The sequence below is a fragment of the Klebsiella sp. GL120222-02 genome (assembly GCF_003097195.1).
Classification (GTDB): domain Bacteria; phylum Pseudomonadota; class Gammaproteobacteria; order Enterobacterales; family Enterobacteriaceae; genus Klebsiella; species Klebsiella variicola.
This window is the reverse complement of the sequence record NZ_QEQO01000002.1, coordinates 716,044-828,876: the sequence shown is the minus strand read 5'-3', so window position 1 is coordinate 828,876 and position 112,833 is coordinate 716,044. Positions and strand designations below refer to the sequence as shown.

111 protein-coding genes and 1 pseudogene are annotated in these 112,833 nt (G+C 58.3%); 65 read left to right on the top strand and 47 right to left on the bottom strand.

The genetic code is table 11. The features are described 5' to 3' along the window. The first annotated feature begins 273 nt into the window (after window positions 1–273). Both N438_RS09350 and ybiX read left to right on the top strand, forming a co-directional pair. Complete coding sequence (locus N438_RS09350) at window positions 274–2,559, top strand: catecholate siderophore receptor Fiu (RefSeq protein WP_044612734.1); 2,286 nt, start codon at window positions 274–276, stop codon at window positions 2,557–2,559. 48 nt (window positions 2,560–2,607) lie between these two features. Then, window positions 2,608–3,285, top strand: a complete 678-nt coding sequence (gene ybiX / locus N438_RS09345; protein WP_008807765.1) for a PKHD-type hydroxylase YbiX — start codon at window positions 2,608–2,610, stop codon at window positions 3,283–3,285. Between the two features lie 89 nt (window positions 3,286–3,374). Here ybiX and ompW read toward each other — a convergent pair whose 3' ends face one another. Further along, window positions 3,375–4,013, bottom strand: coding sequence for an outer membrane protein OmpW (gene ompW, locus N438_RS09340; RefSeq protein ID WP_012542066.1), 639 nt, complete (start codon window positions 4,011–4,013; stop codon window positions 3,375–3,377). Window positions 4,014–4,281: 268 nt separating this feature from the next. Between ompW and N438_RS09335 the strand changes: the two genes are divergently transcribed. The 5 genes from N438_RS09335 (at window position 4,282) to yciA (ending at window position 9,011) form a co-directional block, all read left to right on the top strand. Next, window positions 4,282–4,695 (top strand): YkgJ family cysteine cluster protein, encoded by a 414-nt coding sequence (locus tag N438_RS09335; protein ID WP_032732835.1) that lies wholly within the window; start codon window positions 4,282–4,284, stop codon window positions 4,693–4,695. A gap of 25 nt (window positions 4,696–4,720) precedes the next feature. Further along, complete coding sequence (locus N438_RS09330; protein ID WP_008807762.1) at window positions 4,721–5,464, top strand: YciC family protein; 744 nt, start codon at window positions 4,721–4,723, stop codon at window positions 5,462–5,464. A gap of 54 nt (window positions 5,465–5,518) precedes the next feature. Then, window positions 5,519–6,058: a septation protein A gene (locus N438_RS09325; protein WP_008807761.1), complete on the top strand. Its 540-nt coding sequence runs from the start codon at window positions 5,519–5,521 to the stop codon at window positions 6,056–6,058. Between the two features lie 271 nt (window positions 6,059–6,329). Then, on the top strand, window positions 6,330–8,513 hold the full coding sequence (locus N438_RS09320) for a TonB-dependent siderophore receptor (RefSeq protein ID WP_032730986.1): 2,184 nt from the start codon (window positions 6,330–6,332) through the stop codon (window positions 8,511–8,513). A gap of 99 nt (window positions 8,514–8,612) precedes the next feature. Further along, entirely contained in the window at window positions 8,613–9,011 is a 399-nt protein-coding gene (gene yciA / locus N438_RS09315; protein WP_008807759.1) for an acyl-CoA thioester hydrolase YciA, read from the top strand. Window positions 9,012–9,040: 29 nt separating this feature from the next. Here the strand turns inward: yciA and N438_RS09310 are convergent, their stop codons facing one another. Next, complete coding sequence (locus tag N438_RS09310; protein WP_008807758.1) at window positions 9,041–9,577, bottom strand: YniB family protein; 537 nt, start codon at window positions 9,575–9,577, stop codon at window positions 9,041–9,043. Window positions 9,578–9,765: 188 nt separating this feature from the next. On the opposite strand from N438_RS09310, the gene hxpB reads away from it, so the two are divergent. From hxpB to N438_RS09290, 4 genes are all read left to right on the top strand, one after another. After that, complete coding sequence (hxpB, locus tag N438_RS09305) at window positions 9,766–10,434, top strand: hexitol phosphatase HxpB (protein ID WP_012968454.1); 669 nt, start codon at window positions 9,766–9,768, stop codon at window positions 10,432–10,434. A gap of 149 nt (window positions 10,435–10,583) precedes the next feature. Then, a complete protein-coding gene (gene kduD / locus N438_RS09300) occupies window positions 10,584–11,345 on the top strand; it encodes a 2-dehydro-3-deoxy-D-gluconate 5-dehydrogenase KduD (RefSeq protein WP_044613321.1) in 762 nt (253 codons plus the stop codon). 91 nt (window positions 11,346–11,436) lie between these two features. Beyond that, window positions 11,437–12,027 (top strand): metal-dependent hydrolase, encoded by a 591-nt coding sequence (locus N438_RS09295; protein ID WP_002901611.1) that lies wholly within the window; start codon window positions 11,437–11,439, stop codon window positions 12,025–12,027. Between the two features lie 135 nt (window positions 12,028–12,162). After that, window positions 12,163–13,554, top strand: a complete 1,392-nt coding sequence (locus N438_RS09290; protein ID WP_008807755.1) for an L-cystine transporter — start codon at window positions 12,163–12,165, stop codon at window positions 13,552–13,554. Between the two features lie 57 nt (window positions 13,555–13,611). Here the strand turns inward: N438_RS09290 and cedA are convergent, their stop codons facing one another. Then, entirely contained in the window at window positions 13,612–13,851 is a 240-nt protein-coding gene (gene cedA, locus N438_RS09285; protein WP_004151919.1) for a cell division activator CedA, read from the bottom strand. A gap of 205 nt (window positions 13,852–14,056) precedes the next feature. On the opposite strand from cedA, the gene katE reads away from it, so the two are divergent. Continuing rightward, a complete protein-coding gene (gene katE, locus N438_RS09280; RefSeq protein ID WP_116696248.1) occupies window positions 14,057–16,315 on the top strand; it encodes a catalase HPII in 2,259 nt (752 codons plus the stop codon). A 57-nt stretch (window positions 16,316–16,372) separates the two neighbouring features. Here the strand turns inward: katE and chbG are convergent, their stop codons facing one another. From chbG to osmE, 8 genes are all read right to left on the bottom strand, one after another. Further along, window positions 16,373–17,131 (bottom strand): chitin disaccharide deacetylase, encoded by a 759-nt coding sequence (gene chbG, locus N438_RS09275; RefSeq protein ID WP_039103133.1) that lies wholly within the window; start codon window positions 17,129–17,131, stop codon window positions 16,373–16,375. Window positions 17,132–17,143: 12 nt separating this feature from the next. Further along, window positions 17,144–18,490 carry a 6-phospho-beta-glucosidase gene (locus tag N438_RS09270; protein ID WP_008807751.1) on the bottom strand — a complete coding sequence of 449 codons (1,347 nt, stop codon included), beginning with the start codon at window positions 18,488–18,490 and terminating at the stop codon, window positions 17,144–17,146. A 110-nt stretch (window positions 18,491–18,600) separates the two neighbouring features. Next, window positions 18,601–19,425 (bottom strand): transcriptional regulator ChbR, encoded by an 825-nt coding sequence (chbR, locus tag N438_RS09265; RefSeq protein ID WP_012968458.1) that lies wholly within the window; start codon window positions 19,423–19,425, stop codon window positions 18,601–18,603. Between the two features lie 27 nt (window positions 19,426–19,452). Further along, entirely contained in the window at window positions 19,453–19,800 is a 348-nt protein-coding gene (chbA, locus tag N438_RS09260; RefSeq protein ID WP_004140356.1) for a PTS N,N'-diacetylchitobiose transporter subunit IIA, read from the bottom strand. A gap of 53 nt (window positions 19,801–19,853) precedes the next feature. Beyond that, window positions 19,854–21,212 (bottom strand): PTS N,N'-diacetylchitobiose transporter subunit IIC, encoded by a 1,359-nt coding sequence (gene chbC, locus N438_RS09255; protein ID WP_008807749.1) that lies wholly within the window; start codon window positions 21,210–21,212, stop codon window positions 19,854–19,856. An 11-nt stretch (window positions 21,213–21,223) separates the two neighbouring features. Continuing rightward, the gene (locus N438_RS27920) at window positions 21,224–21,340 is read right to left on the bottom strand and encodes a hypothetical protein (RefSeq protein ID WP_012542074.1); all 117 of its coding nucleotides are present in this window, start codon (window positions 21,338–21,340) and stop codon (window positions 21,224–21,226) included. Window positions 21,341–21,359: 19 nt separating this feature from the next. Next, window positions 21,360–21,680, bottom strand: a complete 321-nt coding sequence (gene chbB / locus N438_RS09250; protein WP_002901547.1) for a PTS N,N'-diacetylchitobiose transporter subunit IIB — start codon at window positions 21,678–21,680, stop codon at window positions 21,360–21,362. A 278-nt stretch (window positions 21,681–21,958) separates the two neighbouring features. After that, the gene (gene osmE / locus N438_RS09245; RefSeq protein ID WP_008807747.1) at window positions 21,959–22,297 is read right to left on the bottom strand and encodes an osmotically-inducible lipoprotein OsmE; all 339 of its coding nucleotides are present in this window, start codon (window positions 22,295–22,297) and stop codon (window positions 21,959–21,961) included. Between the two features lie 282 nt (window positions 22,298–22,579). Between osmE and nadE the strand changes: the two genes are divergently transcribed. Then, entirely contained in the window at window positions 22,580–23,407 is an 828-nt protein-coding gene (gene nadE, locus N438_RS09240; RefSeq protein ID WP_008807746.1) for an ammonia-dependent NAD(+) synthetase, read from the top strand. 98 nt (window positions 23,408–23,505) lie between these two features. After that, window positions 23,506–24,369, top strand: a complete 864-nt coding sequence (cho, locus tag N438_RS09235) for an excinuclease Cho (protein WP_116696247.1) — start codon at window positions 23,506–23,508, stop codon at window positions 24,367–24,369. Window positions 24,370–24,457: 88 nt separating this feature from the next. Here cho and spy read toward each other — a convergent pair whose 3' ends face one another. The 6 genes from spy to N438_RS09205 form a co-directional block, all read right to left on the bottom strand. Then, complete coding sequence (spy, locus tag N438_RS09230) at window positions 24,458–24,943, bottom strand: ATP-independent periplasmic protein-refolding chaperone Spy (RefSeq protein WP_008807744.1); 486 nt, start codon at window positions 24,941–24,943, stop codon at window positions 24,458–24,460. A gap of 343 nt (window positions 24,944–25,286) precedes the next feature. Then, complete coding sequence (gene astE / locus N438_RS09225; protein WP_032735341.1) at window positions 25,287–26,252, bottom strand: succinylglutamate desuccinylase; 966 nt, start codon at window positions 26,250–26,252, stop codon at window positions 25,287–25,289. A gap of 9 nt (window positions 26,253–26,261) precedes the next feature. Next, entirely contained in the window at window positions 26,262–27,587 is a 1,326-nt protein-coding gene (gene astB, locus N438_RS09220; RefSeq protein ID WP_049008981.1) for an N-succinylarginine dihydrolase, read from the bottom strand. Continuing rightward, window positions 27,584–29,062, bottom strand: coding sequence for a succinylglutamate-semialdehyde dehydrogenase (astD, locus tag N438_RS09215; RefSeq protein WP_116696246.1), 1,479 nt, complete (start codon window positions 29,060–29,062; stop codon window positions 27,584–27,586). Before astD ends, astB begins: the two co-directional genes overlap by 4 nt. Further along, window positions 29,059–30,093, bottom strand: a complete 1,035-nt coding sequence (gene astA, locus N438_RS09210) for an arginine N-succinyltransferase (RefSeq protein ID WP_002901491.1) — start codon at window positions 30,091–30,093, stop codon at window positions 29,059–29,061. The genes astD and astA overlap by 4 nt, the downstream gene beginning before the upstream one ends. Next, window positions 30,090–31,310, bottom strand: coding sequence for an aspartate aminotransferase family protein (locus N438_RS09205; RefSeq protein ID WP_008807740.1), 1,221 nt, complete (start codon window positions 31,308–31,310; stop codon window positions 30,090–30,092). The genes astA and N438_RS09205 overlap by 4 nt, the downstream gene beginning before the upstream one ends. Window positions 31,311–31,748: 438 nt before the next feature. On the opposite strand from N438_RS09205, the gene xthA reads away from it, so the two are divergent. The 8 genes from xthA to N438_RS09165 all read left to right on the top strand — a co-directional run bounded on the left by xthA (window position 31,749) and on the right by N438_RS09165 (window position 39,401). After that, complete coding sequence (xthA, locus tag N438_RS09200) at window positions 31,749–32,555, top strand: exodeoxyribonuclease III (protein ID WP_012542081.1); 807 nt, start codon at window positions 31,749–31,751, stop codon at window positions 32,553–32,555. Between the two features lie 213 nt (window positions 32,556–32,768). Further along, window positions 32,769–33,425 (top strand): TVP38/TMEM64 family protein, encoded by a 657-nt coding sequence (locus N438_RS09195; RefSeq protein ID WP_012542082.1) that lies wholly within the window; start codon window positions 32,769–32,771, stop codon window positions 33,423–33,425. Further along, window positions 33,412–34,122 (top strand): TVP38/TMEM64 family protein, encoded by a 711-nt coding sequence (locus N438_RS09190; RefSeq protein WP_116696245.1) that lies wholly within the window; start codon window positions 33,412–33,414, stop codon window positions 34,120–34,122. Before N438_RS09195 ends, N438_RS09190 begins: the two co-directional genes overlap by 14 nt. Beyond that, complete coding sequence (locus tag N438_RS09185) at window positions 34,119–34,679, top strand: carboxymuconolactone decarboxylase family protein (protein ID WP_008807736.1); 561 nt, start codon at window positions 34,119–34,121, stop codon at window positions 34,677–34,679. The genes N438_RS09190 and N438_RS09185 overlap by 4 nt, the downstream gene beginning before the upstream one ends. Before the next feature lie 2 nt (window positions 34,680–34,681). Then, entirely contained in the window at window positions 34,682–35,860 is a 1,179-nt protein-coding gene (locus N438_RS09180; protein ID WP_110242518.1) for an ABC transporter substrate-binding protein, read from the top strand. Then, window positions 35,833–37,368 carry an ABC transporter permease subunit gene (locus tag N438_RS09175; RefSeq protein WP_060619114.1) on the top strand — a complete coding sequence of 512 codons (1,536 nt, stop codon included), beginning with the start codon at window positions 35,833–35,835 and terminating at the stop codon, window positions 37,366–37,368. The genes N438_RS09180 and N438_RS09175 overlap by 28 nt, the downstream gene beginning before the upstream one ends. Beyond that, on the top strand, window positions 37,368–38,000 hold the full coding sequence (locus tag N438_RS09170; RefSeq protein ID WP_060619115.1) for an ATP-binding cassette domain-containing protein: 633 nt from the start codon (window positions 37,368–37,370) through the stop codon (window positions 37,998–38,000). Before N438_RS09175 ends, N438_RS09170 begins: the two co-directional genes overlap by 1 nt. 93 nt (window positions 38,001–38,093) lie before the next feature. Beyond that, complete coding sequence (locus N438_RS09165; protein WP_116696244.1) at window positions 38,094–39,401, top strand: sulfurtransferase; 1,308 nt, start codon at window positions 38,094–38,096, stop codon at window positions 39,399–39,401. Window positions 39,402–39,452: 51 nt separating this feature from the next. Here the strand turns inward: N438_RS09165 and N438_RS09160 are convergent, their stop codons facing one another. After that, window positions 39,453–40,076: a CDP-alcohol phosphatidyltransferase family protein gene (locus N438_RS09160; protein ID WP_060619117.1), complete on the bottom strand. Its 624-nt coding sequence runs from the start codon at window positions 40,074–40,076 to the stop codon at window positions 39,453–39,455. A gap of 86 nt (window positions 40,077–40,162) precedes the next feature. Between N438_RS09160 and N438_RS09155 the strand changes: the two genes are divergently transcribed. After that, entirely contained in the window at window positions 40,163–40,573 is a 411-nt protein-coding gene (locus tag N438_RS09155) for a pyrimidine (deoxy)nucleoside triphosphate diphosphatase (RefSeq protein ID WP_060619153.1), read from the top strand. 182 nt (window positions 40,574–40,755) lie between these two features. Then, on the top strand, window positions 40,756–42,099 hold the full coding sequence (gene gdhA / locus N438_RS09150; RefSeq protein WP_060619118.1) for an NADP-specific glutamate dehydrogenase: 1,344 nt from the start codon (window positions 40,756–40,758) through the stop codon (window positions 42,097–42,099). A 42-nt stretch (window positions 42,100–42,141) separates the two neighbouring features. Here gdhA and N438_RS09145 read toward each other — a convergent pair whose 3' ends face one another. The 3 genes from N438_RS09145 to selD all read right to left on the bottom strand — a co-directional run bounded on the left by N438_RS09145 (window position 42,142) and on the right by selD (window position 46,288). Next, complete coding sequence (locus tag N438_RS09145) at window positions 42,142–43,122, bottom strand: NAD(P)H-quinone oxidoreductase (RefSeq protein WP_116696243.1); 981 nt, start codon at window positions 43,120–43,122, stop codon at window positions 42,142–42,144. Window positions 43,123–43,293: 171 nt separating this feature from the next. Then, window positions 43,294–45,240: a DNA topoisomerase III gene (locus tag N438_RS28520; RefSeq protein ID WP_023297427.1), complete on the bottom strand. Its 1,947-nt coding sequence runs from the start codon at window positions 45,238–45,240 to the stop codon at window positions 43,294–43,296. Window positions 45,241–45,244: 4 nt separating this feature from the next. Next, entirely contained in the window at window positions 45,245–46,288 is a 1,044-nt protein-coding gene (gene selD / locus N438_RS09135) for a selenide, water dikinase SelD (RefSeq protein WP_008807620.1), read from the bottom strand. 225 nt (window positions 46,289–46,513) lie between these two features. Here selD and phoC point away from each other — a divergent pair, with 225 nt between their 5' ends. Further along, window positions 46,514–47,260 (top strand): acid phosphatase PhoC, encoded by a 747-nt coding sequence (gene phoC / locus N438_RS09130; protein ID WP_008807621.1) that lies wholly within the window; start codon window positions 46,514–46,516, stop codon window positions 47,258–47,260. 735 nt (window positions 47,261–47,995) lie between these two features. Here phoC and N438_RS09120 read toward each other — a convergent pair. Then, the gene (locus tag N438_RS09120) at window positions 47,996–48,547 is read right to left on the bottom strand and encodes an NAD(P)H nitroreductase (RefSeq protein ID WP_008807622.1); all 552 of its coding nucleotides are present in this window, start codon (window positions 48,545–48,547) and stop codon (window positions 47,996–47,998) included. A gap of 165 nt (window positions 48,548–48,712) precedes the next feature. On the opposite strand from N438_RS09120, the gene sppA reads away from it, so the two are divergent. The 5 genes from sppA to yajD all read left to right on the top strand — a co-directional run bounded on the left by sppA (window position 48,713) and on the right by yajD (window position 54,291). Then, window positions 48,713–50,566: a signal peptide peptidase SppA gene (gene sppA, locus N438_RS09115; RefSeq protein WP_008807623.1), complete on the top strand. Its 1,854-nt coding sequence runs from the start codon at window positions 48,713–48,715 to the stop codon at window positions 50,564–50,566. A 138-nt stretch (window positions 50,567–50,704) separates the two neighbouring features. Next, window positions 50,705–51,724 (top strand): asparaginase, encoded by a 1,020-nt coding sequence (ansA, locus tag N438_RS09110; RefSeq protein ID WP_008807624.1) that lies wholly within the window; start codon window positions 50,705–50,707, stop codon window positions 51,722–51,724. 9 nt (window positions 51,725–51,733) lie between these two features. Next, on the top strand, window positions 51,734–52,375 hold the full coding sequence (pncA, locus tag N438_RS09105) for a bifunctional nicotinamidase/pyrazinamidase (RefSeq protein WP_012542094.1): 642 nt from the start codon (window positions 51,734–51,736) through the stop codon (window positions 52,373–52,375). A gap of 170 nt (window positions 52,376–52,545) precedes the next feature. Continuing rightward, entirely contained in the window at window positions 52,546–53,799 is a 1,254-nt protein-coding gene (locus N438_RS09100; protein ID WP_012968474.1) for a glycoside hydrolase family 18 protein, read from the top strand. 147 nt (window positions 53,800–53,946) lie between these two features. After that, window positions 53,947–54,291, top strand: coding sequence for an HNH nuclease YajD (gene yajD / locus N438_RS09095; protein WP_002901254.1), 345 nt, complete (start codon window positions 53,947–53,949; stop codon window positions 54,289–54,291). A 96-nt stretch (window positions 54,292–54,387) separates the two neighbouring features. Here the strand turns inward: yajD and N438_RS09090 are convergent, their stop codons facing one another. Further along, window positions 54,388–54,666: a YeaC family protein gene (locus tag N438_RS09090; RefSeq protein WP_004203787.1), complete on the bottom strand. Its 279-nt coding sequence runs from the start codon at window positions 54,664–54,666 to the stop codon at window positions 54,388–54,390. Between the two features lie 43 nt (window positions 54,667–54,709). Further along, on the bottom strand, window positions 54,710–55,123 hold the full coding sequence (msrB, locus tag N438_RS09085) for a peptide-methionine (R)-S-oxide reductase MsrB (protein ID WP_008807627.1): 414 nt from the start codon (window positions 55,121–55,123) through the stop codon (window positions 54,710–54,712). 337 nt (window positions 55,124–55,460) lie between these two features. Here msrB and gapA point away from each other — a divergent pair, with 337 nt between their 5' ends. After that, the gene (gene gapA / locus N438_RS09080; protein ID WP_008807628.1) at window positions 55,461–56,456 is read left to right on the top strand and encodes a glyceraldehyde-3-phosphate dehydrogenase; all 996 of its coding nucleotides are present in this window, start codon (window positions 55,461–55,463) and stop codon (window positions 56,454–56,456) included. 74 nt (window positions 56,457–56,530) lie between these two features. Beyond that, on the top strand, window positions 56,531–57,415 hold the full coding sequence (locus tag N438_RS09075) for a D-hexose-6-phosphate mutarotase (protein WP_008807629.1): 885 nt from the start codon (window positions 56,531–56,533) through the stop codon (window positions 57,413–57,415). 55 nt (window positions 57,416–57,470) lie between these two features. Here the strand turns inward: N438_RS09075 and N438_RS09070 are convergent, their stop codons facing one another. Both N438_RS09070 and N438_RS09065 read right to left on the bottom strand, forming a co-directional pair. Further along, a complete protein-coding gene (locus N438_RS09070; protein ID WP_049010421.1) occupies window positions 57,471–58,355 on the bottom strand; it encodes an aldo/keto reductase in 885 nt (294 codons plus the stop codon). Window positions 58,356–58,416: 61 nt separating this feature from the next. Then, the gene (locus N438_RS09065) at window positions 58,417–59,163 is read right to left on the bottom strand and encodes a MipA/OmpV family protein (protein ID WP_008807631.1); all 747 of its coding nucleotides are present in this window, start codon (window positions 59,161–59,163) and stop codon (window positions 58,417–58,419) included. Between the two features lie 416 nt (window positions 59,164–59,579). Here N438_RS09065 and yeaG point away from each other — a divergent pair, with 416 nt between their 5' ends. Both yeaG and N438_RS09055 read left to right on the top strand, forming a co-directional pair. Continuing rightward, window positions 59,580–61,514, top strand: coding sequence for a protein kinase YeaG (gene yeaG / locus N438_RS09060; protein ID WP_008807632.1), 1,935 nt, complete (start codon window positions 59,580–59,582; stop codon window positions 61,512–61,514). An 85-nt stretch (window positions 61,515–61,599) separates the two neighbouring features. Continuing rightward, entirely contained in the window at window positions 61,600–62,883 is a 1,284-nt protein-coding gene (locus N438_RS09055; RefSeq protein ID WP_012968476.1) for a YeaH/YhbH family protein, read from the top strand. A 45-nt stretch (window positions 62,884–62,928) separates the two neighbouring features. On the opposite strand, the gene N438_RS09050 is transcribed toward N438_RS09055, so the two are convergent. Next, window positions 62,929–63,492: a hypothetical protein gene (locus tag N438_RS09050; RefSeq protein ID WP_008807634.1), complete on the bottom strand. Its 564-nt coding sequence runs from the start codon at window positions 63,490–63,492 to the stop codon at window positions 62,929–62,931. Between the two features lie 158 nt (window positions 63,493–63,650). On the opposite strand from N438_RS09050, the gene N438_RS09045 reads away from it, so the two are divergent. Next, complete coding sequence (locus N438_RS09045) at window positions 63,651–64,133, top strand: glutathione peroxidase (protein ID WP_012968477.1); 483 nt, start codon at window positions 63,651–63,653, stop codon at window positions 64,131–64,133. Between the two features lie 121 nt (window positions 64,134–64,254). Here N438_RS09045 and N438_RS09040 read toward each other — a convergent pair whose 3' ends face one another. Together N438_RS09040 and N438_RS09035 are read right to left on the bottom strand one after the other, a co-directional pair. Continuing rightward, on the bottom strand, window positions 64,255–64,566 hold the full coding sequence (locus tag N438_RS09040; RefSeq protein ID WP_012968478.1) for a hypothetical protein: 312 nt from the start codon (window positions 64,564–64,566) through the stop codon (window positions 64,255–64,257). Between the two features lie 105 nt (window positions 64,567–64,671). After that, complete coding sequence (locus N438_RS09035; protein WP_110242521.1) at window positions 64,672–65,559, bottom strand: LysR family transcriptional regulator; 888 nt, start codon at window positions 65,557–65,559, stop codon at window positions 64,672–64,674. 97 nt (window positions 65,560–65,656) lie between these two features. On the opposite strand from N438_RS09035, the gene N438_RS09030 reads away from it, so the two are divergent. Continuing rightward, window positions 65,657–66,709 carry an SDR family oxidoreductase gene (locus tag N438_RS09030; protein ID WP_110242522.1) on the top strand — a complete coding sequence of 351 codons (1,053 nt, stop codon included), beginning with the start codon at window positions 65,657–65,659 and terminating at the stop codon, window positions 66,707–66,709. Between the two features lie 9 nt (window positions 66,710–66,718). Here N438_RS09030 and N438_RS09025 read toward each other — a convergent pair whose 3' ends face one another. Beyond that, a complete protein-coding gene (locus N438_RS09025; RefSeq protein ID WP_008807639.1) occupies window positions 66,719–67,600 on the bottom strand; it encodes a LysR family transcriptional regulator in 882 nt (293 codons plus the stop codon). Window positions 67,601–67,775: 175 nt separating this feature from the next. On the opposite strand from N438_RS09025, the gene N438_RS09020 reads away from it, so the two are divergent. Further along, window positions 67,776–68,966 carry an MFS transporter gene (locus N438_RS09020; protein WP_016160732.1) on the top strand — a complete coding sequence of 397 codons (1,191 nt, stop codon included), beginning with the start codon at window positions 67,776–67,778 and terminating at the stop codon, window positions 68,964–68,966. Here N438_RS09020 and N438_RS09015 read toward each other — a convergent pair. The 7 genes from N438_RS09015 to N438_RS08985 form a co-directional block, all read right to left on the bottom strand. Then, the gene (locus N438_RS09015; RefSeq protein WP_016160731.1) at window positions 68,963–69,979 is read right to left on the bottom strand and encodes a C45 family peptidase; all 1,017 of its coding nucleotides are present in this window, start codon (window positions 69,977–69,979) and stop codon (window positions 68,963–68,965) included. The genes N438_RS09020 and N438_RS09015 overlap by 4 nt on opposite strands. Before the next feature lie 21 nt (window positions 69,980–70,000). Then, a complete protein-coding gene (gene glnQ, locus N438_RS09010) occupies window positions 70,001–70,723 on the bottom strand; it encodes a glutamine ABC transporter ATP-binding protein GlnQ (protein ID WP_012542105.1) in 723 nt (240 codons plus the stop codon). A gap of 2 nt (window positions 70,724–70,725) precedes the next feature. Further along, window positions 70,726–71,382, bottom strand: a complete 657-nt coding sequence (gene glnP / locus N438_RS09005; RefSeq protein WP_012542106.1) for a glutamine ABC transporter permease GlnP — start codon at window positions 71,380–71,382, stop codon at window positions 70,726–70,728. 51 nt (window positions 71,383–71,433) lie between these two features. Continuing rightward, complete coding sequence (gene glnH / locus N438_RS09000; protein WP_008807644.1) at window positions 71,434–72,186, bottom strand: glutamine ABC transporter substrate-binding protein GlnH; 753 nt, start codon at window positions 72,184–72,186, stop codon at window positions 71,434–71,436. A gap of 127 nt (window positions 72,187–72,313) precedes the next feature. After that, window positions 72,314–72,868 (bottom strand): hypothetical protein, encoded by a 555-nt coding sequence (locus N438_RS08995; protein WP_008807645.1) that lies wholly within the window; start codon window positions 72,866–72,868, stop codon window positions 72,314–72,316. Then, complete coding sequence (locus N438_RS08990) at window positions 72,865–74,193, bottom strand: aspartate aminotransferase family protein (protein WP_016160729.1); 1,329 nt, start codon at window positions 74,191–74,193, stop codon at window positions 72,865–72,867. Before N438_RS08990 ends, N438_RS08995 begins: the two co-directional genes overlap by 4 nt. A gap of 128 nt (window positions 74,194–74,321) precedes the next feature. Beyond that, window positions 74,322–75,179, bottom strand: coding sequence for a MurR/RpiR family transcriptional regulator (locus N438_RS08985; RefSeq protein WP_008807647.1), 858 nt, complete (start codon window positions 75,177–75,179; stop codon window positions 74,322–74,324). 226 nt (window positions 75,180–75,405) lie between these two features. Here N438_RS08985 and N438_RS08980 point away from each other — a divergent pair, with 226 nt between their 5' ends. Together N438_RS08980 and N438_RS08975 are read left to right on the top strand one after the other, a co-directional pair. Further along, entirely contained in the window at window positions 75,406–76,413 is a 1,008-nt protein-coding gene (locus N438_RS08980; RefSeq protein WP_016160728.1) for an AraC family transcriptional regulator, read from the top strand. Window positions 76,414–76,515: 102 nt separating this feature from the next. Next, complete coding sequence (locus N438_RS08975) at window positions 76,516–77,346, top strand: oxidoreductase (RefSeq protein WP_032739978.1); 831 nt, start codon at window positions 76,516–76,518, stop codon at window positions 77,344–77,346. A 13-nt stretch (window positions 77,347–77,359) separates the two neighbouring features. Here N438_RS08975 and N438_RS08970 read toward each other — a convergent pair whose 3' ends face one another. Beyond that, the gene (locus N438_RS08970; protein ID WP_032739602.1) at window positions 77,360–78,295 is read right to left on the bottom strand and encodes a LysR family transcriptional regulator; all 936 of its coding nucleotides are present in this window, start codon (window positions 78,293–78,295) and stop codon (window positions 77,360–77,362) included. Between the two features lie 100 nt (window positions 78,296–78,395). Here N438_RS08970 and N438_RS08965 point away from each other — a divergent pair, with 100 nt between their 5' ends. Both N438_RS08965 and N438_RS08960 read left to right on the top strand, forming a co-directional pair. After that, window positions 78,396–79,505 (top strand): alkene reductase, encoded by a 1,110-nt coding sequence (locus N438_RS08965; RefSeq protein WP_110242524.1) that lies wholly within the window; start codon window positions 78,396–78,398, stop codon window positions 79,503–79,505. A gap of 2 nt (window positions 79,506–79,507) precedes the next feature. Continuing rightward, entirely contained in the window at window positions 79,508–80,101 is a 594-nt protein-coding gene (locus N438_RS08960; protein WP_032755618.1) for an ester cyclase, read from the top strand. Window positions 80,102–80,190: 89 nt separating this feature from the next. Here the strand turns inward: N438_RS08960 and N438_RS08955 are convergent, their stop codons facing one another. Next, the gene (locus N438_RS08955; RefSeq protein WP_012968491.1) at window positions 80,191–80,940 is read right to left on the bottom strand and encodes an SDR family oxidoreductase; all 750 of its coding nucleotides are present in this window, start codon (window positions 80,938–80,940) and stop codon (window positions 80,191–80,193) included. A 167-nt stretch (window positions 80,941–81,107) separates the two neighbouring features. On the opposite strand from N438_RS08955, the gene N438_RS08950 reads away from it, so the two are divergent. The 7 genes from N438_RS08950 to N438_RS08920 all read left to right on the top strand — a co-directional run bounded on the left by N438_RS08950 (window position 81,108) and on the right by N438_RS08920 (window position 89,504). Next, the gene (locus N438_RS08950; protein ID WP_012542113.1) at window positions 81,108–82,013 is read left to right on the top strand and encodes a LysR family transcriptional regulator; all 906 of its coding nucleotides are present in this window, start codon (window positions 81,108–81,110) and stop codon (window positions 82,011–82,013) included. A gap of 400 nt (window positions 82,014–82,413) precedes the next feature. Continuing rightward, on the top strand, window positions 82,414–82,659 hold the full coding sequence (locus N438_RS08945) for a hypothetical protein (protein ID WP_071983285.1): 246 nt from the start codon (window positions 82,414–82,416) through the stop codon (window positions 82,657–82,659). A gap of 315 nt (window positions 82,660–82,974) precedes the next feature. Next, a complete protein-coding gene (mgtA, locus tag N438_RS08940; RefSeq protein ID WP_116696242.1) occupies window positions 82,975–85,668 on the top strand; it encodes a magnesium-translocating P-type ATPase in 2,694 nt (897 codons plus the stop codon). A gap of 75 nt (window positions 85,669–85,743) precedes the next feature. Then, window positions 85,744–85,968, top strand: a complete 225-nt coding sequence (locus N438_RS08935) for a hypothetical protein (RefSeq protein WP_016160720.1) — start codon at window positions 85,744–85,746, stop codon at window positions 85,966–85,968. A 14-nt stretch (window positions 85,969–85,982) separates the two neighbouring features. Next, window positions 85,983–87,635, top strand: a complete 1,653-nt coding sequence (locus N438_RS08930) for a Na/Pi cotransporter family protein (protein ID WP_032739599.1) — start codon at window positions 85,983–85,985, stop codon at window positions 87,633–87,635. Window positions 87,636–87,700: 65 nt separating this feature from the next. After that, window positions 87,701–88,045: an SLOG family protein gene (locus N438_RS08925; RefSeq protein WP_022065847.1), complete on the top strand. Its 345-nt coding sequence runs from the start codon at window positions 87,701–87,703 to the stop codon at window positions 88,043–88,045. A 325-nt stretch (window positions 88,046–88,370) separates the two neighbouring features. Beyond that, complete coding sequence (locus N438_RS08920; RefSeq protein WP_042948246.1) at window positions 88,371–89,504, top strand: NAD(P)/FAD-dependent oxidoreductase; 1,134 nt, start codon at window positions 88,371–88,373, stop codon at window positions 89,502–89,504. A 142-nt stretch (window positions 89,505–89,646) separates the two neighbouring features. Here the strand turns inward: N438_RS08920 and N438_RS08915 are convergent, their stop codons facing one another. Continuing rightward, a complete protein-coding gene (locus N438_RS08915; protein ID WP_110242525.1) occupies window positions 89,647–90,234 on the bottom strand; it encodes a TetR/AcrR family transcriptional regulator C-terminal domain-containing protein in 588 nt (195 codons plus the stop codon). Between the two features lie 165 nt (window positions 90,235–90,399). Between N438_RS08915 and N438_RS08910 the strand changes: the two genes are divergently transcribed. After that, window positions 90,400–91,842, top strand: coding sequence for a DHA2 family efflux MFS transporter permease subunit (locus tag N438_RS08910; RefSeq protein WP_023339967.1), 1,443 nt, complete (start codon window positions 90,400–90,402; stop codon window positions 91,840–91,842). 122 nt (window positions 91,843–91,964) lie between these two features. Here N438_RS08910 and N438_RS08905 read toward each other — a convergent pair whose 3' ends face one another. Both N438_RS08905 and N438_RS08900 read right to left on the bottom strand, forming a co-directional pair. After that, a complete protein-coding gene (locus tag N438_RS08905) occupies window positions 91,965–92,750 on the bottom strand; it encodes an SDR family oxidoreductase (protein WP_012542123.1) in 786 nt (261 codons plus the stop codon). Between the two features lie 51 nt (window positions 92,751–92,801). Then, complete coding sequence (locus tag N438_RS08900; protein ID WP_012542124.1) at window positions 92,802–93,698, bottom strand: GntR family transcriptional regulator; 897 nt, start codon at window positions 93,696–93,698, stop codon at window positions 92,802–92,804. A 192-nt stretch (window positions 93,699–93,890) separates the two neighbouring features. Here N438_RS08900 and N438_RS08895 point away from each other — a divergent pair, with 192 nt between their 5' ends. From N438_RS08895 to N438_RS08865, 7 genes are read left to right on the top strand one after another with little or no spacing between them, the layout of a single operon-like run. Further along, window positions 93,891–94,703, top strand: a complete 813-nt coding sequence (locus N438_RS08895; RefSeq protein ID WP_012968501.1) for an ABC transporter substrate-binding protein — start codon at window positions 93,891–93,893, stop codon at window positions 94,701–94,703. Window positions 94,704–94,730: 27 nt separating this feature from the next. After that, entirely contained in the window at window positions 94,731–95,456 is a 726-nt protein-coding gene (locus tag N438_RS08890) for an amino acid ABC transporter permease (RefSeq protein WP_008807665.1), read from the top strand. After that, window positions 95,453–96,193, top strand: a complete 741-nt coding sequence (locus tag N438_RS08885) for an amino acid ABC transporter ATP-binding protein (RefSeq protein WP_012968502.1) — start codon at window positions 95,453–95,455, stop codon at window positions 96,191–96,193. The genes N438_RS08890 and N438_RS08885 overlap by 4 nt, the downstream gene beginning before the upstream one ends. Window positions 96,194–96,206: 13 nt before the next feature. Continuing rightward, complete coding sequence (locus N438_RS08880) at window positions 96,207–97,382, top strand: M20 family metallopeptidase (RefSeq protein WP_008807667.1); 1,176 nt, start codon at window positions 96,207–96,209, stop codon at window positions 97,380–97,382. Beyond that, window positions 97,379–98,479, top strand: coding sequence for a mandelate racemase/muconate lactonizing enzyme family protein (locus N438_RS08875; protein ID WP_023297412.1), 1,101 nt, complete (start codon window positions 97,379–97,381; stop codon window positions 98,477–98,479). Before N438_RS08880 ends, N438_RS08875 begins: the two co-directional genes overlap by 4 nt. Further along, window positions 98,466–99,635 (top strand): Xaa-Pro peptidase family protein, encoded by a 1,170-nt coding sequence (locus N438_RS08870; RefSeq protein ID WP_023339964.1) that lies wholly within the window; start codon window positions 98,466–98,468, stop codon window positions 99,633–99,635. Before N438_RS08875 ends, N438_RS08870 begins: the two co-directional genes overlap by 14 nt. A gap of 10 nt (window positions 99,636–99,645) precedes the next feature. Next, window positions 99,646–100,569, top strand: coding sequence for a dihydrodipicolinate synthase family protein (locus tag N438_RS08865; protein WP_023297410.1), 924 nt, complete (start codon window positions 99,646–99,648; stop codon window positions 100,567–100,569). Here N438_RS08865 and N438_RS08860 read toward each other — a convergent pair. Then, complete coding sequence (locus tag N438_RS08860) at window positions 100,553–101,650, bottom strand: hypothetical protein (protein ID WP_049010402.1); 1,098 nt, start codon at window positions 101,648–101,650, stop codon at window positions 100,553–100,555. The genes N438_RS08865 and N438_RS08860 overlap by 17 nt on opposite strands. A gap of 68 nt (window positions 101,651–101,718) precedes the next feature. Here N438_RS08860 and N438_RS08855 point away from each other — a divergent pair, with 68 nt between their 5' ends. Together N438_RS08855 and N438_RS08845 are read left to right on the top strand one after the other, a co-directional pair. Continuing rightward, a complete protein-coding gene (locus tag N438_RS08855; protein WP_049010400.1) occupies window positions 101,719–102,927 on the top strand; it encodes a pyridoxal phosphate-dependent aminotransferase in 1,209 nt (402 codons plus the stop codon). Between the two features lie 386 nt (window positions 102,928–103,313). Beyond that, window positions 103,314–103,901 (top strand): TetR family transcriptional regulator C-terminal domain-containing protein, encoded by a 588-nt coding sequence (locus N438_RS08845; protein ID WP_022065835.1) that lies wholly within the window; start codon window positions 103,314–103,316, stop codon window positions 103,899–103,901. A gap of 26 nt (window positions 103,902–103,927) precedes the next feature. Here the strand turns inward: N438_RS08845 and N438_RS08840 are convergent, their stop codons facing one another. Then, on the bottom strand, window positions 103,928–104,704 hold the full coding sequence (locus tag N438_RS08840) for a BPL-N domain-containing protein (protein ID WP_016160704.1): 777 nt from the start codon (window positions 104,702–104,704) through the stop codon (window positions 103,928–103,930). A gap of 494 nt (window positions 104,705–105,198) precedes the next feature. Here N438_RS08840 and umuD point away from each other — a divergent pair, with 494 nt between their 5' ends. From umuD to N438_RS08825, 3 genes are all read left to right on the top strand, one after another. Beyond that, a complete protein-coding gene (gene umuD, locus N438_RS08835; protein ID WP_008807676.1) occupies window positions 105,199–105,618 on the top strand; it encodes a translesion error-prone DNA polymerase V autoproteolytic subunit in 420 nt (139 codons plus the stop codon). 2 nt (window positions 105,619–105,620) lie between these two features. After that, a complete protein-coding gene (umuC, locus tag N438_RS08830) occupies window positions 105,621–106,883 on the top strand; it encodes a translesion error-prone DNA polymerase V subunit UmuC (protein ID WP_012968510.1) in 1,263 nt (420 codons plus the stop codon). A 262-nt stretch (window positions 106,884–107,145) separates the two neighbouring features. Beyond that, window positions 107,146–107,388: a DinI family protein gene (locus N438_RS08825; RefSeq protein WP_002901096.1), complete on the top strand. Its 243-nt coding sequence runs from the start codon at window positions 107,146–107,148 to the stop codon at window positions 107,386–107,388. Between the two features lie 171 nt (window positions 107,389–107,559). Here the strand turns inward: N438_RS08825 and N438_RS08820 are convergent, their stop codons facing one another. After that, window positions 107,560–108,696, bottom strand: coding sequence for a glycosyltransferase family 9 protein (locus tag N438_RS08820; RefSeq protein WP_162822960.1), 1,137 nt, complete (start codon window positions 108,694–108,696; stop codon window positions 107,560–107,562). Between N438_RS08820 and N438_RS28750 the strand changes: the two are divergent. The 3 genes and pseudogenes from N438_RS28750 to N438_RS08810 all read left to right on the top strand — a co-directional run bounded on the left by N438_RS28750 (window position 108,691) and on the right by N438_RS08810 (window position 110,007). After that, window positions 108,691–108,847 (top strand): annotated as a pseudogene (locus tag N438_RS28750) (hypothetical protein). The gene N438_RS08820 and the pseudogene N438_RS28750 sit on opposite strands and share 6 nt — an antisense overlap. A 95-nt stretch (window positions 108,848–108,942) precedes the next feature. After that, a complete protein-coding gene (locus N438_RS08815) occupies window positions 108,943–109,443 on the top strand; it encodes a YbaK/prolyl-tRNA synthetase associated domain-containing protein (protein WP_008807680.1) in 501 nt (166 codons plus the stop codon). A 117-nt stretch (window positions 109,444–109,560) separates the two neighbouring features. Further along, window positions 109,561–110,007: a DUF441 domain-containing protein gene (locus N438_RS08810; RefSeq protein ID WP_012542127.1), complete on the top strand. Its 447-nt coding sequence runs from the start codon at window positions 109,561–109,563 to the stop codon at window positions 110,005–110,007. Here N438_RS08810 and N438_RS08805 read toward each other — a convergent pair. After that, the gene (locus tag N438_RS08805; protein ID WP_008807682.1) at window positions 109,991–110,785 is read right to left on the bottom strand and encodes a helix-turn-helix transcriptional regulator; all 795 of its coding nucleotides are present in this window, start codon (window positions 110,783–110,785) and stop codon (window positions 109,991–109,993) included. The two genes, N438_RS08810 and N438_RS08805, sit on opposite strands and share 17 nt — an antisense overlap. A gap of 106 nt (window positions 110,786–110,891) precedes the next feature. On the opposite strand from N438_RS08805, the gene N438_RS08800 reads away from it, so the two are divergent. Beyond that, window positions 110,892–112,067 (top strand): CynX/NimT family MFS transporter, encoded by a 1,176-nt coding sequence (locus tag N438_RS08800; protein WP_162494479.1) that lies wholly within the window; start codon window positions 110,892–110,894, stop codon window positions 112,065–112,067. Between the two features lie 31 nt (window positions 112,068–112,098). Here the strand turns inward: N438_RS08800 and N438_RS08795 are convergent, their stop codons facing one another. Continuing rightward, complete coding sequence (locus N438_RS08795) at window positions 112,099–112,791, bottom strand: CTP synthase (RefSeq protein ID WP_012968515.1); 693 nt, start codon at window positions 112,789–112,791, stop codon at window positions 112,099–112,101. Between the last annotated feature and the right edge of the window lie 42 nt (window positions 112,792–112,833).

Sequence of the window (112,833 nt, the reverse complement as noted above, 5' to 3'; positions counted from 1 at the left end):
CTGTCACCTCGCGGAGCGGCCTGTCACCGGCCTCTTCCAGCCGCTCTTTTGCTTCATCCCCGCCCTTTTCGTTCAAAATTTATGAACTATGTAAATCGCGATGAAGAAATATGTTTAAACGTCAACATTTCTATGTAAATATTAAGGCGAATGATAACTATTCTTTTTATCATTTATAGAATCACACCGGGTCAGCGCAAGCCAGACGACGAAAAATGTCGCTTTTGCGCGGTGTGGTATGTGCTCATAACAAAAAATAAGCCTGCATTTATCATGGAAAAAAACGCTTCTCTGCCGTTTGGCAGTTTCAACTCATTGGCATTGTTTACGGGTCTGTGTCTGGGGGCCTCACCGGCAACGGGCATCGCAGCGGAAAAATCAGTCAAAAATAGTGAAGAGACGCTGGTGGTGGAAGCCACTCCGCCCTCACTCTACTCTCCCGGCGCCTCCGCCGATCCCAAGTTCAATAAACCGCTGGTCGATACCACCCGCACCATCACCGTGATCCCGGAACAGGTGATTAAAGATCAGGGCGTCACCAACCTGACTGACGCCCTCAAAAACGTCCCCGGCGTCGGGGCGTTTTATGCCGGCGAGAATGGCAGTTCAACCACCGGGGATGCCATCTACATGCGCGGCGTGGATACCTCTAACAGCATCTATGTGGACGGCATTCGCGACATCGGCAGTGTGACGCGCGATACCTTCAATACCCAGCAGGTGGAAGTCATCAAAGGACCCGCCGGCACGGACTATGGCCGCAGCGCGCCCTCCGGATCGATCAATATGATCAGCAAGCAGCCGCGCCTTGACTCCGGGATCGACGGTTCGGCCAGCATCGGCAGCGCCTGGTCGCGTCGGGGAACGCTCGACCTGAACCAGGCGTTTAGCGACAACGCCGCGTTCCGTCTGAACCTGATGGGGGAAAAAACTCATGACGCCGGTCGGGACTACATTGAAAACGAACGCTATGGCATCGCGCCATCGCTGGCCTTCGGACTCGATACCCCAACTCGTCTGTATCTGAACTATCTGCATGTCCGGCAGAACAACACCCCGGATGGCGGGATCCCCACCGTCGGCCTGCCGGGCTATTCGGCGCCTTCGCCGAAATATGCCGCGCTCAATTCCGCCGGGAAGGTGGATACCAACAATTTCTATGGCACCGACTCCGATTATGATAAATCCACCACCGACAGCGGCACCCTGCGCTTCGAACACGATCTGACGGACAATACCACCGTGCGCAATACCACCCGTTGGTCGCGGGTGAAACAGGAGTATCTTTTGACCGCGGTGATGGGCGGCGCGAGCAATATCACCGCCCCCGATATCAATGACGTCAACACCTGGAGCTGGTCGCGTCTGGTTAATACCAAAGATGTCAGCAACCGCATTCTGACCAACCAGACCAATATCACCTCGACCTTCAATACCGGCTCGATAGGCCATGACGTCAGCGCCGGCGTGGAGTTTACCCGGGAAAACCAGACCAACTATGGCGTTAACGCCATGACCGCGCCGGCGGTGAATCTCTACCATCCGGTGAGCAACCTGTCGATTGGCGGGCTGGACAGAAACGGAGCGAATGCCAACGGCCAGACTGATACCTTCGGGATTTATGCCTTCGATACGCTGACGCTGACCGAACGGATTGAGGTCAACGGCGGGCTACGTCTCGACAATTATCATACTAAATATGACAGCGCCACCGCCTGCGGCGGCAGCGGACGCGGGGCTATCGCCTGCCCGCCCGGCCAGTCGACGGGCAGCCCGGTCACCACCGTGGATACCGCCAAATCCGGCAATCTGGTTAACTGGAAAGCCGGGGCGCTGTACCGCTTAACCGAGCAGGGCAATATCTACGTCAACTACGCCATCTCACAGCAGCCGCCGGGGGGCAGCAGTTTCGCCCTGGCCGCCAGCGGCAGCGGCAACAGCGCCAACCGAACCGACTTTAAGCCGCAGAAGGCGAAATCCAGCGAGCTGGGCACCAAGTGGCAAATCTTCGACAACCGTCTGCTGCTCAGCGCGGCGTTATTCCGTACCGATATTGAAAACGAAGTGGCCGCCAACGATGACGGAACCTGGTCGCAGTACGGCAAAAAGCGCGTGGAGGGGTATGAGCTCTCCGCGACCGGAAACCTGACCCCGGACTGGACGATCATCGCCGGCTACACGCAGCAGCATGCGACGGTGACGGAGGGGCAGAATGTGGCGCAGGATGGTTCTTCCGCGCTGGCCTACACTCCGAAACATGCCTTTACGCTGTGGACGCAGTATCAGGCCACCAGCGATTTGTCCGTCGGCGGCGGTGTGCGCTATGTCGGAAGCCTGCGCCGGGGCAGCGATGGCGCGGTCGGTACCCCGGATCACACCGAGGGCTACTGGGTCGCCGACGCCAAACTGGGCTATCGGGTCAACAGCAACCTCGATCTGCAGCTCAATATGTACAACCTGTTTGATACCGATTACGTGGCCTCCATCAACAAGAGCGGCTATCGCTATCATCCGGGCGAACCCCGTACCTTTATGCTGACGGCGAACGTCCACTTCTGAGTCTGTGCGTGGGGCCGTTGCGCCCCACCTTTTAGAGAGAACACCGCGATGATGTATCACATTCCTGACGTGCTATCGGCAGACCAGGTGGCGGAATTTACCCGGCAGCTGGCGCAAGCCGAGTGGGTCGACGGACGGGTTACGGTGGGCAGCCAGGGGGCGGCCGTCAAACAGAACCAGCAGATCGATACCCGTACGCCGCTGTATGCCCGCCTGCAAGCCGCCGTGCTCGACGCGCTGCGCGGCCACCCGCAGTTTTTTTCCGCCGCGCTGCCGCGGACGATTTCCGCACCGTTGTTTAACCGCTATGGGCCAGGGGAGACCTACGGTTTTCATGTCGATGGCGCCGTTCGCCAGAACGGCGAGGCGGGCTGGATGCGCACTGACCTGTCAGCGACGCTGTTTCTTTGCGAGCCGGAGAGCTATGAGGGCGGTGAACTGGTGATTGAAGACACCTATGGCCAGCACCGGGTGAAGCTCCCGGCCGGGCATCTGGTGCTCTATCCCGCCAGCAGCCTGCACTGCGTCACCCCGGTCACCCGCGGCGTACGTCAGGCCTCTTTCCTGTGGATCCAGTCGATGGTCCGCGACGATAAGCAGCGCGCAATGCTTTACGACCTGGACCGTACCATCCAGTCTCTGAAGGCCCGCTTTGGCGACGGAGAAGAGGTCCTCTCCCTGCTCAACATGTATCACAACCTGCTGCGCCAGTGGACGGAAGTGTGATCCACTATCGATGGCGAAGGCTTGCGGCAGACAGGTGTGACGTGACGTGACAATGAACTGGCCATCCGTTGGCCAGTTTTCAGCAGGATTTAAAACCGATAACCCGCAGAGAACATAAACACCCACGGATCCAGACGGGTGCTGACTTTCTGGTCCACGCCGCCGGCTTTGAATTTCACATCGGTATCGATATCCATGTACCACACCGACATATTCAGCAGCCAGTCACGGTTAATCAGATAATCGAGGCCGACCTGCCCTGCCGCGCCCCAGGAGTCCTTCAGGCTCAGATCGGAAAGCCCGGCCGCCTTGCCGGTATCGTTAAAGTCTTCATTAAAGAAGGTGGTGTAGTTAATACCCGCCCCCACGTACGGGCGCACCTTGCTTTGCGCATCGCCAAAATACCACTGCGCCATCAGGGTGGGTGGCAACTGATGGACGGTGGCGATAGTCCCGGTTGGCCCGGTGCCGACCTTATGGCGGAACGGCGTTGCCGCCAGCAGCTCCACGCCGATGTTATCGGTGGCCATATAGGTAAAGGTTAAACCCAGTTGGGTGTTGTTACTGACGTTGAAACTGCCAAGGCTGCCTAACACATTGTCAGAGCCCTCCGTCGGTCGGACGGTGGCGGTCCCGGCACGAATGAAAAATTCACCCGCTTCATGCGCCCAGACGCTGCCGGTGGAAAGCGTGCTAAGAATTAATGCCGCCGCTGCTAACTTCTTCATATCCACTTCCTCATTATGGTTTTTCAGCGCGGCCAAATATACCTATAACGAGTTACGTTTGATCTGTTTTAGATCACACTAAAACCTTAGATTTAACATTTATTGATCCAGATTAATTTTTGCTACCGATCGAAACACCCTGAATCCTTCTCACATCAATTTTCACTTTCCGTGAAAAAAATATTTCTCCCCCTCTTGCCGCCGCAAAAGCGGCTGGATAAGTTAACTGCCGACAATCTGTGTTGATGCGTTTTTTTCAGGTGTAATTATGAGTGAAATCAACCCGTGCATGACGTGCGGTGCCTGTTGTGCGTATTTTCGTGTCTCTTTCTACTGGGCGGAAGCCGACGACGCGGGTGGCCTGGTGCCCTCCGCGCTGACCGAGCCGCTGACCCCTTTCCTGCGCTGCATGAGCGGCACCAACCAGCGCCAGAGCCGCTGCGCGGCGCTGTCAGGCGACATCGGTGACGCCGTCCACTGCACTATTTATGAAAACCGTCCCTCACCGTGCCGCGAATTCGCCATGTCCGGTGAGAATGGTGAGGAAAATGACGCCTGCAACCGGGCGCGGGCGCGCTATGGCCTACCGCCATTGATTCCTCTTTACAAAGATATACCTGCCCTGAATGGTGCAGAGAGTGCTACGACGGAACGATTTGCGGTACAATCGCCGGCTAGTTAACACCTGCGACACTCAAGGAGAATGCATGTCTATCACGGCGAAGTCCGTCTACCGTGACACCGGGAATTTTTTTCGTAATCAGTTCATTACCATTTTGCTGATTGCGCTGTTGTGCGCGTTTATTACGGTAGTACTTGGCCATGCCTTTTCACCCAGTGACGAGCAGCTGTCGATACTCAGCGAAGGCGATAACCTCGCCGGTAGCGCCGGGCTGTTTGAGCTGGTGCAGAACATGACGCCGGAGCAGCAGCAGGTTCTGCTGCGCGCCTCGGCGGCATCAACCTTCTCGGGTCTGGTGGGCAATGCGATCCTCGCTGGCGGCGTTCTGCTGCTGATCCAGCTGGTCTCCGCCGGTCATCGCGTTAGCGCCCTGCGTGCCATCGGCGCCTCAGCCCCGGTGCTGCCGAAGCTGCTGCTGTTGATCCTCTTCACTACCTTCCTGGTGCAGATGGGGATGATGCTGGTCCTGGTGCCCGGCGTGCTGCTGGCCATCGTGCTGGCCTTTGCGCCGATCATGCTGGTGCAGGACAAAATGGGTATCCTCAGCGCCATGCGCAGCAGCATGCGTCTGGCGTGGGCCAATCTGCGGCTGGTGGCGCCGGCTATCATTGGCTGGCTGGTGGCAAAAACCCTACTGTTACTGTTCGCTTCCAGCTTTGCTGTCCTGACGCCAAACGTCGGCGCGGTGGTCATCAATACCATCAGCAACCTGATATCCGCCCTGTTGCTGATCTATTTATTCCGCGTGTATATGCTTATCCGCAACTAATCTTAACCAGGATCGGGGTCTTCCCCGGTCCGTCCTGAAAGACGGGATCGATGTATGAAGCAGTTTCTGGATTTTTTACCGCTGGTGGTCTTCTTTGCCTTCTATAAGCTTTACGATATCTACGCCGCCACCACCGCGCTGATCGTCGCGACCGCTATCGTGCTGATCTACAGCTGGGTACGCTATCGTAAAGTCGAAAAAATGGCGCTGATCACCTTTGTGCTGGTGGCCGTCTTCGGCGGGTTAACTCTCTTCTTCCACAATGATGAGTTTATTAAATGGAAGGTGACGGTGATCTATGCCCTGTTCGCTGGCGCGCTGCTGTTCAGCCAGTGGGTGATGAAAAAGCCGTTGATCCAGCGCATGCTGGGCAAAGAGCTGGCCCTGCCGCAGCAGGTCTGGTCGCGGCTTAACCTGGCCTGGGCGGTGTTCTTTATCCTTTGCGGGCTGGCCAATATCTATATCGCCTTCTGGCTGCCGCAGAATATCTGGGTGAACTTCAAGGTCTTTGGCTTAACCGCCCTCACGCTGGTCTTTACCCTGCTGAGCGGGATCTACATCTACCGCCATATGCCGCAGGACGACCACCACTAACTCCTCCGCCGGCGCGCCATCGCGCGCCGCGCTCGCCCCCTATAATCTCACTGCGCTGGCAAACATTCCCTGCAGCCACACAACCTCAGCGCATACGCTGACAGCTTTCCGGTCACACTGTGCAGGCTCTCTTCACGATTTCTCTCAACTGCATAAAAAGTTGCGGTAATTGTGAGGATTTTATGGAGATTCATCTCGTTACATTGTAATGATAATGGTTATCATTAATATTCTCGATCTCATTTTGCATTGCTTTGAAAAGGATATTTACATGAGATCGCCGCAATATTCTGTCCCCACGACCCTGGCGCTGGTCATATCCAGTCTCCTCGCCCCTAACGCCTTTGCTGAAGAATCAGAACAAGATACCGAAACGATGATTGTGCGCAGTACGGCGGAAGAGGTGCTTAAGCAACAGCCCGGGGTGTCGATTATCACGGCAGATGATATTGCTAAGCAGCCGCCGGTCAACGATCTCTCAGACATCATCCGTAAAATGCCCGGGGTGAACTTGACCGGCAACAGCGCCAGCGGCAGTCGGGGCAACAACCGCCAGATTGATATCCGTGGCATGGGGCCGGAGAACACCCTGATCCTGATAGATGGGGTACCGGTCACGTCACGTAACGCGGTTCGCTATAGCTGGCGCGGTGAACGCGATACCCGGGGCGACAGCAACTGGGTACCTGCAGAGATGGTCGAACGGATTGAAGTTCTCCGCGGTCCGGCAGCCGCGCGCTATGGTTCCGGCGCGGCGGGCGGAGTGGTCAATATCATTACCAAACGCCCGACCAACAACTGGCACGGTTCGCTGTCTTTCTTTACCAACCAGCCGGAAAACAACAAGGAAGGCACGACCAATCGCGCTAACTTCAATCTCAGCGGCCCACTGGCCGGCGAAGCGCTGACGATGCGCCTGTATGGCAATATCAATAAAACGGAACCCGACGCCTGGGATATTAACCATGCGCAAAACGGCTCTTACGCTGCAGGGCGCGAAGGGGTACGCAATAAAGATATTAACGCCTTGCTGTCATGGAAAATGACCCCGCAACAGATCCTCGATTTCAGCTATGCCTATAGTCGTCAGGGGAATATCTATGCTGGTGATACCCAGTACAGCAACGGCAATCTTAGCCCGAACGGGCTGGTGGACTCCCTGTACGGCCACGAAACTAATCGCCTCTATCGCCAGTCCTGGGGACTGACCTACAACGGTCTATGGGATTGGGGCCAGTCCAAAGCCGGTGTTTACTACGAGAAAACCAACAATACCCGCCTGCAGGAAGGCTCCACCGGCCGCGTCGAGGGCATGATCAACAGTGAGGATTATGCCACCAGCCGTCTGGAATCCTGGCGTACTACCTCGGAATTCAATGTGCCTTTCTTCTGGCTGGCGGACCAGACGCTGACGCTGGGAATGGAATGGAACCATGATCAGCTCGACGACCCGGCATCAATGCAGGCCACTAACAGCAACGGCGAGACTATCCCTGGGACCTCGGGCGACCCTACGCAACGTAGTACCAAAAACAGCGCCACCCTCACCGGTATCTATCTGGAAGATAATATCGAAGCCGTGCCTGGCACCAACCTGATCCCCGGCATCCGCTTCGATTATCATAATCAGTTTGGCAGCAACTGGAGCCCAAGCCTCAATCTGTCTCAGGCGCTGAGCGATATGTTCACGCTGAAGGCCGGTATCGCGCGCGTGTTTAAAGCGCCTAACCTCTATCAATCCAGTGAAGGCTATTTGCTCTCCACCCGCGGCAACGGTTGTCCGAACACTATCGCTGAAGGCAGCTGCTATCTGCTGGGCAACCCTGACCTCGATCCGGAGATCAGTATTAACAAAGAGATCGGTATCGAATTCAACCTTAATGGTTACGCTGCCGGGGTTACCTGGTTCCGCAACGATTACAAAAACAAAATCGTCTCCGGAACCGAGGTGCTGGGCTATACCTCCAGCGGCAATAATATTCTGCAGTGGCAGAACGGCGGCAAAGCCGTGGTCGAGGGGCTGGAAGGAAATCTGCTGATCCCGGTGCTGAGAGATGTCCTCAGCTGGCGGACCAATGCCACCTGGATGCTCAAATCAGAAAGTAAAGAGACAGGCAATCCGCTGTCGGTTATCCCGAAATATACCGTTAACACGATGCTCGACTGGCAGGTAAACGACGCCCTGTCTGCGAATGTGAACTGGACGCTTTATGGCCGTCAGAAGCCGCGTCAGTATGCGGAGATCCGCAACGAAACCGGGACCCTTGCCACCACCGAGGTTGGCGCCTATTCCATCGTGGGTATTGGTACTCAGTATCAGCTAAACCGGGATATTCGCCTGAATGCCGGAATAAGTAATCTGTTTGATAAACAACTGTATCGCGAAAATGCCGGCGCCTCGACCTACAATGAGCCTGGCCGCGCGTATTACGCCGGCGTTACCCTCTCCTTCTGAAGTGCCGCGCCCGCCTCTGCGGGCGCTTTCCCCTATTCTCTCCGCCCCGTTTTCATAGTAGCATCCCGCTGATCGTCTTTGACCACAACAGAGTAGAGCATGACAACTACAGATCTTGCCCCGAAGGGCGAAATGGTTTTACGCACCCTGGCGATGCCGGCGGATACCAATGCCAACGGGGATATTTTTGGCGGCTGGCTGATGTCGCAGATGGATATCGGGGGCGCCATCATGGCCAAAGAGATCGCTCAGGGTCGCGTGGTGACCGTGCGCGTGGATGGGATGACCTTTTTACGCCCGGTCGCCGTCGGCGACGTGGTGTGCTGCTACGCCCGCTGCGTGAAGCGCGGCAACACCTCGGTGACGATTAACATCGAAGTGTGGGTGAAAAAAGTCTCTTCTGAACCGATTGGCCAGCGCTATAAGGCGACGGAAGCGCTGTTTATCTACGTTGCTGTCGATAATCAGGGTAAACCGCGGGCTCTGCCGGCAGAATAAGATGGCGCCCGGCTAACCGGGCACCTGGCTTACAGAAAGCCCAGTAGCGAGAAGAAGAAGTAGCCGATAATAATCACGATCACCGGCAGCACATACAGCGGGAAATATTGCACCAGGATGGTATGGCGCGGTACCACGATCCGCTCAGCGAGCTGCTCACGGGATAACCCTTCTGCGCCTTTGGCCTGCTCGAGGATCAGCTGATCCTCAATCCCCTCGCGAAGAAATTTCGCCTGCCTCGCCATCCGCGCGCCGGAGGCCTGCAGCGCCATGCCAACAAACACCAGAATGAAGATGATCCAGAAGCCGATGTTCAGGCTGTGGTGGAAATCCGGCAGCGGCGAGTTGTACCAGAAAAAGTTCAGGAACGGCGTGTTAAAGCGCATCATCTCAATCATGACATGCGCAAAATCCATCATTACCGCGTCAATGCCGGGTTTCTTTTCACTGTGCTCATACATAAATTTGAGCACAGAAATCAGCGTCGACAGCACGGCGGGAATAAAGATGACCCATCCCAAAATGCGTTTGATAACCGCTATGCGTCCAGCTTGTTGGTACGTCATGAGTTCCCCTTGTTAAAGACGCGTTGGTGATTCGCCTGCCGCCTGTTGCGTGGCGCAGGCGCTCCTCGCTGACCCGAATGTGTCGGGTATAAGTCTATCTTCCACGGCGAATTTCGCCCAATAACGCGCGGTATGATATACCATGAATGCCGATTCGTTTATCTGATTACGCAACAGGAGAAGGACATATGTCAGCGAAGCGCCGCATTGAGGCCGCGATTTTTGATATGGACGGGTTGCTGATTGACTCTGAGCCGCTCTGGGATCAGGCGGAGGTCGAGGTCATGGAAAGCCTGGGGGTGGATACCCGCCGCCGCGATGAACTGCCCGACCTGCTTGGTCTGCGAATCGACCTGGTGGTGGATCTGTGGTATGCGCAGCAGCCGTGGCACGGCGTCGATCGCGCAGAAGCCACCGCGCGCATTATCCGCCGGGCCATCGAGCTGGTGGAAGCCTCACGCCCGCTGCTACCGGGCGTACGCGAGGCAGTGGCCCTGTGTAAAGCTCAGGGCTTAAAGGTGGGCCTGGCCTCGGCCTCGCCGCTGGTGATGCTGGAGAAAGTGCTCAACATGTTCGAACTGCGTGACCAGTTTGATGCGCTCGCCTCCGCGGAACATCTGCCCTGGAGCAAACCGCACCCGCAGGTATACCTCAACTGCGCCGCTGCCCTGGGAGTCGACCCGCAGCGCTGCGTCGCGCTGGAGGATTCGGTCAACGGCATGATCGCCAGCAAAGCCGCGCGCATGCGCGCTATCGTGGTACCGGAAGCGGAGAACAGCCGCGACCCGCGCTTCGTGCTGGCGGACGTCAAGCTCCCGTCACTGCAGGCCCTGACAGCCGAAGCCCTGCTCGGGTAAGGCCGCTGGCGGGTGACGCGATCGCTGTCACGCCGCCAGCAATAAAATCAAAACGACGTTTCATTTTTATTGTAATTTTGTTTTCCTGCCTCTATGCTGGTCACAGGTGGCGTCATCGTACGCCTGAAGATCAGCTGACAGAGGTGAATATGGTACTGAACGCCTTCAACCTGACGGGTAAGGTCGCCATCGTGACCGGTTGCGATACCGGCCTGGGACAGGGAATGACGCTGGGCCTGGCGCAGGCCGGGTGCGATATCGTCGGCATCAACCGTAAAATTCCCCATGACACGGCAGCACAGGTTCAGGCGCTGGGTCGCCGCTTTCATGCCATTCAGGCGGATCTCAGCCGTCAGGATGAGATGAGCGTGCTGGTCGACCAGGCGGTCGCGGCGATGGGTCGGGTCGATATTCTGGTCAATAACGCCGGGATTATCCGCCGCCATGATGCCCTGACCTTCACGGAAAGCGACTGGGACGCGGTGATCGATCTGAATCTCAAAGCGGTTTTCTTTCTCAGCCAGGCGGTCGCCAGGCAGTTCATTCGCCAGGGCGATGGCGGCAAAATCATTAACATCGCCTCGATGCTCTCGTTTCAGGGCGGGATCCGCGTCCCCTCCTATACCGCCTCGAAAAGCGGCGTGCTGGGTTTGACCCGCCTGCTGGCCAACGAATGGGCCGGACAGCGCATCAACGTCAACGCCATTGCGCCGGGATATATGGCCACCAATAACACCCAGGCGCTGCGTGAAGATGAAGAACGTAACCAGGCGATCCTCGAGCGCATTCCCGCCGGTCGCTGGGGAGACCCCAAAGACCTGCAGGGGCCGGTGGTGTTTCTCGCCTCGGCTGCCGCCGACTATATTAACGGCTATACGCTGGCCGTTGATGGCGGATGGCTGGCGCGCTGAGAATTTGTGACAAAGAGTTACACCGTCACCTCTTCCGTACACTGTATAAAAACCCTATACTGTATGAATCGACAGTTTAGGGTGTGTTATCATGACGGCGGAAGGCCATCTCTTCTTTTCAATCGCCTGCGCAGTATTTGCCAAAAACGCAGAGTTAACGCCGGTGCTGGCGCAGGGCGACTGGTGGCATATTGTGCCCTCTGCGGTATTGACCTGCCTGCTGCCGGACATCGATCACCCTAAGTCATTTCTCGGCCAACGACTGAGCTGGATCTCAAAGCCCGTGGCGCGGGCCTTTGGCCACCGCGGCTTCACCCACAGCCTGCTGGCCGTCTTTGGCGCGCTGACGCTATTCTACCTCAAGGTGCCTGACAGCTGGATTGTCCCGGCGGACGCCCTCCAGGGCCTGGTGCTGGGCTATCTCAGCCACATCCTCGCCGATATGCTCACCCCCGCCGGGGTGCCGTTGCTGTGGCCCTGCCGCTGGCGCTTCCGGCTGCCGATCCTCGCGCCGCGCAAGGGTAACCAACTGGAGCGCGCTTTATGCATGGCGCTGTTCGTCTATGCCGTCTGGATGCCGCAGACGCTGGCGGACAACAGCGCAATACGCTGGTCTTCCGGAGTGATCAATTCCCTGCAAATCACCTTCAATCGCTTCATTAGTCATCAGAGTGGCCGATAAACCGCCGGAAAACACCATTTGGTTATAACCCATTCCATTTGAATATAAGTCCTTGATAACGCCTTCTGCTAACCTTGCCGTCATAAGAGCTGGTTATCCACCAGCCCAGGTTATAAAAATATCAGGAGAACGGGGATGAACTTTCCATTAATAGCGAACGTAGTCGTGTTCGCCGTATTACTGTTTGCGCTGGGGCAAACTCGCCATAAACAGTGGAGCCTGGCCAGGAAAGTGCTGGTTGGTCTGGCCATTGGTGTGGTCTTTGGTCTGGCGCTGCAGCTGATCTACGGGTCTGACAGCCAGGTGCTGAAGGATTCCATCCAGTGGTTCAATATCGTCGGTAATGGCTATGTCCAGCTGCTGCAAATGATTGTGATGCCGCTGGTCTTCGCCTCGATCCTGAGCGCGGTGGCCAGGCTGCATAATGCCTCTCAGCTGGGAAAAATCAGCTTCCTGAGCATCGGCACTCTGCTGTTCACCACGCTTATCGCCGCGCTGGTTGGCGTGCTGGTGACCAATATGTTCGGCCTCACCGCCGAGGGTCTGGTCCAGGGCAGCGCAGAAACCGCCCGTCTGAACGCCATCCAGAGCAACTATGTGGGGAAAGTGGCCGATCTTAGCGTACCGCAGCTGATCCTTTCCTTTGTGCCGAAGAACCCGTTTGCTGACCTGACCGGGGCTAACCCGACCTCCATCATCAGTATCGTCATTTTCTCGGCATTCCTCGGCGTGGCAGCGCTTAAGCTGCTGAAAGAGGATGTGGAAAAAGGCCAGCGCGTGCTGACGGCCATCGATACCCTGCAGGGTTGGGTGATGAAGCTGGTTCGTCTGGTGATGCAGTTGACCCCTTACGGCGTACTGGCCCTGATGACCAAAGTGGTTGCCGGGTCGAATCTGCAGGACATCATCAAACTTGGCGGCTTCGTGGTAGCTTCGTACATTGCGCTGGGCATTATGTTTGTCGTCCACGGCCTGCTGCTGGCGATTAACGGCATCAGCCCGCTGAAGTACTTCCGTAAAGTCTGGCCGGTGATCACCTTCGCCTTCACCAGCCGCTCCAGCGCCGCGTCGATTCCGCTGAACGTGGAAGCGCAGACCCGACGCCTGGGCGTACCGGAGTCAATTGCCAGCTTCTCCGCCTCCTTTGGCGCCACCATCGGCCAGAACGGCTGCGCCGGTATCTACCCGGCCATGCTGGCAGTCATGGTCGCGCCGACCGTGGGCATTAACCCGCTGGATCCGATGTGGATTGCCACCCTCGTGGGCATCGTCACCGTCAGCTCGGCGGGCGTCGCCGGGGTGGGCGGCGGGGCCACCTTCGCCGCGCTAATCGTTCTGCCGGCGATGGGCCTGCCGGTGACCCTGGTAGCGCTGCTGATCTCCGTCGAACCGCTGATCGACATGGGGCGTACCGCGCTGAACGTTAACGGCTCAATGACCGCCGGGACCCTGACCAGCCAGTGGCTGCGCCAGACCGACAAGTCGATTTTCGATAGCGAAGAAGAGGCCGAGCTGGCGCATCGCTAAACGGTAAGCACAAAAAAACCGCTGATTATCAGCGGTTTTTTTATTTCTGCAGCAGACTCAGGCTTCAATCTCACCTTCCTGACGCACCTGGTTAGCCCAGCGCTGGGCCGACTCCGGCACGCTGAACGCTGGCGAGCGGCGAAAATGCTCCCCCATCAGCAGAAAGGCGACATACTTCCCGCGCAAAATCCAGACATCGCGAAAATGGTCCATTTTCACGGCATGTTCCGGAGGCGCAGGCTCCACGCGCGGCACGTAGCTAATGACAGGGCGATTTTGTTGGCGCAATGGTTTCATAACAAATGGATTCACTAAACAGAGCGGGAAACAGAAACCTCTATCATAGCCGATTGTGGGCCCGTTCGTCGCCCCCCTGCCGCCGATGCGCATTTTAGGATAACTCCCTGCCCCTGCGCCGAGCGCAGGCAGCGTAATGTTCTATAGTTAGAAGGGTTTTGGTTTATCAACGACCACTTTTAGCAATGAAAGCAGGAGACGAGTAATGTCTGATAAGCACCCAAACCCTCACCACCAGCAGGCACCGGTCCACGACAGCGAGGAAGCGAAACCGGGGCTCGACTCGCTGGCGCCGGATGACCAGGAGTGGCGCCCCACGCCGAAACCCACCGCCCCGGGCGCCGAACCGACCGCCCCTGGTAGCCTGAAAGCGCCTGATACCCACAGCAGCAAACTTGACGCCCTGGAGCCGCAGCGTAAAGGCGGAGAAGACTATCCGCTGACCACCAACCAGGGCGTACGTATTGCCGACGATCAGAATTCGCTACGCGCCGGCGCCCGCGGCCCAACGCTGCTGGAAGATTTCATTCTGCGGGAGAAGATTACCCACTTTGACCATGAGCGAATTCCGGAGCGTATCGTTCATGCCCGCGGCTCTGCCGCCCACGGTTACTTCCAGCCCTACAAAAGCCTGACAGCGTTGACCAAAGCCGATTTTCTCTCGGCAGCCGATAAGATCACCCCGGTCTTTGTGCGCTTCTCCACCGTGCAGGGCGGCGCGGGGTCGGCGGACACCGTCCGCGATATTCGCGGCTTCGCTACCAAGTTTTACACTGACGAAGGGATTTTTGACCTGGTCGGCAACAACACACCGGTCTTCTTCATCCAGGACGCGATAAAGTTCCCCGATTTTGTCCACGCCGTGAAGCCTGAGCCCCACTGGGCCATCCCGCAGGGACAGAGCGCCCACGATACTTTCTGGGACTATGTCTCCCTGCAACCGGAAACGCTGCACAATGTGATGTGGGCGATGTCGGATCGCGGCATCCCGCGCAGCTATCGCACCATGGAAGGCTTTGGGATCCACACTTTCCGTCTGATCAACGCCGAGGGCAAAGCCACCTTCGTTCGCTTCCACTGGAAACCCGTCGCCGGCAAGGCGTCGCTGGTGTGGGATGAAGCGCAGAAGCTGACCGGTCGCGACCCCGATTTTCATCGCCGCGACCTGTGGGAGGCCATCGAAGCCGGGGACTACCCGGAATTTGAGCTTGGCCTGCAGCTCATCCCCGAGGAGAACGAGTTTGATTTTGACTTCGATCTGCTCGATCCCACCAAGCTGATCCCCGAGGCGCTGGTGCCGGTCTTACGGGTTGGCAAGATGGTCCTCAACCGCAATCCGGACAACTTCTTTGCCGAAAACGAACAGGCGGCCTTTCATCCCGGGCATATCGTACCGGGCATTGATTTCAGCAACGATCCGCTGCTGCAGGGGCGCCTCTTCTCTTACACCGACACGCAAATTAGCCGCCTGGGTGGGCCGAACTTCCATGAAATCCCCATCAACCGTCCAACCTGCCCGTATCACAATTTCCAGCGCGACGGGATGCACCGGATGGACATTGACACCAATCCGGCCAACTATGAGCCCAACTCCATTAACGACAACTGGCCGCGCGAAACGCCGCCAGCGGCCAAACGCGGCGGCTTTGAGTCCCTCGCCGAGCGCGTCGACGGCGAAAAAATCCGCCAGCGCAGCCCTTCGTTCGGCGAATATTACGCCCAGCCGCGTCTGTTCTGGCTGAGCCAGACGCCGATTGAGCAGCAGCATATTATCGATGGTTTCAGCTTCGAACTCAGCAAAGTGGTCCGCACCTGGATCCGCGAGCGGGTGGTCGATCATCTGGCCCACATTGATACTAAGCTGGCGGAAGCAGTCGGGGCGAACTTAGGTATCGAACTGAGCGACGATCAGTGTAACATTACCCTGCCTTCCCCGGTCAACGGCGTGGAGAAAGATCCCAGCCTCAGCCTCTACGCCGACGCCGAAGGGGATGTGAAAGGCCGTGTAGTGGCCGTCCTGCTCAACGAACGCACCTCGGCGCAGGATCTGGTCCATCTCCTGCAGGCGCTGCAGGCCCAGGGCGTGCACAGCAAGCTGCTCTACTCGCGGATGGGCGAAGTCATCGCCGACGATGGCTCTCCCCTGCCGATCGCCGGCACCTTAGCCGGTTCCCCATCGCTGACGGTGGATGCGGTAGTGGTGCCTGGCGGCGACCTCAGCGCCCTGAGCCAGAGCGGCGACGCGCGCTATTACCTGCTGGAAGCCTATAAGCATCTGAAGCCGATTCTGTTGGCAGGGGATGCGCGGCAGCTGACGTCCGTTCTGCAGGTCCCAGCCCAGGGTGAAGAGGGGGTCATCGTCACCGATGCTCTCGACACGCCAGCGGCGGACACACTGCTCGCCCTGATGACGGCGCATCGCGTGTGGTCGAGAAGTCCAAAAATCGCCGCTATTCCGGCGTAGTAAAAAGCCCGGCACACGGTGCCGGGCTTGATTCACTTTCCCTTTCCCCCATCGGGCTTACACGTCGCGGTAGGTTCCCAGACGATAACCCCGGTCGGCTACCGCCGCTTTCAGCGCGGCAGACGTCAGCACATCAAGCTCACCCAGCCGCGGGTAGCAGTAGGCGCTGCCCATAATGGTCTGATCGACAAAAGCCGGATGACACATCACCTCCAGGGAACGCTCCCCGCGGGCGATTGAGGCATCCAGCGTCTGCAGAAACAGTTCCTCAGAGACAGCTTCGCCGTAAAACTCGCTGCTGAAGCCTGCGCTGCTGCGCGCCGCGTGTTGATCGAGCCCACTCTGCGCCGCCACCTGGCGGTCAATACGTAACGCGATACCCTTCTCGCGGGCAAAGGCCGCCACGATGGGATAGATCGGGGAGATCATATGCACATGGTGGTGGCTGTCGAGATGCGTCGGCTCATGACCGAAGAGATCGACAAAACGACGGTACTGACACGCCAGCTCGTGGGCGATCTCCTCCAGCGGCAGGCGACCTTCTTCTGCCTGCTGCCAGATCCATTTGCCCAGCCGGCCTTCGCGGGTTAATCCCGGCATGGCCGACAGCGGCTCGCCCAGCGTCAGCACAAAGTGCATGCCGACCGCCAGCTCCGGGGTACTGCGGCTTAGCTGGGCGGCGTGGTCAATGGCCGCGCCGTTGACCAGCGCCGTGGTCGATGTCACCACGCCGTTGCGGCAGGCCTCGATAATGCCGTAGTTCTGCCCTTTACTGAGGCCGAAGTCGTCGGCATTGACGATCAATACGCGTTCCATTGGCCGCTCCTGTTAAGATTTCAGTTTTTCGATAGTCGCCGCAAAGTTCGGCAGCCATTTTTCATGCGCCAGAATCATTTCCCGCGCCAGCTGCTCGGCGTCACGATCGGAATGGATCAGCGGGCTTAAGTTCAGCGCCAGCAGCACATCATTCAGCTCGCCGCTGATCGCCGCCTGGCTGGCCGCCACTTCGAACCCCTTGATGGTGTAGATAAGCCCCAGTACCTTCTCATCGAAATGGGTGATGCGCGGCGTCGGCTTCGCGCCGTCGCGACCTAAGGTGCAGCTCATCTCGACCGCCCAGTCCGCCGGGATATTATCCACGTGGCCATGATGCGGGATATTCACATAGTGCTCAGTCTGCTTGTCGTTATAGATAGCGTTGATCACTTCGCAAGCGGCATCGGAGTAGTAGGCGCCGCCGCGCTGCTCCAGCTCCTTCGGCTTGACCTTGAGATCCGGATTTTTATACAGCTCGAACAGCTGTTTCTCCACCTTCTGCACCACCTGGGCGCGCGCGCCGCCCTTATAGTACTCGCCCATCTCAATCGCCAGCATCTCTTTTGGCTTAAAGTAGTAGAGCAGATAGGAGCATGGGATCAGGCGCAGGGAGCGGATCAACCCCTCGCTAAACGGCAGGTCGAAAATATTTTTCACCGAGTTCGCGGTCAGGCGGCCAGAGGCCACGCCGTCCAGCAGTTCATCGAAGCGCGAGACGCCGTTAACCAGCACGTCGCGGACGAACACCAGATGATTCAGACCGAACAGGTCGATATTCAGCTCATCGCTCGGGCTGAGCTGCAGCACGTCGGTGATGAACATCTTCATGCCGATAGGAATGTTGCACACGCCGATAAAGCGTTTGAAACTGGTGTGGCGATAGACCGCCTCGGTGACCATGCCCGCCGGGTTGGTGAAGTTGATGATCCACGCGTCCGGGCAAATCTCCTGCACATCTTTTACGATATCGAAAATCACCGGGATGGTGCGCAGCCCTTTAAACAGCCCACCCGCCCCGTTGGTCTCCTGGCCCAGGTAGCCGTGGCTCAGCGGAATACGCTCATCTTTTTCACGCGCCTTCAGCTGGCCCACGCGCAGCTGGGTGGTGACAAAATCCGCGCCCTGCAGCGCCGCACGGCGATCCAGCGTTTTATAGACCTTCATCGGCACGCCGGCTTTTTCCACCATCCGCTCGCACAGCGCATGGATAATATCGAGCTTCTCCTGGCCCTCTTCCACGTCCACCAGCCACAGTTCAGTGACCGGCAGTTCATGGTAACGTTTCAGAAAGCCTTCCAGTAATTCCGGGGTATAGCTGCTGCCGCCGCCAATAGTGACTACTTTTAATTTCTGGCTCATCTTTTTCTCCCTTGGGCGCTACGCCTGGACGCAGGCCGCTCTCCGCAACAATGCGGACAGTTAATTTGAATGATTTACGGTATAAACCTGGCGGCTAAAACCGCACGGGTTTAATTAATACTGGTCAAATGTTTGCGATAACTGCTCGGCGTAAACGACGTCAGTTTTTTAAAGGTTTTAATAAACAGGCTCGGGCTACTGTACCCGGATTCATACGCAATATCCGTCACCGAATAGTTGGTAATTTCCAGCTGTTTTTTGGCAAAGTTAATACGGATATCATTAATTATCTGCATCGGCGTTTTACCATAATAGCGCTGGGTCGCCCGGGTTAAATATTCCTGCGTTTTTCCCGAGAGACGAACCATATTCTCGAGCGCGCCCTCACCGAATTTCAGCTTATCGTGCATGGCCTCAACGGTATTTTTTAGCCATTGCGGAATAACATCGGCAACCGGCTCTTCGCGATAGTGGCGTAAACGGTTAATGACATAAAAGGAAACCAGCTCGATAAATTCGTCAAATTCCGTTTCGCGAAAATTGAGTGAGGCGATGACCGACTCAACGTAGCCGAGAAAAGCGCTCTGCACGGCGTAAACCTGGGAGGCCACTAGGCCAAACGGCAGCAGCGGCAGATAATGTTTCTCAAAGAAGCGTCTGCTGATGCCGACGTTAAGGATGCGCGTCGCCCCAAATTCGTAAAAGCTCTGGTGGTGCGAACCCATCGGGATAAAGACGAAATCCCCGCGCTCCAGCAGCACCCGTTTGCCATTGATCTCCTGGTAATAGCGCCCGGTTAATACCACGGTAAATTCGTAGTAATCATGCTGGTGAAGCCCGCTCACGCTTTCCGTTTTGTTATAGATGACCACATGAAAGTTCTTCCCGTTGAACAGCTGTTGTTCTCTGGCGGTACTGATCTCGGTGGTCATCATCCTGGGCTGCCTCATCGTCGCGATGGCCTATTGTACCTTCTCGTGCAGCTCAATCAATTCGGCGACCAGCTCACGGGCCAGCATCGAGGTCATCAGATGGTCCTGAGCATGCACCAGCACCAGGCTGACCTTCATTTTGCCTTCACCTTCATCGCTTTCAATAAGCTGGGTCTGCACGCGATGCGCCTCGCTCAGCGCCTGGCGCGACTGCTCCATCATCGCTTTCGCCGCGGCAAAATCGCCCTGCTTCGCCTGCTTCAGCGCGCCATAGGCCAGGCTGCGGGCCTGTCCGGAGTTGATAATCAACCCCATCACCACCTCTTCGAGGTCATTTTCCGGGGTTTCTACCGCGTCGATGTTGTCCAGATCAAACATAATATTTCCCTCATTTATCAGGCGGTACGGGGCACTGCCCGTACCGCGCGGTATCAGAATTTCAGTGCGTTAGCGATGTCTTCTTCGCTCTCTTCCTGCTCGATGACGGTCTGCGCTTTATTCGACAGCACCACAAACGGCAGGTAGACCAGAGTCGCGACGCCAAGGTTGAACAGGGCCACCAGCAGGGCGGCCACGCTGCCGTTACTGTTAAAGAACGCTCCCAGACCGGTCGGCATGGTCCACGGCGCCAGGTTGGTCACCGGTGGGATAATCCCCAGGCTGTAGGCCGCCAGCGTAATGGCCGCCAGAATCGGCTGGACCAGCACGAAGGGGATGAACATCACCGGGTTCATAATGATCGGCAGACCAAACAGAATCGGTTCGTTAATCTGGAAGATGCCTGACGGCAGTGCCAGCTTCGCCACCTGACGATGGTCAGCGCGACGGGAAGCGATAAAGATGGCGATAATCAGACCCAACGTTGCCCCGGAGCCACCCAGCAGGATATAGGAGTCGAGCATCGGCTTGGCCCAGAAGTGGAACTGTTTGCCTGCTTCGATAGCCGCATCAACCGAGCCGTACTGGTTGTACAGCGCGATGTTTTCCAGCGCCCACGGGGTCATGATGCCGTTATCCAGCGCCGTCAGCGCCAGGGAACCGTGCACACCGAAGAACCACAGCAGGGAGTTAAAGATAACGTATGCCCAGCCGACCACGCTGCCCATCGCCGCCAGCGGCGTGGAGATCGAGTCCATGATGATCTGGTGGAAGTTGCTGCCGTAGCTCGACAGGGCCCACGAGATAATGCCGAAGATAGAGAGGATCAAGAAGCCCGGGATCAGCGCGGAGAAAGAGCGCGATACTGACCCTGGCACGCTGTCCGGCAGTCTGATCACCCAGTTACGACGGATCACGAAGGTGAACAGTTCTGCGACAACCAGACCGATAATCATCCCGGAGATGATGTTCTGCCCGCCCAGCCAGTTGGCGCCCACCGCATAGGCTTCGCCCACGCTATACGGGGTCACGGTCATGAAGGCCGCCACCGCCAGCAGGCCCGCGGCCATCGGGTCGACTTTGCGCTCTTCCGCCAGCGCGGAGCCGATAAAGAACGGCGCCATCAGCGACATAATGCCGAGGGTACCGTTATAGACGTTCCCGCCGATAGCCTTAAAGCCGTTTAAGGTTTCAATGGTGGAGGCATCCAGTCGAATGCCCATAGAATAAAAGAAAGAGCCTTCGCCGAAGCTCAGAAAAACGTTGTTAATTAATACAAACATGGCCCCGGCGAGGGTCAACGGCATTAACTTAATAAATCCGTTTTTAATCGCATTAATATGCGGCTGCTTTCCTATTTTCACTGCAAAAGGAAGGAGTACCTTTTCAAGCGAGTCGATCACTTTACTCATAGTCAATACCCTTAAAAGCCGCAATAAACTATTACGGCGATGATGTATGAAATTACTCTTTGACGGGAAAATAAACTCTTTATTTTTTGACGTCCGGCAACAGGGTGCCGCCAGGCGTCAAAATACATCGAGTTTTAAAAGTTAAAATTATTGTGCTGCAGCTTTCTTAATGGCCGCGACGGCGGCTTTCAATACACCTAAACCATCCACCTTGCCATACAGAAGAGAATCGATGACTTCTACCGGTTTATTCGGCAGCAGGCGCTGAATTTCCGGTAACATATACGCAATTTGTGGTCCTAATAATACCACGTCGGCTTCCGGTCCCTTTTCACCTGCCAGTGTTTCGGGATAGGCTTCAATAATGACCGGGACTTCGTATTTTTCTGCCTGCGCGCGCATTTTGGAGACCAGCAGTGATGTAGACATGCCTGCCGAGCAGAAGAGATAAATGTGTTTCTTTTCCATGAACGCTTCCTCAATGTGTGAGACCAGGGCCTTCAGCAACCGCTGAGAGCCGGTAAGACTGGTAACATCCGGTTAATTCTGTTTATGGGTTGAGTATACGGCAAGCTGAGCCGCCAGGATAATTCGCTGTTGAACAGAATTGTCTCTCATTGACCTCTGGTTTTGACTACCCTCACATTTTCACCCAAATAATTCGCGCAATTAAATAAGCATCAGTACTCACAAAAAAGCCCGACCAGTGGTCGGGCTTACGTAGGGCTCAGTAAACAGTAGGAAGCTTACTTGGCGTTGCGCGGGTCAGTATCATACTCGGCGCAGGTCTGGTAGCCGGAGTTAATCACATGGCCGGTGTCGTCGAGGGCCACAAAGTAGGTCTCTACTTTACCATCCCGTTGACCGAGGATGTAGGTCTGGCAGGTGCCGCGGGCATGAACCATGGTCACTTCCGTTGAAGGTTTGCCAGCGATCTGCATCACCTGCTGACGCGACATCCCTTTCTTCACATCTTTCACCACCGGCTGGGTAAACTGGTCTTTGGTACGATCGTAAGCGGTACAGCCCGCCAGTAAGGTTAACGCGACGGTGACGCCCAGTATTCCTGCTAAGCTTTTGTTCATTTTGGTTCCTCTCTTCTACTGTGTAACGATAAGCCTGGAATAAATAGTGTTATTTTTCAAGCCGAACAGCGAAATCATGTCTGATTGTGTTATTGCGTAAACAGGATTGACGCGCCGCTGTCGACCGGCGGTTTCTCCCGCGCAGTGGCATCTATAATGAAATCCTATGTCATTGATTGCCTTCTTTTCCGGCAGTCAAAACCCCGGTCCTTGTCGTTTCAGCGGCAAAGAGGTAGCTTTAAGCCAACAGCTTGCCAAACAGATTCACTTTCGGAGGGCGCGATGACGCTACAACAAGAGATTATTCAGGCGCTGGGCGCAAAGCCGCAGATTGATGTCGCCGGCGAGATCCGCCGCAGCGTCGATTTCCTGAAGTCCTACCTGCAGACCTACCCGTTTATTAAATCGCTGGTGCTGGGTATCAGCGGCGGCCAGGACTCCACCCTGACGGGGAAACTGTGCCAGATGGCGATTAATGAACTGCGTGCCGAAACGGGCGACAGCAGCCTGCAGTTTATTGCCGTTCGGTTGCCCTATGGCGTACAGGCGGATGAGCAGGACTGCCAGGACGCCATCGCCTTTATCCAGCCTGACCGGGTGCTGACGGTGAATATCAAAGCCTCGGTACTGGCCAGTGAACAGGCGCTCCGCGAAGCGGGGATCGAACTGAGCGACTTTGTTCGCGGTAACGAAAAAGCCCGTGAGCGGATGAAGGCCCAGTACAGCATCGCCGGAATGACCAAAGGGGTGGTGGTCGGCACCGACCATGCGGCGGAAGCGATTACCGGCTTCTTCACCAAATATGGCGACGGCGGCACCGACATCAACCCAATTTTCCGCCTGAACAAACGTCAGGGCAAACAGCTACTGGCCCATCTCGGCTGCCCGGAACATCTGTATAAGAAGCTGCCGACCGCCGACCTGGAAGACGATCGCCCCTCCCTGCCGGATGAAGTGGCCCTGGGTGTCACCTACGAGAACATCGACGATTATCTGGAAGGCAAAACGCTGGATCCCAGTATCGCCAAAACGATCGAAGGCTGGTATCTGAAAACCGAACACAAGCGTCGGCCACCGATCACCGTCTTTGACGATTTCTGGAAAAAATAGTCCCTCCCCGCCCCGGCCCGCGCCGGGGTTATTTTTTGCGCTTTTCGCCGCAAAAACCGCCTGCTATACTGGATAGATAGACAGTATCAGGAGTTATTGTGGCCAGAAAGCAATCTGCCCCGCGTCTGGAGTTTGAAGCGGCGGCGATCTATGAATATCCCGAACATCTTCGCCCGTGGCTGGAGGCGCTGCCAAAGCTGCCGGGCGTCTATCAGTTTCACGGCGACAGCGACACAATGCCGCTCTATATCGGTAAGAGCGTCAACCTTCGCAGCCGTGTGTTATCTCACCTGCGCACGCCCGAAGAGGCCGCGATGCTGCGTCAGTCGCGGCGTATCACCTGGCAGCGCACCGCAGGCGAGCTGGGAGCGCTGCTGCTGGAGGCGCGGCTGATTAAAGAGCAGCAGCCGCTGTTTAACAAGCGGCTACGGCGTAACAAGCAGCTCTGCGCCTGGCGACTTGCGGACCACCGGCCGCAGATTGTCTATGCCCGCGAGGTTGATTTCTCGCACCAGCAGCATCTCTATGGCCTGTTCGCCAACCGGCGGGCGGCGCTGCAGATGCTGCAGAGCCTTGCCGACGAACAGAGCCTCTGTTATGGCCTGCTTGGTCTGGAACCGCTCAGCCGCGGCCGCGCCTGCTTTCGCTCCGCGCTGGGCCGCTGCGCCGGCGCCTGCTGTGGAAAGGAGAGCGTGGAGGCGCACAGCGAGCGCCTGCTGGCGCAGATGAGTAAACTGCAGCTGGTGTGCTGGCCGTGGGCGGGGCCAGTGGCGCTGGAGGAGCGCGGCCCGGATATGACGCAGTATCACGTCATTCATAACTGGCTGTGGCTGGGCGCCGTCGACTCGCTCGACCAGGCCGCGGAGTTGACCCGTCTGCCCGCCGGATTCGACCAGGATGGTTACAAGATCCTCTGTAAGCCCCTGCTCAGCGGCAACTACCCGCTGCACCCGCTTGGCTGAGAAACCACCAATAAAAAAACCGCCGGCCCTGCCCAACGCCTGATGGCATTATTGGGCAAGACCGGCGGTCTTGATTCAGTTCGCTACATTATTCAGCAGGTGCAGGCATTTTACCTGCCGGCGCGTTGCGTTCTGTCAGATGCTTCTCAAAATTAGCATTGAACTGTTTTTTCTGCTCTGGAGTCAGAATGTTGTAGATCTTGTTCTGCGTTTCCAGGCGGGACAGCGCCATCGCTTTATGCTGCGCTTCCATCTTATCGATCTGCGCTTCCGCTTTCGCCTTATCGAAGGTGTCGCTGGCGATCAAATCGTGCATCGCGCGGCGTTCGTCGAGGGACGGACGCTTCATGTTCTCACGCTGGCTCTTCATGATGTCGCGGATCTGTTGTTTCTGCGCATCGGTCAGGTTCAGGCCTTTAAACATCATGTCATGCTGACCCGGGCCGCCTTTATGATGCATCATCATCGGCTTGCTGTCGCTCGGCGCGGTGGTGGTGTCGGCGGCGTGTGCCAGGTTAGCCGCGCCCAGAGCCAGAGTAGAGGCAACAAACAGTGCAGTGAGTTTCTTCATCATTCAATCCTTACTTTACGTTATTCTTACGGCGCGTTGCCGTGTTGACGAGATTAACTTTACGACGTTAATCGTCAATTAGTCAGAGCAAGAGTAAAACAATGAAAGTGTAAAAAACAGTTTCTCGCCAATTATGGAGAAAATAAGGAATTTAGCCGAAGAATTGCAATAAAAAATAAATAACTTACTGTTTTGCAGAGAAATTATGGAGAGTATAAAGGAGGGGAGATTAAAAACAAAGCATTTTACCAGGAATAATCTGCAAATTTACACTGGCGCACGAAAAAATAAGATGGCGAAAAAAGACGCGCGAAATAAAGCAGGCCGCCCGGCGGACGGCTTGCCCTCAGGATAATTTCTCCAGCATCAGGCCGGCGCGCAGTCCCTTCGCCACCGTCGGATTGGGAAACAGGACATACTCCGGCTCAGGCCCCACCACATACCGCGTCTCGCCCTCCTCCGCCAGCAGCGTGCCGGGTTCGAAGGGGGTGAAGTTCAGCGTCTGATCCGCCATATGCAAGCGGAAATCATCGCTATGGCGGGTGATCTGCTGTACCACCCGGTAGCGCAGCGGCGCCGGGGCGTCGGCAATGGCCAGATCCCCCACCAGCAGCCGGGAAAGCGCGCCTTCGGCGGCGGCAAACTGCGTCAGATCGTTTTCACCCAACGGCAGCGCTTTGCCCAGCTCAAGGGTGCAGGCCAGCGCCGCGAACCGTTCGCAGCTGAAGTGGGTGAAGGTCCCGCCTGGCTGGCGATGAAACACCAGCGCCTCCAGCCCGGCGCCGCCCAGCCAGTGAAGAAAATCCTCCTCCCACGGCGTATCGCGGGCCGGGAGCACGCCGAAGCGCGGATGTAGCGACCCGCGGATCGCGGTATGCAGATCGAGGTGCCAGCGCGGACCATCGTGGTCGCGATAGAAGCGGGCCACCGCCTGCTCCAGCCGCTGCGCCCGCTGCGTCTCCTTACTGAGCGGAAACTGCCGCCAGCGCTCACCAAACATCCGGTTCATATCGCTGTGCAGATAGCGCTTATTCGCCCGCAGCGCCGGTGGGTTGCCAACGATCACCAGCAACCGCCAGCGCAGCGGGAGTGCCTCCCGGACCAGTCGCTGCACCAGATGGTCGACTATCTCCACCGGTGCCGTTTCGTTGCCATGAATGGCGCAGGAGAGTACCAGCCCGCGCTCGCAGCGCGCATGCGGCGTCAGCTCGAGGATCCCCTCTCCCAACCAGTGCCAGCGAAAGTGCGCCGTCTCGCCGTGAAAATGGTGGGGCAAACGCCCCGCCAGGGTTAATGCCAGAAAATGTTCCACCGCGCCCCCTTATTGCTGAAATGGATAAACCGAACCGAGCTGCAGGATCTGGGTCAACCGATCCAGCGCGTCACGCCCTTCCCGCAGCAGTTGCGGGTCGGCGAGGTCGGCCTGGGTAAGGCGATCGCGATAGTAGCGATCCACCCAGTCATTGAGGGTGGCAAACAGCGTATCGTTCATCAGGACGTGCGGATTGACCGCCTGATACTCCTCGGCCGTCAACACCACCCGCAGGCGCAGGCACGCCGGACCGCCGCCGTTGGCCATACTCTCGCGCAGATCGAACACCTGTAGCGCGGCGATGGGGTTGTCCCCGGCCAGCAGCTCATTGAGGTATTCCCAGACGCCGGCATGCTCCTGCGCTTCGTGGGGCAGGATCAGCGCCATGCTGCCATCCGCCCGGCTCAGCAGCTGGCTGTTGAACAGATAGGTGGCAACCGCCTCTGCCACCGTGACCCGACTGGCGGGGACCACCAGCGGCGTAAAACCCGGCACCCGCTGCGCCAGCTGCTGGAGAAGCGCGGTCTGGTCGGCAAAGGCCTGCTCATGGCAGAACAGGACCTGACGATTGCTCACCGCGATAACATCGTTATGAAAAACCCCCGTGTCGATCGCCGTCGGATGCTGGCGGGCGAAGATCAGCTGACGGGGATTGACCTGATTGAGGCGCGCTACCGCCTGGCTGGCCTCAAGGGTTTGCCGCGCCGGATAGCGACGCGGGGCCTCCTCGCTCCCCCGGCGGCGGCCATAGACAAAGAGCTGGACGCCGGGGGCGCCATACTCGCCGCCGAGACGGTTATGGTTCGCCGCCCCTTCGTCGCCAAACCAGGCCGAGGCGGGCAGCGCCGGGTGGATGGCAAATCGCGTGCGGTCGGGGAATATCGCCTGCAGCAGCGCCTCTGTGGTCGGTGCTTCGCTGGCGCGGTGGAATTTATCCTGCAGATTCGCCACCGTCAGGTGCACCAGGCCATCCAGCGAATCGGCGGAGGGACAGACCGTCGCCGCGTTCGCCACCCACATCGCCGAGGCCGAACTTACCGCCGACAGCAGATCCGGATCCTGCTGCGCCGTCCGGGCCACCACCTGCTCATCGCTGCCGCTAAAGCCCAGCTGGCGTAGGAGCGGCACGTTCGGTCGCTCGTGCGGCGGGATCACTGCCTGCGGGTAGCCGGCGTCGGCGAGGGCTTTCATTTTTTTCAGCCCTTGCTTTGCCGCCAGCTGCGGGTTCGACACCAGGTGGCGGTGCCGGGTGGAAGCCTCATTGCCAAAGGAGAGCCCGGCGTAGTGATGGGTCAGCCCGGGCAGACCGTCAAAGTTGACTTCGCGGGCGGTCATGACGCCTCCCCGACCAGAAAGTCGAGCCCCGGGTTCAGGCTGGCGGGCAGCGTCAGGGTCGGCGATTCAAGGCTGGCCATCGGCCAGGCGCAATAATCGGCGGCATACCAGGCCCCCGGACGATGGTTACCGGACGCCCCGGTGCCGCCGAACGGCGCGGTACTCGCCGCCCCGGTCAGCGGTTTGTTCCAGTTAACTATCCCTGCCCGCGCCTCGAGCAGCAGTCGATCAAACTTCTCCCGTTCCGGAGAGATTAACCCACAGGAGAGGCCGAAGCGGGTGGCGTTGGCTAAGGCAATCGCCTCCTCGAACGTGTCGTAGCGCCAGACGCCAAGCAGCGGGCCAAACACCTCTTCATCTTCAACATTGGCCACGTCGCTCATGTCGACAATCCCCGGCGTTAGCAGCGACGTTCCGGCCTGCAATAAACGTGGCTCCAGCAGCGTGACCGCGCCAGCGGCGACCCGCTGCAGCCATGCCTGATGCACTTTCTGCGCGGCCGGTTCAGAGATAAGCCCGCCGAGAAACGGCTGCGGCTCGGCGTCCCACGCCGCCGGGATCAGCCGCTGGCACACCGTCACCAGCCGGGAGAGGAAGGCATCGCCCGCCTCGCCGCGCCGGACCAGCAGACGGCGGGCGCAGGTGCAGCGCTGGCCGGCGGAAATAAAGGCGGACTGGATGGTCAGATGCACCGCGGCATCCACGTCCCGCGGATCGTCGACGATCAGCGGGTTATTGCCGCCCATCTCCAGCGCGAGGATCTTCTGCGGCTGCCCGGCCAGCTGGCGATGCAGATGAAAACCGGTGGTTGAGCTGCCGGTAAACAGCAGCCCGTCGATATCCGCCTGACCGCTGAGCGCCTCGCCGGTTTCCCGACCGCCCTGCACCAGGTTGAGCACCCCGGCGGGCAGGCCGGCCTGCTGCCATAGCTTCACCACCGCTTCGCCGCTGCACGGGGTGAGTTCGCTGGGTTTAAAGACCACAGTATTGCCCGCCAGCAGCGCCGGCACGATGTGCCCGTTCGGCAGATGGCCGGGAAAGTTATAGGGGCCAAACACCGCCAGCACGCCGTGCGGCCGGTGACGCAGCGTGGCGGCGCCGTCGGGCAGATCGCTGTGCTGTTCGCCGGTGCGGACGTGGTAGGCCTTCACCGAGATCGCCACCTTGTTGATCATCGCCGTCACTTCCCCGGCCGCCTCCCAGCGCGGCTTTCCGGTCTCGGCGCCGATCATCGCCGTCAGCTCAGCCTTACTGGCCTCCAGCAGGGCGGCAAACTTTTCAACGATCGCCTGACGGGCGGCAAACGGCAGCCGCGCCCAGGCCGGGAACGCCTGGCGGGCAGCCGCCACCGCCTCAGCAACCTGCCCGGCATCCGCCGCTTCGCCCTGCCACACAACCTTCAGGTTAACCGGATCCTGTTTACTGAAACCTGGCCCACGACCGGGCCGCCACTCGCCATTAATCCACAGACTCATGCGGTTTTCTCCTCAGGGATCAGGCGCACCATGCGCACCTGGTCGCCGGCATGACACTTCAGCATATCCAGTTCGCGGGCGCTGAGGGTCAGGGTGTCGCCATCCGGGTCGGCATGCACCAGCAGAGCGCGGAACTGGTGATACTGTTCATTCGCCACCAGGCACAGCGGCCAGTCACCGGGTGGGGTTTCACCGGCCTCGGTGGTCACCAGACGGCTTTTGCGGATCGCCCGCACCCTGTCGATGTCGCACTCCAGAGTCGGGCCGCCGTCGAAAATATCGATGTAGTTCAGGTAGCGGAACCCCTCTTTCTCCAGCACCGTCCGGGCCGGGGCGGTCTGCGGATGAACCTTGCCGATCACCGCCTGCGCCTCAGGGGAAAGGAAATCGATATACAGCGGATGCTTGGGCATCAGGGCGGCAATGAAAGCCTTCTGTCCGGTGCCGCACAGGTAGTCGGCGCGGGAAAACTCCATGGCGAAAAAGCGTTTGCCCAGGCTCTCCCAGAACGGCGAGTAGCCCTGCTCGTCAATCACCCCGCGCATCTCGGCGACCACCTTCTCATTGAAGCGCTCGCGAAAGGCGGCCATAAATAAGAAGCGCGATTTCGACAGCAGATAGCCATTGCCCTCTTTGCGCCACTGCGGGTCGAGGAACAGGGTACACAGCTCACTGCTGCCGGTATGGTCGTTGCTGAGAAACAGCGTCGGCAACGCCTGATAGACGTTGAGCTCCTTCGAGGCATGGACCTGGGTGCCGACCCGGTAGTTATACCAGGGATCGTTGAGCCCCACCGCCACCTCGATCGCGCAGATGCCCACCACCGCGCCGCTTTCACTCTCCTCCAGCACAAAGACATAGCCCTGCTCGCTTTTCGGTAGCTCGCCGCGCCAGGTCTGCTGCGAGCGGGCGATCCGCGCCGCGAGGGTCGCTTCATCCACCGGCAGCGAGGTCAGCCCGCCGCCGGTCTCCGCTGCCAGCTTCAGCAGCCCGGGCAAATCGCCCGGCTCCACCGGTCGAATCACCATCATGATGAGACTCCTGCCACGAAACGCGCGCAGGCCCGCTCGACGCGATCCAGCCCGCTATTCACCTCTTCTTCACTGACGTTCAGCGCCGGCGCAAAACGCACCACATTAGCGCCGGCGATCAGGATCATCACCCCCTCTTCCGCCGCCAGGTTGCTGAGCGTTTTCGCCTTCCCGGCCCAGGCGTCGTTCAGTACGCAGCCGAGCAGCAGTCCCAGGCCGCGGATCTCCTTGAACAGACCATAGCGGGCGTTGATCGCCTGCAGACGCTCGCAAAACCACTGGTGGCGCTGTCTGACGCCGGAGAGGACTTCCGGGGTGTTGACGATCGATAGCAGCTCGCCGGCCACCGCCCCGGCCAGCGGGTTGCCGCCGTAGGTGGTGCCGTGGGTACCGACGGTCATCACGCTGGCGCAGGCCTCTGTCGCCAGCAGCGCGCCGATAGGGAAACCGCCGCCCAGCGCTTTGGCGGTGGTCAGCACATCGGGCGTCACGCCGTAGTGCATATAGGCATACAGCTCGCCGGTGCGCCCGACCCCGGTCTGCACTTCATCGAAAATCAGCAGAGCGTTGTGCTGGTCGCAAAGCTGGCGCAGGCCGCGTAAAAACTCGCCGCTGGCCGGCACCACGCCCCCTTCGCCCTGCACCGGCTCGACGATCACCGCGCAGGTTTGGTCATTGATTAAGGCCTTTGCCGACTCGAGATCGTTAAACACCGCATGCTGGATCTGCGGCGGCAGCGGGGCAAAATCCCGGGAGTAGGCCGGCTGACCGCCCGCCGAAACGGTGAACAGCGTCCGCCCGTGGAAGGCGTTCTGGAAAGCGACGATGCCGCTTTTCTCACTGCCAAAGCGATCGTGGGCATATTTACGCGCCAGCTTGAGCGCCGCCTCATTGGCCTCAGCGCCGGAGTTACAGAAGAAGACCCGGTCGGCGAAGGTGGCATCGATAAGCATTTTGGCCAGACGCAGGATCGGCTCATTGGTGTAGCCGTTGCCGGTATGCCAGAATTTGCTGGCCTGGTCAGTCAGGGCTTGCACCAGACGCGGATGGGCGTGCCCCAGCGCGTTCACGGCGATGCCGCCGGCAAAATCGATATACTCTTTGCCCTGCTGATCCCACAGCCGCGACCCGGCGCCCCGCACCGGAATAAACGCCGCTGGCGCGTAGACCGGCATCATCCATTCATCAAAGTGGTTACGCGTAATTGACTGAGACATATCGACCTCTTCCGGTAAATTAAAAGTAGCAATAATGTTAATAAATATGAGTTATTACGCTGTAAATGTAGATTGCACGGTTCGTGCCAGCCAGCGATAAAAATGCATAAACCGGTTGAGATAACGCAGAATCAAGGAGTTACAGCCGAACGCTATTCACATAAAATGCATATTTAGTGAATAAGTATCCGATAAAGGGGGATAAACAGTGATTAAAGAAGATAAGTTATGCAACGGTAAGATATAATTCTGTAATTGTGATCCTCTGCGAAATTTATCGTAGATATTTGCCCTTTTTTGGCGCGGCATGCCCGTAAAAGGGGCAACTACGGCACGCTCATGCGCAGCGATTGGCAGAATGACGCATCCGGTGGCAGCCAGCCAGGCGAATTTCTGCTACCATCCCTGCACTATTCACCTTGCACAGTGGCAGCGACTATGAAATTCGTCTCTTTTAATATCAACGGCCTGCGCGCCCGCCCACACCAACTGGCCGCCATCGTCGAAAAACACCAGCCGGACGTGATTGGCCTGCAGGAAACCAAAGTTCACGACGATATGTTCCCTCTCGAAGAGGTCGCCAAACTCGGCTATAACGTCTTTTATCATGGACAAAAAGGCCATTATGGCGTCGCGCTGCTGACCAAAGAGACGCCGATTGCCGTCCGCCGCGGTTTCCCGGACGATGGCGAAGAGGCTCAGCGCCGCATCATCATGGCGGAGATCCCGTCGCCTTTCGGCAACGTCACGGTGATTAACGGTTATTTCCCACAGGGTGAAAGCCGCGATCATGAAACCAAATTCCCGGCCAAAGCGGCGTTCTATCAGAATCTGCAGAACTATCTGGAGACCGAACTCAACAAAGAGAATCCGGTGCTGATCATGGGCGATATGAACATCAGTCCCACCGATCTCGATATCGGTATTGGTGAAGAGAACCGCAAACGCTGGCTGCGTACCGGCAAATGTTCCTTCCTGCCGGAAGAGCGGGAGTGGATGGATCGCCTGCTGGGCTGGGGCCTGGTGGATACCTGGCGTCAGGCTAATCCGGACAATCAGGAGCACTTCTCGTGGTTCGATTACCGCTCCAAAGGCTTCGACGATAACCGCGGGCTGCGCATCGACCTGCTGCTGGCCAGCCAGCCTCTGGCCCAGCGCTGCGTGGAGACCGGAATCGATTATGAGATCCGCGGAATGGAAAAACCGTCCGACCACGCGCCGGTGTGGGCCACCTTCCGGCCATAATTTACGCCCTTCTCTCGCCTCCCGCTGTGCGGGGGGCAGAATTTCCTGAGCAAAATCAACAAAGCGACGGTAAACCATTGTGACGGTCGTCGGAACAGGATACTGTCGCGCGCACTTTTTGATGTCCACTGCGTCCAGACTGTACAGGAGCACCCCTCATGCAAAAGAAGCCGTCATCCGGCCATTGGTAAAGGGCTGGGACTTCTCGCGCTGGTGGCCACGCTGGCCGTTATCAGCCATCGCGTCGGTCTCCACGATCTGCTGACTCACCTTCATCTGCTTCAGGACACCCTGCGCCATCAGGGCGCCTGGGGATATCTGGTCTATGTCGCGCTGTTTATCATTGCCACCCTGTGTCTGATCCCCGGCAGCCTGCTGGTGATCGCCGGCGGGATGCTCTTCGGCCCGCTGACAGGCTCCCTGCTCTCGTTTGCCGCCGCCACCCTCGCCTCTTCGCTGTCGTTTTTAATCGCCCGCTGGCTTGGGCGCGATCTGCTGCAGCGCTATGTGGGCCATACCGCCGTCTTTCAGGCGATTGAGCGCGGTATCGCCCGCAGCGGCTGCGATTTCCTGATCCTCACCCGCCTGGTGCCGCTCTTTCCCTACAACATTCAGAATTACGCCTACGGCCTGACGGCGATCCCTTTCTGGCCCTTTACCCTGATCTCAGCCGTGACTACCCTGCCGGGCCTGGTCATCTATTCGGTAATGGCCAGCGAGCTGGCCCGCGAGGGCGTAACTCTCGCCTTCGCGCTCAAACTGAGCCTCGCCGGCGGGCTGCTGTTTGCCCTGGTGCAGATGGGCAAACGGTTTGCCCGCGCCCGCCGTATGGCAACGCCCGGCGAGGAGGTGCGCCATGACCCAACCTGATCGCCGTCACCTGCGCCGCGCCCGGCTGGCCCTTGCCGTGGTGGCCGTCGCCGGGCTGGCCGCCTGGTGGTGGTTCCCCGGCGGGCGAACCTTTCTGCAGCAGAGTCTGACGGCGTTAGCCTCCCTGGATCCGCAGCAGGTCAGAGGGTTTATCGCCGCCTGGGGGCCGCAGGCCGCGCTGGTCTCATTTGCGCTGATGATCCTCCAGGCGATCGTCGCTCCGCTGCCGGCTTTCCTGATTACCCTGGCGAACGCCGCCCTGTTCGGCGCCTTCTGGGGCGGTGCGCTGTCATGGTTCAGCGCCATGGTCGGGGCCGGGCTCTGCTTCTGCATCGCCAGAGCGCTGGGGCGCGAAGTGGTGGAAAAACTCACCGGCCGCGCGGTGCTGCGCAGCGTCGACGGCTATTTCACTCGCTTTGGCCCGCAGACGATCCTGGTCTGCCGCCTGCTGCCGTTTGTGCCGTTTGACCCGGTCAGCTATGCCGCCGGACTAACCTCGCTGCGCTTCTGGCTCTTTATGCTGGCCACCGGAGTGGGCCAGCTGCCGGCGACTATCGTCTATTCCTGGGCCGGGAGTCTGCTCACCGGGGGCACCTTCTGGCTGGCCACCGGGCTTTCGCTGCTTTTTGCCCTGGCGGTGGTCATCTCTATCGCCAAAAATATTTACCGTGAACGTCATAAGAGATCGTCGCCATGAGCTTACCCCCGCTGGATTCTGTCCCCCTGATCCTTCGTCCGCAGGCCTGGCTGCACCGCCGGCATTACGGCCAGGTGCTAAGCCCCATTCGCTGGTGGGGACGGATCCCGTGGCTGTTTTACCTGGTTTCGCTGTTCGTGGGCTACATTGAACGCCGCCGCTCGCCGCTGGATCCGGTGCTGCGGTCGCTGGTCAGCGCCCGCATCGCCCAACTGTGCCACTGTGAATTCTGTATCGATATCACCAGCATGACCCTCGCCGCGCGGAGCGGCAGCCAGGACAAGCTGCTGGCGGTCGCCGACTGGCGCAGCAGTACGCTGTTCAGCGAAAAAGAGCGTCTGGCGCTGGCCTATGCCGAAGCCGCCACCCAGACGCCGCCGGAGGTGGATGATGCCCTGCGCAGCGCGATGGCCGCGCATTTTGACGCCAGGGCGCTCACCGAGCTGACCGCCCTGATCGGCCTGCAAAATTTATCAGCGCGGTTCAATGCCGCGATGGCGATCCCGGCCCAGGGGTTGTGTCAGATGCCCACCTCTTCCCCGCAGAATAAGGAGTAACGATGCGCCGTTTGCGTGATTTCAGCCTCTGTCTGTGCCTGCTGCTGCTCTGGCCGCTGGCGGTTAATGCCAACGACAGCTGGCGGCAGATCCAAACGGAAGCCCGCGGGCAGACCGTCTGGTTTAACGCCTGGGGCGGGGACCCGGCCGTCAACCGCTATCTGGCGTGGGTCAGCGAAGAGGTCAAACGCCACTACGCGATCGACCTGCGTATCGTGCCTGTCGCCGACGCCGCCGACGCAGTGAAACGCATCCAGAGCGAGGCGCAGGCCGGCCGTCGCCGGGGCGGGTCGGTGGATCTGCTGTGGATCAACGGCGAAAACTTTCGCACGCTTAAGCAGGCCAACCTGCTGCTCACCGGCTGGGCCGAATCGCTGCCCAACTGGCGCTACGTCGATCTGCAAAAACCGGTTCGGGAGGATTTTTCTGTCGCCACCGAGGGCGCTGAGTCGCCGTGGGGCAGCGCCCAGCTGACGTTTATCGCCCGCCGCGGGCAAACCCCGCAGCCGCCCACCAGCCCGCAGACGCTGCTGGCCTTCGCCAGAACCCATCCCGGCAGCGTGACCTACCCGCGGCCGCCGGACTTCACCGGCACCGCCCTGCTGGAGCAACTGCTTATCGCCCTCACCGACCAGCCGGCCGCCCTGCGCCAGCCGCCGCAGACGGCGACCTTCGCGGCGGTCACGGCCCCGCTGTGGCGCTATCTCGATGCGCTGCACCCGGCCCTGTGGCGGGCGGGCAAGGATTTCCCGGCGTCGCCGGCCCGGATGGATACCATGCTCAACAAGGGCACCCTCCGCTTATCACTCACGTTTAACCCGCTGCACGCCCGGCAGAAAGCCGCCAGCGGCGAATTACCGACGGACAGCTACAGCTTCGGCTTCACCGCGGGGACCCTCGGCAACGTCCATTTCGTTACTATCCCGGCTAACGCCCGCGCCGTCGCTGGAGCCAAAGTGGTGGCCAATTTCCTGCTCTCGCCTGAAGCGCAGTTGCGCAAGGCCGATGCCGCCGTCTGGGGCGATCCGAGCGTACTGGACCCGCAGCGTCTGCCTGACGGCCAGCGTCAGGCGCTGGCGGCTACCGTGCCGCAGGATCTACCGTCGGTGCTTGCCGAGCCGCACGCGGCATGGGTTGACGCGCTGGAGCAGGAATGGCTGCGCCGCTACGGTACCCACTGATCCTGCTGGCCTGGGGGACGATGGCGGCGATCTATCTGCCGTTGCTCCCCGCCGCCGGGGAACTGGTGGGCGCTGCGCGCTCCCCGGCCCACTGGCGGGCGCTGTTCGCCGACCCGCAGCTGGGCCAGGCGCTGGCCGCCACGCTCGTCTCGACGCTGCTGTCCGTCGGCGGCGCGCTGCTGATCGCCCTGACCGTCGTCGCTGCCCTCTGGCCCTCGCTCCGCTGGCGGCGACTGGCTTCCCGTCTGCCGCTGCTGCTGGCGGTACCCCATCTTGCCCTGGCGACGGCGGCGCTGCTGCTGTTCGCCGAAGGGGGTTGGATCTGGCAGTGGCTGCCGCTTCTGACGCCGCCGCTCGACCGGTATGGCATCGGGCTTGGCCTGACGATGGCCCTTAAAGAGAGCGCCTTTGTGCTGTGGGTGATCTATGGCCTGCTGGGGGAGAAACGCCTCGCCGACCAGGCGACCGCGCTGAAGAGCCTCGGCTACGGCCGCTGGCAGTGCCTGCGCTGGCTGGTGCTGCCCGCCCTGCTGCCCGCCCTCGGCATGGTGCTGCTGGCCGCCACCGCCTGGAGTCTGTCGGCGGTCGATGTCGCCCTGGTGCTGGGGCCCGGCAATCCGCCCACTCTCGCCGTGCTGGCGTGGCAGTGGTTAAGCCAGGGCGATGACCTGCAGCAGGCCAAAGGGGCGCTGGCCAGCCTGTTACTGATGACGATCCTCGGCGGGCTGGCGCTGGTGGCCTGGGGAGGGTGGCGGATACAGCGCCAGTACCAACCCAATCTGCGCGGTGTTCGTCACCCTCATCCTCATGCCCTGCCCGGCCGCCTGCTGGCGGCGCTGCTGCCGCTGAGCGGTCTGCTGGGCGCGCTATTGCTGGCGGGGCTGGCGCGCTCAGCGCCACCGCAGATGGATGCCCTCGGCAACAGCCTTGGCCTGGCGCTGGCGGCCTGCGCCCTCGGCGCGGCTGTCTGCCTGCTGTGGCTGGCCTGCGGCCCGACGCGGGGAGATGGCTGGGTCTGGCTGCCGCTGGTCCTGCCGGCCCTGCCGCTGGCCGCTGGCCAGTACCGACTGGCGCTGTACGCCTGGCTAGACGGCGAATGGTGGACCGTCCTGTGGGGCCATCTGCTGTGGGTGGTGCCATGGATGCTGTTTATTTTGCGCCCGGCCTGGCGCCAGCGCGATCCGCGGATGGCGGTAATCGCCCGCACGCTCGGCTGGGGGCCCACACGTATTTTCTGGCTGCTGACCCTGCCCTCGCTGACCCGCCCGCTGCTGACCGCGCTGGCGGTGGGCTTTTCCGTGAGCATCGCGCAGTATCTGCCGACGCTATGGCTGGGGGCTGGTCGTATCCCGACGCTCACCAGCCAGGCGGTGGCGCTCAGCAGCGGCGGCGAGGTGCAGACGCTCGCCGCCCAGGCGCTGTGGCAATTACTGCTGCCGGCGGTATGCTTTACCCTGACGGCCCTTCTCGCCTGGCTGGCGGGCCGCTATCGACGAGGACTTCGCTAGTGCTAACCGTAAACCATCTGACCCTGAGTGTGAAACGCCAGCCGCTGCTGCGGGAGGTCGCCTTTTCGGTGGCGCCTGGAGAAGTGCTGACGCTGATGGGCCCTTCCGGCAGCGGGAAATCGACACTCTTTGCCTGGATGATTGGCGCCCTGGCAGGCGATTTTCGCGCCGAAGGCGAGCTGTGGCTCAATGGACGTCGCTGCGATACGCTGCCGACGGAGCATCGACGCATCGGCATCCTGTTTCAGGACCCGTTGCTGTTCGACCATTTCAGCGTCGGGCAAAATTTACAGCTGGCGCTGCCGGAGAGTGTGCGCGGCGAGGCGCGAAAAGCCGCAGTGGAGCAAGCGCTCAGCCGCGCCGGGCTGCATGGCTTCGCCCCACGCGACCCGGCCACGCTCTCCGGCGGGCAGCGGGCGCGGGTAAGCCTGCTGCGCGCCCTGCTGGCGCGCCCCGAGGCGCTGCTGCTCGATGAACCCTTCAGCCGTCTGGATGCCACCCTGCGCGTCGCGTTCCGCCGCTGGGTTTTTGAGGAGCTGGCCCGCCAGGCCATTCCGGCGATCCTGGTGACCCACGATCGCGAGGATGGTCCGCCGACGGGACGCTGCCTGGCGATGGAGACCTGGCAATGAAGAGCAATAGCGTGCAAACCTGCGTTACCGCAAAGAAATCGGCGCCTGGCGAGCGGAGAATACGCCCTCCACTTTTTACCGTCGGGCATTTCGATGAAACGTGTTTCTCAATTGACCGCACTCGCCCTGCTTATGGGGCTTGCTGCTTCCACCACCTGCGCCGCTGAAACCATGCCAGCGCTCACCCTCACCCACCTGCAACAGCAGCACGGCGTGGCCATCGACACCCGGCTGAGCGCTTATTACAACGGCTGGCCGCAGCGCGCCAACGGCCCGGAAGGCCATGAGCCGCAGGCCCTGAATCTTTCCGCCCGCTGGCTCGGCGCCATGAGCGACGATCAGCTCCGCGGCTGGGCTAAGCAGCACCAGCTCCAGTCCGATACCCCCGTCGCGCTGTACGGCAACCCGGAAGATAATGCCAGCGTCGCGGCGCGGCTGAAACAAGCGGGCTTCACCCGGCTCAGCACCCTGAGCGATGCGCTGAGCCAGACCGACCGCCTGCAAAAGCTGCCGCACTTTGAACAGCTGGTCTACCCCCAGTGGCTGCACGACCTGCAGCAGGGAAAACGCGTAGCCGCCGCCCCGACCGGCGACTGGAAAGTGTTCGAAGCCGCCTGGGGAGCGCCGAAACTCTATCTGCTGAGCCATATCCCTGGCGCGGGCTATATCGATACTAATGAGGTGGAAAGCGAACCGCTGTGGAATAAAGTGTCCGACGCACAGCTGAAAGCGATGCTGGCGAAGCACGGCATCCGGCATGACACCACGGTGATCCTCTACGGTCGCGACGTCTACGCCGCAGCGCGGGTGGCGCAGATCATGCTGTACGCCGGGGTCAAAGACGTGCGCCTGCTTGACGGCGGCTGGCAGACCTGGTCCGACGCCGGGCTGCCGGTCGAGCGCGGCATGCCGCCGGCGCAGCAGCCGGCGCAGAACTTCGGCGCGCCGATCCCCGGCCAGCCGCAGCTGATGCTGGATACCGAACAAGCCCGCGGGCTGCTGCATCGTCAGGACGCCTCGCTGGTCAGCGTCCGCTCGTGGCCGGAGTTTATCGGCACCACCAGCGGCTACAGCTATATCAAGCCGAAGGGTGACATCGCTGGCGCCCGCTGGGGCCACGCCGGGAGCGACTCCACGCACATGGAAGACTTCCATAACCCGGACGGCACCATGCGCAGCGCTGACGATATCGCTACCGTGTGGCGCCAGTGGAACATTCTGCCGAGCCAGCAAGTGGCGTTCTATTGCGGGACCGGCTGGCGGGCCTCGGAAACCTTTATGTATGCCCGCGCCATGGGCTGGCCGCACGTCGCGGTGTACGACGGCGGCTGGTACGAATGGAGCAGCAACCCGCATAATCCGGTCGCCCGCGGAGCGCGCGGCCCGGAAAGCAGTCAGTAACTCGCCCCGCCTCAGCGCGTCGCCCCTTTTCGGCGACGCGCGATACCCCGTTTACGCTGTGGTCGTTACCCGCTTTAAGGTCTGGTAGCCACTGCAGATGCGCGTCGCCGTCGTCAGCCAGCACAGCGCGCCAAACAGCCACGCCAGCCAGGCGAAATGCGCCGGAAACAGGCAGCCGAGGACAAACAACAGGATGGTCTCCGTCCCCTCCGTCAGGCCCCCAAGATAGTACAGCGATTTATGGGCGTAGCCGGGATTGGCGATCTGATGCCTGGCCGCCAGTGCGGCAAAAGCGAGAAAGCTGCTGCCGGTGCCGATAAAGGCAAACAGCAGCCAGGCCCCCGCCAGGGCATTGTTCAGCGGATCTGCCAGAATAAAGCCGAACGGCACCAGGGCGTAGAAGAGAAAATCCAGTGCGATATCGAGAAAGCCCCCCGCGTCGCTGAGCCCGCGCCGCCGCGCCAGGGCGCCATCCAGACCATCCAGCAGGCGGTTGAGGAGAATAGCGACCAGCGCCGCGCTATACCACCCCAGCGCCAGAAAGGGTAGAGCCAGCACGCCGATGGCAAAACCGAGGAGCGTCAGCCCGTCCGGTGAAATACCCGGGCGGTCAAGCGCGCCGGCGACAGCGTTAAGCAGGGGTTTGAGGCGCGGATGCAGGTGGCTATCAAACACGGAGGTCTCCAGCAGGGTTGGCGGTTGTCAGTCAAGGTCTATGGCGGTGATAATAGGCCAGATTCGTCTTATTCACCTTGATGCTTATGCTAAAAATGATTGATGTTGTCGCCGCCATTATTGAACAGGATGGCAAGATTCTGCTGGCACAGCGTCCGCCCCACGCCGACCAGCCGGGGATGTGGGAGTTCGCTGGCGGCAAAGTGGAGCCTGGTGAAAGCCAGCCGCAGGCGCTGGCCCGCGAGCTACAGGAGGAGATGGGCATCATCGCCCACCCGGCATGCTATATCGCCAGCCATCAGCGGGAAGTCTCCGGCCGCCAGATCCATCTGCACGCCTGGTGGGTGCCGCACTTTCAGGGCATACCGCTGGCCCACTATCACAGTCAGCTGCGCTGGTGCCTGCCCACCGACGCCTTAACCCTCGATCTCGCCCCGGCCGATATTCCTCTGCTGCATGCCTTTATCGCCCAGCGCCCAACCCTTTCCGGCCGCTGATCCGCCCGCCGCCTCGTCATCGTTTTTAGTTATGACGGGCGGACAATTATAAATTTTGTTGTCGGCTTAATTTTTCCTTGCTTGCCTAAGGATTAGCGGTGTTATAGTCGGAAAATCGGTTTTTTCAAGGACCGAATCATAATAAATACATGCAACCACAACCATAAGGGGAACTTATATCTATGGATCAGACGTGCACTCTGGAAAGCTTTCTCACCCGCGTTCAACAGCGCGATCCTCATCAAACCGAATTTGCTCAAGCCGTCCGGGAGGTGATGACCACCCTGTGGCCTTTCCTTGAGGAAAATCCGCGCTATCGTCAGCTTGCTTTGCTGGAACGTCTGGTGGAACCGGAGCGCGTGATCCAGTTCCGCGTGGTGTGGGTGGATGACCGCAATCAGGTCCAGGTCAACCGCGCGTGGCGCGTGCAGTTCAACTCGGCCATCGGCCCGTATAAAGGCGGGATGCGTTTCCACCCGTCGGTTAACCTGTCGATTCTCAAATTCCTTGGCTTCGAGCAGACCTTCAAAAACGCCCTGACCACCCTGCCGATGGGCGGCGGGAAAGGCGGCAGCGATTTCGATCCTAAAGGCAAGAGCGATGGCGAAGTGATGCGCTTCTGCCAGGCGCTGATGACCGAGCTCTATCGCCACCTTGGCCCGGATACCGACGTACCGGCGGGCGATATCGGCGTCGGCGGCCGCGAAGTCGGCTTTATGGCCGGGATGATGCGCAAGCTCTCCAACAACAGCGCCTGCGTCTTCACCGGTAAAGGCCTCTCCTTTGGCGGCAGCCTGATCCGTCCGGAAGCCACCGGTTACGGTCTGATCTACTTCACCGAAGCGATGCTCAAACGTCACGGCCTCGGCTTCGAAGGCGCTCGCGTGGCGGTTTCCGGCTCCGGCAACGTCGCGCAATACGCCATTGAGAAAGCGATGGAGCTTGGCGCGCGGGTGGTCACCGCCTCCGACTCCAACGGCACCGTCGTTGACGAAGCGGGCTTCACCAAAGAAAAACTGGCCCGCCTGATCGACATTAAAGAGCGTGCCCATGGCCGCGTGGCCGACTACGCCCGCGAATTTGGCCTCACCTATCTTGAAGGCCAGCAGCCGTGGTCAGTGCCGGTGGATATCGCCCTGCCTTGCGCGACCCAGAACGAACTGGACGTCGATGCCGCCCGCCAGCTGATTGCCAATGGCGTGAAGGCCGTGGCGGAAGGCGCCAACATGCCGACCACCATCGCCGCAACCGACCTGTTCCTGGAAGCTGACGTGCTGTTTGCCCCTGGCAAAGCGGCCAACGCCGGCGGCGTGGCGACTTCCGGTCTGGAGATGGCGCAGAACGCCGCGCGCATGGGCTGGAAAGCGGAAAAAGTGGATGCCCGTCTGCATCACATCATGCTGGATATCCACCACGCTTGCGTGCAGTACGGCGGCGAAGCGAAGCAGACCAACTACGTGCGCGGTGCGAATATCGCCGGTTTCGTGAAAGTCGCGGATGCCATGCTGGCCCAGGGCGTGATTTAACCTCCCCTGACGCATCCCGGCGGCTGCCCGCCGGGATGCGTCTCACGACGTCATCGTGATCACCACTTTTCCCAGATGCTGACCACTGTCCAGACAAGCATGCGCCTCGGCAACCTCCGCCATCGGGTAGCTGGCGTAGATCATCGGCTTGCATTTCCCTGCCTCAAGCAGCGGCCAGACGTGGCGCCGCAGCGCCTCGGCAATCTCCTGTTTCTCCGCCGCCGTCCGGCCGCGCATGGTTGAGCCGGTGATGGTGGCTCGCTTGAGCATCAGGGTCTGAATATCAACCTCATGAGCGATTCGTCCGCCCATAAAGCCGATGATCACCAGCCGTCCATCCTTTTTCAGTATCCCAAGGTTGCGGTTAAAGTAAGGGCCGCCAACGATATCCAGAATGACATCCACGCCTTCATCGTGGGTCAGCTGGCCGATTTTCTCCGCAAAATCATCGGTTTTGTAGTTAATCGCCGTAGCATAGGGACGTAGGGCAGCGATTTTTTCGTCCTGGCCAACGGTGGCATAGACGGTCATCCCCAGCGCGTGGCACAGCAGGACCGCGGTGGTGCCAATCCCGCTGGCGCCGCCGTGGATCAGGACGCTTTCGCCAGGCTGCAGCTTACCCAGCTGGAAGACATTCGCCCAGACGGTGAAGAACGTTTCCGGAATGGCGGCCGCTTCGCTAAAGCTGAGGCCCGCCGGGATCGGCAGCGTCTGGCCTGCCGGCACGGCGCAGTATTCGGCATAGCCGCCGCCGTTGGTGAGCGCACAAACGCGATCGCCGGGCGTAAACGCTGTGACCTGCGCGCCGACCTCAACCACAACGCCCGCCACCTCCAGGCCAGGTACGGGGGTGACGCCCTTGGGCATAGGGTACAGCCCCTGGCGCTGCAGGATATCCGGCCGGTTGACGCCGGCGGCCTTCACCGCAATGAGCACCTCATTCTCCCCAATAGCAGGGATTTCTCCTTCGCGGATCTGCAATACCTCCGGGCCGCCCGGTTGGCTAATAGCGATATATTTCACGGGTCCTCCTTATCGCCGGTGAGAGAAATGAGCAACATTATCGGCAAGCGCGAAGACGCATTCAGGGGGGAAAGTCGTCAAGCCCTGCCCGGCTGTTTAGTGTAGACCATTGACCTGGCTGGCGGAGAAGCGGTGGCCGCGGGGATTCGCATCCTCGCGACCACCGGCGGGTTACTGCGGCGGCGGCGCAGCATCGTCTGCCGCTTTTTTCCCTTTCGGCTTGCCTTTACCTTTAGTGAAGGATTTTTTCGCCCCGGCTGGCGCGGCCAGGCCGCGGAACTGGCGCACTGGCGTGCTCCGCGCCTGATCGATCAGCTGGAACAGCGTCCCCACCAGCGGCTGCATAAAGTCCTGATAGCGGCACTGCTTTTCGCTGATCTGCGTCAGGACCGATTCCCAGTGGGCGGTCATATCCGGACGCGCGGCCATCTCCGGCAGGGAGTGAATCAGCGCCCGGCCAGCGTCCGAGGAGTGGATATAACGCCCCTTTTTGGTCAGGAAACCGCGCTTGAACAGCAGCTCGATAATCCCGGCGCGGGTCGCTTCTGTGCCGAGACCGTCGGTGGCGCGGAGGATCTTCTTCAGATCTTTATCCTGCACGAAACGGGCAATCCCGGTCATCGCCGACAGCAGCGTGGCGTCGGTGAAGTGGCGCGGCGGCTGCGTCTGACGCTCCACCACTTCGCCCTTCTCGCACAGCAGTTCATCGTCTTTGGCCACCACCGGCAGCGGCGTGCCGTCGTTCTCTTCATCGCGCTCTTTGCTGCCCAGCAGCGTCCGCCAGCCAGCCTCTGCCAGAAAACGCGCCTTGGCGACAAACTTGCCGTTAGCGATCTCGAGGTCAATCTGGCATTTGCGGAACACCGCGTCCGGGCAGAACTGCATCAGATACTGCCGGGCGATCAGGTGGTAGACCTTCGCTTCGTTATCGGTGAGCTTGACCTGGCTGCTGCGGGCGGTCGGGATAATCGCATGGTGCGCATCGACCTTTTTATCATCCCAGCAGCGGTTGCGGATCTCCGGATCCATCACCGGCTGCGGCAGCAGGTCCGCCGCATGGACGGCAATCGCATTCAGCACCGCATGACGGCCGGCGAAGTGCTCTTCCGGCAGGTAGCGGCTATCCGAACGCGGGTAGGTAATGAGCTTGTGGGTTTCGTACAGCTTCTGGCAGATATCCAGCACGTTTTGCGCGCTGAAGCCGAAACGTTTGGCCGCCTCAATCTGTAGCGCCGACAGCGAGAACGGCAGCGGCGCGGGTTCGGAATCGCGCTTATCGTTATAGCCGGTCACCAGCGCCGGCTGGCCTTCGATGCGCTTAACCACGTGCTCAGCCAGTGGACGATGCAGCAGACGCCCTTCTTCATCCTGATAAGGTTCGCAGGCTTCGCTTGGCACCCAGGTGGCGACAAAACGTTCCTCCTGCGGCGTGACGATATGCGCCTTCACGTCGAAGAAGTCTTTGGCGACGAAGTTTTCAATCTCTTCATCACGGCGAACCACCAGGCCAAGTACCGGGGTCTGCACCCGCCCCACGGACAGTACCCCCTGATAGCCGGCGTTGCGCCCCAGCAGAGTATAGGCGCGGGTCATATTGATGCCGTACAGCCAGTCGGCACGCGCCCGCGCCAGCGCCGACACGCAGAGCGGCACGAACTCGCTGTTGGCGCGCAGGCGATTGATCGCCCGCTCCACCGCCTGCGGGTTGAGATCGTTAATCAGACAGCGCTGCACCTGCTGACGCTTCTCCGGCGCCAGCTGCAGGTAATCGAGTACTTCGTCCACCAGCAGCTGCCCCTCACGGTCGGGGTCGCCGGCATGGATCACTTCCTGCGCCTCGCCAAGCAGACGCTTGATCACATTGAGCTGTTTGGTGACCGAGGGTTTGGGTTGTAGCTGCCATTTCTCCGGCACAATCGGCAGGTCGGTGAGATTCCAGCGGGCATAGCGGCTGTCATAGACGTCCGGCTGCGCCTGCTCCAGCAGATGGCCGATACACCAGGTGACCACCTGCCCGTTGCCGCACTCAATATAGCCATCGCCTTTGCGGTGCGGTTTAGGCAACACATCGGCGATAGCCCGACCGAGACTCGGTTTTTCCGCAATAAACAACCGCATCGAATCAACGGATCTCGATCATGGGTCGTCCGCCGCGGGCGGTGACCAGCTCGCCGATGGCGGCCAGCTTAATGCCGAACTCCGCCGCAGCGGCCTGGACTTCGGCTTCCGCTTCCGGAGTCACCGCCAGCAGCAGGCCGCCGGAGGTCTGCGGATCGCACAGCAGGTCCCGCCACTCCGCCGGCATCTCGCCCATCAGATGGCCGTAGCTGGCAAAGTTGCGCCCGGTGCCGCCCGGCACCGCGCCGGCGGCAATATAGCCTTCCACCCCCGGCAGTTTTGGGATATCGGCATAGCGCAGCTGCGCCTGCACGCCGGCCCCGCGGCACACCTCGCTAAGATGGCCGAGCAGGCCAAAGCCGGTGACGTCGGTCATCGCCTTCACCCCGTCGATGGCGGCAAACGCGGCGCCGGCGAGGTTCATCTGGCACATGGTCTCCGTCGCCAGTCCATGATGCTCTGGCTTGAGCAGCGATTTTTTCTCCGCAGTGGTCAGCACACCGATCCCCAGCGGTTTGGTGAGATACAGTTTGCAGCCCGCCTGCGCAGTGCTGTTTTTCTTGATGCGCTCGGTGGGCACCACGCCGGTGACCGCCAGACCGAAGATCGGCTCCGGAGCGTCAATGGAATGGCCGCCCGCCAGCGCGATCCCGGCCTGCTGGCAGGCAAAGCGCCCGCCCTCCACCACTTCACGGGCAATTTCCGGCGCCAGGGTGTTGATCGGCCAGCCAAGGATGGCAATCGCCATAATCGGTTTCCCGCCCATGGCGAAAATATCGCTGATGGCGTTGGTGGCGGCGATGCGGCCAAAGTCGAACGGATTATCGACGATCGGCATAAAGAAATCGGTGGTGCTAACGATTGACGTGCCGTTACCAAGATCGTAGACGGCGGCATCGTCGCTGGTTTCGTTGCCGACAAGCAGGTTCGGATCGACAAACTTCGCCTGCTCGCTATGCAGGATGGTTTCCAGCACCTTCGGGGAAATTTTACAACCACAACCGGCTCCGTGGCTGTATTGCGTTAAACGAATGGCTTGCTCGCTCATGGACATCTCCTGTCATTGCAATCCCGCTATGTTAGCGCCCAAACGCCAGGGTGGTAAGTACGACAGTCTGAAATCGCGTATGGTTGCTCATTAAGCAGACAAAAAGCCGTTTTTGCGAGACACGGCAATTTTTTCCCGACCATTTTCACTTTTACTTAAAGATGACAGAAATGTGACAACACAGGACTGTCTTCTCTGGAATGATTATGACGTAAGGAAATTCTAATGAAAAAGCGTGTTCTTGCCCTTTGCCTGGCCAGTTTCTTCTCCGTTAACGCCTTTGCTCTGGTTCCCCCCGGGAACGATGTCACCACCAAGCCCGATCTCTACTATCTGACCAATGCCCAGGCCATCGACAGCCTGGCGCTGTTGCCGCCGCCGCCGGCGGTGGGCAGTATCGCGTTTTTAAACGATCAGGCGATGTATGAGCAGGGGCGTCTGCTGCGCAATACCGAGCGCGGGAAGCTGGCGGCAGAGGATGCCAACCTCAGCGCGGGCGGCGTGGCCAATGCCTTCTCCAGCGCCTTTGGTTCCCCAATCACCGAGAAAGACGCGCCTCAGCTCCACAAACTGCTGACCAATATGATTGAAGACGCCGGCGATCTGGCGACCCGCGGCGCGAAAGAGAAATACATGCGCATTCGCCCGTTTGCGTTCTATGGCGTCTCCACCTGCAACACCACCGAGCAGGACAAGCTGTCGAAAAACGGCTCTTACCCGTCCGGGCATACCTCTATCGGCTGGGCCACCGCCCTGGTGCTGGCGGAGATCAACCCGCAGCGGCAAAATGAAATTTTGAAGCGCGGCTATGAGCTCGGCGAGAGCCGGGTGATCTGCGGCTATCACTGGCAGAGCGATGTCGATGCGGCGCGCATCGTCGGCTCCGCGGTGGTCGCTACGCTGCACACCAACCCGGCCTTCCAGCAGCAGTTGCAGAAAGCCAAAGACGAATTCGCCAAAACGCAGAAGTAACGTCATCGCCGTTGAACTCCCGGATGCGGCGCCTGGCGCGCCTTGTCCGGGCTACAAAAACCGCGATTGATTCGAATGGTAGGGGTTGTAGGCCGGGTCAGGTGCGAGCCGCCACCCGGCATAGATGCGGCTCCGAGCCTGCTGCCATCGCCCGGCGGCGCTGCGCTTGCGCGGCCAGCCGGACGGTTCCCTCTCCCTCCGGGAGAGGGCCAGGGTGAGGGGAAGCACTGCAGTATGGTTGTTTATGTTATCTGTGGCTTCAGCGTAGTTTGCGCTCCCGGTTAATCGTCTGCGTTATGTCACTCATGGCGCCGGGAGCGCACAGGGGGCGGCCAGTCGCCGCCGCCCCCTGTACCCCCGGGCTCCGGCCAGCAAAATCGCCGCTGCGCGGTCCCTTCGACTTATCCCTGCAGGCTTCGGGTCGGGCCGAGGCAGCGTCCCTGCAAAACACGGCCCTCAGCCCGCATCCATGCGGGCTGCCCCGGCCTTCCGGGTACGTCTCAGCGATGTTGAGGCCGTCAGCACCGGCAGTTTCAGCAACAATGGTAAATAAATTAACGACAGGTCGTACGAACGTAGGCCGGGTCAGGCGCGAGCCGCCACCCGGCACAAAATCGGCTCCGTGCCCGCTGTCCTTGCCCGGCGGCGCTGCGCTTGCGCGGGCCTACAGACAGTCAGAGCCGGATGCGTTGGCCGGGTAAGGCGCAGCCGCCACCCGACATCACAAGCACCGACTCAGAAGCGCGTCACAAACGGCGCGGTATCCGGCAGGGCAATGGTGGTTGAGGCTTTTAGCTGCGGCGTCCCCAGATAGAGGAAGCCGACAATTTTATCCTGCTCGCGGCACGCGAAGCCGGCCCGCACCACCGGGCTCTCGGTCAATGCTCCGCTGCGCCAGATGCCATTGAATCCCTGGGCCAGGGCCGCCATCTGCATCGCCATCACCGCACAGCCAGCGGACATCTCCTGCTCCCAGCGCGGCACCTTCGGGTGGTCTTCACAGCGCGCGACTACGGTAATGATCAGCGGCGCGCGGAACGGCGCATTGCGGGCTTTCTCTATTCCCTTCTCATCCTGGCCGGCCTCTGTGGCCCCTTTTTCCAGCAGCTGGCTGAAGCGCTCGCGGCCGTCATCGGCGATAATAAAAAAGCGCCACGGCTGCAGGGTGCCATGATCCGGGGCGCGCAGCCCGGCGCGCAGAATGTTTTCCAGCTGTTCGCCAGCCGGGGCAGGTTCCGCCAGGCGAGAAGCGCTCCGGCGATTAAGCAGTAGATCGAGAGCATCCATCTGTATAACTCCTGTGATGTCATTTTTCATAAAATTAACATGCACAAGGATTTTGTTACAGCGTGGTCGGTGATTCCTGCTGACAACCGACGGCTCACTCTTTAGGATAGCCAGACGCGGCGGCCCCTGCGGCCTGCCCTTTTTAGATAACGTTAGGGAGAAGACATGCGAACCCTTTGGCGACTGATTGCCAGCTTTTTTAAATGGACGTGGCGGATACTCAACTTTATTCGCAAACTGGCTCTGAATGCGATCTTCCTGGTGCTGGTGCTGGTGTGTATCGGTATCTGGAGCCAGTTCAGCACCACTACCAGCGAACATGCCGCGCGCGGCGCGCTGTTGCTGGATATTACCGGCGTGGTGGTGGATAAACCTTCCGCCAGCAGCAAGCTCGGCGTAATTGGCCGCCAGCTGTTTGGCGCCAGCTCGGACCGTCTGCAGGAGAACTCTCTGTTCGATATCGTGCAGACCATTCGCCAGGCGAAAGATGACCGCAATATCACCGGTATTGTGCTGGATCTGAAAAACTTCGTTGGCGGCGATCAGCCGTCCATGCAGTACATCGGTAAAGCGCTGCGTGAGTTCCGCGACAGCGGCAAACCGGTCTATGCCGTCGGCAGCAGCTACAGCCAGGGCCAGTACTACCTGGCGAGCTTTGCCAACAAAATCTGGCTCTCACCGCAGGGCGAGGTTGACCTGCACGGCTTCGCCACTAATGGGCTGTACTACAAATCGCTGCTGGATAAGCTGAAGGTCTCCACCCATGTCTTCCGCGTCGGTACCTATAAATCCGCCGTCGAGCCATTCATCCGCGATGATATGTCCCCTGCCGCCCGCGAGGCGGACAGCCGCTGGATTGGCGAACTGTGGCAGAACTACCTCAACACCATTGCCGCCAACCGCCAGATCACCGCCCAGCAGCTCTTCCCGGGCGCCCAGGGCATTATCGATGGCCTGCGTAAAGTGGGCGGCGATACGGCAAAATATGCGCTGGACAATAAGCTGGTGGATGAGCTGGCGACCTCCACGGAAGTGGAAAAGGCGCTGACCAAACAGTTTGGCTGGAGCAAAACGGATAACAATTACCGGGCGATCAGCTATTACGACTACAACGTGAAGACACCGTCTGACGAAGGTTCCGCCATTGCGGTGATCTTTGCCAACGGCGCCATCATGGATGGCGAGGAGACCCCGGGCAACGTTGGTGGCGATACCACGGCTGCGCAAATTCGCGATGCGCGCCTCGACCCGAAAATTAAGGCCATCGTTCTGCGCGTTAACAGCCCGGGCGGTAGCGTGACCGCCTCAGAAATTATCCGTGAAGAGCTGGCGGCAGCCAAAGCCGCCGGTAAACCGGTAGTGGTCTCGATGGGCGGCATGGCTGCATCTGGCGGCTACTGGATCTCCACCCCAGCGGATTACATCGTCGCGAACCCGAGCACCCTCACCGGCTCCATCGGCATCTTTGGCGTAATCAACACCGTGGAAAATACCCTCGGGTCGATTGGCGTCCATACCGACGGCGTCGCCACGTCGCCGCTGGCGGATGTCTCCAGCACCAAAGCGCTGCCGCCGGAAGTGCAGCAGCTGATGCAGTTGAGCATTGAGAATGGCTATCAGCGCTTTATCACCCTGGTGGCTAACGCCCGTAAGAGCACGCCGGAGAAAATCGACCAGATTGCCCAGGGACACGTCTGGACCGGGGAAGATGCCAAAGCCAACGGCCTGGTCGACAGCCTCGGCGACTTCGACGATGCGGTGGCTAAAGCCGCCGAGCTGGCGAAGCTGAAAACCTGGCACCTCAACTACTATCAGGAAGAGCCGACCTTCTTCTCGATGGTGCTGGATAGCCTGACCGGCTCGGTACGCGCCTCGCTGCCGGCGGCCATTCAGGCCTGGCTGCCTGCACCAGTCGCCGCGGCGGCCGAGACGGTGAAAGCGGAGAGCGACAAGCTGGCGGCGTTTAACGACCCGCAGAACCGCTATGCCTTCTGCCTGACCTGCGCCAACATCCGTTAGTACGCAGCGGCTGCCCCGTCTCCCGGGGCAGCCTTTTTCCCGCACCTGCCAACACCGCCACAAAGCCAGCGACCGACACTGTATTTTTTCCTGCGTCTCTTTATACTGCGCCTGTCTACGACCAACCTAAGCGATGCTATGCAAAAAAAATCGATTTACGTTGCCTACACCGGTGGGACCATCGGTATGCAGCGCTCTGAACACGGCTATGTACCCGTTTCCGGCCATCTGCAGCGTCAGTTGGCGCTGATGCCTGAGTTCCATCGTCCGGAGATGCCGGACTTCACGATCCATGAATACCATCCGCTGATGGATTCATCCGATATGACCCCTGAGGACTGGCAGCACATCGCCGACGATATCCGCAGCCATTACGATGAGTATGATGGCTTTGTGATCCTCCATGGTACCGACACCATGGCGTTTACCGCTTCGGCGCTGTCGTTCATGCTGGAAAACCTTGGCAAGCCGGTCATTGTGACAGGGTCACAAATCCCGCTGGCCGAGCTGCGTTCTGATGGTCAGATTAACCTGCTCAACGCCCTCTACGTCGCCGCCAACTATCCGATTAACGAAGTGGCGCTGTTCTTCAACAATCGACTGTTTCGCGGCAACCGCACCACTAAAGCCCACGCCGACGGCTTCGACGCTTTCGCCTCGCCAAACCTCGCGCCGCTGCTGGAAGCCGGGATCCATATTCGCCGTCTCGGTACCCCGCCGGCGCCGCAGGGCCGCGGAGAGCTTATCGTGCACCCCATCACCCCGCAGCCGATTGGCGTGGTGACGATTTACCCCGGCATCTCCGCCGACGTGGTACGCAATTTCCTGCGCCAGCCGGTGAAAGCGCTGATCCTCCGCTCCTATGGCGTCGGCAATGCCCCACAGAATGGCGAGTTTATTCAGGTGCTGGCGGAAGCCAGCCAGCGCGGTATTGTGGTGGTCAATCTGACGCAATGCATGTCCGGGAAAGTGAACATGGGCGGCTATGCCACCGGCAACGCCCTCGCCCAGGCGGGGGTCATCAGTGGTTTCGATATGACGGTGGAAGCGACGCTGACCAAGCTACACTATCTGCTTAGCCAGCAGCTGGATGTTGACGCCATTCGCGCGGCGATGCAGCAAAATCTGCGTGGCGAACTCACCCCCGACGAGGCTTAAGGAGGACGTATGGCACATCGAGCGCTGTTACTGGTTGATTTGCAGAACGACTTTTGCGCCGGCGGCGCGCTGGCGGTTCCTGAAGGCGACAGTACCGTCGAGGTGGCTAATGCGCTTATCGACTGGAGCCTGGCGCGCGGCGAGCCCATCGTCGCCAGCCAGGACTGGCACCCGGCGGATCACGGCAGCTTCGCCAGCCAGCACCAGGTGGCACCCTACACCCAGGGCGAACTCGACGGCCTGGCGCAGACCTTCTGGCCGGATCACTGCGTGCAGCACAGCGAAGGCGCGGCGCTGCATCCGCTGCTCAAACAGCAGGCGATCAACGCCGTGTTCCATAAGGGGCAAAACCGGGTCATTGACAGCTACAGCGCTTTTTTTGACAACGGTCACCGGCAGAAAACTGAACTGGACGGCTGGCTGCGCGGCCAGGGCATCGTGGAACTGACCGTCCTCGGCCTCGCCACCGATTACTGCGTCAAATTCACCGTGCTGGATGCCCTGGCGCTGGGCTATATGGTCAATGTCATCATCGACGGCTGTCGCGGCGTTAACCTGCAGCCGCAGGACAGCAGCCAGGCGTTTATGGAGATGGCCGCCGCGGGCGCCACGCTGTATACCCTCGATGACTGGCGGGAATCTCAGGCCTGATCCCTCCCCCCGGCGCCCTCGCGCCGGGTCTTCTTCTGCCGCCTCGCTATCGTCCATAAATTGAACTCTCTCGCAGTTTCAACAGGTTATTGCTGGTAGTCTGGCAAGGCTGTTTTTTCGCCACGCCATTTCCGTGGCGTGGTTATTTTTTATGTCAAAGAGGAACCACTATGAAACGTTTGCCCTTGCTGGCAGCCTTGCCCTTGCTTTGCGCTTCCGCGCTCTCTGCCCAACCTCTGATGTCCGTCGGCTATTTTAACGGCGGCGGCGACGTCACTGCCGGGCCCGGCGGCGATATCGATAAGCTGGACGTCCGGCAGATCACCCATCTCAACTACTCGTTTGGTCTTATCTATAACGATGAAAAAGACGAGACTAATGCGGCCCTGAAGGATCCCGCTCATCTGCACGAGATCTGGCTGTCGCCGAAGGTGCAGGCGGATCTGCAAAAGCTCCCGGCCCTGCGTAAACAGAACCCGGACCTCAAGGTCCTGCTGTCGGTCGGCGGCTGGGGGGCGCGCGGTTTCTCCGGCGCGGCGGCAAGCAAAGAAACCCGTAAGGTGTTTATTCAGTCTGCGCAGGAAATTGTTGAAAAATATGGTCTGGATGGGATTGACCTCGACTGGGAGTTTCCGGTCAACGGCGCCTGGGGGCTGGTTGCCAGTCAACCGGCCGATCGCGATAACTTTACCGCGCTGTTAAAAGAGCTGCGCGCAGCGTTTGGTACCAGGAAACTGGTCACTATTGCCGTGGGGGCTAACGCAGAAAGTCCGAAAAGTTGGGTGGACGTTAAAGCGATTGCGCCATCGCTCGACTACATCAACCTGATGACCTACGACATGGCCTACGGCACGCAGTACTTCAACTCGAACCTGTATGACTCCAGCCACTGGCCAACGGTCGCCGCGGCGGATAAATACAGCGCCGATTTTGTGGTCAACAATTACCTGGCCGCCGGGCTTAAACCCAGCCAGATGAACCTCGGGATTGGTTTTTATGGCCGGGTACCGAAACGGGCAGTTGAACCGGGGATTGACTGGACGAAAGCGGATGCGCAAAACAATCCGGTCACCCAGCCCTATTTTGGGCCACAGGAGGTCGCGCTGTTTGCCTCACTGGGTTATGACCTGAGCAAAGACACCTACGTAAAATACAACGATATCGTGGGCAAACTGCTCAACGATCCGCAAAAACGTTTTACCGAGCACTGGGACGATGAAGCGAAGGTTCCGTGGCTGTCAGTGCAGTCCGCGGAGGGCAAGCCGCTGTTCGCCCTGTCGTATGAGAACCCGCGATCGGTGGCCATTAAGGCGGACTATATCAAGGCGAAGGGCCTCGCCGGGGCCATGTTCTGGGAATATGGCGCCGATGACCAGAATCAGCTGGCCCGTCAGCTGGCGGAATCGCTGGGGATCAAACACTAGTCACGCCCCTTCCCCTCGGGCTGCGTGACGCAGACAACATCGCCTGCAATGCAGGTATATCGCGCAGCCCGGGATAGGTTATGATGCCAGTTATCCGCTGCGCCACGCGCTGGCGCAGCTTAACCGTTTGACAGGAGGCAGGGGGCCATGGCCTATATCCCCAAAAATTACGCGCGTCTGGAAGTGGGTTACCGCGAAAAGGCGCTCAAGCTTTTTCCCTGGGTGTGCGGACGCTGCTCACGGGAGTTTGTCTACTCCAATCTGCGCGAACTGACGGTGCACCACATCGATCACGACCACTCCAATAACCCGGAAGATGGGAGTAACTGGGAGATGTTGTGCCTGTATTGTCACGATCACGAACATTCCAAGTACACCGAAGCCGATCAGTATGGCTCCACGGTGGTGGCGGGCGAAGATGCGCAAAAGAGCGTCGGTGAGGCCACCTACAACCCGTTTGCCGATCTGAAAGCGATGATGAACAAAAAGTAAGCATGCCGATCTGGCCGCTACGCGCGGTCGTTCACGCTGATGCTGTCCGGCGCGGGGTGACCCCGACGCCGGAACCACGCGCCGCCGGCTGGCGCTTTATTGCAGCTTAACGGTGGCGATCGGCTTTGGCACGATGCCGAAATCTTCCTTCAGCTGCTGTTTACTCTTCATCACCATCTGCCCGCGGGTGTCGATGGTCATGTGCTGGGCGTCGGTGTTATACCGGGCCTGCCACAGCATCACCAGCTGCAGGCTATTTTCCTTTTGCTCCGGCGTCAGCGCCACGCCATCCGGCCATTTTCCCAGCTCCACCGCCGTCGCCAGACGCTGGTAAACTTCCGGAGTCATACTGTCGATAATTTGCTCAATATCCATCTTCCGCTCCACTCCGCTTGGAATAATTTGCTGAATCGTTTCTTCAACCCTTAATCTGCTCGCCATTCTGCTCATCAGTGAAGCTCAGCGACGCCGAATTCACACAATAGCGCTCGCCGGTCGGCTGTGGGCCATCCGGAAACACGTGGCCGAGATGGGCGTCACAATTTCCACAACGGATTTCAATGCGCTGCATGCCGTGCGAATTGTCGGTCAGATAGCGAATGGCCTCATCGCTCACCGGCTCATAGAAGCTCGGCCAGCCGCAACCGGAGTCGTATTTGGTTTGGGAGTTAAACAGCGGCGCATCGCACACCAGGCAGTGATACACGCCATTTTTCTTGTTGTGCAGCAGCCGTCCGGTGAAAGGCGGTTCGGTGCCGTGATGCTGCGTCACGTAAAACTGCATTTCGCTTAAGCCGTTTTTCAGCTCTTCCGGGGAGGGTTTATTCGCCATGGGCTTACATCTCGCTTTGCAATGGACAACTTTCGCTCCAATTCTAACAAAACATTAACAATGAAGCGTGCACTTTTGTTCTAAACTTATGCGGTGCCAACAGGCAGCCAGATAATTGTGACTTAAATCACGTTTTTATCTTAAATGCCCTTTAAAATTCCGCGCGCAGCCCCCATATGGAATTGGGCTCAAAGGGAGAGTGAGGCAAATCAATCGCGCAAGGTGTGCTCAGGATTGATTTGTCGCAATGATTGACACGATTCCGCTTGACGCTGCGTAAGGTTTTTGTAATTTTACAGGCAACCTTTTATTCACTAACAAATAGCTGGTGGAATATATGACTATCAAAGTAGGTATCAACGGTTTTGGCCGTATCGGTCGCATTGTTTTCCGTGCTGCTCAGAAACGTTCTGACATCGAGATCGTTGCAATCAACGACCTGTTAGACGCAGAGTACATGGCTTACATGCTGAAGTATGACTCCACTCACGGTCGTTTCGACGGTACCGTTGAAGTGAAAGACGGTCATCTGGTCGTTAACGGTAAAAAAATCCGTGTTACCGCTGAACGTGACCCGGCTAACCTGAAGTGGGACGAAGTTGGTGTTGACGTTGTTGCTGAAGCAACCGGTATCTTCCTGACCGACGAAACCGCTCGTAAACACATCACCGCTGGCGCGAAAAAAGTCGTTCTGACTGGCCCGTCCAAAGACAACACCCCGATGTTCGTTCGCGGCGCTAACTTCGAAACTTACGCTGGCCAGGACATCGTTTCCAACGCTTCCTGCACCACCAACTGCCTGGCACCGCTGGCTAAAGTTATCAACGACAACTTCGGTATCGTTGAAGGCCTGATGACCACCGTCCACGCGACCACCGCGACTCAGAAAACCGTTGATGGCCCGTCTCACAAAGACTGGCGCGGCGGCCGCGGCGCAGCTCAGAACATCATCCCGTCCTCTACCGGTGCTGCTAAAGCAGTAGGTAAAGTACTGCCAGAACTGAACGGCAAACTGACCGGTATGGCGTTCCGCGTTCCGACTCCGAACGTATCCGTTGTTGACCTGACCGTTCGTCTGGAAAAAGCAGCGTCCTACGAAGAAATCAAGAAAGCCATCAAAGCCGCTTCTGAAGGCGCAATGAAAGGCGTTCTGGGTTACACCGAAGACGACGTTGTTTCTACCGACTTCAACGGCGAAGTTTGCACTTCCGTGTTCGATGCTAAAGCAGGTATCGCACTGAACGACAACTTCGTGAAACTGGTTTCCTGGTACGACAACGAAACTGGCTACTCCAACAAAGTTCTGGACCTGATTGCTCACATCTCCAAATAAGTTGAGATGAAAAAGTAATCTGTAAGAGCGACTTCGGTCGCTCTTTTTTTTGTCTGCAGAGATAGGATTGCACAATGATAAATAAAATTTTTGCTCTCCCGGTGAATGAAACCATTTCTCCCGTGATCTCCCGTCGCCAGCTGGACGACCTGGAGCTGATTGTCATCGACCATCCGCAGGTGAAAGCCTCTGTGGCGCTGCAGGGAGCGCACCTGCTCTCCTGGAAACCCGCCGGTGAAGAAGAAGTCTTGTGGCTGAGCAACAACACCCCATTTAAACAGGGCGTCGCCCTGCGCGGCGGCGTGCCGATTTGCTGGCCCTGGTTTGGCCCTTCCGCGCAGCAGGGTCTGCCGTCGCACGGCTTTGCCCGCAATCTGCCATGGACCCTGGAAGGTCATGACGAAGACGACAGCGGCGTCATGTTGACCTTTGCGCTCCAGCACAGCGCCGAAACCATGAAGCTCTGGCCGCACGAATTCACCCTCTATGCCCGCTTTAAGCTGGGCAAGACCTGTGAAATCGAGCTGGAAGCCCACGGTGAATTCGAGACCACCTCTGCCCTGCATACCTACTTCAACGTCGGCGATATCGCAGCGGTGAAAGTGAGTGGTCTTGGAGAGCGCTATATCGATAAAGTGAAGAATGCCGAAGAAGGCGTCCTGAGCAACGGCGTGCAGACCTTCCCGGACCGCACCGACCGCGTCTACCTTAACGCTGACAGCTGCAGCGTGATCCATGACGATGCGCTTAACCGCACTATCGACGTCGTGCACCATCATCAGCACAACGTGGTGGCCTGGAACCCGGGCCCGGCGCTGTCCGTCAGCATGGGCGACATGCCGGACGATGGTTACAAAACCTTCGTTTGCGTCGAAACCTGCTGCGTGACCCAGCCGCAGAAAGCCAGCGAAGAGACCCCCTCTCGCCTGGCGCAGACCATCAGCCTGAAAAAACGCTAACAGCAAAAAGCCCCGTTTCCGACGGGGCTTTTTTCTCCGCTGGCTGAGGTGCTGATTAAACCATATCCAGCCGGGTTTTTCGCGGCGGTGGCGGATAGAGGCGATCCAGCTGCGCGAGCTCTTCCGCACTGAGGACGATATCGAGCGCGGCGGCATTCTGCACCACATGCTCAATACTGGCCGCTTTCGGGATCGCCAGCACTCCCGGATGACGAATCACCCAGGCGAGCAGCAGCTGCGCGACTGTCACCCCCCGCGCGTTAGCCATATTAATGATATCGGTATGCTGAAAAAGTCCATCGCGTAAGCGCCCCGCCTGCGCCAGCGGGCAGTAGGCCATCACCGGCAGAGTGTGCTGCTGGCACCAGGGCAGGAGATCGTATTCAATGCCCCGCGATGCGAGATGATAGAGCACCTGGTTGGTCGCGCAGCGTTCGCCACCCGCCGTCCGCCACAGCGCCTGCATATCGTCGGTGTCCAGATTAGAGACGCCCCAGCGGCGGATCTTGCCCTCGGCCACCAGCCTCTCCATCGCCTCGACCGTCTCCTGCAGTGGGATATCCCCGCGCCAGTGCAGGAGATACATATCGAGATAGTCGGTCTGCAGCCGGCGCAGGCTGTTTTCACAGGCGCGGCGCATCGCCGTTCCGCCGGCGTGCCAGGGATAGACTTTGGACACCAGCACCACGCGATCGCGCAGGCCGCGGATCGCCTGCCCGACGACCTCTTCCGCCCCACCGTCGGCATACATTTCCGCCGTATCGATCACCGTCAGTCCGTGGTCGATGCCCGCGCGCAGTGCAGCCACTTCCTGCTGACGCTGCGCCGCATTTTCGCCCATATACCAGGTGCCCAGCCCGATGGCCGGAACCGCCGCCTGCTCGCCAAAGCGTACTGTTTTTTTCACCGTCTCCTCCTCTTTAGCTTTCTGCACCACCATAAAGCAAAACAGGGCGTGAAGCCCTGTTTTGATGCATAAAGCGCACTGTAATGATGCACAATCAGAAGGTGTAGGTAATCCCGGTTGAGATCAGGCCGCTCCAGGATTTGTCCACCATCGGGCTGTCGGTAATTTCATCCGACAGACGGGTATAGCGTGCAATGCCGTATACGCTCCAGTCGCCGAGGAAGCGATAGTTAGCCGACAGCTCCAGATACGGGTTCCAGCTGCTGTCCGGATCGTAGCTGCGCATGCCGCTGCGACGGGACTCATGCTGCGAGACACCATAGTAGTATTCGTTCTGATTGTCGCTGTTCCACTCCACGCCAATGCCCGGCGTCAGCGTCAGGTTACCATTGGTGTAGCGGTACAGCCAGGCGAGATCCCAGTTGATACCATTACTGTTATCCAGCGTATCGCCTGCAATCGTCGTGCGCAGGAAACCATAGGGCGTGTTGTGGACATAAGACAGACCGGCCATCACGGTCGATTTACGTTTATCCAGTTGACGCATTTGCGCGCTGTCGCTGTCGCCCGGCTTGAAGTACATCGGCGACCAGTAGGCCGTTATTGACAGCTTATCGTTGGTGTCGTTCCACAGGTAGTAGCCCCCGCCCAGACCGTGGAACCAGAAGTTATCGCTCTCATAACTAATGACCGGCACCGGGTAGACATCCGCATCATATTGCTTATACGGATGTTCGACGATGCCTACGCCAGCCCCAAGAGTGAACTTCCCGTCGGCATGCGCCGCGCTGGCGGACGTCGCAATCAGCACGCCGAGTGCCAGAAGTTTGATTTTAGTCACAATCCATATTCCCGTTGTCAAATTATCAGCCCGTGCAGTTTACCGTCGTAGGCCTCATGCCTCAAATTCTTTACCCGACATGACACAAATCGTTCACTTTCCCACCCTTCTCTTACCATGAGGTGACAGCCCGGTGACAGCTTCGCGTCCTGGCGTGTCAAAAAGCGTCATTTTCAGGATGAGTTATTGATATGTCATTGAAATTGATTTTCTGCGGCATGCAAGATTTCTAAATGCATCTACGCTTAAATTTAGAAGGTGTAATTGCAGGGCACATTCACGCTACTCCACCCGCAACCTGGCATAAGGGTTGCTGGATATCTGGAGAGCGACGTTCAGCTTATGTCTTCCGGGGGCCCCCACTACTCATATGAACGGCTCTCAACCTGTGCTAAAAAACGAAAGGACGGCATGCCATGAATATATTCGATCACTATCGCCAGCGCTATGAAGCTGCCAAGGACGAAGAGTTCACACTGCAGGAGTTTCTTACCATCTGCCGGCAAGATCGCAGTGCCTATGCCAATGCGGCAGAACGTCTGTTGATGGCCATTGGTGAACCCGTCATGGTTGATACGGCTCTCGAGCCGCGGCTATCCCGTCTCTTTTCAAACCGGGTTATTGCACGCTATCCGGCCTTTGAAGAGTTTTACGGTATGGAAGACGCCATTGAGCAGATCGTTTCCTATCTCAAGCATGCCGCCCAGGGGCTGGAAGAGAAGAAACAGATCCTCTATCTGCTGGGGCCGGTGGGCGGTGGTAAATCGTCGCTGGCTGAACGGCTGAAAGCGTTGATGCAGCGCGTGCCCATCTATGTGCTGAGCGCCAACGGCGAGCGTAGCCCGGTCAACGATCACCCGCTGTGCCTGTTTAATCCGCAGGAGGATGCCCAGATCCTTCAGAAAGAGTATGGCGTGCCCACCCGCTACCTCGGCACCATCATGTCGCCGTGGGCGGCCAAGCGCCTGCACGAGTTTGGCGGCGATATTACTAAATTCCGCGTGGTCAAAGTCTGGCCATCGATTCTTGAGCAGGTCGCCATCGCCAAAACCGAACCCGGTGATGAAAACAACCAGGATATTTCGGCGCTGGTGGGTAAAGTGGATATCCGTAAACTGGAACACTATGCGCAAAACGACCCGGACGCTTATGGCTACTCCGGTGCGTTGTGCCGTGCCAACCAGGGGATTATGGAATTCGTCGAGATGTTTAAAGCGCCGATTAAGGTGCTACATCCGCTGCTGACCGCCACCCAGGAAGGGAACTACAACGGGACCGAAGGGATCTCTGCCCTGCCGTTTAACGGGATAATCCTCGCCCACTCCAACGAATCGGAATGGGTGACCTTCCGTAATAACAAGAACAATGAGGCCTTCCTCGACCGCGTCTATATCGTCAAGGTGCCTTATTGCCTGCGTATCTCCGAAGAGATCCGCATCTATGAAAAATTGCTCAACAGCAGCGAGCTGACCCACGCGCCGTGCGCCCCGGGCACCCTGGAAACGTTGGCGCGCTTCTCGATTCTGTCGCGCCTGAAAGAGCCGGAAAACTCAAGCATCTACTCGAAAATGCGGGTCTATGATGGCGAAAGCCTGAAAGATACCGACCCGAAAGCGAAATCCTATCAGGAGTATCGCGATTACGCCGGGGTGGATGAAGGGATGAACGGGCTCTCCACCCGTTTTGCCTTTAAGATCCTGTCACGGGTGTTTAACTTCGACCATGTCGAGGTGGCCGCCAACCCGGTGCATCTGTTCTATGTCCTGGAGCAGCAGATTGAGCGCGAACAGTTCCCGCAGGAGAACGCCGAGCGCTACCTGGAGTTCCTCAAAGGCTATCTGATCCCGAAATACGCCGAGTTTATCGGCAAAGAGATCCAGACCGCTTATCTGGAATCCTACTCCGAGTACGGGCAGAACATTTTCGATCGCTATGTCACCTACGCCGACTTCTGGATCCAGGATCAGGAGTATCGCGATCCGGACACCGGTCAGCTGTTTGACCGTGAGTCGTTGAATGCTGAGCTGGAGAAAATTGAGAAGCCGGCCGGGATCAGCAACCCGAAAGACTTCCGTAACGAAATCGTCAACTTTGTGCTGCGCGCCAGAGCCAACAACAGCGGACGTAATCCGAACTGGACCAGCTACGAGAAACTGCGCACGGTTATCGAGAAGAAAATGTTCTCTAATACCGAGGAGCTGTTGCCGGTCATTTCGTTTAATGCCAAAACATCAACCGATGAGCAGAAAAAACACGACGACTTTGTCGACCGCATGATGGAAAAAGGCTACACCCGCAAACAGGTTCGCCTGCTCTGCGAGTGGTACCTGCGGGTTCGTAAATCGTCCTGATGCGTCAAGCCCGGCGGCACGCCGCCGGGTCAACTGCAGCTGAATGATGATAAGCAAAGTTGGCTAATGCAGTACAGGAGGGCATATGACCTGGTTCATAGACCGACGCCTGAACGGGAAAAACAAAAGCGCCGTCAATCGCCAGCGCTTTTTGCGCCGTTATAAGGCGCAGATTAAACAGTCGATTTCCGAGGCTATCAACAAGCGCTCGGTCACCGATATTGAGAGCGGAGAATCCGTCTCGATCCCGACGGACGATATCAACGAGCCGATGTTTCATCAGGGGCGCGGCGGCCTGCGCAACCGCGTCCACCCGGGCAACGATCATTTTGTGCAAAACGACCGGATTGAGCGCCCGCAGGGCGGTGGCGGCGGCGGTGGCGGCGGTCAGGGGCAAGCCAGCGCCGACGGCGAAGGGAAGGATGAGTTTGTCTTCCAGATTTCGAAAGATGAGTACCTGGATCTGTTATTTGAAGATCTCGCCCTGCCGAACCTGAAGAAGAATCAGCACCGGCAGCTGAATGAGTTTAAAACCCATCGCGCGGGCTTTACCTCGAATGGGGTGCCAGCCAACATCAGCGTAGTGCGTTCGCTGCAGAACTCGCTGGCCCGCCGTACGGCGATGACCGCTGGCAAGCGCCGTGAACTGCGCGCCCTGGAGGAGGATCTGGAGACCATCAGCCGCAGCGAACCGGTGCAGCTGCTGGAGGAGGAGCGCCTGCGCAAAGAGATTGCTGAGCTGCGCGCCAAAATTGAACGGGTGCCGTTTATCGACACCTTTGACTTGCGCTACAAAAATTACGAAAAACGGCCGGAGCCCTCCAGCCAGGCAGTGATGTTCTGCCTGATGGACGTCTCAGGCTCGATGGACCAGGCCACCAAAGACATGGCCAAGCGCTTTTATATCCTGCTGTATCTGTTCCTCAGCCGGACCTATAAAAACGTCGATGTGGTCTATATCCGCCACCATACCCAGGCAAAAGAGGTGGATGAACACGAATTCTTCTATTCTCAGGAAACCGGCGGCACCATCGTCTCCAGCGCCCTGAAGCTGATGGATGAAGTGGTGCAGGCCCGTTATGACCCGGCGCAGTGGAACATCTACGCCGCCCAGGCGTCGGATGGCGACAACTGGGCCGATGACTCCCCGCTGTGCCACGAACTGCTGGCGAAGAAAATCCTGCCGGTGGTGCGTTATTACAGCTACATCGAAATTACCCGCCGGGCGCATCAAACCCTGTGGCGCGAGTATGAACATCTGCAGGCGACCTTTGATAATTTCGCCATGCAGCATATCCGCGACCAGGAAGATATCTACCCGGTATTCCGCGAACTGTTTCACAAGCAGTCATCTAAAAGTGAAGCTTAATTAAATACTCAGCCAGTGAGTCGAGTGACTTGCTGGCTGTTTTCCTCAGACACAAGGCCCGATGGCACATCCATACATCATGTAAAATGGAAACAACGGGGCCATGGCGACGGCGCCAAGTGAGCTAATCGTTTTGGTCTTATCATTGATTGATACCACAACGGGGTGCGCTAACTGGTAGGCGGCGGCCAGATCTGACGCGTCCGATGCAGTCCAAAATCCTGTCGCTTTAAACAACACCCCGAGGCGATCGTTATCAATTTGCACCGCATGATACTGATTCACCAGCTCGCTATGCTGCCCGGCATCCAGTTTGCGCTGATCCATCACTACCAGATATTCCGCCGTCACCTCATGTTGTTCCACGACAAAGTTAACCCGCACGCCGGAAGCCTGTTGATGAAAGCGTTCATAAAAGGTCTTATAACGCTGATATTCCTGAGGCACACCGTCACGGACAAAGCGGTAACTGTATTTCGCTGAGCTGGCGACAATACCGGACTCTGTGGGTTTCATCGCCACAATGGTATCCCGAGGCGGCAAGTTTGGCGTGCTGGTACATCCTGCGAGTATCGCTACCACCACCAGCGATAAGACATATTTCATCATTTTCAGCCGTTCCTGTTTGCGATTTTCTCTATGACATCTGGCGTTTTTTTAACACTCCAGGTACAAATCCCTAACCCTGTGTATCATAACTGCCTAATCTGCTTCAAACATTCGCGCGATCGTCAGCGTTGAACTGTTTCTACTCTCAGGAGCCTGCTATGACCCCTTTTTATCAATTGACGGCTACCCGCCTGCGCGGCCAGCCCCTCTCAATGTCTGACTATGCTGGCAAGGTGGTTCTGGTGGTGAATACGGCCAGCCATTGTGGCTTCACACCGCAATACGCTGGCCTGGAAGCGCTCTACAAAAAGTACGCGGCTCAGGGGCTGGTAGTGCTTGGTTTCCCGTGCAACCAGTTTGGTAAGCAGGAACCCGGCGGTGCGGATGAAATCGAGCAGACCTGTCACGTTAACTACGGCGTGAGCTTCCCGATGTTTGAGAAAGTGGACGTCAACGGCCCCGCCGCACACCCGCTGTTTCGTTATCTGAAACAAGCGTTGCCCGGCGTGCTCGGCGGACGGATCAAGTGGAATTTCACCAAGTTCCTCATCGCTCGCGACGGCACACCCCTCGCGCGTTTTGCGCCGTTGACGACGCCGGAGAAAATGGAGGCCTCCATTGTCGCGGCCCTCACGCGCTGAGTGTTCCCGTCATGCCACGTTCACCCAGCGGCGGCTGGCTGCCCATACAAGGTAGACGTCGCTCTCACGCGGCCAGCAACCGTCTGTTGCTGGCCGATCTTCCACCTGCCCGGTCATCAGCCTACAGTGGCGACACGGCCTCAACTTCATGCTGAAACACGTAGGGGTCGGAGAGGAGTTCGAATGCGTCGTCGTCCGGATAAGTGACCGCGACGTGATAATCTTCGCCTGCGAAGGCTTTGACCGCCGCAAGATCCTGCCAGTAGGTGGCGAGAAAAAAATGCGCCCATTCGCCCTGGTTTTCCTGGCGCACCAGCGCGCCTCTGTTACCGGGGATACCCCGGGCGTGATCCACGCCGGTCTGCTCAAGGTGCCGGGCAAACCCCTCGGCATGTTGCAATGGCACACAGCCGTGCCAGGTCCTGACAATCATTTGCGTTCTCCTGTGGTGATAAACGTCTCACCTTAACATCAGAAACCACCTGTAGGAGAGCGGCACGATACCGCGCACGGTTCTGAATGGGGGAGCGCCTTACCCTCAGCTCCCCACCGTGAGCTCAGGCAGTCGCGCCTCAATCAAGGCGATCACGCTTCTGACCCGCGGCGGAATAAAACGGGCATCGGGATAGACGGCATACAGGAAACGGTCCGGTAATCGCCAGTCAGCCAGGATCGGCACCAGCCTTCCAGCCCTGAGGGCCCTGGCCGCCAGCGGTCGCTGCATCCCTCCGATGCCGATACCGGATTCCAGTGCCTGCAACAGCGCATCGCTGGTGTTGGCCCGAAAAACGGTCTTAACCTGCACGTCTCTCGTCTCGTCTGCGGAAATTATCCGCAGCGGAGCATCAAGCGGGAGGCCGCTAAACCGAACGTGTGGATACTCCGCCAGGTCGTCCACGGACTGGACGGCGTAATGACCTGGTGCCGCAAAGAGCGCCGTTTCAATCCGCGCCAGAACCCGCGCAGCATGGGATGGCGGCGGCTCATGGCCGAGACGCAGCGCCACATCCACCCCTTCGGTAACCAGATCGGCGATCCGATCGTCGAGCGACAGCATCAGGTGCAGTTCAGGATACTGTTTCTGCAGCGCCAGCAGATGCGGCAGCAGAAGACTGCCGAGACCGCTTGGCAGCTGGACATGCACTCGTCCCTGAAACTGAGGCTCCGCCGGGTTGAGCCGCCTTTCCGCCTCCTGCATGGCGTTCAGCACCCGCTGCATATCACGCCGGTAATGCACCCCCTGCTCGGTAAGTATCATGGCCCGCGTCGTACGATGGAGTAACACCACGCCAAGCTCCTGTTCGAGCGCGGCGATCTGCTGACTGACGGCAGATTGCTTCATCCCGAGCTGCCGGGCGGCTGCGGAAAATGAGCCGGCTTCGGCAACGCGCAGAAAGGTGGCGATGGCGGTGAGCTTATTATTCATTTCATGATTCTGCTGATAAGTGTCATCCGTTTCATGGGATAGGTGGCAAAAAAATAATCTAGCACACTGTGTCGGTCACCTTCCCAGGAGAAACACCATGAACAAGACATCCTCTCAGGTCGCACTGGTCGCTGGCAGCAGCGGCATCGTTGGCCGCCAGCTGGTCAACACCCTGTTACATCGTGGATGGGAGGTTATCGGCCTCAGCCACCGCGCCCTGTCGCAACCGGGGGCGATCCCGATGATTCACGTCGATTTACGCGATGCCCGGCACAGTACGCAAGCACTCCAGCCGCTGTCCACCGTGACCCACATTTTTTACAGTGCCTGGATGAATGCCGGAAACTGGAGCGAGATGGTGGAGCCGAACGTTACCATGCTGCGTAATCTGGTCAGCCACGTCGAACAAAACGCCCCGCTGCAGACGGTCAGCCTGATGCAGGGGTATAAAGTGTATGGCGCCCATCTTGGCCCCTTTAAAACCCCGGCGCGGGAAAGCGACCCCGGCGTACCCGGGGCTGAATTTAACGCCGCTCAACTTGCGTGGCTCCGCCACTTTCAACAAGGCAAAACCTGGCACTGGAGCGCTATCAGGCCCGGCGTGGTGGGCAGCCCGGTGCCGGGTAACGCCATGAATCTTGCGTTGAGCATCGCGCTGTATGCGTCACTGTGCAAAGCCCTGGGTTTACCGCTGCGCTTTCCCGGCACGTTAACCACCTGGCACAGCATTGTCGATCATACTGACGCCGATCTGCTGGCGGAGGCCACGCTGTGGGCCGCCACCTCACCGGCGGGGGAAAACGAGGCCTTCAACGTCAATAATGGTGATATCTGGCGCTGGTGCGAGCTGTGGCCGCGCATCGCGCAGTGGTTTGAACTGGAATGCGCCCCACCCGTCAGGCTCTCATTTCATCAGTTATTCAATGACTACCGTGCCGTCTGGCGCGAGCTGGCCGCAGAGCGGCTGGTGGAAACGGACATTCTGCGCCTGAGCGACGGTCAGTTTGCCGATTTCGTGTTCGGCTGGCAGTACGATATGTTTGGCGATGGCAGTAAACTGCGCCGGGCTGGCTTCCAGCGGATGCAGGCCACAGACGAGATGTTTTTCAGCCTGTTTTCGCAGCTGAGAACGGCGCGGGTGATCCCCTGAGCGTTAGCGTCAGGGCAACGCCAGCCGGTCTTGATGGTCCGCAAAGAGGGTGATGAGATGGTCGGCGATAACCCGCACGCGTCTGGACCCGGCCAGGTCGGAATGCATCACTAACCATAACGTCTGATCCGCGCCGATCTCCGGCAACAGGCACTGCAGCCCGTTGGCCCGCGCCATAAAGTGCGGCAGGACGCCCAGCCCAAGCCCCGCTGATACCGCGGAAACCTGGGCCACGAGCGTATTGGCTTCGACTTTACACGGTCGCCCTCGTAGGGTGCGCGTGATCCATTGGGCGGCCGGCAGGTGCTGGTGAGTCTCCGGCCACCCCACAAAGTCCGCCTCGCTCAGCGACAGGCCGTCCGCGCCGGCCAGATAGCTGGCGGCGCCATAGACGCCAAACCCCACCGTCCCCAGCCGCTTTAAGGTCAAATGCCCGGCGTCAGGCTTGACCATGCGGATCGCCAGATCGGCATCCCGACGGTGCAGGTTCACCGGCTGCACGCCGCTCAGCACCTCCACCCGCAGGTCAGGATAGTGGTCCAGGAGCCCTTTCAGGGAGGGCAGAATAAAATGCGTGGCCAGGTTGTCCGAGGTAGCCAGGCGGACAACCCCGGCGACATGCCCCTGCAGTTGCGCCGCCTCGCCGAACGCCAGGCCTGCGTATTCCAGCGCCTCCGCCCGCGCGAGCAGGGCTTCGCCATCGTCGGTCAGGCGATAGCCGCTCTGATGGCGGCTAAAAAGCGGGACTTTCAGCGACTGTTCCAGCCGATCCAGCCTGCGGGACACCGTGGCAATCCCCATGTTCATCTTGTCGGCGGCGCCGCTTAGCGTTCCCGCCCGGGCGATGGCGAGGAAGATGCGCGCATCATCCCAGTTAAACTCTGCTGTCATCTACTTTCCAATTATGGAAAACGGTTCTCCGTTTTCTGCTCTTTTTTATCATTTTCGCAGGGATGATACTGCACGCCACTCGCGGAGACAAACAGGCTATCCGATCGCCGGTTCTCTCCTCACCTGAACGTCCGTGCACCATGCGCGACTTCCCTCTTCTTAGGATACGCCTGACATGAAAGAGATTGCTTTACCCCTTAACCCAACCCCGACGCGCGTCTGGATAGCCGTCATTGCGCTCGGGATCTGCGCCTTTTCGATCGTCACCAGCGAACTGGCGCCGGTGGGCATGCTCAGCGCCCTGGCGGCGGATTTTCACCAGACGGAATCCGGTATGGGGCTTGCCGTCACCGCCTACGGCTGGGTGGGCGCCCTGGCGGCCCTGCTTTCCGGCGCGATGCCAGCGCGTATTTCACGCAAGGCGCTGCTGGTCGGGCTGATGCTGACCCTGGCGCTTTCCTGCCTCGCCGCGACCCGGTCTTATTCCATGTTCGCCCTGATGAGCGCCCGCATGATTGGCGCCCTGGCGCATGGCGCCTTCTGGGCCTTAATTGGCATCGTCGCCGCGCAGCTGGTCCCGCCACACCGGCTGGGGCTGGCTACGGCAATCATTTTTGGCGGCGTGTCGGCGGCAAGCGTAGTGGGGGTACCGCTGGCGAGCTTTATCGCCACCCTGGCGGGCTGGCGACACGCGTTTTTGGCGGTGGCCCTGCTGTCACTGGCCGCAGCGGCAGTGCTATGCTCGACGCTGCCCGCGCTGGCCGCGTCCACCCCCGTCAGGCTGGGTGTTTATCGCGATATCTTCCGTAATCCGCTGCTCTGCGGCCTGTATGGCGCCACGGCCTGCATCATTACCGCTCACTTTGCCGCCTTCACCTACGTTGAACCGCTGCTGATAACACTTCAGGGAGTACCGGCGACCGCCCTCTCCGGCCTGCTGCTGTTGTCAGGGGTTTCCGGGCTGGTGGGTAACGTTATCGCGGGTAAGCTTATCGACCGTCATCTGAAGGGGCTGATTTTTGCTTCACTGCTGCTGAGCGGAGGCGCGCTGGCGCTCCTCGGCACCGGACGGCTTGCGCCCCTGCCTTTCTGTTTTAGCGGGCTGCTGTTAGCCCTGTGGGGCGCCGGTATCGCGATCGTGTACGTCGGCTTACAGACCTGGCTGCTGCGCAGCGCAGGCGCGGTCGCCCAGCCGGCGTCAGCCATTTACGTGGCTATTTTTAATGCCGCCATCGGCACCGGGGCGCTTGTCGGCGGCCAGCTGATCGCCACTGCGGGCTTGTCAGGCATGGTGTGGCTGGCGGCGGGGATCATGGCGTGCAGTACGCTGCTGATCGCCCTGCTGAAAGCGCCCTCAGTCGGCTAAAGGCTGCCCTGCAAAACCGCGTTTTCACGATCCAGGGTGAAGACCTGCCATGCGACCCGGGTCGCGCTCAGGGTAAAAATGGCCGTCGCCAGCGTATTTTCGTCATCCGGATCTTCCGCAGACAGCCGGTAAATCGGTAACAGCGGATCCTGCTGGTCGGAGAGCATCGCTTTCGCTGTTACCCCATCCAGCGACGAGTTCGTCGCCAACCACGCGTCCAGGCGCTGCTGACGTGAGCCGGAGCTCCCGGTCACGATCTGTTCAATGGTCGCAAGCTGGGGATGGATCAGATGGTTGGCATGCCCAAAGGTGGCGGTCAGCTGGCGCACTGAGCTGCCGGAGCCGGTAGCTTCCACGCTAAACAGACGGCTATCGCCCATTTGACCCAGTGTGTGGTGAAACGCGCCCGCGCGCGGTGTCGCGGTCAGCAGGGTAATGGCCTCATCTAACGTGGTGGCATTCAGCGATGCGCGGGCCAGTATCTGGCGCGGCATCCCCTCCGGACGATGCACAGCACGAATATTGTTGACCGTATTGACTATCCCTTTCTCATTCACCGCGAAGGTGTGCCCGCACAGGGAGCCGGGGTAGGCGAAGCTGGTGAAGGCGAGGCCCACATCCGGTGTCACGTGGACGATGGCGCAGTCACCGCGCAGCTGCGGGAAGCCATCTTCATTATGCGCAATAATTAACTCGCCCTCAGCGCTTATCCCCGCCAGGGTAGTGCAGCCATCCGACGTCGAACGCACCAGATCGCCGCGACAGTTCCAGGCAAACACCTCATCCACCGGCGCCTGCAGCCCCTCCGCCATGCCCTCCAGCTCCTGCCAGATCAGCGGAAACTGAGCCTGGACGGTTGCGCGCATGCGCTGGGTTTGCTCCGCCGTTTTCAGGGCGGTTACGGTTTGCCACAGCGCTGTTTGCCTGATTTTAGTATGCCAGGCCTCACGACCAAACGCGCCAAGCTGCTGACCCACCGCATAGGCGGAACCACGGATTGCGATTGTTTTCATATTGTCATCATTCACTTATGTTCAGGATACGTGTTGCAAAAACTCTTGCAGACGCGGATTGCTGCTGGCAGTGAGCAGCACCTCAGGTGAACCATCTTCGGCAATGGTGCCGCCATCAATAAAGATCAACCGGGAAGCCACCTCTCTGGCAAAGCCAATCTCATGGGTCACAATCACCATCGTCATGCCCTCTTCGGCCAGCGAGCGCATGACCTTTAACACCTCATGCCGCAGTTCGGGATCGAGAGCGGATGTTGGCTCATCAAATAACATCATTTTGGGTTTTACCGCCAGGGCACGAGCTATCGCCACGCGTTGCTGCTGTCCCCCCGAGAGCTCTGCCGGATAGTGGTTGGCGCGTTCGCGCAGACCCACGCGGTCCAGCAACGCCAGCGCCTGCTCCCGCGCCGCGGCCTTACTCTGCTTACGCACGCGAACCGGACCAAACATGACATTCTCAAGGGCGGTCAGATGCGGAAATAAATGAAACTGTTGAAACACCATACCGGCTTCGCGGCGAATATCACACTCATTCGCGTGCGGATCCGTAATATGCATGCCCGCCACCAGCAGCGTTCCCGAAGAGATCTCCTCCAGCTTGTTAATGCAGCGCAACAGGGTCGATTTTCCCGAGCCGGACGGGCCAATGATCACCACCACCTCGCCCGCTTCAATCTTTAAATTGATATCGTGCAGCACCTGAGTGGCGCCGAAGTTTTTCGCTACCGCGCTAAATTCAACCATGCTCATAAAATATGGATCCTTTTCTCAAGTTGTTTCAGTAGGAAGCTCAGGCACAATGTCAAAAACAGATAAATCATCGCCACCGCCGTCCACACCTCCAGTGCCCGAAAGTTACCGGCAATAATCTCTTGTCCCTGGCGGGTTAATTCTGCCACGCCAATCACAATAAAGAGCGAGGTATCTTTTATACTGATAATCCACTGATTGCCTAATGCCGGGATCATTCGCCGAAAAGCCAGCGGCATAATGACATGTAATAGGGTGCTGCGTGGCGATAACCCCATCGCCAGGCTGGCTTCTTTAAAACCTTTATTGATCGACAGAATCGCGCCCCGGGTGATCTCCGCTATATAAGCGCCGGAGTTAATCACAATGGTAATAATTGCGGCAGGAACCGGGTCAATACGCACTGGCAACACCATCGGCAGGGCGAAGTAGATAAACATCACCTGCACCATGATCGGCGTTCCACGGATTAATTCCACAAACACCAGCGATACCGTTTTTGATATTGTTCCGCCTAATGCGCGGCAGGTTCCCGCCAGCAAGCCAATGATTAACCCACCTAACAAACCGGACAAAGAGATAATCAGCGTCAGCTGCAAGCCCTGCATCAGCAGCGGTAAAGCATCCCAAATATAGCGACTGTCAAAATTCATCATTCTACCCGTCAAGAAGAAATGAGGTCGGATCGCTCCGACCTGGCAGGGTTATTTCGGCTGTTTAGCAAACCACTTAACGTAAATCTTGTCGTAGGTGCCATCGGCACGCAGGGCCTGCAGAGCCTGGTTCACTTTTGGCGTCAGGCTGCTGTTTTTCTGCATCGCAAAGCCATATTGCTGTGGCAGAATGCTGTCCGTCTCCCCGGTGGATTTGACCTTGCCATTACCCGCCGTCTTCACGTAGTAAAGGACATTTGGCGAATCGTGAACGACGGCATCGAGATTGCCGGCCTGAAGGTCAAGGTAGGCGTTATCGATATTCGGAAACTCGATATAATTCGCTTTATATTTGCTTTTCATAAAGCTGGCCGCCGCCGTCCCCTGCTTAAGGCCAACTTTTTTCCCGGTCAAATCACTGAATTTGGCAATGGAATTATCAGTACTTTTCACGGCTATTAACAGGTCGGCATTATAATACCCATCACTGAAATCCACGACCTGTTTACGCGCATCGGTAATGGTTATGCCGGCCATCGCCACGTCCAGATTACGCGACTGCAGTCCGGGGATGAGGCCGCCGAAATCCATCGGCCTTAATTCGTAGCTGATATGCATTTTCTTTGCGATAGCGTCCCACAAATCGATATCAAAGCCGACATATTTATCACCTTGTTTAAATTCAAAAGGGACAAAGGCGGTATCCACGCCCACCGTTATTTTGTCCTGAGCTGCTGTCACAAAACTGGCTGAACAAATAACCAAAGCCAGCGTCAGTTTTAATTTATTAAATAGTCCAGTCATAATTACCCTCAGCGTCAATGAAATGGCATGCAACGAATATCAGCCTGCGATATATATCGCCGGAAGAACCAATAACAACACTTGATATGCAGGGCGCATTATTATGCGCCCGAATGAAAAGGCTAATTTATTCAGAAAATAGAGAGTCGGTGGTATCCGGTACGGGCGTCTGGGCGCTGTTCATCACCATGGAGAGAAAACTGTAATAACCGTTTATCCCAATCAGATCCACCACGCCCTTCTCACCCCATAAATCAACGGCTTGTTGCCAGGTGCTATCACTCACCTTTTGCTGCTGATGCAGTTGCTGACAGAAGTCATAGATCACCTGCTCATCGGACCGGAGATCGTCTGGCGGGCGCCGTTGCTTAATCGCCCGCACCGCCGCGGCAGAGATGCCCTTCTCACGTGCTATTGGCGCATGGATCGCCCACTCTACCGGCTGTGACCAGTGCCGTGCTGTCAGCAAAATCGCCAGTTCAGAAAGACGCTGACCCAGCGCGCTGCGATAACGTAAATACTCCCCCATACGCTGGGCATGCGCCATCAGCTCGGGACTACGTAACAGCGGCTCAAAAGGCGGCAGTAAGGCGCCGCGCGGCCCATTGATGATCTCTTCCGCTAACTGACGTTGCCGCTCGTCCCATTCCTGTTCCGCCAGGGGCGGTAAACGATTGATCATAATTTTCCCGTCTCTTCGCGGATCACGCTGTTCAGCGTATCGACCACAAAGTCGATCTGCGCCGGGGTGATGATAAACGGCGGCGCGATCAGGATGTGATCGCCATACTGACCATCGATCGTGCCGCCCATGGGGTAGACCATCAACCCACGCGCCATACAATTTGCTTTGATCGCAGCATGCAGCTTCAGGGCAGGATCGAACGGGGTTTTGTTGTCTTTATCGCGCACCAGCTCGACGCCGGCAAACAGGCCGCGTCCGCGCGTATCGCCGACATGCGGTAACTCACCCAGCACCTCGCGCAGGGCCTGTTGCAGATAGGCGCCCTGCTGTTTGACGGCAGCCAGTAAATTATCGCGCGCAATCACCTGCTGCACCGCCAGAGCTGCCGACGCGGCGGTAGCATGACAAATGTAAGTGTGGCCATGCTGGAACAACCCGCTGCCCGCCTTCAGCGCGGAAACAATGGTCTCACTCGCCAGTACCGCCCCAATCGGCTGATAACCCCCGCCGAGTCCCTTGGCGATGGTTACTAAATCAGGCACCACGTCGTCTTGTTCAAACGCGTGCAGCGTCCCGGTCCGCCCCATACCGCACATCACCTCATCGGCGATATAGAGGATGCCGTATTTATCGCACAGGCGGCGCACCCCCTTCAGATAGCCCGGCGTCGGCGGCGTGGCCCCCGTCGTCGCCCCCACCACGGTTTCCGCACAGAAACCGATAATCGTTTCCGGGCCGGCCTCAAGGATGGCTTGCTCCAGCTCATTAAGCAGACGTTCGGTATACTGTTGCTGGGTCTCGTCAGCCCGACGATCGCGGTACTCATTGCAGGCTGAGACGCGGATAACATCCATTAATAAGGGGGCAAACTGGCGACGGCGCCATTCGTTACCGCCCACCGCCAGCGCGCCCAGCGTATTGCCGTGATAGCTCTGTTTACGGGCGATAAATCGGGTGCGCGATGGCTGGCCGATCTCCACAAAGTACTGCCGCGCCATCTTCAGCGCCGTCTCTATTGCCTCGGATCCGCCCGAGACAAAGTAGGCATAGTTAAGCTCGCCGGGCGCCGTGCGGGTGAGATGTTCGGCCAGCTGCTCCACGACATCACTGGTAAAAAAACTGGTATGCGCATAGGCCAGCTGATCGATCTGGCGGTGCATCGCCGCCAGCACATCAGGGTGTGCGTGTCCGAGGCAGGAAACCGCCGCCCCGCCGCAGGCATCAAGATACGGCTTTCCCTGGGCATCAAAGATATAGGCCCCCTGGGCACGTGAGGCCACGATCGGCGTGCTACGCAGGCTGCGGTGAATGACATGACTCATACTGGGTTCTGCTCCTGAATCCGCTACATTAATTGAGCGTATCTTGCAGGATCCATTTGGATCACGTCAACGAAATAAAGATATAAATGCATCCATAATTCTTATACCAGATACATTTGAATCATTTATCAGGATTTACCGGGGATCACATAGACGCCAGAATCGATAAGATAGCGTTCGGCACTTTCAATTTTACTCACCGCCTCCCGGCCGTGGCGCACCACCAGCATCGCCAGTAAACACTCCGCCAGCCCCATGCCGGAGACCACGGAAGGGAAAAATGACGGACTGTCGATGGAAAACAGCAGCGTGCAGTCTGCCGCCTGCGCTAAGGGGGAAACCGGCGAGTCGGTAATGGCGAGGATCTTCGCCCCTGCCTGCCGGGCTGCCCGTAAAACATCCAGTGATTCGCGTGAATAGGGCGCAAAGCTGGTGAGTAAGACGCAATCCCGGTTGGTCAGTTCGCGGGTGAAAACTTCGATATTGCTGGCCAGGCCATCGATTAACGATACCTGCCGGTTGAACAGTCGATAGACATAAAACAGCGACCACGCGATCGGAAAGCTGGCGCGGAATCCGCAGATATAGACATTCTCCGCGCTATCGAGCAAGGTCACCGCCTGCTCCATCTCCTGCGCATTTTCGTTTTGCGTAAAGGTCAGATTCGCCTGATGCGCCTGAAAAACCTCTTTATACAGCTGCGTTTGCGTGCCGCGGGCCATCATTTTTTCCGCTTTTGATACGTACGTATCATTGCGCAGCCCCAGGTCGTCAATGAAATCGCTTTTCAGCTCGCTCCAGCCGCGGTAACCCAGCCGCTGCGCCAGACGCAGCAGCGTCGCCGGTTTTACCCCGGCTTCCGCCGCGAAGGCACGCATCGATAACACCACCAGTTGGCTGGCATTTTGCAGTGAGAACTCGGCGGCGCGTTGCAGCTCGGGCGACAACCCGCCGAATTCATTAATGATTTTTTCCCTGAGATTCATGGCAGCTACTTACTGGTTTTAAGTGAAAGCTATCTAATCATATTTGAGATCAAGACTCTATAGGTGGCTAACGACCCCGCGGGTTACATCCGTTCCCCCTTCTCATTGCTGGCGTGCTTTACTTCAAATATGGCGCAAGAGGAATGTCACTGGCGGGTGGGAAAAGGTATGCTCTTATCAGGGGGCGTTACACATCAAAGCCCTGTTCACTGCTGGAAATTTCACCATGGCGCGCAACCGCACTTTTTCTCTCAATCTCCGTTGGCGAGCGCTGCTCAAAGACGCAGGGATGGAGCCTGAACATCTCCTCCGCCAGGCCGGTTTGCCGGACGACACCTTTTCAGACATCAATCGCGGTCTGACTACCGATGAGTACCTGCGTTTCTGGCGCGTGCTGGAAAAAGAAAGCGACGATCAGGCCTTTCCTTTGCCCTTTGTAGAAAGGGTCTCTGCGGAAGTGTTTGATCCCCCGCTGTTCGCCGCCTTGTGTAGTACCCACATGATGCAGGCGGTCCAGCGGCTGGCCAAGTATAAACTGCTTATTGCCCCCATGGCGCTGGAGACGACGGTCGTGCAGAACGGCACGCTGACAGTGTCTCCGCGCTGGCTGGGAGCAACAGAAATCCCTGCCTCTCTGGAAGTGGCAGAGCTGGCATTTTTACTTCGTCTGAACCGACTGGCCACCCGCGAACCGGTTCAGGCCGTGAAAGTAACGCTCTCACAGCCCCTCACCCGCCAGCAGACCCACCACTTTTCAGCCTTCTTCGGCACGACCATACAGCGTGGAAAGCGGGCGACCATCAGCTTTGCCGCCGCTGATGCCCTGCGGCCCTTTTTGACGGTGAACGAGGGTATGTGGCAGGTCTTTGAGCCGGAGCTGCAGCGTCGTCTCAGCCAGCTTAGCGATCAGGCCTCAACGGCTGAACGTGTTCATGCAGTCCTGCTGGAGCTTCTGCCGGGCAACGACGCCTCTATCGACAATACGGCGCAACGTCTGGGAATGAGCAAACGCACCCTGCAGCGCAGGCTGGAGCAGGAGGGAGAGAATTATCGCGCCCTTGTTCACGCTTGTCGCGAAGCGCTGGCTCGCCACTATCTTCTCAATACCACGCTTTCCGGTTATGAGATCGCCTTTCTGCTCGGTTTTGAAGATCCGAATTCCTTCTATCGGGCTTTTATGGCGTGGACCGGCCAGACGCCAGAAACCCTCAGAGACATGATGCGCCTCAACTAAGCGCGCGTCATGGCGCGCTTTGCCAGTATTGTGGCGCACCGTGCCAGCGACACCGCGCCTGACAGCAGGCACACTCAGCGCAGTCTACTTGCCGAGGTGCTTATGTTTATTCAGGAAAAGAAAACCGCGCTGGTCACCGGCGCATCGTCAGGGATGGGGAAAGCCATTGCCCGTCGTCTTATCCAGGAGGGTTACCAGGTTTACGTTGCTGCCCGGCAGCTCGGGAAAATGGACGATCTGGCTTCGCTAGGGGCCCAATGCCTGCAGATGGATCTCTCACGACAGGACGATCGGTTGGCGGTCGTGAACACCATTCTGTCTCAGACCGGAGGGGTCGATGTACTGGTCAATAATGCCGGTTTTGGCCTGTATGGCCCGGTCGAAGAGATCGGTATCGATGAGGCTCGCTACCAGTTTGAGGTCAATCTCTTCGGCGCGGCGCATCTCACGCAACTACTGCTTCCCGCGATGCGCGCCCGCCGTCGCGGATATATTGTCAATATCTCTTCCATGGGCGGGAAGATGTATAGCGTCCTCGGCGCATGGTACCACGCCACCAAACATGCACTTGAGGGGTGGTCAGACTGCCTGCGGCTGGAAGTTGCCGACTTCGGCATCAAGGTGGTTATCATCGAACCTGGAGTGATTGAAACCGGCTTCGGCGATGCGGCCAGTGAAAGTATTGTCAAACGTTCGGCCACAGGACCGTATGGTCAGTTGGTAAGAGGGGTCGCCCTGTCGATCCAAAAAACGTACGGCCATGGCACCGGCAGCGACCCGCAGACGATCGCCGAGGCGGTCCTGGTCGCGGTGAAGGCCTCAAATCCACGCCCCCGTTATGCCGTCGGTAAGTATGCCAAACTGCTTATCCGGATGCGTGTCTGGCTGGGCGACCGTCTTTTCGATCGTATTATCCTCAGCCAGATGCGCTGAGGTCATGTTCTGCTCACCTTCGCCTCGCGCTGGAGGGGGATGACTCCCCCAGCCAGTCGATAAAAAACGTCATAAACGCCGACACCTGCGGCGGCTGCAGCTTTCGCTGGGGAAAGACAAACTGCAGCCCAACCTCCTTGCGGTCTAAGGGGCTGAATCCGGTGAAGCGCTCGGCAAACAGCACCTGAAGCCGTCCCTCCTCGACATCCCTCTTCACATCCCACCATGATTTACCGGCGATCCCCGCCCCGCTGAGCGCCCACTGCCGCAGCAGTGCCCCATCGTCGCAGACCATCGCCGGCGTCACCCGCACCACGCGCTCCTTTCCCGCCTCCTCAAAGCGCCATTCATTCATCACCACACCGTGCCGCTCCAGCGCCAGACAGCGGTGATGGTGCAACTCGTCGAGGGATGCAGGCGTTCCGTGGGTAGCAAGATAAGCCTCCGAAGCCACCAGCACCCGGTGGTTGGGGCGGATATGGCGGATCGCCAAACTACTGTCTGGCAGGTTACCGACGCGAATGCTCATATCCAGCCGGTTGGCGACCAGATCCTCCACGCGCTCCCCTAAGAACACGGAAAACGTGACCTCCGGGTGACGGCGGGAAAAGTCGACGATGGCCGGGCTAAGATACTGTCGGCCAAAGTCGGAGGGGGCGGAAAGACGAATATTGCCGCTCAGCACCCCTTCCTTTTGCGTCAGCAACGATTCGGCGTGACGGGCCTCCTCCAGTACGCGCCGCGCGGCATGATAAAAATCTTCCCCCGCCCTGGTCAGGGTGATCGCGCGCGTGGAACGATGGAACAGGCGGGTCTGGTAGCGCTCCTCCATCGCCTTCAGGCGGGCCGTCATGGTGGCCGGTGAGAGCGATAACCGTCTGCCGGCGGCGGAGAGTCCCCCCGCCTCGGCGACAGCCACCAGCAGCGCCATATCTTCCAGCTTGCCCATTTTTCGTATTTCCTGAAAAGTGAATCTGATTTTAGCCTAATTATCAAAATCAGATCCCGACTGTAAAGTGATTTTCATTCCACTCGCAAGGGACACCCGTATGAACAGCCTCTCACTTTTCGATCGTTACCGCATCGGCGCGCTGCCGTTGAAAAACCGCATCGTCATGGCTCCCATGACCCGGGCGCGCGCCCTGCAGCCCGGAAATATCCCCTCCGCGCTGATGGCAGAATATTACCGCCAGCGCGCCAGCGCCGGATTGATCGTCACGGAGGCGACGCAAATCTCTCCTGAGGGACAGGGATACTCCTGGACGCCTGGCCTGCATTCCGCTGAGCAGATTGCCGGCTGGCAGCTGACGACCGGGGCCGTTCACCAGGCTGGCGGCGTTATCTTTTCTCAGCTCTGGCACGTGGGGCGGATGTCGCACGCTCGTTTTCATGCGGATGGGCAACCCGTGGCCCCGTCGGCACTGGCGCCGGACGCCCAGGTCTGGGTGGTGGATGAGCAAGGCCGGGGCCAGATGGTGGACTGCCCACCGCCGCGGGCGCTCTCCCGATCGGATATTCAGCGTATTGTCGCCGATTACCGTCAGGCGGCGCGCAATGCGATAGCGGCGGGGTTTGACGGCGTGGAAGTGCACGGCGGCAATGGCTATCTGATCGACCAGTTCCTGCGGCGTACCGCCAACCAGCGTACTGATGAGTACGGCGGTAGCCTGAGCAACCGGATCCGTTTTGCCCAGGAGGTGCTGACCGCCATCGGCGACGTCATTGGCCGCGAGCGGACGGGCATCCGCCTTTCCCCCTTCATTACTCAGCGCGGGATGAACGACCCGCAGGTGATCGACGCCATCCTTGCCCTGGCGGCCTGGTGCGAACAGCAGGGTATCGCCTTTATCCACCTGGCGGAGGCGGACTGGGACGATGCGCCAGCCGTTCCCCAGCACTTTCGTGACACGCTGCGCGCGACCTTCAGCGGCACCCTGATCGTGGCCGGCAATTACGATCAGCAAAAGGCGGAACGTATCCTCACCGCCGGTTTCGCCGACCTGGTGGCTTTCGGCCGGCCGTTTATTGCTAATCCTGACCTGCCGCAGCGGCTTCAGCACCGCTGGCCGCTGGCGACCGTCAGCGATCCCGCCACGCTGTTTGGCGGGACAGAGGTGGGCTATACCGACTATCCCTTCTATACGGAGCATAAAGAGTGAAAATGACCCGCAAAATGTTACCTGCCAGCCGTAGTTTCGCTGTTGTCTGCGCGCAGGCCAGACGCGGCATCACGCTGCGGCGCTGCGCCACAGCGCTGCTGCTTGCCGGGATATCCGGCTCCGCGTTTTCAGCCCCGCAGGGTTTGCTGAAGCCAGCCCAGCTCATCGTTGACAACGGCCTTCCCCCTGCCACACGCGTCGCCAATGAATTTGTCGCCAGGCAATACGCCACGTTCTGGAATACCGGTGATGAAGCGCTGGCCCGGGCGGCGCTGGCGGGGAATTTTATCGATAAAACGCCCCCGGAAGGGCGTCGGCAAGGGCCGGAAGGCGCGATCCTCGCCTCCAGAGCGTTTCGTCAGGCGGTGCCGGATTTACGTTGTGATGTCGAACAAATGATTGTGGCCGGTGACCGGGTGGTCTCACACTTACATTTTCATGGCCACTTTACCGGGACCTTCGGCACCCGGAAGGGTAAGGGACAAAATATCGATTTTATCGCCACCGATATCTATCAGATCAGCGGCGGTAAAATTGCCGCCAACTGGCATATTGAAGATAACCTGACGCTGATGAAACAGCTGGGCGCGCAATAAGCTGCCCACCCGAGCGGTGAGTAAGCGATCGCCATAACCACGAGCCCCCCGGTATCCGCCGGGGCGGCTCGCCTGGCGACAGACTGTGCTTAGATTTGCGCCATTCCACCGTCGACATAGATCTCTGCGGCGTTAATAAAGCTCGACTCGTCAGACGCTAAAAATACCACCGCCCTGCCAATCTCCTCCGGCTCGCCCAGCCGCCCGAGCGGTACGCTGGCGGCCAGGGCGTCGAACAAGCCCTGACGGTCCGCCTCCGCAACCAGTCCTCCCAGACCCGGGGTACGCACCGGCCCCGGGCTGACGACATTGATGCGGATCCCGCGATCGTTCACCTCCAGCGCCCAGGAACGCGCCAGGCTGCGTACCGCCGCTTTACTGGCGCTATAGATGCTGAAGTTCGCCGTCCCTTTGACCGCCGCCGTAGAGCCGGTCAAAATCACCGAGGCGCCGTCGGTGAGCAGCGGCAGCGCTTTCTGGACGGTGAACACCACCCCGCGCACGTTGGTGGCGAAAATCCGCTCGATGTGCGCTTCGGTGATGGCGCTGAGTGGCAGCATATCCCCGCCGCCAGCATTGGCGAACAGCACATCCAGCCGGCCGGACTCGTCGGCAATGGTCGCAAATACCGCGTCAAGGTCGCTTAACACGGCGGCGTCGGCGCGGATCCCGCGGGCGGCGGGCCCGATGAATCTTACCGCCGCATCCAGCTCCTCCTGTCGGCGGCCGGTGATATACACCTTCGCGCCCTGCTCCGCCAGCGCTTTCGCCGACGCCAGGCCAATACCGGTGCTGCCGCCGGTCACTAACGCCACTTTATCCGCAAGTTTTTTGCTCATGGTGCATTTCCTTGGTTAGAGTATAAACAGGCCAGGCTCGCGAAAGCGCCCCGCCGGGTATGGAAAGCACTGTAATCGCCTCAAAGAGGCGGAAAAATGGCCTAATCTGAAAAACACTTTTCCCCTCCGTGGATAATGGACGCCCGCTAACCAGGATACTGCGAATAATGGACCGATTTTCAGCCCTCAAAGCCTTCACCCGCGTTGTCGAAGCCGGCAGCTTTACCCGCGCCGCGGACTCGCTGGATATGCCCAACGCCACGCTCAGCAAAACCATCAAGCAACTGGAAGCGCACCTGGGGGTTTCCCTCCTGCAGCGCACCACCCGGCGTATTACCGTGACGCCGGAAGGACGGGAGTACTATGAAAAAGCTCGCTGCCTGCTGGAAGACCTGGAAGAGATCGACGCCTCCTTCAATACCGCCCACAATAAGCCGAAGGGCCATCTACGGATCGCCATCGGTGGGTCGACCGCGTGCGATGTGCTGATCCCGCTGCTGGCGGACTTTATGACCGCCTGGCCGGATATCCGTATCGATTTGCAGGTGGCCGATAAACCCGCGGACCTCATCAGCGGCAATATTGACTGCGCCATCCGCGGCGGGCCGATGGATGACTCGACGCTGATCGCCCGTAAAATCGGCGAGGCGACGCTGGTCACCTGCGCCACCCCTGGCTATCTTCAGCGCTGCGGCACGCCCGCCTCGCCGGATGAACTCCATCATGGCCACCAGCTCATCAGCTATCTGTCGCCGGCCAGCGGCAGAGCGTTTCCGTTTCGCTTTACGCGTCACGGCGTCAGTACCGAGCTCAAGACAGAGCCCCATCTCGGCATCAATGAGAGCAACGCGCATATTGCCGCCGGCGAGGCGGGCTTAGGCATTGTGCAAACCTTTACCTATTCGCTAAAACCCGCGCTGGCAAGTGGCAAGCTGGTGGAGATCCTCGCCGCCTGGCGCCCGGCCCCCTATCCCTTTCACGTCGTCTATGCCCGGCACCGGCACGTGCCGCCCCGGCTCCGCGTCTTTATTGAATGGCTGGCGGCGGTTTTTCCGGCTGCGGTGCAGGGATAAAGCGCGTTATCTGACGCAGCGCCGAGGGTGGTCCACAATTGAACGCACTGACCGCTATTTTTCCTTTTTACGACCGTCCGAAAAACACCAATGATTAAATCTACGATTTGATGTTTCTACACAAAATATAAACGAAGATTTAAATTGATATGAATGGGTTGACAATAACATTGGCTATGGGTAGATTTCATGGGCCTAAGTTGTGGCCTTTCCTAATCTGACATAAGAGACTAATGGATACTGAATTTAGTAGCGGTCCGAATATGGCCTTAACGGTTATTCGGACAAGTAAACATAAAATCGATTGTGATCACTTCTTCGTTTTGGTGTGTCTCGCCGGAGCCTGATGCTCTCGTGTTGTCCCACCTCGACCAGAGTTTTCACGGTCCCGAGGTGTGTTATGAACTTCAAATCTACCCTTTTTCCTGGTGTCAAAACCATGACATCAACGCTGCGTGTCCGGCCGCCCCGCGATCGGGCGTCGTCTGCGCGCAAAAAACAGCAAAGCTCTATATTCTCTTCGAAAATCATCGAGTTGAATCAACGCATTACTAACTGGCGCGTCAGTCCTGTCACCGGCCAGCTGGAGCGTCGTTGCCGCTTCTCTGATGGCGAAGACCCACAAAGTCGCCCCTTCGTCGCCTGATTCAGCCGTTACGCCGTAGGCCGTGTCTGCGCGCTATGCCGCAGCCCGTTTTCGTGCGTCACGCTGAGTTAAGTCACTGCTGGTACCTGTTTATTCACTGATGTATTCATACTTGTACATCGGCAGGAATAATCACGTCCAAATAAAACAAAATATAAACTTCACGCCTGTTTATTTTTAATAATAAACAGCGGGAAGCCCTGTGCGAAATTAATTAAAACCGATCGCTGATGCGACATCGGGCTATTTTCGGCCGCCCTTAATCCGGGTCTTACCGTAAAAAGCCTGCTGCCGCCCGGCGACAGGAGCAGCACTATGACTGTACAAATCAAGAACCGAAATAAAAAAAGCACGCTGTCTATGCGTGCCGCCCAGGAAGCCCAAAACGGTATCGCAGAAACCCTGGTCAACCTCAACACTACCCGGGAAGGGCTGCAGGAAGCCCAGGCAAATGCCCGGCTGGAGCGGGATGGCCTGAACGAAGTGACTCATGACAAGCCACCGCACGCGCTGATCCAGCTGCTGATGGCGTTTAACAACCCGTTTATTTATGTGCTCGCCATTCTCGCCGGGATCAGCTTCTTCACCGACTACTGGCTGCCCACCAGCCATGGCGAAGACGGCGACCTGACGACGGTGATAATCATCGGCACCATGGTTGCCCTCAGCGGACTGGTGCGCTTCTGGCAGGAACACCGCTCGGCCAAATCGGCCGAAGCGCTGAAAGCGATGGTTCGCACCACCGCGACGGTCGTTCGTCGCGAACACGCCGGGCAAAAAGGAACGCCACGTGAAATCCCGATGCGCGAGCTGGTGGTGGGCGATATCGTGCAGCTCTATGCGGGCGACATGATCCCGGCCGACGTCCGTTTGATCGAATCACGCGACCTGTTTATCAGTCAGGCCGTCCTGACCGGCGAAGCGCTGCCGATTGAGAAGTACGACACCCTCGGCGACGTGGCGCAGAAATCCGCGCACGACAAGGCGGTTGACAACGAAAATCTGTTGGATATGCCTAACATCTGCTTCATGGGGACCAACGTTGTCAGCGGCACCGCTCAGGCGGTCGTGGTGGCGACCGGGCCAAGGACCTACTTTGGCTCACTGGCAAAAGCGATTGTCGGCACCCGGGCGCAAACGGCGTTTGACCGCGGGGTGAACAGCGTCAGCTGGCTGTTGATCCGCTTTATGCTAGTGATGGTGCCGGTGGTGTTCCTGATTAACGGCCTGATGAAGGGCGAATGGTGGGATGCCCTGCTGTTTGCTCTGGCCGTCGCCGTAGGCCTGACGCCAGAAATGCTGCCAATGATCGTCAGCGCCAACCTCGCCAAGGGCGCGGTGGCCATGGCGAAGCGTAAAGTCGTGGTTAAGCGCCTTAACGCGATTCAGAACCTGGGCGCGATGGACGTGCTGTGCACCGACAAAACCGGCACCCTGACGCAGGATAAAATCATCCTTGAGCACCACGTCGACACGCACGGTCAGAAAAATCAGTCCGTGCTGGCGCTGGCCTGGCTCAACAGCCACTATCAAAGCGGCATCAAAAACTTGATGGATCAGGCGGTCATTTACTTCTCTGAAAATGAGTCGGGCTTTGTGCAACCTCAGGAGTACAGCAAAGTCGATGAGATGCCGTTCGACTTCGTGCGCCGTCGCCTGTCGATTGTGGTGAAAGACAGCCAGAGCAATCATCTGCTGGTGTGCAAAGGCGCCGTGGAGGAGATGCTGAGCATCGCCACCCACATGGAAGAGAATGGCAAGGTTATCCCCCTCGACGATCAGCGCCGTGACGCCATGCTGGCGATGGCGAACGACTACAACAAAGACGGCTTCCGCGTTCTGGTGGTCGCTACGCGCGACATTCCGAAAGCCGAAGCGAAAAGACTGTACAGCACCGCTGATGAGCACGATCTGATTATCCGCGGCTTCCTCACCTTCCTCGATCCACCTAAGGAGAGCGCGGGTCCGGCGATTGCTGCCCTGATGGATATTGGCGTCGCAGTCAAAGTGCTGACCGGCGATAACGCGATTGTCACTACGCGGATTTGCCGCCAGGTGGGACTGGAGCCAGGCGAACCGGTACTCGGCCCGCAGATTGAGGCGTTGAGCGACACGGCCCTGCAGCAGTTGGTGGAAGAGCGCACGGTGTTCGCCAAGCTAACGCCGCTGCAGAAATCACGCGTGCTGAAGGCGCTGCAGGCCAACGGTCATACGGTGGGCTTTCTCGGTGACGGCATTAACGATGCCCCTGCTCTGCGCGATGCCGACGTGGGTATCTCGGTCGACAGTGGCACCGATATCGCCAAGGAATCGGCCGACATCATCTTGCTGGAAAAGAGCCTGATGGTGCTGGAAGAAGGCGTCATCAAAGGCCGCGAGACCTTTGGCAACATTATGAAGTACCTGAACATGACCGCCAGCTCCAACTTCGGCAACGTGTTCTCGGTACTGGTGGCCAGCGCGTTCATTCCGTTCCTGCCGATGCTCGCGATCCAGTTGCTGCTGCAAAACCTGATGTACGACATCTCCCAGCTCGCGCTGCCGTGGGACAAAACGGACAAAGAGTTCCTGAGCAAACCGCGCAAGTGGGATGCAAGAAACATCGGCCGCTTTATGGTCTGGATTGGCCCGACCTCGTCCATTTTTGACATGACGACCTTTGCGCTGATGTGGTTTGTGTTCAGCGCTAACAGCGAACACATGCAGACCCTGTTCCAGTCCGGCTGGTTCGTTGAAGGCCTGCTGTCGCAGACGCTGGTGGTGCACATGCTGCGTACCCAGAAAATTCCGTTCATTCAGAGCACCGCCGCCTGGCCGGTACTGATGATGACCGGTCTGATTATGGCTATTGGAATTTACGTGCCGTTCTCTCCGCTCGGGCCGTTGGTTGGGCTGCAGGCGCTGCCGTGGCAGTACTTCCCGTGGCTGGTCGGCACCCTGCTCGCCTACTGCTGCGTGGCGCAGGGCATGAAAACGTTCTACATCCGTCGCTTCAGGCAGTGGCACTAATTCTGCGTTAAAGACGGTGATTCACGTGCCGCTTCGGCGGCACCTTTCAGGCAGGCCACACAGGCTGGAAGCATTATGGAAAAGCAACATTCCATCATTTTCCTGATTAAAAATAAGACCATCGCGTTGATTGTCTTATTTTTAATGAAAATAACCCGCACCCTTCGCGTCCGTGCCCTGGCATGGTACGCCGGAGGGAAGATTAACTATCAACACACTAAAGCATTACTGAACCTCGCCAGCGCCATACATCGTTTTTCGATCAGGTTACTGCGTTTTATTTCACTACCCGCCCTGTAGAGGGGGAATTCATAATGTCCGGAACCACTCTGTTAATTCACCTGGCTGGCGCCATCGCATTGCTGCTCTGGGGCAGCCATATGATTTCAACGGCGCTGCAGCGCGGCTTCGGCACGCCGCTGCGCAACTGGATGGGACGCCACCTCACTAACCGCTGGACCGCCCTGCTCTCCGGCATTGGCATTACCGGCATTCTGCAAAGCAGCACGGCGGTCAGTATGATGGCGACGTCATTTACCGCCGCAGGTACGCTAAGCCTTGCCCCCGCGCTTGCGGTGATGCTCGGCGCCAACATCGGCTCCACGCTGGTGGTCCAGCTGATGAGCTTTAACATGGAAATCGCCATTCCGCTGCTTCTGCTGGCCGGGTTTGTGGTTTTCAAGCTACGCGACCATTCCAGCTTTGAAAGCGTGGGCTGCGCCCTGATTGGCCTCGGCCTGATGCTGCTGGCGCTGCATTTACTGGGTGGCACGCTGCAGGACATTGAGGTCACGCCGGTGTTTCATGCCGTGATGCAGGGGCTACAGGGCGATATTTTCATTGCCCTGCTGGTGGCGGCGCTCCTGACGCTCCTGTGCCACTCCAGCGTGGCGATGATTTTGCTGATCGCCTCCCTCGCCGGTACCGGCACGCTGACCCCGGCTACGGCCCTGGTGCTGGTGCTTGGCGCCAACATCGGCGGCGCGTTACCGCCGGTGTTAAACGCCGGGTCCGCGGTGGCCCGCCGCCTGCCGGTTGGCAACCTGATGGTCCGCCTGTCCGGCTGCGCGCTGGCGTTACTGCTTCTGCCGTTGCTGATGGCGATCGCCCGTAAATCCGGGCTGAACACGCCGCAGCTGGTGGTGTGGTTTCATACCGCCTTTAGCGTGGCGCTCGCGCTGCTGTTTATCGGCCTGAACGTGCCAATGGCTCGCTTCCTGGAGCGACTGTTTCCGGAAGAAGAGCGCGTAGGCGACCCGGGTATGCCGATGTATCTCGACGATGCGGGTCTGGAAGTGGCTTATATCGGCCTGTCCAATTCGGTTCGCGAATCGCTGCGCGCCGCCGACATGCTAACCATCATGCTGGACCGACTGCTGGTGCTGTTTGTGACCCAGGAAAAACAGGCTGCCGATGACATCCGCCAGCTGGAGCAGTCGGTCGATCTGCTCAGCGCGGCGGTTCGCGCCTACCTCGCCGACATTGGTCAGGACGGGCTGAATGATGCGGATGCCGCTCGTGCCCAGGAGATCCTGATGTTCATCATCAATGTTGAGCACGCGGGCGACATTCTCTCCAGCAATCTGACCCAGTTGGCCACGCGCCGCGCACGCCGGGGAGAACATTTTAACGACTTTGAATTACACCATATTCGCCTGCTGCATGCGGAGCTCCTCACCAGCCTGAACTTAGGAATAGCGGCATTCCTGCGTGAAGACTTGTCTGCTGCCCACCAGCTGGTGCAGCGCAAAGAAACCATCCGCCAGCTGGAGGCCTCCGCCAGCCGCGAGCACTTCAAAAAACTGCGGGAGGACAAGAATGCCTGGGCGGAATCCGGCGACATTTTCCAGCGGGTGCTACGGGACTACCGCCGCGTGCATCACCATATCGCCGCCGTCGCCTACCCGGTCATTGACCGCCTGGGCGATACCTCGCTGCGGTTTATTGAAACGCCGCCGGATGTTTAAAAAACAATAACCGCCAGCGCGCGGACGAGATCCTTTTCAAGGCAAGCAACGTTAAGGTACAAAAAATGCGAGTGTTAATCTGCTCGGGTCGGTTTTATGCCGACACCCATACCATCACCCATGTGCTGGATCTCTATGCCCGTACACAGACGATTAACGTGTTGATTCACGGAGGGCACCAGGCGCTGGGCGGCGCGATAGAAAACTGGGCGCGCGGGATCGACGTTCACGTGATCCGCTACCCGGCAAACTGGGCGCTGCACGGAAAATATGCGGAGACAAGGCGCAATTTGTTTATGCTGGAAGACAGCCGCCCTGACGTACTGCTGGCTTTTCCTGGCGGAGAAGATACGGCGGAGTGCATAAAGATGGCGAAACACAGAGGGATCCGCGTCATCGACGTCGTTTAACCTGAGTGGGTGAAGTTCGGTGACCATGGCCACAGGCAGGCGTCCGCTGAAGGGGTATTGAATGACGGCCTTGACGATTAACCAGCAATGGTCAATATAGAGAACCTTACTCGTCTAAGTGTAAGCTGAGCGCAGAGAGGAGAGTCAGGCGGGGGGCCCGGCCCCCAATTGTCCGGGAACATTATGGGCAATACCGCTCAGCATACCCTCAGGCTTCCGTTGGTCCCCGGGATGAGATTTCACGTCCACTCCCCTTATTCGTGCGGTATCGAAACCAGGAACAGCCGGACAACGACACCCGCCATACCTTACCTGGAGCGAAAAAATGACCTCATCCATTGCCATCGTCGGAGCAGGACTCGGCGGCCTCATGCTCGCACGTGTTTTACATGTTCACGGCATTTCCTCTGTGGTCTACGAAGCTGAAGCCTCTCCCGAGGCCCGCCCACAAGGTGGCTTGCTGGATATCCACGATCATAATGGCCAGCGGGCGCTGATAGCGGCAGGCCTGTACGATGCCTTCCGGGCCCTTATTCTTCCTGGTGGTCAATCCACGCGCGTACTCGATAAAGCGGGCAACGTATTGTTCGAGCAGTTCGATGATGGTTTGGGCGGCCGACCAGAAGTCTCTCGCGGCGCGCTTCGCACGCTGCTGCTGGAGTCGCTTCCTGCGGACACCGTGCAATGGGGCCGTAAAGTGGCAGATATCGTCCCCCATGATGACGGCACGCATAGTTTGTACTTTACGGATGGCGCCACCACCAGGGTCTCCCTGGTGGTGGGCGCAGATGGTGCCTGGTCGCGTGTCCGCGCTCTGGTCACCGATGCTGTCCCTGCCTATGCGGGATTTTCGTATGTCGAGCGCTGGCTTAGTCACGTTGATACTGATCATCTGGCTTGCGCGCAAGCAGTAGGCCGCGGCTCATTTTTTGCGCTCTCGCCGGGCAAGGGTATCATGGCGCACCGGGAGCCTGGCGGCGTGATCCACGTTTACATTGCTCTGTGCCAGCCCCAGGCCTGGTTCGCTGACGTGACGTCCGCTAATGCACAGGTTGACGTGCAACGCATAGTCGATGAATTCGATGGCTGGGCGCATCCACTGCAAACATTGATTACGGAGGGTGATGGTGAGCCCGTATTGCGCCCTATTCACTTTTTACCTCCCGGACTTCGATGGCCGCGAACAGCAGGCGTAACGCTGTTGGGCGACGCCGCGCATCTTATGCTGCCGTTCGGCGAAGGCGCTAATCTCGCGTTAGAGGATGGCGCTGAGCTGGGACTCGCGATTGCGGCCAATGCAGATAATCCTGAAGCCGCGCTGTCCGCTTATGAAGAACAGATGTTTATCCGCGTCGAAAGTGCGGCCAACGACGCGCAGGCAATGGCAGGCATTCTCTTTGGGGACGAGACACCCGGCGCGTTGTTGCATTTTTTTAACCAGTATAAAACAGGATCCTGATCCCCGACGCTGCGGTGATTCTTGCGCCATGAACAAATAACCCTCCCGGCATCGGGAGGTCACCGTTCAGGATGTCCGGAGAATAACGATCCGGATATAAAATCATTAAAACGCTGTCGCAATAGCTGAAATCTGGAACGAGTTATTTTAATAACCCCTTCATGATCAAAGACAGACCGAACTCAAAACACGTATCCGGATGTTGGTGGGTAAGCGCATCGATACGACTGATTTCTGTTGAGGGTGTAGACAATCTTTCATCATCATGTCTGTCTGTACGAGACTGCTCCTCCAATACGCATCCCAGGGTATATTCGCTAATAGTGAGTAATATCATTGCGGCTTCGGCCTCAGAAAAGCCGGCCCGCATAAGGTAAGCCACCTTTGGGTAGAACGTTTCCACTCCTACCCGCGCCGGTGTTGTCCCCGCATGGAGCAGTGCGCCATCCCGATGAGCGAGAAGCGCGCGGCGGAAACTGCGCGCGTTATTTGCCAGCCAGTCTGCCCACTCGGCCGTGTCTTCAGCCAGCGGAAGCGAATGGTGCCTGGCCAAAACAGTTGCGGCCATCTCTTCCAGTAAGCTGGCCTTGTTCCTGAAATGCCAGTACAGCGTTGCGGATTCTACCCCCAGCTTTTGCGCCAGCTTTCGCGTCGTTATCGCTTCCAGCCCGACTTCATCTAAGAGTGCTAATGCAGCATTAATGACCTGATCCCGCTGAATTTTAGCCATGGTGTTCATCCTGTTGTTAATGCATCCAACCGAGCCCGTGGTAGATGAAAAGAGATCTTCTCCTGACCAGGAGCCTACCGGCGCCATTGATGAAAATAAATCTATCATTGATAGAAAAATTGATCAATGATAGATTTTTAACGCATCGCACCTAAAGGTCATCCCATGAATATCAATCGAGATACGCAGGTAAAGAAAACAAACCATGCTGGCCCCATCAATGCCATCCCGCCGGTTTTGTGGATGCAAGCCGCCATCATCACCCTTGGTGCATTCGCTACCATGCTCTCATCCACCATGCTCAGTGCTGCGCTTCCGACCATGGCAAACGGCCTTGGGGTGACGGACGCCTCCATCCAGTGGATAGCCACCGCGTACCTCATGGCGCTGGCCGCAGGCGTTCCGGTTAGCGCATGGGCGGTAAAACGGTTTGGCGCCACCCAACTTTGGCTCTATGCACTTATTTTATTTGGTGTTTTCTCGGCAGTTTGCGCGTTATCCCCGAATATCGAGGTGCTGCTCACCGCCAGAATAATGCAAGGTCTGGCAGGCGGGTTACTCGTGCCGGCCGGGCAGACGATCCTGGGTCTGGTGGTCGGTCGTGAGCGCCTCGGGCGGATCATTGGTACGATAGGCGTGGCTATCGTCATTGCGCCCTTACTGGGAACGTCTCTGGGGGCCGTGCTGCTTCAGGTCTGCGGATGGCGAGTCTTGTTTTTTATTAATGTCCCCTTATCTCTCTGTGCCTGGCTTGCGGGATGGAAATTACTCCCTCGCCCGACAATAAAAAATGATAAGCCGCTCTCCCTGGACTGGATGGGGTTAATACTGATTCTTTGTAGCCTTCCCCTGCTCATGGAGGGTATTAAAGGCGTCAGCCTGAATAGTGGTGAAAATAGCGGGAACATTATCTTACTCAGCGTGGGCGCACTGTTTATCGGCTTGTTTATCTTTCGCTCTTTTCGCATTGACTCGCCTTTACTTCATCTCAGCCTTTTCAAACATCGTGGCTTCACATTATCGGCGTTGCTGATGGCTATCGGAGGTGCGGTGAATTTTGGTGGACAGTTCCTGCTCCCGTTGTATTTCCGCGATGTTTGCCATGAAGCACTGGCTGATGTGGGTTTGCTCCTTACCCCGCAGTTAATCGGTTCTGCCACAGGATTCCCGGTCGCCGGTTATTTCTCAGACCGGCTGGGTCCTCGCGTGGTGCTGATCGTTGGCGGCTTGATCTCGGTGTTAGCGACATGGCCGCTGGCCATGATTGATGGAGGCAGTAGCTACCTCCTGGTCGGTAGCGCACTCGCTATCAGAGGGTTCGGTTTAGCCCTTGCGACAGTGCCGGCGATGGCGGCAGGCCTGGCGATGGCGGGTACCCGTCATGTTTCTGATGCAGCACCGATTCTCAACATCCTGCAGCGTGTTGGCGCGATGGCTGGCGCGGCCCTGGTGACGGCGTGCTACGTCAGACTGGCGCATACGCAGGGTAGCTTAGCCGCCTTTCAGCACGCCGGGTGGATACTGATCAGCGGCGCCATACTGCTCACCCTTTCAGCACTTTTCATGGTGAACCATCAGGGATCATCAACGCGGGAAGAAACAAGATAACCGGTCTGGCGTCCTGTCCCGCACCCGGTACGCAATAGTTAACACCTCATTCTGAATGAGCGCGAGAGAGGCGTGAATGCCAGTCAACGACACCAGCGACTGGCATTGCACGCGACTCCCCACTAAACCGAACCAATCAATCCGCCATCGACCCGGATCACCGCCCCGGTAATGTAGCTGGCAGGCTGGCTTGCCAAAAAGGCAGCGGTAGCGCCGTACTCATGGGGGTGGCCATAACGTCCCGCCGGAATGCTCAGACGACTCTTCTCCGCGACCGCTTCCGCAGTGGAATGTTCCCGTTTCGCCTTGATAGCATCCAGCTGCCCCACCCGGTCGGTAGCAATGCGCCCAGGCACCATCACATTCACCGTGACGCCGTCGGCCGCCACTTCAGCGGCAAGGGTTTTCGACCAGCCGAGTAAGCTCATGCGCAGCGCATTCGACAGGGCGAGACCCGGAATCGGGGCAATCACACCGGACGAGGTGGAGGTAATAATGCGTCCCCAGCCACGGCTGCGCATGGCGGGCAGTAGTTTATCGGTGAGCTGGATTAACGAGGCGACCATCACTGAAAATTGCTGTTGCCAGACGGCGCCGTCCGTCCCCTGTGCCAGCGTGGGCGGTGGGCCACCGGAATTATTGACCAGAATATCGATGTCGCCCCAGTGCTCGCGGATATCGGCGATGACCGTATCAAACTGTTCCGGGACGGCAAAATCCAGCGGCCAGGCGCGGGCGGTACCGCCCAGCTGAGTGATGCGTTCCACCGTTTGCGCCAGCTTCTCTCTGTTGCGGCCTGTCACGGCGACCTTCACGCCTTCCTGCGCCAGCGAGCAGGCGATAGCCTGTCCAAGACCACTTCCCGCACCGCAAACCAGTGCCACACGCTGTTGTATCTGCAAATTCATAAATGCTCCTGATTGTATTTTCAGGAGCATTATGTGCAATAGTGATGCCAGTTATACGCGTGGGCTTTTTACATTGACCTGGTCAAACGCGTATTGCAGGTGTTTTCTCATCAACTCTGCCGCCTGTTCCTGTTTGTTCTCTCGCAGGGCATCAATGATGGCAACGTGCTCTTCGCACCACTCTTTTACGCGACGCTTATTGTGATAGCTACCAAATTCCAGCAGGCGGCGCAGCCGGTTTTGCTGCTGAATAGCCTGTAATACAAACAGGTTGCCGCTGGCCTCTGCCAGCAACTCATGAAACGCCGCATCGGTTTCGAAAATCTCTTTGGCCGGGACCTGCGTAATGTCCGGGTGGGTGATGAGTCTCAGATGCCGGGCGCGCAGACGTTTAAGCATCTGCCGGTCAACATGCAGGTTGGGCGTCAGCAACGCCATCGGTTCAATCATCAGGCGAAAACCGTAGCTATTGCGCAGAGCGATATCGGAGTTCAGGGTTTGCAGAAAGCGCCAGCCATGCCCTGCATTGCGGGCAATCAGGCCATCCTCCGATAGCTTCACCAGTGTACGGGTCAGCACGCCGCGATCAACATCATAGCGCTGGCTGATTTCGGTCTGGGTAAAGGATTCCGGCAGGATACCTGCAATGCGGTCATGGACCAGTTGCTCGTACAACTTCTGGTCATTGCTCTTGGACTGCTCAATCTCCAGCTGATCCAGCTCATTACTGCGTTTAAGGAGGAAAAAACCCTGGTTTGGCCGCGCTTCAACCGCCCCCATTCGGGTCAGTTCCTTGAGCCCGGCACGTACCGGCGTACGCGAAACACCCAACGCATCGGCAAGATGTTGCTCACGTAAATGATGACCTGGATCGAATCTTGCTTCAGATATCAGGTCGAGTATTTGCCGGGCTATCCGGCGACTGCTCGCAGTGGAGTCAGGCTGCATGAATTCACGATTCCCTGAAATGCATTGTTGTGGTCGATATATACAATATCACGAGCAACAAAACGCAGCAAAGTAAAGCAGAGAGTGCACGGTTAACGTGCAACACGCACCAGAATGAGACATTTTTTTCACACACATAATTGTATTTATTGACTCACTAAATTCAATTTAAACCTTAGCCAGGAGACGACTATGTCCAGCAATTCTTTTCTGTTTCGCCATGTGCGTACTTTGATGTTCGCGCTGACCGCCCTGCCGCTCGTCAGCCATGCGGCGGTGGAAACCATCGCCAAGGGTCAACTGACCTATGGAACGGCAGCGACGTTCATGCCTTTTGAATACGTGAAAGCAGGCAAGCTTACCGGCTTCGATATCGACCTGATCAACGCGCTAAGCAAAGAGATCCAACTGACGCCAGCGCCAATGCCGATGGAATTCAAAGGGCTTATTCCGGCGCTGCAGGGTAAACGTCTGGATATCATCAACTCCGCCATGTACGTCAATCCGACCCGTGCCGAGCAGGTTGACTTCGTACCCTATCTGAAAATCGGCAGCCGCGTGGTGGTCCGCAAAGGTAACCCGGCCAACATCACCGGACGTGACCTGAGCCTCTGCGGCAAAAACATCGCCGTGACGCTCGGCGGGATCGAAGAGAGCCAGGCGCGGGCAGACAATCAGCGCTGCGTGGAGGCCAAAAAACCGGCCATCAACGTCATGACGTTCCCCGCCGCCACCGATTCCGCCGTGGCCGTCGCCCAGGGACGTGCCGATGCCGAGTTCCTCTCCACGCCGGGCACCGTCGCCCTGTTTACCGAAAAAGCCGGCATGTTCGAAGCGGTTGGCGCTGAGTTCGAAGCGAATACTCACATCGCCTTTGCCGTGCGTAAAGGCGATACCGCAACCCAGGCCCTGCTGGAGCAAGGTCTGCAGAGACTCGTCAAAAATGGCACCTACACGCAACTGATTAAGAAGTGGAACTTCCCAGACTCCGTTGCCCTTTTCTAACCCGTTTGCCATTAACCGGAGAACGCTATGTCGATCGATTTAATGTGGCAGTACTTCCTCTCCCCCGAATTTATTCGGGGTGCGTGGATGACGCTACTGATTACCCTCTGCTCACTGTTGTGTGGCGTGGTGCTGGGCCTGGTGTTGGCGCTGTTGCAGGAAGCGCCGTTTCGCGCCGGGAAAGGGCTGGCCTTTTTCTACCTGTGGCTGTTTCGCGGGACGCCGGTGCTGTTCCAGATAATCTTTGTCTACAACGTGCTGCCAGGCTTCGGCTTACGCTTCTCCGCGTTTACCTGTGCAGTGCTGGCGCTTTCGCTCAATGAAGGCGCCTACATGGCGGAAATTCTGCGCTCTGGCCTGCAGGCGGTGAAAAGCGGCCAGCGCACCGCCGGCATGGCGCTGGGGATGACTCACGGCCAGATCATGCGAAAAATCGTTCTGCCTCAGGCCGCACGCATCGTTCTGCCGCCGATGGGTAACCAGATGATCAGCATGCTGAAATCGAGCGCGCTGGTCTCGGTTATCGCCGTTCAGGAACTGCTGCTGGTCGCTAACCAGGCCGCCAGCGCCAGCTTCCGTTACTTCGAAGCGCTTTGCGCTGCGGGCATCTATTACCTGCTGCTCACCAGCCTGTTCATGATCTTCCAGTCGTGGCTGGAACGCGTGCTGGATCCCAGGCAGCGCCGCAGCAAAAGCCAGAAGCGGCTGACTCGCCTGTTTAAATTACCGAAAACCGTCCGGGAGGAACCATGAGTGAGAAACCGCTGCTGGAGATGATCGGCATTGATAAGACTTTTGGTCGCCAGACCGTACTCAAAAACTGCTCTCTGACCGTGCAACGCGGAGAAACCGTGGTGCTGATTGGCCCGTCCGGCTCGGGAAAATCCACCCTGCTACGCTGCGTCAACATGCTCTCGCCCGCCGACAGCGGCGATGTGTTCTTCGCCAGCCAGCACATCAGCCGGGGCGATGTGCCGGCGCACAAACTGCGTCAGCGCATTGGCATGGTGTTCCAGAACTACGAGCTGTTCTCGCACCTGACCGCAGCGGAAAACATCATGCTGGCCCCGATGACGGTGTTGGGAATGAACCGTATTGATGCCCGCAAACTGGCGGACAACCTGCTGGCAAAAGTGCGCATCAACGAACGTGCAGACCATTTTCCGGACGAGCTCTCCGGCGGACAGCAGCAGCGCGTGGCGATTGCCCGGGCGCTGGCGATGAAGCCCGAGCTGATGCTCTACGACGAGCCCACTTCCGCCCTCGACCCGGAGATGATCCGTGAAGTGCTGGAAGTCATGGCGGAGCTTAGCGCAGAAGGCATGACCAGCATGGTGGTGACTCACGAAATGGGCTTCGCCCGTCGGGCCGCTAACAAGATTCTGTTTATGGAAGACGGCGAAATTATCGATCGCGCCAACACCAGCGATTTCTTCGCCGGCCATGTCAGCGACCGCGCGCAGCGCTTCCTGACGCAAATATTACATTAATCACGGAGTTCCTATGTCCAGTTATCAGGTTGACAGCGCTCGTATGAAAAAGGACTTAGCGACGCTGGTTGCCATCAACACGGAGAATCCACCGGGCCATGAGCGCGAAGCCGCCGAATGTCTGGAAGGCTGGCTGCTGACCGCCGGGTTCGATCTCTCCTTTAGCGAATACGCACCGGGGCGGACCAACGTTATCGCCGTCCTGAACAATGGACCGGGGCCGTGTTTCGCCTTTAACACCCACCTTGACACCGTTCCGGCGGGCAGCGGCTGGGCCAGCGATCCCTTCACGCTCACCGAGCGTGACGGACGCCTGTATGGACGCGGCGCCTGCGATGCCAAAGGCCCGCTGGTGGCGATGGTTGAAGCCCTGCGTCTGCTGGCTGCCAACCGTCAGCAGTGGTCCGGCACATTGATGGGGGTGTTCACCGCCGATGAAGAGGTCGCCAGCGAAGGGGCGAAATTCTACGTCCGCGATAATCCACCGGCGATTGATTTCGCGGTGATTGGCGAGCCGACCTCGAATGCCACCTTCTCCGCCCACAAAGGCAGCTTACGTCCTCGCGTGCGGGTTAAAGGCGTCACCGCGCATTCCGGTACGCCGGAGCTGGGGGTTAACGCGATTTACCAGTCAGCGCGCCTGTTAGGGTTGATTGAAGAAGCCCACCACCAGCAGGTGCGTTGCCGCTGCCACGATCTGGTCGGCAACGCCAGCCTGACGGTAACCCGCATCCACGGCGGCCATGCGGACAACGTGGTGCCAGACAGCTGTGAGCTGCTGCTTGACCGTCGCATGGTTCCGGGCGAAGACGAAGAGGTCGTCAAAGCCGAACTGCAGCAACTGCTCGACCACGCATACGCACATGCAGGTGTGGAAGCCGAAATTATCGCCTGGCAGCCCACTACCGGCGGCGCGACGCAAACCGACAGCCGCGAAGCCATTGTCGAGCAAAGCCTTGCTGCCTGTCGCCGTCATGGGCAGAGCGAACCCGGCCCGTTTGGTTTTCAGGGGGGATGTGACCTGGTGCATTTCCGTTCGCTGGGCGCAAAAGGCGTCGTGATTGGCCCCGGTTCGCTGGCCGTGGCTCACAAACCCGATGAATTTGTCCCTGTCGATGAATTTATCGCCGCGGCCTACCTCTATCTCGATATTGCGCTCGCCATGCTGCCGCCGGAGCCCGGTTTATGAAAGCGCAGCTCTTTCGGGGAGATCTGCATTACGCCGATGTGACGCTGCATACCGCTGCCTCTGGTCCGGTGACGGCGCTCGACACGCTCTGGCTGCGTCTGGAAGACCAGGGGGTGACCGGGATTGGCGAAGTGCGGCTCAACATTCGCTACCTGCATGGCTACCGCGAAGAGCAGGTGCTGAACAACCTGCTTCAGATACTTCGCCGCTGGGACTGGCGCCAGGCGCCCGCCGCGCGACTCGCCGCGCTAGATGACGAAGACTGCACGCTCCTGCCGCCATCGCGCATGGTGCTGGATATGGCCTTGCACGACCTGCTGGCGCGTCAGCAAGGGGTAAGCGTTGCCGCCTGGCTGGGGGCGCGGGATGGCCTGCCTGCGTGGCACACCAACCAGACCCTGTTCTGGGGCAGCGAGAGACAGATGCTGGAGCAGGCGCAACGCTATGTCGTTCGCGGTTTCACCCAGCTGAAGTTGCGCACAGGCGTGGCGGATTTCGCTACCGACCTGGCCCGTCTGCAACGGCTGCGCCAGCGGTTCGGCCAGCAGATTTCGCTGGCGATTGACGTGAACGGCCAGTGGTCTCTGGCGCAGGCTCACGCGGCATTCCCGTCTCTGCGCGAGCTGAAGCTCAGCTACATCGAACAGCCGTTAAGCCCGGCAAACGACAGCCAGCTTGCGGAGCTGTACGCCTACGGCATCCCGATCATGCTCGACGAAAGCCTCAACAGTGATGCCGCCATCACCCGGCTGATCGCCGCCAAAGGTGCGCTGTGGGGGCATCTCAAACTGGTGAAACTGGGTGGCCTTGCGCCGACGCTGGCCGCCGCCAACCGGCTGCGACTCGCCGACGTGCCATTCATGATTGGCCAGATGAATGAAGGCCATGCTGCCACCGCCGCCGCGCTCCAGCTGTGTCGTGTCGTGCAACCGGCATTTGCCGAGCTGTATGGCGCCGATGGCTTAACGGATGATCCCGTCAGCGGGCTGGAATACCGCAATGGCCTGGTCACCGTCAATGACTCACCCGGTCTGGGCGTGCAGTTTAATGCCGCGCAGGCCCACTTACTCCAGGAGTTTACTCATGCAAGATGTTAATAATGTGATTCAGGGCAGTGAGTCCGCCTTTAGCGCTGATGAATATGCGCAACGCATTCGACGCACCCGCGAACGCTTAAGCCGCGCGGGCGTGGACGTCATGATCGTTACCGGCCCGGAAAACATTTTCTGGCTCACCGGTCAGCAAACACCGGGCTATTACACCTTCCAGGCGCTGTTGCTGCCGGTAGAAGGGGATCCGGTGTTTGTGATTCGCCAGCTCGAATACTTTAACTTTATCGCCAACACCTTTATTTCTGACGCCGCCATCTACCAGGATGGCGATAACCCGGTGGATTTCCTGGTGGGCATGCTGCAACAGCGCGGCTGGCTCCACAAACGGATTGGGCTGGACAAACGCGGTTGGTTCCTGCCGGTTGCCGTGTATGAAGCCCTGCAGGCCAGGCTCGGCACCATTGCCGATACCGCGGGCGTCATCGAGCCGCTGCGCGCCGTGAAATCGGCGGCGGAGGTGGAAAAAATCGCCATCGCAGCGCGCTATGTGGACGCGGGCATGCGCGCGGGCATGGCGGCGATTCGCAGCGGCGCAGACGAAAACGCGCTGGTCGCGGCGATGATGGGGGCCGCCATTGCCGCCGGTTCCGAGTATGTCGGCATGGAACCGCTGGTCTCGACCGGCCCACGCAGCGGCGTGCCGCATGGCACATGGCGTCGTCGGGTGATGCAGGATAACGACCCGGTATTTCTGGAAATGTCAGCGGCTCACGACCGCTACCACGCCGCGATGATGCGCTCCGCCTGGCTGGGGCGGCCGCCCGCTATCGCCATCGAAATGGAAAAAGTGTGTCAGGAAGCCCTGCAGGCCTCTCTTGATGCCATTCGTCCAGGCGCCACCTGCGAAGCGCCGCACCTGGCCTGCCAGAAGGTGATTGATCGCGCCGGGTTCACCGAAAACTTCAAAAAACGCACCGGTTACTCCATCGGTATCGCCTTTGCGCCGGACTGGGGCGAAGGCGGCATTCTCAGTCTGTATCGTGGCGTCACCACTGAGCTGCAGCCAGGAATGACCTTCCACATTCCACCGGCTCTGCGGATCTACGGTCAATTTACCGTCGGCGTCAGTGAAACCGTGGTGGTGACCGAAACCGGATATCGTCAGTTGGGTTCCCTGGCTCGCCCTCTCACACTGCTGTAAGGAAAGAAAAATGAAAGATATCAATGAATGCCGTGAACGCCTGCGCGGTATTTTCAACATCACCGTCACCCCGTTCACCGCCAGCGGCGCGATCGACTTTCCGGCGTTACGTGAAAATATTGAACGCGTGATTGGTCTGGGTTATGACGGTCTGCTGATTGGCGGCACCTACGGTGAATTCCCGGTGATGACCGTCGAAGAACGCCGTGAGCTGTTTCATCAAGTCATGGCCTGTGTGGATGACCGCGTGGCGGTCATGCTGTGCAGCGCCAGCGCCGACCCGCGCGATGCCCGCGAGCTGACGCTGCTGGCAAGCGAGCTGGGCGGCCTGCCGATGGTGACCGCGCCCTTTGTCAGCGAAATTACTGACCAACAGATCGTCAGCTACTTCAAAGAGATGGCTCCCTTATCCAAAACCGGCATCCTGGTGTACAACGCGCCGGGCATCGGCATCACCCTCTCCCCGGCGCTGCTGGAACAACTGGCAGAGATCCCCAACGTGGTCGGCATCAAACAGGGCGATCTCAACCCCACCGCCATCGACCAGATTGCCAACCGTCTGCGTGGGCGTCTGCGCCTGTTTTGCGCTTCCGATCTGGCCTTCCTCGGACCAATGATGGCCGGATTCGACGGCATCAGCACCACCAACAGCGGCGCGCTGCCGGAGCTGATTATCAATACCTTCCGTGCCGTGGAACAGGGCGATGCTGCCACGGCCCGCGATCTGCATCAGCTGTGGTACGCGTATCGCGCGCTGGCGCGCAAACATGGTCAGCCGCAGCTGGTGAAAGCGGCGATGGCGCTGCGCGGTTTTAACGGCGGCACCGTACGCGCACCGTTAAAACCGATCGACGACGCGGCGCTGGCGGAGCTGACTCACGTCATGTCGGCGCTTGCCAGCGACAGCCGTAGCGGCGTTACGCTGGCGCGTTAAGCGCCGCCCGTAAAAAGGCGACGAACAGCGGATGGGGCGCATCCGGGCGGGACATCAGTTCCGGGTGCCCCTGCACACCATGCCAGAACGGCAGTTCCGGCTGGGAGATGGCCTCCACGATATCGTCCGTTTGCGCACTGACGCTGACCCCGCTGCGATCCAGCGCCGGTAATAAGTCGGTGTTAAAGCAGTAGCGATGGTTGTAGTGCATTTCGCGGATATTACCGGGGATCAACCCGAAGGAAAAAGGGAATACGCCGCAGCGATGACGGCCATCGACAAAGGGAACAAAGCTGTGCAGAGCCTCATCCGGAGCCACTTCGGCGGGAATGGCTGATTCGCAACCCGGACGTCGGCGCACGACTGCGGTCATCATGCTCTGCATTCCCAGGCATAACCCCAGCGTGGGCTGTCCGCGGGCAAGCGTATCTTCCGCCACGCGGATTTGTCCCTTGACGGCGGCCATCGAGGAACCGCCTGGCAACACGACGCCCTGGACGTCGTGGAGGTCGTGTAACCCAGGGGACAGACTGACCGGCGAGAAGAAATGGACCTCCAGCTTCAGCCCCAGCGACGCCGCGGCATCACCCAGTGAGCCAAGCGTGGCGGGGTAGACCAGACGGTGGTCTGACTCACGGCCAATCAGCGCGATGCGCAAGGACGTCCCGGCAGAGGATGGCTCCCCGGCATCCCAGCGACCATAGCGATCGGCGGTGAGGTCTAACACCGTATGTTGCCCGTCGCTGAGCGTCAGGCGCTGGTTGCGGTCATCGCTGAACAGCCGTTGGCCCGGCAGGTCGGCGATAAGCGCTGCCTGCGAGGACGCCAGCACAATGACAGCATCTGACTCAGGCAGGCTGGCGATATCGCGCACCTCTTCATGCAGCGTATCGCTGCGCCAGAGGCCGCTGGTCACGCAGTACCCGGCACGAATGACGTGCTGATGGCTGTCGGGAACATCGCCGGCGAAGTCGGGGCGAAGGCTCCAGAGAGGCAGTCCAAGACGATTAGCCCACAGGCTGGCGGTAATACCGTAGCGAGCGGGCGCAGAGGTGTTATCGAGAATAAAGATCGGTGACACGGCGAGTTTCCTGCTGAGGTTGGGGACCTAATTGTATTAATTGAATCATTAGATACAAAAGAGGATTTATGAATAACAGTCAAATCGCCCGTCGTATGCAATCTGTACGCCCTTCACCGACAGCGGTCATTTCTGACCAGGTACGGGCACTGGAAGCCGCAGGCAAGCCGGTTATCAACCTGGGCGAAGGAGAACTGGATTTTGCTACCCCGGCCCATATCAGCTATGCGGGCATTGAAGCGATCGTGCATCATCAGACTAAGTATACCGCCGTTTCCGGCACCGCCGCGTTAAAGGAGGCCATTGCCGCCAAGTTCGCTCGCGACAATCAGTTGCATTACCGTCCGCAAGAGATCATCGCAGGCAGTGGCGCCAAGCAGCTTATTTTCAATGCTTTTCTGGCCACCCTCGACGCCGGGCAGCAGGTCATCATTCCCGCCCCCTACTGGGTCTCGTATCCGGATATGGTCTCTCTGGCCGATGGCGAACCGGTGATTGTGCCCTGTGATGAACAAAACGGCTGGAAGCTGACGCCGGAACAACTGGCCGCCGCCCTCACCCCATCAACGCGCTGGCTGATCCTCAACTCGCCGGGCAACCCGACGGGGGCGATTTACAGCGAGCAGGAACTGCGTGCCCTGGCTGCGGTGCTGGCGGATTACCCACAGGTGCTGGTGATGGCCGACGATATTTACGAGCCGCTGCGCTATGACAATATCCCTTTTACCACTTTTGGCCAGGCCGCCCCGCAGATGGTTTCACGTACCCTGACGGTAAACGGTGTGTCCAAAAGCCACGCCATGACCGGCTGGCGTCTGGGCTATGCGGGAGGGCCGCAATGGCTGATTGCCGCCATGCAGATCCTGCAATCACAAAGCACCTCCAACCCCAGCAGTATTTCGCAGGCTGCGGCGGTCGCAGCGCTTAACCACTCAGCCAATTTCTTCGACGGCTGGCTCAACGTGTTAGATAAACGCCGCCAGCAGGTGCTGGGAATGATTGCCGCCACCGATGGCCTGAGCGCCACCGCTCCCCAGGGGGCATTCTATGTGTTTGCTAACTGCCAGGCGCTCATGGGCCGGATGACCCCTGGCGGCGAAATCCTTCGCAACGACAGCGCGCTGGCGAACTGGCTATTAGAACAAACCCAGGTGGCCGTTTTACACGGCTCCGCGTTTGGAATGCCGGGGTATTTGCGTATTGCGTATGCGATAGAAGATGGCCTGCTAACCCAAGCCTGCCAGCGGATAGCGGGCGCCTGCGCGCAATTGCGTTAAAAGCGTGTGGTGGCGCAGCGGCTACCCACGCGGCGGCAAACCACGCTCGGTCTGAAAAATGCCGTGCTTATCGCCTACCTTGCCGATAAGCACGTTGTCATCATGATAGCTCACCGGGTAATAGCGACGTTCTCTTTCCCGGTTTTCCACTCCACCGTTGCGGCCACTACCGCACGCGGCAGGAATAGCATCCTGCGCATAGCTAATAATAAAGCAACCTCCCTGCAGCTGAATTTATACCAGACCCACAAAATAGATTTTCGTTATTTTGTTAATGCTATAAAAAACACAATGCTAACAGCTATCCCCGAATGTTGAACACGTGCAAGGTTTCAGAAATTATGATATAGTTCGCGCTTTAATGGATAGTGATTAAGGTTGAAATATTGAAAACGGCCAATTTTTCTGAGTTGATAAAAATAGCTGCGCTACAACTGTTCAGAGAAAAAGGGTTTAGCAATGTCTCAACCCGTGATTTGACGCAGAAAATGAATATTTCCAGAAGTCATATCTATCACTATTATCGAGACTGGGAAACGCTCAAGAAATCCACTATTCAGTATATGTTTGAAAATGACATACAAGAATGTCATGCGTTTTTAAATGCGTCAGAAAAAATGAGCGCTAGTGAAAGAGTAAACCTCTATATCAGAACGCTGTTACCCGATGCACCTTCGGCACACTGGCTGCTCTACCTTGAACTATGGCCAATGGCAGCACGCGATGCGGATTATGCTAAATTAGTGCACGATCACTCCCTGCAATGGATCACTATTCTTGAAGGCATCATTAGCGTAGGGATGCAGGAAGGCGAGTTCCTTGCGGAAAACGCCGCTACCTCAGCCAGACAAATAAACACATTAATTGATGGGTATTCCAGCTTGCTGATCCTCGATTATTCAGAAGACAGACGCAGCATTTTTCTTAATGAAATATCTGAGCTTGCCTTTAAAATACTTAAAAAAGATTTCTGAGTGGGTGAAGCAAGGTAGCGTATCAGTTAACCCTTTTTTATATTGAGATAACTTAAAATACGCTGCATTTTACTTTCTGCCGTCGTATTCCCTGGCGCAGCGCTGTCTATCCAGGTCTCATCGGCTTCAGGATGCGGACCTGACAGGATGATGTTTCCCTTACCATACCGGTACTTACCAATGGCGATATCTCCATTCTTGTAGTAAGCGATCGGCTGGAATCCAGTACTTGAGATACTACTGTTGAGATAAGGCCCATCCTGGTAGTAAAAAGGCTCTTGTTTATTATTCCATGTCAGTTGCAGGGTATAATCGCCTTCATCAACGGCCTGCGAACCGGGTCTCCCCACCTCTGATTCTAAAGGCGCATCAATAAGCCCTATCCAGTCTTTGTCGGCAAGATAGGCTCCCATACAAAGACCAAGAAAGGATTTGCCGCTTTTCACAAAATTACGGATAGCCTCTGCCCCTTCATCACCCAGGGCTTGATAAGATCCGGGTATATCCTGACCGCCGCCAGGTTGAATATAGAGATCGAATTTTTTCAGTGTTTGCGCATTTAATTTCAGCTTTTCTTTTTCACCAACATAAGAGATGTGCAGAGGCAGGCCTGTCGCGATCAGCGATTTTACCACCATTTCAGAACAACCCGGGCACCCGGCCTCCCCGCGATAAACGGCGACATTATAACTCTCTGATTGCGAGGACTTTGCCTGCACCGATGCGGTGAAAAAGGCGAAAGAAAAGGCAACCGTTAGTATTTTTGCTTTTTTAAGTCTGGTGCCCTGGAAAAAAATTTTCATGTCAGTAGATCCCCTGGTTATGTAGTGTCATGGTTAATCACAGCGTATCACTTTTGGATCCCGCAGATGATGACGATAAATTAGAGCGATTGCTCAAATTTATCCTCAACATCAAATTTGTCAAGCCGTTTTAGTTAAAATAAATAATATTTATTTATTCTGTAAGGTAAAGGCGACAATATTTTATAAATATCTTTTAATGAGATATTCTCATATCTTATTGCCTTCTCAATAACATTAAATACCGAAGAGAGGGTGAAAAAAGAGTCGATCATGCTCCATGTAATACAGCGGTCGTCTTACCGGGCAAACATCAACCTGGGCGTACTGGTCGCGCTACACAGCGATGGCAGTTCAGCAACAACACCACATGGCATGTTTTACATAAATCATCATTATATTCATGCAGTTATAAAAACAACGTCACGTGCGCCTTGATCCATCAGCACATTCAATAATACTGTATATAAAAACAGTATTCGAGGATCGATACCATGCAGTTTACTCGGCCAACTGAGATTTCGCCCCCACTCATGCTCCCCCTCTTCTCCGAGAGGGTGCCCTGCGGATTTCCCAGCCCCGCTCAGGATTATGTTGAGGACAGGCTGGATCTCAATAAATTATTGATAAAACATCCGAGTGCTACCTACTTCATCAAAGTCAGCGGAGAGTCTATGCGTGATGCCGGCATCAGTGATGGAGACCTTTTAGTGGTTGACCGCTCACTGTCTGCCGTACATGGTGATATCGTCATTGCGGCTATCGCAGGTGAATTCACCGTGAAAGAACTTCGCACTCATCCTTTTTTACAGCTAGTGCCGCACAATCGCGATTACGCTTCCATTTCGTTTCATAATGCCGAAGAGTTAGAAATATTTGGCGTGGTCATTTTTAGCATTAAAGCGCATAAATAATTATGTTTGCCCTCGTCGATGTCAATAATTTCTATACTTCTTGTGAAACGGTTTTTCGCCCTGATTTAAAGGGGAAGCCTATTGTGGTCGTGTCCAATAACGATGGCTGCATTATTTCTCGCTCTGCCGAAGCAAAATCCCTCGGTATAAAAAATGGCGAACCTTTCTTTAAAATAAAAAATAACCCTTATTATTCCAGTGTTCATTTTTTCAGTTCTAACTATGCGCTTTATGCCGACCTCAGTGACCGTGTTATGCAAACGCTCACGGCAATGTCTCCATCAATAGAAATCTACTCCATCGATGAAGCCTTTATTAATTTATCCGGAGTAATGAATTGCGTCCCCTTATCCACCTTCGGCCATGAAATAAGAACTAACGTATTGAAAAATACTGGCTTAACGGTGGGCGTAGGTATTGCGCAAACCAAGACATTAGCCAAGCTCGCTAACCATGCCGCCAAGACATGGCGCGGCACGGGCGGCGTTGTCGACTTATCCAATATTGTGCGCCAACGCAGGCTACTCGCCCTTGTCCCTGTTGAAGAGGTCTGGGGCGTTGGGCGAAAAATGAGTAAAAAACTTAATTTAATGGGTATTAATACCGCTCTGGATCTGGCAGAAAGCTCATTATGGGTCATAAAAAAGCACTTCAATGTGGTGCTGGAAAGGACCGTTCGCGAACTGCGTGGTGAGCCATGTTTTGAGCTACAAGAATTTTCCCCAACAAAACAACAGATTATTTGTAGTCGCTCTTTTGGCAACCGGGTAACGCAGTATTCAGATATGCATCAAGCCATTTGCGCCTATGCTGAGCGAGCAGCAGAAAAATTACGCAGTGAGCATCAATTTTGCCGCTTCGTTAGCGTATTTGTCCGGACGAGTCCGCACGCCGTTAATGAAACATATTATGGCAACCAAGCGTCAATGAAGCTATTAACGCCGTCTAATGATACCCGTGACATTATAAATTGTGCCACAAACTGCCTGCAGAGAATTTGGATTGATGGTTATCGATATATGAAAGCCGGTGTTATGCTTGCTGATTTCTTCAGTAATGGCATAGCGCAGCTAAACTTATTTGACGATAACGCTCCGCGCAAAAATAGTGCTGCGTTAATGGATGTTATCGACCAATTAAATCAATCCGGGAAAGGAAAGGTCTGGTTTGCCGGTCAGGGGATCGAAAAATCCTGGGCGATGAAGCGTGAAATGCTTTCCCCGGCTTACACCACCCGATATTCAGACCTACCCGTCGCGAAATGAATGTACGCAGGTAATGACATCGCTTCGGGTGAAGGTCACTGCGTTTACCAGGCCTACGCAATCAGCGATAACGCCTTTGCAGCGCGGAAATCCCCTCCGCTCGTCAGTGAGGCCTGCCTGACCGCCGGCGGACGAGGTGCTGCTTTTGCGCGCAGCCCTCTCCCGCACGAGGTTGCGGATGAGCAGCACCGCGGCATTCGCTTGACACTGTACATTAATACAGTAAAACTATCGCCCGCGATCAGCATACAGAGGACAGAAGATGTTTGTGGAACTGATTTATGACAAGCGCAATTTTGCCGGGCTGCCGGGTGCCAGAGAGGCCATTCTTAACGAACTGACCAAACGCATGCAGCGCATTTTCCCGGAAGCGGAAGTGCGGGTGAAGCCGATGATGACGCTTCCGGCGATCAACACCGACGCCAGCAAGCATGAAAAAGAGCTGATCAGCCGTACGGTGCAGGAGATGTTTGAAGAAGCGGATATGTGGCTCACTGAAGAGTGATGCCGCCCGTCGTTGGCGGTGGCCATCTCTTTAAGAGCTTTCCCGGATGTGTCAGAGCTGCGGGCAACAGTACAATAGCGGCGGTTGCAGACTGGCAATGCAACCTTCGCTCACCTGCAGGCTCTTGCATACGGCCAGCAGGTGAGCCCTACCAGCCTCCCCTCATCGCCCTCACAGCGTCTCCGGTAGCGCCGCTATAATTCTATCCACCAGCTCGCGATGCTGATGGACCTTCCCGCATTTAACAATGATCTGCCTGGCGTTGTCATAGCCCGGGGCCCACAGCCGGTTATTGAGCAGAACGTCCTTATAGACCGCGATCAGCGGTTTGTTCCACGCCGCCGCCATATGCACCACCGAGGTGTCCGGAGAGATAATCAGCTCCGCCTGGGCAATCAGCGCCATCGCATGGTGCAGCGTGTTAAACGGATTAATCACCACCTCCGGCGGCAGCGAGATGCGGATCTCACGCCGGTGATCGAGCAGAATAACCGCCAGCCCCGGATGGCGAGCCCGCAGCTTGTCGAGCAGTTCGGCCAGCTGCGTCTGGGAGAGACTCCGGTCGGCATGGCCGGCAAAAATATTAATCACTACCGCTTTTCCGCTCAGCGACGCCAGATACTGCGCCACCTCCTGCATAATCGGCCCGGGCACCGCCAGGTCGTAAGTGTCCAGAGCGCGGGTGTCCAGTTGGAGATAGTCGGCGATCAACGCGAACGTCTTCGTTACGTGCCAGCGCTGGCAGTCAAAATCAAAAGAGTGAGAGTAATGTTTAATCGATGGCCATTTATTAAACCCGAGTACTGATTTGGCTTTTATTTGTCGAAAAAGCCGCAGGCGATGCACGGGAATATCGAACAGCGAAGGGTCAATAATAATATCGTACTTATTATTAGCCAGTTCATTAATGACGTCGCGGGGAACGTTATGGTTAAATTTACGCAAAAAATCAGCGGAATTGACCGGCTCAGCTTCATAAATATGGCGGATCCGCGGGTTATAGCGCATCACCTGGCTGTTAGAGGTCGTCAGCAGAAAATCAACGATATAACCTGACTGATGCAGGCATTTTACCAGCGCGGAATCCACCACCACATCGCCGACCGCCCCCTCATTACGCATGAGTAAGACAGTTTTCGCGGACGACAAATCCACCGGCTGCCGGCGTCGGCGGTCCCAGAGCGCTTTCGCCACTCCCACCCGCAGGGCATTACGTACTTTCTTAGTAAAGTAATTCCGCCGTCTGTTGAGCTCCCTTATTTTATTAAACTTCTTGCGTGGGGAACCCTGCATGGTTGCATCGTGCATCATCCTAACCTCATTACGGCAATTATTAATATTCTGTGTCGTCCGATAGAGACTGAGCGAAATAAAAAAAGTTCGATTGAAAATGAAAATCATTCTTTTTTTTATTTACAAAACTCGTCTGCGCCTGCGAGATTGCACCACAGCACTGTGAAGCAATAATGAGCGAATGGTGAATTTCCCGGCCCACCGTTGGCAGGCTGACGCAACAGCGCTAAGCTGGCGGCTTGATGATGTCAGGAGGACGCTATGCTTGAAGCAGTAGAAGGTAATATCCACCAGCGCCTGTGCGCGCTGCTCGACGAACACCAGGCGCGCTACCGGGTGATGGCGCACGACGCGGTCGGCCAGTGCGAAGCCGTCTCGGCGATCCGCGGCACCGCGCTTGGCCAGGGCGCAAAAGCGCTAGTCTGTAAAGTAAAAGGAAACGGCGTCAACCAGCATGTGCTGGCGATCCTCGCCGCCGATCAGCAGGCCGATCTCGCCAGCCTGGCCCGACATATCGGCGGCAGCAAAGCCTCGCTGGCCAGTCCGGCGGAAGTGGATGCCCTCACCGCCTGCGTGTTCGGCGCCATTCCCCCCTTCAGCTTCCATCCGGCGCTGCGGCTGGTGGCCGACCCGCTGCTGTTTGAGCGCTTTCCACAAATCGCCTTTAACGCCGGACGCCTGGACCGGTCGATCATTCTCGATACCGAGGATTATTTACATATCGCCCGACCGGAGATCGCGACCTTTCGCCGCCTTAGCTAACCGGGCATCCGCCCTGATTTTCGCCGCATGGCGTGAAAATCCTGTTTATTCACGCCACGATGCGTAGAGTAAGCGGGATATTTTTTGGCTTTCTTTTTTTGGCAAGGACCTCTGTACATGTTTGATACCACCCTGTTGATCCTGCTGGGTCTGGCGGCGCTCGGCTTTATCAGCCATAACACCACCGTAGCGATCTCTATCCTCGTGCTGATTATCGTGCGCGTTACACCGCTGAATACCTTCTTTCCCTGGATTGAGAAACAGGGGCTGACCGTCGGGATCATTATTTTAACCATCGGCGTGATGGCGCCTATCGCCAGCGGTACGCTGCCGCCCTCGACGCTGATCCACTCCTTTATGAACTGGAAATCACTGCTGGCGATTGCGGTCGGGGTGTTTGTTTCGTGGCTCGGCGGGCGCGGTGTCTCCCTGATGGGCACCCAGCCGCATCTGGTGGCCGGGCTGCTGGTCGGCACGGTACTCGGCGTCGCCCTGTTTCGCGGCGTCCCGGTCGGACCGCTGATTGCCGCCGGGATCATCTCATTGTTTATTGGGAAGTCGTAGCCAGGCTGCCGTGATAGCGGCCCGGCGTCTGTCCGAGTCCTTTTTTAAACATGGTGATGAAGGCGGTGGTGGAATCATAGCCCAGCGCCTGAGCCGTTTGCTGCACCGTCTGCCCGCGGATCAGCAGCTGTAGCGCGAGGATCAGCTGCAGCTGATGGCGCCAGCGGCGAAAGCTCAGCCCCGTTTCGCGCACTACCAGGCGGGCCAGATTGCGCTCGCTCATCGCAAACACCGCCGCCCACTGGCTCAGGGTCTGCCAGCGCGCCGGATCCTCGGCCATCATCGTCACCATCTGACGAATTTTCGGGTGGTTTGATACCGGCAGCTGCAGGTGCTCCTGCGGCTGCCGGGGCAGCTCATCAAACAGAACCTGCACCAGCCGGGCCGTGGCAGGGGCGGCCAGCAACTCCCCGCCGCGTTCCGCCAGGGTGAGGATCAGCTCCCGCACCAGTGGGGAAATCTTTAACGTACAGCAGCGGTCCGGCATCGGCGCGGCGCCCGGCTCGATGAACAGGAAACACACCTGGGCGCCGGGGGTGGCGCGGTTACTGTGGGAAAGCTGTCCCGGGACCCACACCGCATACTGCGGCGGCACCATCCACATCGCGTTCTCCACCTCGCAGGTCAAGGCGCCGTGCAGGGCGAGGATCAGCTGCCCCTTACGGTGAGAATGCGCCGGAATATACTGCTCCGCCTCCACCACCTGAATACGAAAGGCAATGGCCGATTCGTGGCCACTGTCCGGTTCATAACCATCCAGACCCAGTCCGATCATCATGTTGTCCGATATTAGCGATAATCTGTCATTTTAGCTTGATTTAAACAGAGGACAAAGTCGCTATCGTAACCCCCTCGTTAGTTACCTTGAGAATGATATGTCTTCTGTGATCTCCTCTACCGGCCGCCGCCCCGCGCTGCTGATTGCCGGTATCTTGCTCATCGCCACTACCCTGCGCGTGGTCTTTACCGGCGCGGCGCCGCTGCTGGACGCGATTCGTAGCGACTATGGCCTGACCACCGCGCAGACCGGGCTACTCACTACCCTGCCGCTGCTGGCCTTTGGCCTTGTTTCGCCGCTGGCGGCAGGAGTTGCCCGCCGGTTCGGCATGGAACGCAGCCTGCTGCTGGCAATGCTGCTAATCTGCGCCGGCATTGCCCTGCGCTCCCTGCCCTCCGCTGCACTGCTGTTTATCGGCACGGCGGTGATCGGCTGCGGTATTGCGCTGGGCAATGTCCTGCTGCCCGGGCTGATTAAACGCGATTTCTCGCAGCATGTCGCGCGGATGACCGGCGCCTATTCCCTGACGATGGGCGGCGCGGCGGCGCTCGGCTCGGCGCTGGTGGTTCCCGTGGCAATGGCCGGATTCGGCTGGCGCGGCGCGCTGTTGCTGCTGATGGTCTTCCCGCTGCTGGCAATCCTCAGCTGGCTACCACAGTCCCGGCACCGGGCGGAGGCGCCATTGACCGGCTCAGGCGCCATGCATAATCGGGGGATCTGGCGGTCGGCGCTGGCCTGGCAGGTGACGCTGTTCCTCGGCATCAACTCGCTGGTCTATTACGTGATTATCGGCTGGCTGCCATCGATTCTGCAGAGTATGGGTTATAGCGAAGCGCAGGCCGGCTCGCTGCATGGCCTGCTGCAGCTGGCGACCGCCGCGCCAGGTCTGGCGATACCGTTGATCCTGCATCGGCTGCGCGACCAGCGTGGGATCGCGGTGCTGGTCGCCCTGATGTGCGCCATCAGCGCCGCCGGGCTGTGGCTGCTGCCAGGGCTGGCGATCGGCTGGACGCTGCTGTTCGGCTTTGGCTCCGGAGCTACCATGATCCTCGGCCTGACGTTTATCGGCCTGCGCGCCAGCTCGGCGCACCAGGCCGCGGCGCTGTCAGGGATGGCGCAGAGCGTCGGCTATCTGCTGGCCGCCTGCGGGCCGCCGCTGATGGGTAAGATCCACGATGCTAATGGCGACTGGCATATTCCGCTGCTGGCGGTGGCGCTGATTTCGCTGGTGATGGCGGTCTGCGGCGCCCTCGCCGGACGAGACCGGGAAATCCATTCCTGAAGATGACCGGCAGCGCCCGCTGCCGGTGGGTTTATTGTGCCGCGGCGCGAATCAGCGCCTGTACCAGCGGCGAGGGACGCCCATCCAGCGCGTGGCGTTCATGCTGGAACAACGTGGCGACAAAAAACGGGTGCGTCACCAGCTCGACGGCGCGGATCTCACCCTCTTCATCCCAGCCGGTGACGCGCAGATCGCCCTGTTCCAGCTCACCGGCAAACGCGCTGTCCACCCCGTACCGGCAGTGGTAGCCCTCTTCAATGCTCTCCCGGCCATAGGCGCGGGCAATCAGCGTATTCGCCCGCAGCTCGACGACGGCGGAGGTCTCCACCAGCGAACAGCTAAGGGGAGCGATCACCATCCGCCCTTCGCTGTCAGTTTCCGCATGACCGGCATCCTGCCAGCCGAGCACGTTACGGGCGTATTCAATCACCGCGTGCTGAAAGCCGCCGCAGGTGCCGAGGAAAGGGATGCCGTTTTCGCGGGCATAGCGGATCGCAGTAAAGGCCCCCTGCGGATGACGATACGGGCTACCGGGAACGACCCAGACGGCATCGTACTCGGCCAGCGCCTCGCCGGAGACGATCGATGGGGTGGCGAGCCAGTCATATTTCACCGGCTGCTCCAGCACGGCGGCAGCATCGTCTATCGCCAGGGGAATGGCCTGATGGGCAACAATATCGGGGTGATAATCGCCGACGAGGGCGAGGCGTAAAGGGGTTTTCATAGCAGGTTCCTTATGTCTGGACGAGACGAGCAGCACAAGGCA

Bases quoted from the DNA above. Each gene is read 5' to 3' on its own strand.
- N438_RS09175 (WP_060619114.1), top strand. From the start codon at position 35,833: ATGGCTGCGCCGCTACGGTACCCACTGATCCTGCTGGCCTGGGGGACG.
- N438_RS09295 (WP_002901611.1), top strand. From the start codon at position 11,437: ATGACGGCGGAAGGCCATCTCTTCTTTTCAATCGCCTGCGCAGTATTT.
- gdhA (WP_060619118.1), top strand. From the start codon at position 40,756: ATGGATCAGACGTGCACTCTGGAAAGCTTTCTCACCCGCGTTCAACAG.
- N438_RS09325 (WP_008807761.1), top strand. From the start codon at position 5,519: ATGAAGCAGTTTCTGGATTTTTTACCGCTGGTGGTCTTCTTTGCCTTC.
- pncA (WP_012542094.1), top strand. From the start codon at position 51,734: ATGGCACATCGAGCGCTGTTACTGGTTGATTTGCAGAACGACTTTTGC.
- N438_RS09120 (WP_008807622.1), bottom strand. From the start codon at position 48,547: ATGGATGCTCTCGATCTACTGCTTAATCGCCGGAGCGCTTCTCGCCTG.
- N438_RS08970 (WP_032739602.1), bottom strand. From the start codon at position 78,295: ATGGGCAAGCTGGAAGATATGGCGCTGCTGGTGGCTGTCGCCGAGGCG.
- umuC (WP_012968510.1), top strand. From the start codon at position 105,621: ATGTTTGCCCTCGTCGATGTCAATAATTTCTATACTTCTTGTGAAACG.
- N438_RS08795 (WP_012968515.1), bottom strand. From the start codon at position 112,791: ATGAAAACCCCTTTACGCCTCGCCCTCGTCGGCGATTATCACCCCGAT.
- N438_RS09045 (WP_012968477.1), top strand. From the start codon at position 63,651: ATGACCCCTTTTTATCAATTGACGGCTACCCGCCTGCGCGGCCAGCCC.
- N438_RS08945 (WP_071983285.1), top strand. From the start codon at position 82,414: ATGAACTTCAAATCTACCCTTTTTCCTGGTGTCAAAACCATGACATCA.
- N438_RS08875 (WP_023297412.1), top strand. From the start codon at position 97,379: ATGAAAGCGCAGCTCTTTCGGGGAGATCTGCATTACGCCGATGTGACG.
- N438_RS09190 (WP_116696245.1), top strand. From the start codon at position 33,412: ATGACCCAACCTGATCGCCGTCACCTGCGCCGCGCCCGGCTGGCCCTT.
- N438_RS09090 (WP_004203787.1), bottom strand. From the start codon at position 54,666: ATGGATATTGAGCAAATTATCGACAGTATGACTCCGGAAGTTTACCAG.
- cedA (WP_004151919.1), bottom strand. From the start codon at position 13,851: ATGAAACCATTGCGCCAACAAAATCGCCCTGTCATTAGCTACGTGCCG.
- N438_RS08910 (WP_023339967.1), top strand. From the start codon at position 90,400: ATGAATATCAATCGAGATACGCAGGTAAAGAAAACAAACCATGCTGGC.
- N438_RS08870 (WP_023339964.1), top strand. From the start codon at position 98,466: ATGCAAGATGTTAATAATGTGATTCAGGGCAGTGAGTCCGCCTTTAGC.
- glnP (WP_012542106.1), bottom strand. From the start codon at position 71,382: ATGAATTTTGACAGTCGCTATATTTGGGATGCTTTACCGCTGCTGATG.
- N438_RS09025 (WP_008807639.1), bottom strand. From the start codon at position 67,600: ATGACAGCAGAGTTTAACTGGGATGATGCGCGCATCTTCCTCGCCATC.
- N438_RS09205 (WP_008807740.1), bottom strand. From the start codon at position 31,310: ATGTCTCAGTCAATTACGCGTAACCACTTTGATGAATGGATGATGCCG.
- N438_RS09270 (WP_008807751.1), bottom strand. From the start codon at position 18,490: ATGAGCCAGAAATTAAAAGTAGTCACTATTGGCGGCGGCAGCAGCTAT.
- ybiX (WP_008807765.1), top strand. From the start codon at position 2,608: ATGATGTATCACATTCCTGACGTGCTATCGGCAGACCAGGTGGCGGAA.
- chbB (WP_002901547.1), bottom strand. From the start codon at position 21,680: ATGGAAAAGAAACACATTTATCTCTTCTGCTCGGCAGGCATGTCTACA.
- N438_RS08960 (WP_032755618.1), top strand. From the start codon at position 79,508: ATGACCCGCAAAATGTTACCTGCCAGCCGTAGTTTCGCTGTTGTCTGC.
- N438_RS08855 (WP_049010400.1), top strand. From the start codon at position 101,719: ATGAATAACAGTCAAATCGCCCGTCGTATGCAATCTGTACGCCCTTCA.
- nadE (WP_008807746.1), top strand. From the start codon at position 22,580: ATGACGCTACAACAAGAGATTATTCAGGCGCTGGGCGCAAAGCCGCAG.
- msrB (WP_008807627.1), bottom strand. From the start codon at position 55,123: ATGGCGAATAAACCCTCCCCGGAAGAGCTGAAAAACGGCTTAAGCGAA.
- N438_RS08975 (WP_032739978.1), top strand. From the start codon at position 76,516: ATGTTTATTCAGGAAAAGAAAACCGCGCTGGTCACCGGCGCATCGTCA.
- N438_RS09040 (WP_012968478.1), bottom strand. From the start codon at position 64,566: ATGATTGTCAGGACCTGGCACGGCTGTGTGCCATTGCAACATGCCGAG.
- N438_RS08890 (WP_008807665.1), top strand. From the start codon at position 94,731: ATGTCGATCGATTTAATGTGGCAGTACTTCCTCTCCCCCGAATTTATT.
- astD (WP_116696246.1), bottom strand. From the start codon at position 29,062: ATGAGTCTGTGGATTAATGGCGAGTGGCGGCCCGGTCGTGGGCCAGGT.
- N438_RS08820 (WP_162822960.1), bottom strand. From the start codon at position 108,696: ATGCACGATGCAACCATGCAGGGTTCCCCACGCAAGAAGTTTAATAAA.
- N438_RS08805 (WP_008807682.1), bottom strand. From the start codon at position 110,785: ATGATGATCGGACTGGGTCTGGATGGTTATGAACCGGACAGTGGCCAC.
- N438_RS08990 (WP_016160729.1), bottom strand. From the start codon at position 74,193: ATGAGTCATGTCATTCACCGCAGCCTGCGTAGCACGCCGATCGTGGCC.
- N438_RS09030 (WP_110242522.1), top strand. From the start codon at position 65,657: ATGAACAAGACATCCTCTCAGGTCGCACTGGTCGCTGGCAGCAGCGGC.
- N438_RS08935 (WP_016160720.1), top strand. From the start codon at position 85,744: ATGGAAAAGCAACATTCCATCATTTTCCTGATTAAAAATAAGACCATC.
- N438_RS08955 (WP_012968491.1), bottom strand. From the start codon at position 80,940: ATGAGCAAAAAACTTGCGGATAAAGTGGCGTTAGTGACCGGCGGCAGC.
- N438_RS09075 (WP_008807629.1), top strand. From the start codon at position 56,531: ATGATAAATAAAATTTTTGCTCTCCCGGTGAATGAAACCATTTCTCCC.
- N438_RS08995 (WP_008807645.1), bottom strand. From the start codon at position 72,868: ATGATCAATCGTTTACCGCCCCTGGCGGAACAGGAATGGGACGAGCGG.
- N438_RS08895 (WP_012968501.1), top strand. From the start codon at position 93,891: ATGTCCAGCAATTCTTTTCTGTTTCGCCATGTGCGTACTTTGATGTTC.
- N438_RS09310 (WP_008807758.1), bottom strand. From the start codon at position 9,577: ATGACGTACCAACAAGCTGGACGCATAGCGGTTATCAAACGCATTTTG.
- N438_RS08905 (WP_012542123.1), bottom strand. From the start codon at position 92,750: ATGAATTTGCAGATACAACAGCGTGTGGCACTGGTTTGCGGTGCGGGA.
- astB (WP_049008981.1), bottom strand. From the start codon at position 27,587: ATGACCGCCCGCGAAGTCAACTTTGACGGTCTGCCCGGGCTGACCCAT.
- selD (WP_008807620.1), bottom strand. From the start codon at position 46,288: ATGAGCGAGCAAGCCATTCGTTTAACGCAATACAGCCACGGAGCCGGT.
- N438_RS27920 (WP_012542074.1), bottom strand. From the start codon at position 21,340: ATGTATTTTGACGCCTGGCGGCACCCTGTTGCCGGACGTCAAAAAATA.
- N438_RS09070 (WP_049010421.1), bottom strand. From the start codon at position 58,355: ATGGTGGTGCAGAAAGCTAAAGAGGAGGAGACGGTGAAAAAAACAGTA.
- N438_RS08825 (WP_002901096.1), top strand. From the start codon at position 107,146: ATGTTTGTGGAACTGATTTATGACAAGCGCAATTTTGCCGGGCTGCCG.
- N438_RS09165 (WP_116696244.1), top strand. From the start codon at position 38,094: ATGAAACGTGTTTCTCAATTGACCGCACTCGCCCTGCTTATGGGGCTT.
- N438_RS09335 (WP_032732835.1), top strand. From the start codon at position 4,282: ATGAGTGAAATCAACCCGTGCATGACGTGCGGTGCCTGTTGTGCGTAT.
- glnH (WP_008807644.1), bottom strand. From the start codon at position 72,186: ATGACTGGACTATTTAATAAATTAAAACTGACGCTGGCTTTGGTTATT.
- katE (WP_116696248.1), top strand. From the start codon at position 14,057: ATGTCTGATAAGCACCCAAACCCTCACCACCAGCAGGCACCGGTCCAC.
- chbC (WP_008807749.1), bottom strand. From the start codon at position 21,212: ATGAGTAAAGTGATCGACTCGCTTGAAAAGGTACTCCTTCCTTTTGCA.
- N438_RS09100 (WP_012968474.1), top strand. From the start codon at position 52,546: ATGAAACGTTTGCCCTTGCTGGCAGCCTTGCCCTTGCTTTGCGCTTCC.
- yciA (WP_008807759.1), top strand. From the start codon at position 8,613: ATGACAACTACAGATCTTGCCCCGAAGGGCGAAATGGTTTTACGCACC.
- N438_RS08980 (WP_016160728.1), top strand. From the start codon at position 75,406: ATGGCGCGCAACCGCACTTTTTCTCTCAATCTCCGTTGGCGAGCGCTG.
- N438_RS08925 (WP_022065847.1), top strand. From the start codon at position 87,701: ATGCGAGTGTTAATCTGCTCGGGTCGGTTTTATGCCGACACCCATACC.
- hxpB (WP_012968454.1), top strand. From the start codon at position 9,766: ATGTCAGCGAAGCGCCGCATTGAGGCCGCGATTTTTGATATGGACGGG.
- kduD (WP_044613321.1), top strand. From the start codon at position 10,584: ATGGTACTGAACGCCTTCAACCTGACGGGTAAGGTCGCCATCGTGACC.
- chbR (WP_012968458.1), bottom strand. From the start codon at position 19,425: ATGATGACCACCGAGATCAGTACCGCCAGAGAACAACAGCTGTTCAAC.
- N438_RS08930 (WP_032739599.1), top strand. From the start codon at position 85,983: ATGTCCGGAACCACTCTGTTAATTCACCTGGCTGGCGCCATCGCATTG.
- N438_RS09155 (WP_060619153.1), top strand. From the start codon at position 40,163: ATGCTAAAAATGATTGATGTTGTCGCCGCCATTATTGAACAGGATGGC.
- ansA (WP_008807624.1), top strand. From the start codon at position 50,705: ATGCAAAAAAAATCGATTTACGTTGCCTACACCGGTGGGACCATCGGT.
- mgtA (WP_116696242.1), top strand. From the start codon at position 82,975: ATGACTGTACAAATCAAGAACCGAAATAAAAAAAGCACGCTGTCTATG.
- N438_RS09330 (WP_008807762.1), top strand. From the start codon at position 4,721: ATGTCTATCACGGCGAAGTCCGTCTACCGTGACACCGGGAATTTTTTT.
- osmE (WP_008807747.1), bottom strand. From the start codon at position 22,297: ATGAACAAAAGCTTAGCAGGAATACTGGGCGTCACCGTCGCGTTAACC.
- glnQ (WP_012542105.1), bottom strand. From the start codon at position 70,723: ATGGTTGAATTTAGCGCGGTAGCGAAAAACTTCGGCGCCACTCAGGTG.
- gapA (WP_008807628.1), top strand. From the start codon at position 55,461: ATGACTATCAAAGTAGGTATCAACGGTTTTGGCCGTATCGGTCGCATT.
- ompW (WP_012542066.1), bottom strand. From the start codon at position 4,013: ATGAAGAAGTTAGCAGCGGCGGCATTAATTCTTAGCACGCTTTCCACC.
- N438_RS08885 (WP_012968502.1), top strand. From the start codon at position 95,453: ATGAGTGAGAAACCGCTGCTGGAGATGATCGGCATTGATAAGACTTTT.
- N438_RS09055 (WP_012968476.1), top strand. From the start codon at position 61,600: ATGACCTGGTTCATAGACCGACGCCTGAACGGGAAAAACAAAAGCGCC.
- yeaG (WP_008807632.1), top strand. From the start codon at position 59,580: ATGAATATATTCGATCACTATCGCCAGCGCTATGAAGCTGCCAAGGAC.
- N438_RS09020 (WP_016160732.1), top strand. From the start codon at position 67,776: ATGAAAGAGATTGCTTTACCCCTTAACCCAACCCCGACGCGCGTCTGG.
- N438_RS09035 (WP_110242521.1), bottom strand. From the start codon at position 65,559: ATGAATAATAAGCTCACCGCCATCGCCACCTTTCTGCGCGTTGCCGAA.
- N438_RS28520 (WP_023297427.1), bottom strand. From the start codon at position 45,240: ATGCGGTTGTTTATTGCGGAAAAACCGAGTCTCGGTCGGGCTATCGCC.
- chbA (WP_004140356.1), bottom strand. From the start codon at position 19,800: ATGTTTGATCTGGACAACATCGACGCGGTAGAAACCCCGGAAAATGAC.
- N438_RS08840 (WP_016160704.1), bottom strand. From the start codon at position 104,704: ATGAAAATTTTTTTCCAGGGCACCAGACTTAAAAAAGCAAAAATACTA.
- astA (WP_002901491.1), bottom strand. From the start codon at position 30,093: ATGATGGTGATTCGACCGGTGGAGCCGGGCGATTTGCCCGGGCTGCTG.
- N438_RS08900 (WP_012542124.1), bottom strand. From the start codon at position 93,698: ATGCAGCCTGACTCCACTGCGAGCAGTCGCCGGATAGCCCGGCAAATA.
- N438_RS08965 (WP_110242524.1), top strand. From the start codon at position 78,396: ATGAACAGCCTCTCACTTTTCGATCGTTACCGCATCGGCGCGCTGCCG.
- N438_RS08810 (WP_012542127.1), top strand. From the start codon at position 109,561: ATGTTTGATACCACCCTGTTGATCCTGCTGGGTCTGGCGGCGCTCGGC.
- yajD (WP_002901254.1), top strand. From the start codon at position 53,947: ATGGCCTATATCCCCAAAAATTACGCGCGTCTGGAAGTGGGTTACCGC.
- N438_RS08950 (WP_012542113.1), top strand. From the start codon at position 81,108: ATGGACCGATTTTCAGCCCTCAAAGCCTTCACCCGCGTTGTCGAAGCC.
- N438_RS08815 (WP_008807680.1), top strand. From the start codon at position 108,943: ATGCTTGAAGCAGTAGAAGGTAATATCCACCAGCGCCTGTGCGCGCTG.
- N438_RS09180 (WP_110242518.1), top strand. From the start codon at position 34,682: ATGCGCCGTTTGCGTGATTTCAGCCTCTGTCTGTGCCTGCTGCTGCTC.
- xthA (WP_012542081.1), top strand. From the start codon at position 31,749: ATGAAATTCGTCTCTTTTAATATCAACGGCCTGCGCGCCCGCCCACAC.
- N438_RS08915 (WP_110242525.1), bottom strand. From the start codon at position 90,234: ATGGCTAAAATTCAGCGGGATCAGGTCATTAATGCTGCATTAGCACTC.
- umuD (WP_008807676.1), top strand. From the start codon at position 105,199: ATGCAGTTTACTCGGCCAACTGAGATTTCGCCCCCACTCATGCTCCCC.
- N438_RS09050 (WP_008807634.1), bottom strand. From the start codon at position 63,492: ATGATGAAATATGTCTTATCGCTGGTGGTGGTAGCGATACTCGCAGGA.
- N438_RS08920 (WP_042948246.1), top strand. From the start codon at position 88,371: ATGACCTCATCCATTGCCATCGTCGGAGCAGGACTCGGCGGCCTCATG.
- N438_RS08880 (WP_008807667.1), top strand. From the start codon at position 96,207: ATGTCCAGTTATCAGGTTGACAGCGCTCGTATGAAAAAGGACTTAGCG.
- N438_RS09290 (WP_008807755.1), top strand. From the start codon at position 12,163: ATGAACTTTCCATTAATAGCGAACGTAGTCGTGTTCGCCGTATTACTG.
- N438_RS08985 (WP_008807647.1), bottom strand. From the start codon at position 75,179: ATGAATCTCAGGGAAAAAATCATTAATGAATTCGGCGGGTTGTCGCCC.
- N438_RS09015 (WP_016160731.1), bottom strand. From the start codon at position 69,979: ATGAAAACAATCGCAATCCGTGGTTCCGCCTATGCGGTGGGTCAGCAG.
- spy (WP_008807744.1), bottom strand. From the start codon at position 24,943: ATGATGAAGAAACTCACTGCACTGTTTGTTGCCTCTACTCTGGCTCTG.
- phoC (WP_008807621.1), top strand. From the start codon at position 46,514: ATGAAAAAGCGTGTTCTTGCCCTTTGCCTGGCCAGTTTCTTCTCCGTT.
- N438_RS09320 (WP_032730986.1), top strand. From the start codon at position 6,330: ATGAGATCGCCGCAATATTCTGTCCCCACGACCCTGGCGCTGGTCATA.
- N438_RS08865 (WP_023297410.1), top strand. From the start codon at position 99,646: ATGAAAGATATCAATGAATGCCGTGAACGCCTGCGCGGTATTTTCAAC.
- sppA (WP_008807623.1), top strand. From the start codon at position 48,713: ATGCGAACCCTTTGGCGACTGATTGCCAGCTTTTTTAAATGGACGTGG.
- N438_RS09350 (WP_044612734.1), top strand. From the start codon at position 274: ATGGAAAAAAACGCTTCTCTGCCGTTTGGCAGTTTCAACTCATTGGCA.
- chbG (WP_039103133.1), bottom strand. From the start codon at position 17,131: ATGGAACGCGTATTGATCGTCAATGCCGACGACTTCGGCCTCAGTAAA.
- N438_RS09185 (WP_008807736.1), top strand. From the start codon at position 34,119: ATGAGCTTACCCCCGCTGGATTCTGTCCCCCTGATCCTTCGTCCGCAG.